The organism is Pseudomonas sp. ASL7, assembly GCF_056680375.1.
The window spans coordinates 4927343-5039380 of the sequence record NZ_CM155279.1; the positions used below are offsets into that span (position 1 = coordinate 4927343).

Here is a 112038-nt window from a genome sequence, read left to right on the forward strand (position 1 = left end):
ATTGGTTTGCCGGAGTTGATGCGTCTGCGCAAAAAATAAACCTGGCGCAGAACCTTTTGTAGGAGCGAGCTTGCTCGCTCCTACAGAGGGTTCTGCGTTGAGTGCATTAGCCGGTGATGATGCGGTTCTTGCCCTGGCGCTTGGCTTCATACATCGCGGCATCCGCACGGGCGAAGAGGTTGTCGACGCTTTCGTCTTCGGCCGTGAGACTGGTCAGGCCCTGGCTGACGGTGATGCCGAAGGTCTGGTCGTCATGGCTGAAGCTCAATCGCTGAATCTCCCGTTGCAGGCGCTCGGCCACTTGCATGGCCATGTCCGGAGCGCATCCTGGGAAGACGGCGGCGAACTCCTCACCGCCGACCCGCCCGAACACATCACCCCGACGTAAGGCTGCACGACCGCTCTCGGCGATGCGTTGCAGCACGGCGTCGCCTTCCTGATGGCCGTAGGAATCGTTGATCACTTTGAAGTCATCGATGTCCAGCAGCAGGAACGCCAGGGGCGTGCCGTTCTGTCGTGCCTGTTCGAACTCGTGATGGGCGCATTCGAAAAAGTGTCGGCGATTGCTGCTCTCAGTCAGCGCGTCAGTGGTGGCCAAGCGTTGTAGCTCGGCTTCCATCTGCTTCTTGTCGGTGATGTCTTCGGCAAGGCCGACGATAATCACCGGCTGGCCGGGCTCGGCCTGACGATTGATGAAGCATTTGTCGCTGAGCCAGCGTATCTGGCCATCGGCCGCGATGATGCGGTACTCGCGGTCTTCAACGGCGCCCTTGTCCAGCACTTCGGCCAGGCTGCGCTCGGCGTACTCCAGATCGTCGGGGTAAATGCTGTCGCGCCAGTGGTTGTAGTCGGACAGTAACAGGCCGGCGGAGCGGCCGAAAATCCGCTCATAGGCGGGGCTGACATACAGCACCTGACGGGTTTCCCAGTTGAATGCCCAAAGTACGGCGTTGACGCTCACCAGCAGGGAGCTGAACAGCTGTTCGCGTTCGGTCAGGCGCGCGACCTCGCCTTGGGCATGCATCAGTGCCATCAGGGTTTGCGCGGCCTCGGGCCACTGTGGAAGGGATGAGTCTTTCAGGTTTTTATTGACCATCGGCACAAATCTCAAAGGGCGTGCCGCGTGTTCGACAGCGGCCACAGCAAAGCCCGCCGGAGTGGCGAAGTGTCTTTGAGATAGGGGATTTGGTGCTAAGTTCCCGCCTTTCGTGGTGAGGGAGCTAGCACCCGCCGGGCGGTATGGACGACGCGTTTTATCAGTTAAAACGCGTCGTCAGGATAACAACAGGGTCAGACAGCGGCAGGGCGCAGGGAGTAGGTTTTCAACTGATCGGCGAAATCGCGCAAGGATTGAATCCCGCTGGCCTCGGCTTCGTGTACCCAATCCTTGATGGCGGCCAACATGTCGTGACCATTTGTACTGGTTTTGACCCAGATCTGCTGCAAGGCCAGGCGTTTCTCGTAAATTACCTTCAGTGCCTGGCTGTGCTCGAGCATGCTTTGGATGCGCGCGTGGTGTTTGTCATCCAGCAGGCTGGTTTCTCGGGACAGCAGGCGTTTGGCCCGGTGAAACTGGTGACGGACCGAGTGATCGACCTTTTCCAGCTCTTGCTTGACCAGCGGCGCGATGACCAATTTGCGGTACTGGGCCATGATCTGGAAGCGGTTGTTGAGGATGGCCATGGCGGTGTCCATGTCCAGATTGCCTTTACCTTCAACCCGGTGGGCAATGGGCGCGACCCGCTGAACCTTGGCCAGACGGAAGAAACTGAAGACCTGGATCCAGGCCCAGCCCAGGTCGAACTCCCACTTCTTCACCGACAGTTTTGCCGAATTAGGGTAGGTGTGATGGTTATTATGCAGCTCTTCGCCGCCGATCAGGATGCCCCAGGGCACCAGATTGGTCGCCGCATCGCGGCATTCGAAATTGCGGTAGCCGATGGCATGGCCCAGGCCATTCACCACGCCGGCGGCCCATACCGGGATCCACATCATCTGGATAGCCCAGATGGTGATGCCGATGGTGCCGAACAGCAGCAGGTCGATGACGCCCATGATCGCCACGCCCAGCAGCGGGAAACGGCTGTAGAGGTTGCGTTCGATCCAGTCTTCGGGGCAGTTCTTGCCGTAGATACGCAGGGTCTCCGGGTTCTCCGCTTCGGCGCGGTACAGCTCGGCGCCTTTGCGCAAGACGGTGGCCAAGCCCTTGATGACCGGGCTGTGCGGGTCATCGACGGTTTCGCACTTGGCGTGATGCTTGCGGTGGATAGCGGTCCACTCACGGGTGTTCTGCGCCGTGGTCAGCCACAGCCAGAATCTAAAGAAATGTTTCAGGCCGGCATTCAGCTCCAGGGAGCGATGGGCTGAATAACGGTGCAGATAAACCGTGACGCCGATAATCGTTACATGGGTCATCAGCAGGGTGACTGCCACCAGTGACCAGGGCGACAAGCCAAGAAAACCTTCGTACCACATAGGCTATAGGGCCCTCGATAAAGAAAAAAACAGCCGTTGCATTATCACTAAGCCCACAGATAAAACCAGTCGCCCTTTCAGATAAGAGTGGCTGGATGTTTCTTTAAACTATAATTCCATCTTTTTGCAGGGACATGGACGACCGAATGTCTGCTACCTATCGCGATGCCATGCGTGCAGCGCTGCTTTACCTGCTTCTTTCCGTCGCCTGGCTGGCGTTCAGTGGCTACTTATTGAACAGTTTCTTCGATAGCTTCGATGAGCGACTGCGTTGGCAACTGATCAACGGTTACGTCTGGGTGGCGCTGAGCGCTGGGTTGATCTTCCTCGCCCGGGCGCGATTGTTCCGTTGCCTGGGGGGCTGTGCCCGATTGCGTGAGCGCCATGAAGACCGGGAGCGTTTGCGACAGGCGGCCGCGGTGTTCGATTGCACCCGTGAAGGGGTGCTGGTGACCGGCAGCAATGGCCTGATCGTTCATGTGAATCGCGCCTTTATGGAGATCACCGGTTATCAACGTGAGGAAGTGCTGGGTCAGCGGCCCAGCCTGTTTAAGTCCGGTCGTCATCCGCTGAGTTTTTACCAGGCGATGTTCGCGACACTCGACAGCACCGGCGAGTGGAGCGGGGAAATCTGGAACCGTCGCAAAAGCGGCGAAATCTACCCGCAATGGCAAACCATCCGCATCATTCTTGATGACCATGGGCGACGTAGCCATTACGTGGCCGTGTTTTCCGACATCAGCGCGATCAAGAACTCCGAACACCAACTGACGCACCTGGCTCACCACGATCCGCTGACGGACCTGCCCAACCGCTTGTTGTTCACCGATCGCGCCGAGCAAGCCATGGCGTCCGCTCAGGTCCACAAGCGCGGCTGCGCGCTGCTGATGATCGATCTGGATCACTTCAAGATGATCAACGACAGCCTTGGGCATGCTATTGGCGATCAACTGCTAAAAGCCGTCGCGGAGCGCTTGAAAGCGCTGTTCGGGCCGGGCATCACCCTGGCGCGGCTGGGCGGTGATGAGTTCGCCGTGCTGGCTGAAAGCTGTCCGCAGCTGGTGCATGCCGCCGCGTTGGCACAGCGGATCATCGATGGCCTCAAAGAGGCGTTCCCAATCGACGGGCATCAGCTGTTCATCAATGCCAGCATCGGCATCAGCCTGTTCCCAGGCGATGCCTTGAGCGCTGAACAACTCTTGCGTAACGCTGATGCCGCGCTGTTCAAGGCCAAGAGCACGGGGCGCAATGGTTACGCCCTGTACACCGAAGAACTGACAGCCCATGCCCAGCAACGGGTTGAGACGGCATTCGAATTGCGCCGTGCGCTGGACCAGCAAGAGTTGCGGGTTCATTACCAGCCGGTCCACGACCTCAAGACAAGTCGCCTGATTGGCGTCGAGGCGCTTGTGCGCTGGGAGCATCCACAGCGTGGCCTGGTGTCTCCGGCAGAATTCATCCCCATCGCCGAGCGTACCGGGCTGATTGCCGAAATCGATGCCTGGGTCATGCAGCAGGCGTGTCAGCAGATGTGCCAGTGGCAGCAGGCCGGGGTGGTGTTGTCGTTTGTCGCCGTGAATGTGTCATCGCGTTTGTTCGCCCGCCGTGAGCTGTATCAGCAGGTGGCGCAGGTGCTGCGTGAAACCGGGCTGGATCCGGCGTATCTGGAGCTGGAAGTCACCGAAAGCGCGGTGATGGATGACCCTGAAGTGGCGCTGGAACAGATGCATCGATTGCGCGAATTGGGCGTGCGGTTGGCCATCGATGATTTCGGCACCGGTTATTCCTCATTGCTGCGGCTCAAGCGTTTACCCGTGCAGAAGCTCAAGATTGATCAGGGCTTTGTGGCCGGGTTGCCGTGGGATGACGATGACGCGGCGATCGTGCGGGTGATCATTGCGTTGGCCCAGAGCATGGGCATGCAGGTGCATGCCGAGGGAATCGAGCAAGTCGAGCAGGCGGGTTTCCTGCTCGAACAGGGCTGCGATTTGGGGCAGGGATATTGGTTCGGCCGGCCGGTAATGGCTGAGCAGCTGGATTGGGCGCATGCGCCCGTGATCGGATAAGCACAGGTTGCGCTTGTTCTGGCGCCCATGCGATGCACAAACCCTGTGGGAGCGAGCAAGCTCGCTCCCACAGGGTTTTCGTACTTCTGAAAGAAGTAGCGCCCGTAAACCCTTGCTCCGCCAATTAATACATTATGGTTATATAAACATTCTTAAATAGTATTTTTAAGAATAACTGCGCCTATCTACTATTGGTCTCACGCCGTAAGCAGTGCCGCCACTGCCCAGGCAACCTCTCAGTTGAAGGAGCAGCACCATGAGCGCATCCCTACGTAGCGTTGACGGCCAGGACGAAGCAACCATCTTGCGTGAGATCCAGAGCGCATTGCGCGACCTGCGGTTTGGCGCAGTGGAAATCACCGTGCACAACGCCCAGGTGGTCCAGATCGAACGCAAAGAAAAATTCCGCTTGCAGAGCCCGGCCAACAAACCGAGCTGAAGCGAGCAGTCGTGCCCGGCAATCGATTCCAGCACATCCATAAGAAAATCAAGAATTCCAGGAGCTTTCACCATGTCGTCGATTCGTCATTTCGCTTTGGCCGCCCTGGCCAGCGCTCTTTTTGCGGGTTCCGCGGTTGCCAAGGATTACGAACTGCTCAACGTGTCGTACGACCCAACGCGAGAGCTGTACCAGGATTACAACGCCGAGTTCGTCAATTTCTGGAAGAAAGACCACGCGGGCGACAACGTGAAAATCCAGCAATCCCACGGCGGTTCGGGCAAGCAAGGCCGGGCAGTAATCGATGGTCTGCGAGCTGACGTGGTGACCCTGGCGCTGGCCGGTGACATCGACGAAATCGCCAAGCTCGGCAAAACCCTGCCGGCTGACTGGCAGGCGCGTTTGCCGGATGCGAGCACGCCTTACACCTCGACCATCGTGTTCCTGGTGCGCAAGGGCAACCCTAAAGGCATCAAGGACTGGGGCGACCTGGTCAAGAATGACGTGTCGGTCATCACTCCCAATCCGAAAACCTCCGGCGGCGCCCGCTGGAACTTTCTCGCGGCTTGGGCTTATGGCCTGAAAGCCAACGGCGGCAATGAAGCCAAGGCCAAGGAGTACGTGCAAACCCTGTTCAAGCACGTGCCAGTGCTGGACACCGGTGCTCGCGGTTCGACCATTACCTTCGTCAACAACGGTCAGGGTGACGTGTTGCTGGCCTGGGAAAACGAAGCCTTCCTGGCGCTGAAAGAAGAGGGCGGTGCTGACAAGTTCGAAATCGTCGTGCCTTCGCTGTCGATCCTTGCCGAACCGCCAGTGGCTTTGGTCGACAAGAACGCCGAGAAAAAGGGCAATGAGCAGATCGCCGAAGCGTACCTCAAGCACCTGTACAGCCCGGCCGGTCAGGAAATCGCGGCGAAAAACTTCTATCGTCCACGTGACAAGGAAGTGGCGGCCAAGTACGCCAAGCAGTTCCCGACACTGGATCTGGTGACCATCGACAAGGATTTCGGCGGCTGGAAAACCGCGCAACCGAAATTCTTCAATGACGGTGGTGTGTTCGACCAGATCTACTCGGCGCAGTAACCCGAGCCACACATCGAGCCTGATGCTTGGGCACATAACATGTGGGAGCGAGCCTGCTCGCGAAGGCGGTATCTCAGGCGACAGGGATGTTGACTGATACCCCCTCTTCGCGAGCAGGCTCGCTCCCACATTGATGCGTTTAGCGGAATGCTTTTTAACCAAGGACTTTTATGTCGCGTCGTATCTCCCCCGTCATACCCGGCTTCGGGCTGACGCTGGGCTACACCTTGGTGTACCTCAGCCTGATTGTGCTCATTCCACTGGCGGCGATGTTCGTGCATGCCGCCCAACTCACCTGGGATCAGTTCTGGGCGATCGTCACGGCGCCACGGGTGCTGGCGGCGTTGAAGCTGAGTTTCGGCACCGCGCTGTACGCGGCGATCATCAACGGCATCATCGGCACGCTGCTGGCCTGGGTGCTGGTGCGCTATACCTTCCCGGGTCGCAAGATCATCGATGCGATGATCGACCTGCCGTTCGCATTGCCCACGGCCGTGGCCGGTATCGCGCTCACCGCGTTGTACACCCCGACCGGCCTGGTGGGTCAGTTCGCGGCGGACCTGGGCTTCAAGATCGCCTACACCCCCCTCGGCATCACGCTGGCGCTGACGTTTGTAACGCTTCCATTCGTGGTACGTACAGTACAGCCAGTATTGGCCGATATCCCGCGTGAAGTCGAAGAAGCGGCGGCTTGCCTCGGTGCCAAACCGTTGCAGGTTTTCCGTTACATTCTGGTGCCTGCACTGCTGCCCGCCTGGTTGACGGGGTTCGCGTTGGCCTTTGCCCGCGGGGTCGGCGAGTACGGTTCGGTAATTTTCATCGCCGGTAACATGCCGATGAAAACCGAGATTTTGCCGCTGCTGATCATGGTCAAACTCGACCAATACGATTACACCGGCGCGACCTCCATTGGTGTACTGATGCTGGTGGTTTCCTTCGTCCTGTTGCTGCTGATCAACTTGCTGCAGCGGCGCATCGAAACCCCATAAGGAGGCGCAAAACATGTCCCAATCGTCTATTGCAGCGGCCTCCTCGGCCAACGCTGCCCGCCGTGGCAGCGCTACTTCGCGGCGAATCCTGATCGGCCTCGGCTGGCTGATCTTTGCGCTGTTTTTGTTGCTGCCACTGTTCATCGTGGTGTCCCAAGGCCTGAAGCTGGGGCTCGGCGCGTTCTTCACCGCGATCTTCGAACCGGACGCGCTGTCCGCGCTGAAACTCACGGTGATTGCCGTGCTGATTTCGGTGCCGCTGAACGTGGTGTTCGGTGTCAGCGCCGCGTGGTGTGTGAGCAAGTACTCGTTCCGTGGCAAAAGTATGTTGGTCACGCTGATCGACTTGCCGTTCTCCGTATCTCCGGTAATCGCCGGTCTGGTCTATGTGTTGATGTTCGGCGCCCAAGGCCTGTTCGGGCCGTGGTTACAGGACCACGACATCCAGATCATCTTCGCCTTGCCGGGCATCGTGCTGGCGACGATTTTTGTCACCGTGCCGTTCGTGGCGCGCGAACTGATCCCGCTGATGCAAGAGCAGGGCACTCAGGAAGAAGAAGCCGCGCGGTTGCTGGGCGCCAATGGCTGGCAGATGTTCTGGCACGTCACCGTTCCCAATATCAAATGGGGCCTGATCTACGGCGTGGTGCTGTGTACGGCGCGGGCCATGGGTGAATTCGGTGCGGTGTCGGTGGTTTCCGGGCACATTCGCGGGGTGACCAACACCCTGCCGCTGCACGTCGAGATCCTCTACAACGAATACAACCACGTGGCCGCGTTCGCGGTAGCGAGCCTGTTGCTGATCATGGCGCTCTTCATCCTGCTGCTTAAGCAGTGGAGCGAAAATCGTATTAACCGCCTGCGCGCCAGCGCCGCGGAGGAATAATTCATGTCGATCGAAGTGCGTAACGTCAGCAAGAATTTCAATGCGTTCAAGGCGCTGAACAACATCAGCCTGAATATTCAAAGCGGTGAGCTGGTGGCGCTGCTCGGCCCGTCGGGTTGCGGCAAAACCACGCTGTTGCGGATCATCGCCGGCCTCGAAACCCCGGATCAGGGCAGCATCGTGTTCCACGGTGAAGACGTTTCCGGTCACGACGTGCGTGATCGCAACGTTGGTTTTGTGTTCCAGCATTACGCCCTGTTCCGCCACATGACGGTATTCGATAACGTCGCCTTCGGCCTGCGCATGAAGCCGAAAAACCAGCGCCCATCCGAAAGCCAGATCGCGGTCAAAGTCCACGAACTGCTGAACATGGTGCAACTGGATTGGCTGTCGGATCGCTATCCCGAGCAGCTTTCGGGTGGTCAGCGGCAGCGCATCGCATTGGCCCGCGCCCTGGCAGTGGAACCGAAGGTGCTGCTGCTCGACGAACCCTTTGGCGCCCTCGACGCCAAGGTGCGTAAAGAGCTGCGTCGCTGGCTGGCGCGGCTGCACGAAGACATCAACCTGACCTCGGTATTCGTCACCCACGACCAGGAAGAGGCGATGGAAGTGGCCGACCGGATTGTGGTGATGAACAAAGGCGTCATCGAGCAGATCGGCTCACCGGGCGACGTCTACGAATACCCGGCCAGCGATTTCGTCTATCACTTCCTGGGTGACTCCAATCGGCTGCATCTGGGTGAGGACAATCATGTGCTGTTCCGCCCGCACGAAGTGTCGTTGTCGCGGCATGAACTGGAAGATCACCACGCGGCCGAAGTGCGGGATATCCGTCCATTGGGCGCGACGACGCGGGTGACATTGAAGGTCGAAGGCCAGAGCGAGCTGATCGAAGCTGAAGTGGTGAAGGACCACGACAGTCTGATCGGGTTGGCGAAAGGCGAGACGCTGTTCTTCAAACCGAAGGTCTGGCAGAAACTCGCCAACCTCTAAAGCAAAAGCAAAAGCAAAAGCAAAAGCAAAAGCATCGCGAGCAAGCTCGCTCCCACAGGGTTCTATGTACACCATAAATCCAATGTGGGAGCGAGCTTGCTCGCGATGGCGTCTTACGCAGCGGCGCGATTCGGATTAACCCGCACCCCACCCGCCCGCGCCTCGATCTGCTCTTTAAGGTCATGCCGCAACCCCAGCAAAAACGCCAACTCGGCCACCACAAACAAGGGCCCGACAATCAACCCCGTCACATCATCGACAAACGCCGGTTTGCGCCCTTCATAGTGATGCCCGACAAACTGGATTGCCCAGCCCACCACAAACATTGCGATACCGCTTGCCAGCCACACCAGCGTGCCTTGCGCCGCCAACACATGACCCAGCCACACAGAAAGCCCCAGCAACACGGTCATCAGCACACCCAACCGCCACTCCAGGCGCAAATAAAACCACGCCGACGCCAGCGCGGCCAGCATCGCCGGTGAAAGCCAGCCCCCAGCCCATCCCGGGCGTGACAGCAACACCGCGACGGCGACCACAATCAGCGGAATCCCAATGAAGTGGCTGGCGATGTTGCGCGGGTCACGGTGATACGCGGCGTATTGACTGAGATGGTCAACGAGGCTTTTCATTGTTATTCCTCCTGTAGGGTGAGTGATCATGCTCCGGGTTCACGGCTCGCTCTGTCAGCCAGGCGACAATCTCCAGGAGTTTTCATGGACATGCAGGTTTGGCGTTCGCGTCTGATGACGGGACAATGGTTCAGCCATTTACCGGTTTCCTTACAGGATAGTTTGCTGGCCATCGCCAAGGTGCGGCGCTTGGCGCCGGGGCAGCGGCTATTCAAGCGCGGCGACCCACCCTGCGGTTTGTATGCGGTGCTCGAAGGCGCTGTGCGTATCGGCGCGGTCAGTGAACAAGGCAAAGAGGCGCTGCTGAGTCTGGTGGAACCACCGCACTGGTTTGGTGAAATCTGTCTGTTCGACGGTCAGATGCGTACCCACGATGCGTTCGGCGTGGGCCCGTGCACCCTGCTGCACATCCCGCAAAACGCACTGCTGGCGCTGCTCGACGAACAACCGGTGCACTGGCGGCAGTTGGCATTGTTGATGAGCCAAAAACTGCGCATGACCTTCATCAACCTCGAGCAATTGAGCCTGATGCCGGCCCCGGCCAGATTGGCGCATCGCTTGCTGATGATCGCCGAGGGTTACGGCGAAATCGCCCCGCCGCGACGTGTGCTGCAACTGCCGCAGGAGCAGCTCGCTTCAATGGTGTCGCTGTCGCGCCAGACCACCAACCAGATTCTCAAGGATTTGCAGGGGCAGGGGATTCTCGACCTCAGCTATGGCGAGATCGAAATTCTGGATGCCGCTCGGCTGCGGGCGTTGGCAATGGTTTAAACATTTCAGCTTCACGCAATCCATGTAGCAGCTGGCGAAGCCTGCGTCCGGCGGTGTGTAGGAGCGAGCTTGCTCGCGAAGATGGAACATCCGACACATTTTCTGTGGCTGAACGACCATCGCGAGCAAGCTCGCTCCTACACACCGCCGGACGCGGGCGTCGCCAGCTGCTACACGGATCTCGGTATGGCTTAACTGACCGGCATTAGTCGGTATTAGTGGGCTTTCTTGGCGAAGACGCCTAGCCTGTGACAACGACAATCGAGGTGTGCCATGCGTGTGCTGTTAGTGGAAGACGAGCCGGAGACCGCCAAACTTCTGGCCAACGGCCTGAACGAGGCGAGTTACTCGGTGGATGTGGCGCTCAACGGAATGGACGGCCGCCGCTTTATCGAAACGGGCGATTACGAGCTGATCATCCTCGACGTCATGTTGCCGGGGCTAAACGGCTGGCAATTGCTGCAACAGATCCGCAAGCTCGGCGAAACGCCGGTGCTGCTCCTAACCACCAGGGATGGGATCGAAGATCGCCTGCGCGGGCTGGAGTTGCATGAGGATGATTACCTGCTCAAGCCGTTTACCGTGAGCGAATTGGTGGCGCGGGTGCGCAAGTTGTTGCGGCGGGATCGGGGGCGCTGAGGCGTTTCTGTGGTGTCTGGTCTGGCCTCATCGCGAGCAAGCTCGCTCCCACAGGGTTTTCAGTTGAACACAAGGCTGTGGTTTACACAGCTCCACTGTGGGAGCGAGCTTGCTCGCGATGAGGCCGGAAAATTTAACCCACCTTCCGGATCTTCATCGCAACCCATCCCGAAACTGCCCCGGTGTTATCCCGGTCCAGCGCTTGAACGCGCGGCTGAAGCTGCTCGTATCGGCAAACCCCAGCAGGTAACTGATCTCGCTCAACGAGCATTGCGGATCGCGCAAGTGCAGCAGCGCCAGGTTTTCACGACTTTCATTAAGCAGCGTGTCGAACCGACAACCTTCGTCCGCCAAATGCCGCTGCAGACTGCGCAAGCTCAGGTGCAGGGTCTGGGCGATGTGTTCGGCGCTGGGCTCGCCTTCCGGTAATTGCTCTTCAATGGCGTCGCGCACTTTGCGTTCCCAGGTCAGGGGCTTGAGTTGCGCGAGGGTGCGGTTGAGCACGGTTTCGTTGTGCTCGGCCAGTTCCGGGTTGGCGTCATCCAGGTGACTGTCGAAATCCTCCAGAGAAAATTCCAGTCGGTCTTCGTCGGCGCAAAAGTACACCGGCGAGCGGAAGACTTTGTGCCATTGATGCGGGTCTGCCGGTTCCGGACGGCGCAGGTACACCGCCAGCGGAGCGTACTCACGGCCCAGCCGATTGCGGCAGGTGCGCACATAAATCGCCGTAAAGGCATCGATGGCTTCGAAGGCCGGCGCCGGATTGCCGGGCGGGATTTTCAGGCGAAAGCGATAGCGGTCCTCGGTGCGGCTTAATTCAAGCTCCAGGGCATCACTGACCACCTGGTGATAGCGCACGATGCGTTCGAACACTTCCCGCAGACTACCGCTGGCCACCAGTGCATAACCGAGCGCATGAAAAGTGGTGGGGCTGACGAAGCGCGAAACGCGCAAGCCAATCGCCGGGTCGCCGCTGACCTGCACGGCGATTTCCCACAAGCGCGTGGTGGCGGACAACGGGTAACGGGCGTTCGGGTCGTCCATCAATTTCGGATCAAGCCCCGCCTGGTGACACAGGGCGGTGCTGTCGAGGCCCAGCGCATCAAGTTGCTTGCGCAGGGCGCGGGTCCAGCTGGCGAGGGAGGTCGGTTCAGTCATGCTGATTGGCGCTTCCGGTCAACAGGTTGGCGTTCACGGCTACCGTCCCGGGAAGGTTCTCAGGGCAGGATGCGAACATCAATAACCAGAGGATGGAAGCATGCACGGTACTTCTGCAAGTCCCCAGCGACTGAATGCAGCTCAGCGATCAGCGCATATTCGCGAAGTGGTATTGGCCAAGGGCATCGAACTGCGTCAGCGCTACCCGATTCTCAACCATCAGGACGCCTTGGGTGTGGGCATTCTGGCCTTTGTGTTGGCCGCAATGGTCGGTTCGGCAGTGCTGTACATGACGGGACACATGGCCTGGTGGGTGTGCCTGTTACTGAACGCATTTTTCGCGTCGTTGACTCACGAACTGGAGCACGACCTGATCCACAGCATGTACTTTCGCAAACAACGTGTGCCGCACAACCTGATGATGGGGCTGGTCTGGCTGGCGCGGCCAAGCACGATCAATCCGTGGATCCGTCGCCATCTGCACCTCAATCATCACAAGGTTTCCGGCACCGAAACCGACATGGAAGAACGCGCCATCACCAACGGCGAACCCTGGGGTTTCGCACGGCTGTTGATGGTCGGCGATAACGTGATGTCAGCGTTCATCCGCCTGCTGCGGGCCGAAACCTGGACGCAAAAAATCAACATCCTCAAGCGTACCCTGAAGGTCTACGCGCCACTGGCGCTGCTGCATTGGGGCGCGTGGTACGTGTTTCTCGGTTTTCACGCGGCCAATGGCATTGCTCATCTGCTGGGTGCACCGATTGAATGGTCGGCAACCACCTTGTCGGTAATGCAGGTGATCGATCTCGCGGCGGTGGTGATCATCGGACCGAACGTGTTGCGTACTTTCTGCCTACACTTCGTCAGCTCCAATATGCACTACTACGGTGACGTTGAGCCGGGCAATGTGATCCAGCAAACCCAAGTGTTGAACCCTTGGTGGATGTGGCCGTTGCAGGCGTTCTGCTTCAACTTCGGCAGCAGCCACGGGATTCATCACTTTGTGGTGAAGGAACCGTTTTATATCCGCCAGATGACCGTGCCCGTGGCGCATAAGGTGATGCGCGAAATGGGTGTGCGGTTCAACGACTTCGGCACCTTTGGCCGGGCGAACCGGTTTGTGCACAAGGAGGAAACAGAGGTCCGGGGGGTTCAAGCGACTCAGGCGTGACAAGTGCACCGCACACTCAGCCGTCATAAATCTGACCCAAACGGCCGATAAGGTATGACCAAGGCGTTTATTGTGCAGCTGATGGATATATGCGTTTATCGTCTATTAAAGTAATTAAATATTCCTTTAACGGATAAGTGTTTCAGCCAATCATTACATCCAGCGATGTTGATCAGCGCTAACAATTTTTGAGTTTCCGGGGCCGTCTCCTTGGCAGGGTGCGGTCCCTTTTTTTTGTCTGGAGAAACACCAAACCCCTTGTGGGAGCGAGCCTGCTCGCGAGGCTGTGACAGCCGACCCCCATGTAGCTGACACACCATCGCGAGCAGGCTCGCTCCCACAGGGGGATCTTTTATATTCGATATCAGTCTTAACAAATAGCTTCTTATTCCTTAACGAATATAACTCTCCTCCCTATACTTGCTCGGGAACAGACACGCAGCAGGAGAGTTCCCCCATGCGCAACGAATCAATTCGCTACCTGATTGTGCCGGGCTGGCAAGGATCGCCAGACGATCATTGGCAAAGCCACTGGCAGAACAGCCTGCCGAACAGCGCACGGGTGGAGCAGGCCGATTGGCTGACCCCTCGCCGGGAAGACTGGGTCGCGGCGCTGGCCGAGGCGATTGCCGTCGACAGCACGCCGGTGATCCTGATTGCCCACAGCCTGGGTTGCATCACCGTCGCCCACTGGGCCGCCACCGCGCCTGTGCAGTTTTTGCGTCAGGTTCGCGGTGCATTGCTGGTCGCACCGGCGGACGTCGAACGTGCGGCCTGCGCGCCAGCCCTGCGTAACTTCGCACCGATTCCGACGAACCTGTTGCCGTTCCCGAGTCAGGTGGTCAGCTCAGATAACGACAGCGCCGTAAGCGCACCGCGGGCATTGGAACTGGCACGCAACTGGGGCGCCGAAGCGGGGATTTTGTCGGGGGCCGGACACATCAACGTGAAGTCCGGTCACCAGCGTTGGGAGCAGGGTTTTGCCTACCTCTATCGCCTGCAAAACCGCATGGAACATCACGCCCTGCGTCGCGCTTGAACCTTATCTTTTTTTAAACGCCCACCCGTCTCCCGGCGGTTTTGGGCGGGAGTTTGCCATGAGTTTTGAAGCCTTCGGTCAGCCATTGCTGACCTTTCCCGACGCAGAAAAAAGTCCCCTGAGCATCCGCGCCAAGGCGCTGGTGTTCGTCGATCCGCGCTCTCGGCAGTTGCGCCAGGAGCTGGAGCAATTGGCCCCGCGCGCGATCTCGGTATTGATTCGCGGTGAAACCGGCAGCGGCAAGGAGTTGCTGGCGCGCCACATCCACCGCGCCAGTGATCGCGGCGGGTTGTTCGTCTCGGTCAACTGCGGGGCCATCAGCCCGACTTACGCCGATGCCGAATTGTTCGGTTATGCCGCCGGCAGTTATAGCGGTTCGGCCAGCAGCCGTGCCGGCTGGTTCGGCTCGGCCAATGGCGGCACGCTCTATCTGGACGAGATCGGCGACTTGCCTTTGCCCATCCAGATCAAATTACTCGCTGCCCTGGAAAACCATGAAGTCACTCGCGTCGGGGCGCACCAGCCGAGCCCGGTAGACGTGCGCCTGGTGGCCGCGACCAGCATCGACCTTGCCCAAGCGGTGGCCGCCGGCAAATTCCATGAGCGGCTTTACCACTACCTCAGTGAAGGCCAACTCGAATTGCCGGCCTTGCGTGAACGGGTGGGCGATATTCTGTCGCTGTCCGAATATTTCCTCGGCATCTATAGCCAGCGCCTGGACCTTCCGGTGCCGCTGATCAGCGAGGCGGCGCAGGTTGTGCTGGAGCGACACCGTTGGCCGGGCAACACCCGGGAGTTGGAAAACGTCATTCACTTTGCCTTGTTGGTGAGTACCGGCGACGAGATTCTGCCGGAGCATTTGAATCTGACTGAGGCGCCTGTATCGCTGGGCCAGATCGAGCAGCAACTCAAGCACATCCTCAGCAAAGGCTCTGCCGCCGAGCAAGCAGCACTGAAACAACTACTTGTAGGAGCGAGCTTGCTCGCGATGGACGTCAACGATGACGCGGCTTTCTGAATGTACGCGTTGTTCTTACGCTCCTCGCGAGCAAGCTCGCTCCTACAGGGTTGGCGTTGTATGAACAAAATGGAATATTAAAGTGAATAAAAGATATTATTCGGGAATATAAAATCCCGGTATTGTCCGCATCACGCCAGCGATAGCACTTCACTGGCACACGTACTTGAAGCCGTCGTCGATGACGACCGTGATTTTCGATAAGGACACTGCATGAAAAAGATTCTGTTGTTCACCGCATTGGCGGCTGCCCTGACCGCGGGCCTGGCCCAGGCCGGTGAGAAACTGGTGGTCGCGGCGACCCCGATTCCACACGCCGAGATTCTGGAACTGATCAAACCCACCCTCGCCAAAGAAGGCGTGGACCTGGAAATCAAAGTCTTCACCGACTACGTTCAGCCGAACGTGCAGGTCGACCAGAAGCGTCTGGACGCCAACTACTTCCAGACGCTGCCCTACCTGAAAAGCTTCAACGAAGGCAAAGGCACTAATCTGGTCACCGTGATCGGTGTGCATGTTGAACCCTTCGGTGGCTACTCGAAGAAAGTCAAAACCCTGGCTGAGCTCAAAGACGGCGCGACCATCGCGATCCCGAACGAAGGCAGCAACAGCGGTCGTGCGCTGATCCTGCTGCAGAAGGCCGGCCTGATTGAGTTGAAAGACCCGAAAAACGCCTTGGCTACCCCGAAAGACATCGCCAAGAACCCGCACAACTTCAAGTTCAAGGAACTGGAATCGGCCATGCTGCCGCGTGTTCTGGACCAGGTCGACCTGGACATGATCAACACCAACTACGCGTTGGAAGCAGGCCTGAACCCGGCTAAAGATGCGCTGGTGATCGAAGGTGCCGATTCGCCTTACGTGAACTTCCTGGTGGCTCGTCCGGACAACAAGGACAGCGTTGCGATCCAGAAACTGGCCAAAGCATTGACCAGTCCTGAAGTGAAAGCCTTCATCGAGAAGAAGTACAACGGCGCGGTACTGCCAGCGTTCTGATTCGCAAGGTAAACCCGTTCAAGGTTTCAAACGCCGACGGCTGATACAGCGTCGGCGTTTTTTTTTGCGCGCACACATACCCTGTGGGAGCGAGCCTGCTCGCGAAGAGGGAGTGTCAGTCGACATGGGTGTTGGATGTACCGGCCTCTTCGCGAGCAGGCTCGCTCCCACAGGGGGCTTCGGCGCGAGATACGTTACGTCACCCTGGCCTTCAACGCCCTGCGTAACGCTATCAGCCACTTCACGATGTCCTGCGGATTCATCCGTTCTGGCACTTTTCCGTCAGCCATTTTCTCTTCCTTGTGGGGGTTCGGCCGGGGAGCCTGGCCAAAAGCTGTACGTCCTTGGAGGGGCATTCTGAAAAAAATCCCTCCTACAGCTCAAAGGAAAATAGTCGTCTTGCGCCGCCTCGGCAAATCCGCAGGATGATTTTTGATCTTAATCCGGCCAATACCACGCCGGCTCATCCAGCATCCGCTGCCCGACGACCCCGGTCTGGCCGAAGTTTTTCTCCAGCACAATGCAGTTGCATTCCAGATCCTCCTGCAACGCCGAAATCAATCGCCGCGCATGAGAAACCACCCACACCTGACACTGCTCCGACGCCCGGATAATCAACCGCGCCAATGCCGGTAACAGGTCCGGGTGCAGGCTGGTTTCCGGCTCGTTCAGCACCATCAGTGTCGGTGGCCGTGGCGTCAGCAGTGCTGCCACCAGCAGCAAATAGCGCAATGTGCCGTCCGACAGCTCGGCTGCCGACAGAGGTCGCAACAATCCTTCCTGATAAAACTCGATGGAAAAACGTCCGCCGGCCAGCGGTTCGATGTGCAGTCGTGCGCCGGGGAACGCGTCGCTGATCGCGGCTTGCAATGCCTCGGGGTCGCCGATTTCGATGATGGTCTGCAACGCCGCCGCCAGATCCCTGCCGTCGTGGTGCAGAACCGGTGTGCGGGTGCCCAGTTGTGGCTGACGCACCGGTGCATCGGCATCACTGCGAAAGTGATCGTAGAATCGCCAGCGGCGGATGAACTCGCGCATCTCCAGTACCTCCGGCGAGGTACGCAAGCTGCCGACCTGATCGAACAGGCTGTCAAATGTTGGCGTGTGCTGAGCCAGCACGTCCCAGCTGCGGTTGGCTCGGGCGCGGATCATCGGGCCTTCGCGATCCACCAGCAGGCTCGCTGGACGATAGAACGGCCCGGCCCAGAGGCATTCGCGCTTGATTTGCGGGTCGAGGCTGAAACGTGACGGAATGGGTGAAGTGTGCCCGGGCAGCATGAAATGGCCGTTGGATTCGGGTAGCCCCAGACTGATCGAGTAACCGAAGTCCTCCCCGGCAAACCCCAGGCGCAGACGCTTTACCCCCTGTCTTACCGTTGCTTCGATCGGGACTTCGCCGCTACGCATGCGTCGGCTGATATTTTCCGGTCCGGCCCAGAACGTCGAATCCAGCCCACCCTCCCGGGCCAAGGCATTGACCACACCACCCTGGGCGGTTTCCGCCAGCAGGCGTAATGCGCGGTAGAGGTTGGACTTGCCACTGCCATTGGGCCCGGTGATCAGGTTCAACCGACCCAGCGGGATCACTAATTTATTGATCGAGCGGTAATTGGCAACCGCGAGGGTTTTGAGCATCGGAAGTTCCTGCTGCGTGGTCGGCCAGTTTGCCTTATTGTCGCAGCCAAGGTGTTACCCCCCCCTGTAGCAGCTGGCGAAGCCTGCGTCCGGCTGCGCAGCAGTCGTAATATGAACGCTCGCGGTGCATCAGGCACACCGTGCAAGCCGGATTTACGACTGCTGCGCAGCCGGACGCAGGCTTCGCCAGCTGCTACAAGGATTGCGGCGTGATCGTTTAATTTGAATACGTCAACTGTACCCTTGGAACCCTGTTCTACGCTCTCAGTCGTATCGTCACTGGTACGCCCGTACACAACGCAAAGGAGTCTGCATGGCTGGTCCCGGATTGAAAATAGTGGTTGGTTTGAGCCTCTTGGCTTTGCTCACCGCCTGCGGTGACAAACCCCACGTCGAAAAGGACCGTCCACGGGTTTTCGTACAAGAGGTCAAAACGGCTGATTACGCCGCGTCCGTGACACTCACGGGTGATGTACAAGCGCGAGTCCAGACCGAACTATCGTTCCGCGTCGGCGGCAAGATCATCCAGCGCCTCGTCGATGTCGGCGCCCGGGTGTCGGCCAGGCAAGTACTCGCCAGACTCGATCCCAAGGACCTGCAAACCAACGTTGATTCGGCCCAGGCTCAGGTCGTCGCCGAACAGGCGCGGGTCAAACAGTACGCAGCCGCTTTCGTTCGCCAGCAAAAACTCCTGCCCAAGGGTTACACCAGCCAAAGCGAATATGACGCCGCACAAGCCGCCTTGCGCAGCAGCCAAAGTGCCCTGGCGGCGGCCCAGGCGCAATTGGCCAACGCCCGTGAACAGCTGAGCTATACCGCGTTGATCACCGACGCGCCGGGCGTCATTACCGCGCGCCAGGCCGAAGTCGGCCAAGTGGTACAGGCCACCGTGCCGATTTTCAGCCTGGCCCGGGACGGTGAGCGCGACGCCGTGTTCAATGTCTACGAATCGCTATTGGCCGAGCCGTCCGTGGACAAAACGGTGGTGGTCAGCCTGCTCGATAACCCGGCCATCAAAACCACCGGCACTGTCCGGGAAATCACCCCGGCCGTTTCCGCGCAAACCGGGACGGTGCAGGTCAAAGTCAGCCTTGCCAGCCTGCCGGAAGGCATGCAACTCGGCTCGGTGGTCAGTGCCACGGCCAAGATGCCGGGCAAGTCTGCGGTGGAACTGCCCTGGTCGGCGCTGACCAAAAACATCAGTGAGCCGGCCGTGTGGCTGGTGGACGGGGAGGGCAAGGCGCAACTGCATCCTGTCACCGTTGTCCGTTACCTGACCGGCAAAGTGATCATCAGTGGCGGTCTTGAGGGCGGCGAAAAAGTCGTCATCGCTGGCGGCCAGTTGCTGCACCCCGGCGTGGCGGTGGAAATTGCCGAAAATACCTACAAGGATTTAAGCGCAGGAGCCCAGCCATGAAGCGTCTGTTACTGGTGTTGGCCGGTGTGATGCTGGTGGCCTGTTCGAAAAAAGAGCCACCCCCGGAGCCGGTACGTCCGGTGCTGTCCATCAAGGTGCAGGCCCAGGACGAAGAAAATCTGGGTCGCTTCGCCGGCAGCATCCAGGCCCGCTATGAAAGCAATGTCGGTTTCCGGGTGCCGGGACGCATTGCCAGTCGCAACGTCGATGTCGGTGCCGAAGTCGACAAAGGTGCGTTGCTCGCCACGCTCGATCCCACAGACCAACAGAACCAACTGCGCTCGGCTGAGGGCGATCTGGCGCGCATCGAGGCGCAATTCATCAACGCCCAGGCCAACGCCAGGCGTCAGCAGGAATTGTTCGATCGCGGGGTCGGTGCCCAGGCGCAACTGGATGTCGCCCAGACTGACCTGAAAACCACCCAGGCCTCCCTCGATCAGGCCCGCGCCTCGGTCAGCCAGGCCAGGGACCAACTTAATTATGTTGAGCTGCGCACCGATCACAAGGCCATCGTCACGGCGTGGAACGCTGAAGCCGGGCAAGTCGTCACCGCCGGTCAGCAAGTGGTGACCCTGGCGCAGCCGGACATCAAGGAAGCGGTGATCGATCTGCCCGACACCCTGGTCGACCAGTTGCCGGCGGACGTGGTGTTTGAGGTCGCGGTGCAATTGGCCCCGAACATCACCACCACGGCCGTTGTTCGTGAAATCGAACCTCAGGCCCAAAGCGCGACCCGTACCCGTCGAGCCCGGCTGACCCTTGCCGATACGCCTGCAGGCTTTCGCCTGGGCACGGCGATCAGCGTGACCCTGCGCTCGGCGATCAAGCCGCGTATCGAATTGCCCCGGAGCGTGCTGGAGGAAGTCGATGGGAAAACCCGGATCTGGGTCATCGATCCGCAGACGCAAACCGTTTCACCGCGAGACGTCAGCCTCATCAGTCGCACGGACAGCACGGTCGTCCTGGCCGATGGCGTGAAGTCCGGCGAGCGGGTGGTCAGTGCCGGTGTCAACAGCCTCAAACCGGGGCAGAAAGTGAAAAGCGACGAGGGCAGTGCGCAATGAAAGGGAGTTTCAACTTATCCGAATGGGCCCTCAAGCATCAGTCGTTTGTCTGGTATTTGATGTTCGTCGCGCTGCTGATGGGCGTGTTCTCGTACATGAACCTGGGGCGCGAGGAAGACCCCTCGTTCACCATCAAAACCATGGTGATTCAAACGCGCTGGCCGGGCGCGACCCAGGAAGAAACCCTCAAGCAGGTCACCGACCGCATCGAGAAAAAACTCGAAGAACTCGACTCGCTCGACTATGTGAAAAGCTACACGCGCCCCGGCGAATCCACGGTCTTCGTGTACCTGCGCGACACCACCAGCGCCAAGGACATCCCGGAAATCTGGTACCAGGTGCGCAAGAAGATCAACGACATTCGCGGCGACTTCCCCAAAGGCCTGCAAGGGCCGGGGTTCAACGACGAGTTCGGTGACGTCTTCGGTTCGGTGTACGCGTTTACCGCTGACGGCTTGTCGATGCGTCAGTTGCGTGACTACGTGGAACAGGTTCGCGCCGAAGTTCGTGATGTCCCGGGGCTGGGCAAAGTCGAGATGGTGGGCGAGCAGGATGAAGTCCTCTATCTGAATTTCTCTACCCGAAAACTGGCGGCGCTGGGGCTTGATCAGCGCCAGGTGGTGCAGAGCCTGCAATCGCAGAACGCCGTGACCCCGGCGGGGGTCATCGAAGCCGGTCCCGAGCGGATTTCCGTTCGCACCTCCGGGCAGTTTGCGTCCGAGAAAGATTTGGCCAACGTCAACTTGCGGCTCAACGATCGTTTCTATCGTCTGGCCGACATCGCCGACATCAGCCGTGGCTATGTCGACCCGGCGACACCAGAGTTTCGCTTCAATGGCCACCCGGCCATTGGCCTGGCCATTGCCATGCAGAAGGGCGGCAACATCCAGGTGTTCGGCAAAGCGTTGCACCAACGCATGACCGACCTGACCGCTGACCTGCCGGTGGGCGTCGGTGTGCACAACGTTTCCGACCAGGCCGAAGTGGTAGAAAAGGCTGTCGGCGGCTTCACCAGTGCGTTGTTCGAGGCGGTGGTGATCGTGCTGATCGTCAGCTTCATCAGTCTCGGCGTGCGTGCCGGGCTGGTGGTGGCGTGCTCCATTCCGCTGGTGCTGGCGATGGTTTTCGTCTTCATGGAATACAGCGGTATCACCATGCAACGGATCTCTCTCGGCGCATTGATCATTGCCCTCGGCCTGTTGGTCGACGACGCGATGATTACGGTCGAGATGATGGTGACGCGCCTGGAGATGGGCGAAACCAAAGAGCAGGCGGCGACATTCGCCTACACCTCGACCGCGTTCCCGATGCTGACCGGCACCCTGGTGACCGTCGCCGGGTTTGTGCCCATCGGGCTCAACGCCAGTTCTGCAGGCGAGTACACCTTCACCCTGTTCGCGGTGATTGCCGTGGCGATGATCGTGTCGTGGGTGGTCGCGGTGCTGTTCGCCCCGGTGATCGGCGTGCACATCCTTAGCACCAACGTGAAACCCCACTCGACAGAACCGGGGCGCATCGGTCGGGCGTTCAATGGCGGAATGCTGTGGGCCATGCGCAATCGCTGGTGGGCCATCGGCATTACGGTCGCGTTGTTCGTGGCGTCGGTGTTTTCCATGCAGTTCGTGCAGAACCAGTTCTTTCCGTCTTCGGACCGCCCGGAAATTCTCGTCGACCTGAACCTGCCACAAAACGCCTCGATAGCCGAGACGCGCAAGGCGGTGGACAAGCTCGAAGCGACGCTCAAGGGTGACCCGGACATCGTGCGCTGGAGTACGTACATTGGCGAAGGTGCGATCCGTTTCTACCTGCCCCTCGACCAGCAATTACAGAACCCGTACTACGCGCAATTGATCATTGTCAGCAAAGGCCTGGCGTCGCGGGAGGCCCTGAGCCAACGCTTGCGTGAGCGGCTGCGCAAAGACTTCGTCGGCATTGGCAGTTACGTTCAGGCGCTGGAAATGGGCCCGCCGGTGGGCCGGCCGATTCAGTACCGGGTCAGCGGCAAGGACATCGATCAAGTGCGCAAACACGCGATTGCCCTGGCCAGCGAACTGGATAAAAACCCGCACATCGGCGAGATCATTTACGACTGGAACGAGCCGGGCAAAGTCCTGCGTATCGACATCGCTCAGGACAAGGCCCGGCAATTGGGGCTGTCGTCCGAAGACGTGGCAAACCTGATGAACAGCATCGTCGTCGGCACGCCGGTGACGCAGGTCGATGACGATATCTATTTGATCAACGTCGTCGGCCGCGCTGAGGACGCGGAACGGGGCACGCCTGAAACCCTGCAGAACCTGCAAATCGTCACGCCGAGCGGGACGTCGATTCCATTGTTGGCCTTTGCCACCGTGCGTTATGAACTGGAGCAACCCTTGGTCTGGCGGCGTGACCGTAAGCCGACGATCACCATCAAGGCCGCCGTGCGTGATGAGATTCAGCCGACCGACCTGGTGAAACAGCTCAAACCGGACATCGACAAATTCGCTGCCAGTCTGCCAGTCGGCTACACGGTCGCCACCGGCGGCACGGTGGAGGAAAGCGGCAAGGCTCAGGGGCCGATTGCCAAGGTTGTGCCGTTGATGCTGTTCTTGATGGCGACGTTCCTGATGATCCAGTTGCACAGCGTGCAGAAGCTATTCCTTGTGGCCAGCGTCGCGCCGCTCGGGCTGATCGGCGTGGTGCTGGCGCTGATCCCGACGGGCACGCCCATGGGCTTTGTGGCGATCCTGGGGATCCTCGCGTTGATCGGCATCATCATCCGCAACTCGGTGATTCTGGTCACCCAGATCGACGCACTGGAGAAGGAGGGCCTTTCACCGTGGGACGCCGTGGTGCAAGCCACGGAGCATCGTCGTCGACCGATTCTGCTGACGGCAGCGGCGGCAAGCCTGGGGATGATCCCGATTGCACGGGAAGTGTTCTGGGGGCCGATGGCGTACGCGATGATTGGCGGGATCATTATTGCGACGTTGCTGACGTTGCTGTTTTTGCCGGCGCTTTATGTGGCCTGGTACAAGATTCGCGAACCGAAGAAAGGGGTGCAGTAAGGCGAGCGCTGCGCGCTCATCGCGAGCAAGCTCGCTCCCACAGGGAACCGGGTTCACCTGACCGACTCGGTCAACTGTGGGAGCGAGCTTGCTCGCGATGGCGCCCCTACAGGCACCATAGCCTTGAAGGTTTTACACCTTACGCCAAACACTCGCCAACCAAGGCTGTTGCTCCCGCGGCAGCCCCGCTGGCCGGTAGTAATGCTCCAGCTCCACAAACCCCGCGTCGGTCAGCAGTGCCTGCCACGCCTGCAAATCGTGGTAGGCCCCATAACGCGGCCCATTCCACCCCTCCTGATTCTCACCCCGGGGATTGGAGCTGAACAACACACCCCCCGGCTTCAACGCACCGCGCAATTGCTTCAACACTCGAGGCAATTCCTGGCGCGGAATATGAAACAGCACCGCATTGGCAAAAATTCCGTCGAAACGCTCATCCGGCAAATCAAGCTTCAGGAAGTCCTGTTGCCACACCTCACAACCACTGTCTTCGCGCGCCATCTGCGCGAACTTCTCCGAGCCATCCAGCCCGACTGCCGTGTGCCCCATGCGCGTGAACGTTTGCAAATCGCGCCCGGGACCACAGCCGAAGTCGAGAATGCTGAACGGCGCCTCGCCCTGAATGTGCCGCAACAGCGCATCGATGTTCTGGCTGACATCGTGATCGCGAGTCCCTTCACGAAAATCTTCGGCCACCGAGTTGTAATGGCCCAGGGTGGTGGCGGTGATCTGCTCAAGGTCGTCGGGGGTCTGTTTCATGGTCGGCTGCGCAGGCAATTGGGATTCGCCGAATATACGCCATCAAGCCTGGGGCCGCTGCGCAGCCCATCGTCGGATCGCCGCCCGGAGCAAGCTCGCTCCCACAGGGAACCGGGTTTGCCTGAACGACTCGGTCAACTGTGGGAGCGAGCTTGCTCGCGATGGCGATATCACTGACGACCGATGTCTCAGCCCTGCTTCATCCCCAGACACTCAATAGACCGATCAACCATCGCCTTGGCAATCTCCAGCAAATGCCAGATAGAAAACACCATGGCCCTGTCGGCGCCTTTGAGATGGTCACCACACTGATACGCCGTGACCGAGGCACAGCGCAGCAGATCGGCGACGTAGAGTTGAGTGTCTTCGAAGCTCACGTCTTTGCTGACGTTGTAGAACCGCAGCTCATCCGGCGCGGTGGGCTGTTCGCCGGTGAGGTAGAAATCGATCGCACGATAAAGCGCAGAACGGTCTCTGAGTGGCTCGTCGGCGGGTTTGTCGTTGGTGGATGTTTCGGGAGGTGGATCGGGGACGGATCTTTTCATTGGTAAAACTCCTAGAGCTAATTGGAGCCAACCGTAGTCGCGACTAAACGAACAAGGGTGGCGGCTGCACGCAGGTTAGTCGACCGGTCTCTAGGCAACCCGGCGCACCCGAGGGTGCCCTGCGCACAGCCACCATGACGTTCAGGCAATGAAAACACCTGGAATGAGGTGGCGCTGTGCGCCTAGAAGATCCGGGCGACTAAACCCGATCACTGATGAGCAGTGACGGACGGAGACTAGCCACGAGAATCTACCGGCGCAAGCGTGCGGAATCATCTAGGAAACGTCCTGCAAAAGAAAGGGATCAGCCTTGTAGGAGTGCTGATTTTCCTGTGAGAAAACTTCCCTTTTTGTAGTGGATTTCCTACGGCCTAGACCTTGACTCAGCGCTTGTTCAGCCCCCGAGCCAACCGATCCCCGCCTAATTGAATCATCGCCACCAACACCACCAGCAACACAATCACCGTCAGCATGATCTGGCTATCAAACCGCTGATATCCATACCGATAAGCAATGTCGCCTAGTCCGCCCGCACCAATCGCCCCGGCCATGGCCGACGAGTTAATCATGGTCACCAGCGTGATGGTGAACCCGCCGACAATCCCCGGCAGCGCTTCAGGCAACAGCACATGCCAGACGATGTGCCCGCGCCGGCACCCCATGGCTTGTGCCGCCTCGATCAACCCGTGATCGACCTCGCGCAAACTGACTTCGGCGATGCGCGCAAAGAACGGTGTGGCGGCAATGGTCAGCGGCACCACGGCGGCCCAGACGCCGTACGTGGTCCCGACAATCAACCGGGTGAACGGAATCAGCGCCACCATTAAAATCAGAAACGGGATCGAGCGAAACAGGTTCACGAACGCACCCAATGCGCGGTTTAGCGTCGGTGCTTCGTAGATGCCGCCCTTGGAACTGGTGACCAGAATCACCGCGAGCGGAATGCCCGCCAGCAGCGCGATCAGCGATGACACGCCGACCATCAAAAAGGTGTCGATGAAGCCTTGCAGCAAGCGATCAAACCACATAGCCCAGCACCTCCACCTGTTGCGCCCAGTGGCTGGCGCTTTGACGCAATGCCTCGGCGCCGAGGGACGAGCCCGTCACCGCCAGCAGCAATTGCCCGAGGGCATGGCCCTGAATCCGTTCCACGCCACCTTGCAACAAGCGCACACGACCGCCGAGGGCGGCGAACAGCGCGGCCAGATCCGGTTCGTCCGTGGCGCTGCCGGTGAATTGCAGACGTAGCACCACGGCAGCGTCCGAGGCGTGTGGCTGAGCCTGTAAACGGCTTTGCAGCTCTTGCGGCAGCGCATGTTGCAACGGTGCCAGCAAAGTTTTGCTGACCTCGTGCTGCGGGTTGCCAAAGACTTCCCAGACCGGTCCTTGCTCGACGATTCGCCCGTGTTCGAGGACGACCACCCGATCGCAGATATCGCGAATCACCGCCATCTCATGAGTGATCAACACAATGGTCAGGCCCAGGCGCTGATTGATCTCGCGCAGCAGGCCGAGGATCGATTGCGTGGTCTCCGGGTCCAGCGCCGACGTGGCTTCGTCGCACAGCAGAATCGCTGGGTCATGCACCAGCGCGCGGGCGATGCCGACGCGCTGTTTCTGCCCGCCGGACAGCTGCGCCGGGTAGGCCTTGTGTTTTGCTTCCAAGCCCACCAGTTCCAGCAGTTCACGAACCTTCTGCTCGCGTTTTTCCTTGGGCACGCCAGCGACTTTCAGCGGCAATTCGACGTTTTGCCAAACCGTCTTGGCCGACATCAAATTGAAGTGCTGAAAGATCATGCCGATCCGTCGGCGCAGCGCCACCAGGCGGTCTTCATCGAACTCGCCGATGTCCACTTGATCAATCAGCACGCGGCCGCTGCTCGGTTGTTCGAGGCGGTTGATGGTGCGGATCAGCGACGACTTGCCGGCACCACTGCGGCCGATGATGCCGAACACTTCACCGCGTTGGATCGCCAGGTCGATGCCGTGCAGCGCGGCCACCGGACCTTGCTGGCCGTTGTAGGTTTTACCCAGGCCGATGAAGCGCACATGAGCGCGGTTGAACTCAGGATGTAGCTCGGTCTGTTTAGCAGTGTGGGGCTCTGGAATTTCCAGTCGCCGTTGGGTGGCGGCCGTCATGCTCAACTTTCCCAACCGGCTTGATAGAGCTTGCCGTGGGCTTTATCCAGGGCTGCGCGAACGGCGGGTGAGTGCTGGTAGATGTCGACGAATTTGATCAAGCGCGGGTCGGTTTTGCTTTTTGGCTGGATCACGAACTGGATCACGTATTCCTTGTGATCGAGGCCGTCGAACAGCAGGGCAGAGCCGGCATCGAAGGTCTTCGACAGACGGATGTAGGCCGGGTAACCCTGGACCAGATCGGCGTCGTCATAGGCGCGCACCAGTTGTACGGCTTCGACCTGGAGGATTTTGATGTGCTTTGGGTTGGCGATGATGTCTTCTTCGGTGGCCTTGTAGCCGACACCCGGCTTAAGGGTGATCAGGCCCGCTTTGGCCAGCAGTTGCAGACCACGCCCGCTGTTGATCGGGTCGTTGGCGATGGCCACGCTGGCGCCTTCCGGCAGCTCGTCGAAGCTTTTGTATTTCTTCGAGTAGAGGCCGACGTTGTTAATGATCCCCGGCGCGAACGGGACCAGGTCAAAACCGGCGGCGGCTTTGGCGTTTTCCAAAAACGGCACGTGCTGGAAGTAGTTCACGTCGATGTCGCCAGCGGCGAGGCTGACATTGGGGGCGATCCAGTCGCTGAACTCCACGAGCTCGACTTTCAAGCCTTGTTTGTGGGCTTCTTCTACCGCCACTTCCAACGGAATGGCGAAGGCGGCGGTGGTGCCGACTTTCAGTGCTGCGTCAGCGGCGAAAGTGGCGGAGCTGAAAAGGCCGAGCGCCAGGGCCAGTGCTTTGACTGGGTGGGTTAAAAGTTTCTTGGTCATGGTGATTATTCCAGTCAGTGCATTAAATGTGTGGTGTTTGGTAGGGCCCCATCGCGAGCAAGCTCGCTCCCACAGTGGATCTTCGGTGTTCACACAATCCCTGTGGGAGCGAGCCTGCTCGCGATGCTTTTAGCGTCGAAACGTCGAGCCCGTGTGTTGCTCAGGCAAATGCGCCTCTGCGTGAAACAGCTTTTCCCGCAGGCTGCCGCTGTCGTAGGCCGTCTTGTACGACCCACGTCGCTGCAACTGCGGAATCACCAGCTCAATGAAATCCACATAGCTTTCCGGCGTGACAATTCGCGTCAGGTTGAAGCCGTCGAGCCCGGTTTCGGCGATCCACGATTCCAGCTCATCCGCCACCTGTTCTGGCGAGCCAACGACCGTGATGTAGCGACCACCGAGCGCGTGTTGCTCGAGCAATTTGCGCCGGGTCCAGTCGTTGTTTTGCAGGTTCCTGGTCGCCGACTGGATCGCGTTGCTCTTCACGTACTGGATCGGTTCGTCGATGGCGTACTCGGAGAAGTCGATCCCGGTCGACGCCGAAAAATGCGCCACGCCTGCCTCGGCACTGGCATAGCTCAAGTACTCGGCGTGCTTGGCCCATGCGAGCGCTTCGGTCGCGCCGACAATCACGTTCAGCCCCATGAACACCTTGATGTCCTCGGGATTGCGCCCGGCCTCAACGGCGCTGGCGCGGACGTTGTCCACCTGAACCTTGGTCGACGGTTTGTTCTGGCCGCTGATGAATACGCACTCGGCGTGGCGCCCGGCGAACTGCAACCCGCGCTCCGAACTGCCGGCCTGAAACAGCACCGGCGTGCGCTGCGGTGAAGGCTCGCAGAGGTGATAACCCTCGACCTGATAGAACTCGCCCTTGTGCTCGACCTTGTGCACTTTCTCAGGCGCAGCATAGATGCGCTGCTGGGGATCGTTGAGCACCGCGTCGTTTTCCCAGCTGCCTTCCCAGAGTTTGTAGAGCACTTCGAGGTATTCATCGGCCTGGTCGTAACGACGGTCATGTTCGACCTGCTCGCTCAGGCCCATGGCTTTGGCGGCGCTGTCGAGGTAGCCAGTGACGATGTTCCAGCCGACCCGGCCGCGGCTCAAATGATCGAGGGTCGACAGGCGGCGGGCGAACAGGTACGGCGGTTCATACGTGAGGTTGGCGGTGAGGCCGAAGCCAAGATTCTTGGTGACGGCCGCCATGGCCGAAACCAGCAGCAGCGGGTCGTTGACAGGCAGCTGGATCGACTCTTTCAGCGGAACGTCGACCGAACTCTGGTAGACATCGTAGACCCCGACGATGTCGGCGATGAACAAGCCGTCGAACAACCCGCGCTCCAGCAATTGCGCAAGCTCGGTCCAGTATTCGATGGTTTTGTATTGGGTCGAGGTGTCCCGTGGATGCGTCCACAGGCCATGATTGATGTGCCCGATGCAGTTCATATTGAACGCGTTGAGCAGGATCTTCTTTTTCGCTTCAGCCATCAAATGGTCCCCCGCAGCGGCGGGTTTTCATCGTTGAGGTAATAATTGCCAACGGCGTGATATTTCCAGCGCACCGGGTCGTGCAGGGTATGCACCCGGGCGTTTCGCCAGTGGCGATCCAGACCGTGTTCGGTCAGCGTCGCCTGGCTGCCGGCGAGTTCGAATAGCGTGCTGCCGGCTGCGAGGGAAATCTCGGTGCTGATGGCGCGGGCTTCGGCGACGGCAATCGACGCCGCGGCGACGGTCTCGGCGTTGGCCTCGGCCTGAGCCTTGTCGAGGTATTCACCGGAGCGTTCCAGCAGTGCTTCGGCGGCGTGCAGGCGAATGCTCAAGTGGCCGAAGCTCTTGAGGGTCAGTGGGTCTTGAGTGGCTTTGTCATTACCGGAATCGATCCATGGCCGGGTTTTGGTACGCACGAAATGCAACGCATCTTCGTAGGCGGCGCGGGCGATGCCGGTGTCGATGGCGGCGTGGAGAATCTGCGCCAGCGGGCCGACGGTGGTCGGACGCTCGAAAGCGCTTTGAAACGGAATCACGTCTTCGGCCGCGACGTAGACGTCTTCGAACACCACCGAGCCGCTGCCGGTGGTGCGCTGGCCGAAGCCGCTCCAGTCATCGATCACCGTCAAACCTTTGCTGTTGTGCTGCACGAACGCCAATTGCTGCACGCCGTTTTCATCCACCACCGAGGTCGGGATGCGCTGGGCGTAAATCGCGCCCGTGGCGTAGAACTTGCGGCCATTGATGCGATAACCATCACCGTCGCGCTTCACGCTGGTGACGCGGTCGTGGGCGGTTTTTGTACCGAGTTCTGCGAGGGCATTGCCGAAACGCTGGCCGGCCAACACGTCGGCGTACAGGCGTTTTTTCTGTTCTTCGCTGCCATTCACCCGCAGCACTTCGAGGGCATAGAAATGGTTTTGCGGGATTTGGCCAAGGGAGCCGTCAGCCTGGGCGATCAAGGCGATTACCTTGGCCAGGGTGACATTGGACACCCCGGCACCGCCGTACGCCTTGGGCACGCTGATGCCCCAAAGGCCCGAACGGGAAAACACTTCCAGTTCCGGGTGCGGCAAACGGCGTTCGCGGTCGCGCAGGGCGCTGTCGCGTCTGAAATCTTCGGCCAGGTCACTGGCGACGATCAGGGCTTGTTCATCGCTGGTGATAACCGCGACGTGGTGAGAACTTGTCATGTGTTTCTCCAGAGATCTGGTCAAAAGTGTTCTGGTCGTTAAATCCAGGAGTGGCGAGCGGGGAGCGTGCCGTTTAAGTGATAAGTGCCGACGGCGTGGTACTTCCAGCGAACGGGGTCGTGCAGCGTGTGCACGCGGGCGTTGCGCCAGTGGCGGTCGAGGTTGAATTCAGCGAGGGTGGCGCGGCTGCCGGCCAGCTCGAAGAGTTTTTCGCTGGCCAGCAGCGAGATCTCGGTGGTCAGCACTTTGGCTTCCGCCACGGCAATCGAAGCGCGGGCAGCGGACTCGGCGGTGAGCGGCACGGCGTTGACCTGATCGAGCACTTGCCCGGCCTTGCGCAATAGCGCTTCGGCGGCGTGCAGTTCGATTTTCAGTTTGCCGATGTCGGCAATCACGTAGAGGTCATCGCTGGCACGTTCGACCTTGGCGTCGATCCATGGCCGCGCGCGGGTTTTCACGAACGCGATAGCGTCGTCGATGGCGCCCCGAGCGATACCGGCATCAATGGCCGCTTGAATCAGCTGCGACACCGCGCCCTGGATGTTCGGCGTGTCGTTGATCTTCCAGTTATCCACCACCAGCTCGGCGTCGACCCGCACGTTGTTGAGCAAAACAGTGCCGCTGGCGGTGGTGCGTTGACCGAAGCCCGACCAGTCATCGACGATGCGCAAACCGGGCGTGCCACGGCGAACGAAGGCCAGTACTTGCTTGCCTTGGTCGTTCAACGCTTTGACGGCAACCCAGTGAGCGAACAGCGCACCAGTGGAGTAGAACTTCTGGCCATTGATGATAAAACCATCGCCGTCAGCGGTGATCCGGGCCTTGAGTTCAAGGGTGTTTTTGGTGCCGCGCTCAGGCCCCGCGTTACCGATGCGCCAGCCTTCGAGCACACTTTTGAACAGCTGTTTTTTCTGCGCTTCGGTGGCGGTGCCGAGCACCAGATTGAGAATGCCGAACTGGTTCTGCGGGATCTGTCCCAGTGCCGGGTCAGCCGCGGAAATGATCGCGAAGACGTCGGCAAGGGTCACGAACGAAACCTGTGGGCCACCGTATTCGTGCGGGATGGCAATACTGCCCAGTCCGCTGCGGGTGAACTGTTCGATTTCCGCCCATGGCAACTTGCGCTGCTGATCGCGTTTGGCCGCTTGCAGGCGGGCGCTTTGCGCCAGCTCATGGGCGGCCTTGATGGCTTGAGCGTCGTTGCGCAAAACCTGTGCGGGCAACAACAACGGGGCGATGTCCAGATCACTCTGAACGATTGCATCTGCCAGACTGGACATCAGTGCCGCTCCTTGGCTGCACGCAATGCCCTGGCGATCTGCACTGGGGTGATTGTGTTCCGGACCATACCTACCTCACATCTCATGGGTCGCCGCGAGGGTGGCGGCGAACTAAAAACAAGAATGTCCGGTGGTCCGGTTTATATACCCTAATCGCGTATAAAAAATTAATAAACTAACTTTTAGGAATATACATAGAAGGCGCAACACATACCCCTGTAGCAGCTGGCGAAGCCTGCGTTCGGCTGCGCAGCAGTCGTAAATCCTGACACCCCGATTTACCTGAATCACCGCGGTGGCTGGTTTTACGACTGCTTCGCAGCCGAACGCAGGCTTCGCCAGCTGCTACACGGATCTCAGCGTTTGCGGGGTTCGGCGGCCTTGAGTTCTTCTCTGGGCCGGACCTTCAGATACGGATTGGCACAGCCGATCTTCAGCGTCCGGGCCGGCGCCCAGCGGGAGTTGTTACCCACCCGATCGAGAATGCAGTAGGTCACTTCCAGCCGAAGGTCTTCGCCGGCTTCGAGAATGATCGCCGGTGGCACCCAGACCTGAATCGGCTGGCCCACGTCATCGGGCTTTATCCGGGGCAGGTCCATGCGCACATCGCCCCAGCGCAGGGTGATTTCGTCGTCAGTGGCCATGTTCAGGTACGGTTCGATGGTCAGCGGAACACCGCGTTTGATCTGGTTCGGATTGACCCCGTGGCGTCGAATGGCTTCGGGGATGCTCACAGGTTGCAGGCGCTGGTTTTCGTCGCCACACAGTGCCGAGGGCTGGCCGCCTGGACAGTCGAGCTTGATCGGTATGCGCCGGGTGGCCGATAAAGCTGGCCCTTGCCCGACCTGCATGATCCGGTAGTGAATGCGCGAGGTGCCATTGGCGATGAAGCTCTCGGGCACACGCAGCTGAACCGGTTGGCCGATATCGTGGCTCGTCAGCACTCTGGAGGCCACGTAGCAGCTATCCCAGAACAGTTCGATGAGGTCGCCTTCATCCATGCCAGGGTAGGGCGCCACGTCGATCAGCAGGTGAGCCGCCGAGGTGAGATTGATGCCACTCTTGTGCGATTGCGCCAGGGTTGGCGCCGCCAGTTCGGGTTTGTTCGAGGTGCTTGTCATGGGGTTTCTCCTTGAAGCCTTGCAGCGAAGTCCGTTTCTGAAAGATCAAAGGGCGTGAATTACCGAGCAACAGAACCGTTAACTATTTACCCGTTTGAATAAGGATTGAACGTGATGGTCGGCGCCTGTGGGGAACTAGATAAGAGTGCGCTCGAGTGCGTGTCAATAGAGTTGGTTAGTTGGGGGGTGGATATTCTGTTATTCAGAAACATCCTACGGTTGTTAGTTAATATGCTGCAGCGATCTGTCGAACTTTACGGCGGTTTTTAGCGCTTTTGCGTGGGGTTGAGAAAAGACCTTGGACCTCTGTTGGTCGGCCATTTCTGGAGACTTAGGCGAGAGAGTCTGTTGCAGGACATATATATGTACCGCACGCGCTGGCAGAGATTTATATGAAATTTATTAGTTTTAAGTGAGGGGCAGATGTTGTCGCGGGGTAAAGGGGACTTCCATCCGTGGAAGTTAGCTACTATTGATGTTTCAGTTGTGCGCGTTATTCAGAAACTTGCTGAGGAACTGCTTCGTCCGTTCTTCTTTCGGGTTTGCAAACAGCGCCTTGGCTTCGCCTTGCTCGACGATCACACCTTTGTCGAAAAACACCACGCGGTTCGCCACGTCCCGGGCAAAGCCCATTTCGTGGGTGACGATGACCATGGTGCGCTTCTCCTCGGCCAGGCCGCGGATCGTCGCCAACACTTCGCCCACCAGTTCCGGATCGAGCGCCGAGGTCGGTTCATCGAACAAAATCACTTCTGGCTCCATGGCCAACGCGCGGGCAATCGCCACACGCTGTTGCTGACCGCCGGAAAGGCGTCGCGGGTAAGCGTCTTCCTTGCCCGCCAGACCGACTTTGGCCAAGAGCTTTTTGCCCAGGGCCACGGCTTCGGCGCGTGGAATCTTTTTCACCACGATCGGCCCTTCGATAACGTTTTCCAGGGCAGTGCGATGGGGGAACAGGTTGAAGTTCTGGAACACGAAACCGACGTGCTGGCGTAAACGCCGCACCAGGCTCTGTTGCTGGTTCAACGGGCGGCTGCCATCGATCTCGATGTCCCCCACCTTGATCCGGCCGCTGGAGGGTTCTTCGAGAAAGTTCAGGCAACGCAGAAACGTGGTTTTCCCCGAGCCGCTGGGCCCGATGATTGCCACGACTTCGCCTTCCTTCACTTCCAGATCGATGCCGTTGAGCACCACTTGACCCTTGAACTGCTTTGTCAGTTTTTCCACGACAATCATTGGGTCAGGACTCCTGGTCGTGCCGATTGACCCGCACTTCCAACTGGTTTTGCAAGTGCGACAGCACCGTGGCAAGAACCCAGTAGATCAGCGCGGCGGCCAGATACATGGTGAAGATTTCGAAGGTGCGTGCGGTGATCAATTGCGCCTGACGGAACAGTTCCGGCACCTGGATGGTGGCGGCCAGCGCCGTGTCCTTGACCAGCGAAATGAAGCTGTTGCCCAGCGGTGGCAGGGCCGTACGCATCGCCTGCGGCAGGATGGCCCGGCGCAAGGTCTGCGCACGGGTCATGCCGATACTCGCGGCAGCCTCCCACTGACCGCGTTCAATGGAACTGATCGCGGCACGGAGGATTTCGCAGGCATACGCCGCCATGTTCAGCGAGAAGCCGATCAGGGCGGCTGGCAGCGGATCAAGTTCGATGCCCAATTGCGGCAAGCCGTAATAGATCACGAACAATTGCACCAGCAACGGCGTGCCGCGAAAGAACGACACGTAGATGCGGGCAATCCAGCTCACCAGCTTGAAGCGTGACAGGCGCATCAACGCCAGGCCGAAGCCCATCACCAGGCCGAAGAACATTCCGCCCAGGCTCAAGATGACCGTGTAGTACGCGCCCTTAAGCAGAAAGGGCGCGGAATCCAGCGCGAGTTGGAAAGCCTCTTCCATTATTTGGTGACGTCAGCGTTGAAGTATTTCTGCGAGAGCTTGGCCAGGGTGCCGTCGGCGCGCAGTTTTTCGATGGCCTTGTTTACAGCGGCCAGCAGTTCAGGCTCGCCTTTGCGCAGGGCAATACCGGCTTCCTGGCGGGAGAACGGTGCGCCGGCAACGGCGGTGTCCTTGGCTTTTGCAGTCAGTTCCAGCGCAGCCAGACGGTCGACCAGGATGGCGTCGATACGGCCTACACGCAGGTCCTGATACTTGGTCGGATCATCGTCGTAGGTCTTGATGATGGCTTTGGGTTGGTTGTCCTTGAGCCATTGCTCGTAGTTGGTGCCCAGGCCCACACCGACCTTCTTGCCGGCCAGGTCATCGGCGGTCTTGATGCTGTCTTTGTTCTTGGTCAGAACCAGCGCCTGAATACCGGAGACGGTGTACGGCTCGGAGAAGTCGTACTTCTTCTTGCGGTCTTCGGTAATGGTGACCTGGTTGATCACCGCATCCAGTCGCTTGGATTCCAGCGCCGCGAGGATGCCGTCCCATTTGGTCGGTTGCAGTTTGACCTTCACGCCCAGCTCTTTGGCCAGGGCTTCGGCGAACTCGACTTCGAAGCCGGCCAGTTTGCCGTTGGCGTCAACGAAACTGAACGGTGGGTAGGTGCCTTCCAGACCGACGTTGATCACGCCGGCCTCTTTGATTTTTTGCAGCTCCTCCCCGGCTACTGCTTGCCCCAACAGGCCGGCACTCAGTGCCAAGCCGAGTGAACCCACTAATAGATTTCGACGTAGTGCGGAAAAATTCATGACAAGCCCCTGTGTTTTCTTATGGACGACGCTTTTAGGAAAGTTGGCAAAATCGGGATTTGGACGACTGCAATATCCTGCCCTAAAGCAGCTTATGCGTCTCTGTGCAAATTCGCCTGCGGCGTGACTATATGATGGCGTTCTTAGATATTAAAATAATAAATTTTACGTTTATTATTCTTTTAGCGAATATGTGGAAGATGCAATCGCTTGTGACGAGGGCGCTTTCGCCCTCGCCACAGGCAATGCTTCACACCGTCAGCCAATCTTTGTAGGCAAACAACGCTGGCGCCCCACCGGTGTGCAGGAAGATGATCGGCCCTTTATCGAAACGCCCACGCCCAATACCGTCGAGCAACCCGGCCATGGCCTTGCCGGTGTACACCGGGTCCAGCAGCAAACCTTCGTGACTGGCCAGCAGCTTGACCGCCGACAGTGTCCCGGCATTCGGCTCGCCATAGCGCGGGCCGAAATACTCGTCCCACAACTCGACCTTGAAGCTCGCCGGCAGCTTCACGCCCAGCAGTTCGGCAGTGCGCTCGGCGAGACCCTGAACTTTCGGCCGCTGATCTTCATCGCTACGAGAGACCGTGACACCGATCACTGGCAAATCCGGTAGTGCTTCATTCAATGCCAACGCCAGACCGCTATGAGTCCCGGCGCTGCCCGAGGCCAGGACCACGGCGGCGAACTTCAGGCCGGTGTCCTTGATTTGCTCGGCCAGTTCCAGCCCCGCACGCACGTAACCCAGAGCGCCCAAAGCGTTCGAGCCGCCAATCGGCACCAGGTAGGGCTTCTTGCCGTTGTTACGCAGACGATCAGCTAACGCCTGCAATTGCTCGTCGGCGTTGTCGAGGTTTTCCACCAACTCGACCTTGGTGTCGAACAGATCGAGCAACAGCCGATTGCCGTTACCCACGTAGTTAGCGTCGTTGGTGCCCAAAGGGTTTTCCAGCAGTGCGACACAACCCAGGCCAAGCTTGGCTGCAATGGCGGCGGTCTGTCGTACGTGGTTGGATTGAAGCGCACCCGCCGTGATCAATGTATCAGCACCCTGGGCCAGTGCATCGGCGGCCAGGTATTCGAGTTTGCGCAGCTTGTTGCCGCCCATCGCCAGCGGCGTCAGATCATCACGTTTAACGTACACATCACGGCCCAGCCAGGCCGAGAGGCGTTCGAGTTTTTCCAGGGCGGTGGGCTGGCCAAGCAAATCGAGACGGTTAAAACGGGCAAGCTGTTGTTTGATCATGAGTCCGTACTGGCGGTGGAAGATGCAAGGACTATAGGCAGCCCTAAATGCGTGGGCAACCGGCAATTGCTTATAGCCAAAAGCGCTGAGCACCGCACAATTGGTTCTTAATTCGGCTTACAGACCTTGCCGTAAAGTAATTGCCGTCAGCGCGGCCAGACAGTCCGGCCGCCCATGTGGAGTTTTTACCGTGAGCGAGCGTTCCAGCCATTGGCAATTGCAGACCATCGTCAGCCAGCTGCGCACGGCGCGTGACCAGTGGCGTGCACAAAACGGCCGGGTCAGCGGCGAGCAGGGCGGTCGCGAGTTACCTTCCCGCGCCGCCATGGCGCAGATTCTCGAAGCCCTGTGCGGTGCGTTGTTCCCGATGCGCCTGGGGCCGGTGGACCTGCGCGAGGAAAGTGAAGACTTCTACGTCGGCCACACCCTCGATGTAGCGTTGAACGCCTTGCTGGCTCAGGCCCGGCTCGAATTGCGCTATGCCGCTCGCCACAGTGCGCAGGCCGACACCGAAGTCGAAGCCAGGACGATCTCGATTATTCAGGACTTCGCCCTCGCACTGCCGGGTTTGCGTAGTTTGCTGGACAGCGATGTGCTGGCGGCCTATCACGGCGACCCGGCGGCCCGTAGCGTTGATGAAGTGTTGCTGTGCTATCCCGGCATTCTGGCGGTGATTCACCATCGCCTGGCCCACCATTTGTACCGCGCCGGGTTGCCGCTGCTGGCGCGGATCAGTGCAGAGATCGCGCACTCGGCGACGGGTATCGACATCCACCCCGGCGCGCAGATCGGCCGCAGCTTTTTCATCGATCACGGGACGGGTGTGGTGATCGGCGAGACCGCGATCATCGGCGAGCGGGTGCGGATTTATCAGGCGGTAACCCTGGGCGCCAAGCGTTTTCCTTCGGACGAGGACGGCCAATTGCAGAAAGGCCTTCCACGGCACCCGATCGTTGAAGACGATGTGGTGATTTACGCTGGCGCGACGATTCTGGGGCGGATCACCATTGGCAAGGGCTCGACCATTGGCGGCAACGTCTGGCTGACCCGTAGTGTTCCGGCCGGGTGCAACCTGACCCAGGCCAATTTGCAGCATGATGACGGGACGCAGAAGTAGGTCCCTGAATCTCTATTGACTGACCTGTCCCCATCGCGAGCAAGCTCGCTCCCACAGTGGATCTGCGTCGGACGCAACATCTGCGAACGACAGAAAACCACTGTAGGAGCGAGCTTGCTCGCGATTGATTTCAAGTCAAACCGAAATAATGGCAATTAGCTCGTTTCTCACTAAACAAATCCCCCAAACCCCACGTCATACCCTTCCTTGAACTAGCGTACAAAACGTACCGCCGAGCCCTGCGATTAGTCCTTAGCCCCCTATCCATGTTTAACTTGAACGCTCATTCAAGTTAAACCACTGGTTTGCTGCCCGCTCACAACAGGAGGCTTGCCTTTGCCGAGTCCGTTTTCGATTGCCCTGTTTTACCCCCACGAGGTGCACCTTTCATGAGTGCATCAACGAGCCCTGCCAGCGGCCAGATCCGCATGAATCCGCCAGTGTTTTACTTCTCGGCGACCTTCATTCTGTTGTTCGGTATCGTCGTCATCGCCCTGCCTGAGCAGGCCGGTGCCTGGCTTCTGGCCGCACAAAACTGGGCGGCCAATACGGTCGGCTGGTATTACATGCTCGCGATGACCCTGTATCTGGTCTTCGTGGTGGTCACCGCCTTGTCCGGCTACGGCAAGATCAAGCTTGGTGCCGACCACGACGAGCCCGAATTCAGTTACCTGTCCTGGGCCGGCATGTTGTTCGCCGCCGGGATCAGCATCACGCTGTTTTTCTTTTGCGTGTCCGAGCCGCTGACGCACCTGGCGCAACCGCCTCAAGGTGAGGCCGGCACGGCGGACGCCGCGCGTCAGGCGATGCAGATTCTGTTTCTGCATTGGGGCCTGCACGGCTGGGGCGTGTTCGCCTTCGTCGGCATGGCGCTGGCTTACTTCGCGTATCGACATAACCTGCCGTTGGCCTTGCGCTCGGCGCTTTATCCGCTGTTTGGCAAGCGCATCAACGGTCCGATCGGTTACGCGGTGGACGGCTTCGGCATCATCGCCACGGTGTTCGGCCTCGGTGCCGACATGGGCTTTGGCGTGTTGCACCTCAACTCAGGGCTCGACTACCTGTTCGGCATCGCTCACACCCAGTGGATTCAGGTCGGCCTGATCACGCTGATGATGGGCGCGGCGATTATCGTTGCCGTGTCTGGCGTCGATAAAGGTGTGCGCGTGATGTCCGACATCAACATGCTGCTGGCCTGTGCGCTGCTGCTGTTTGTGTTGTTCGCCGGCCCGACTCAGCACTTGCTCAACACCCTGATCCAGAACATCGGCGACTACCTTGGCGCGTTGCCGATGAAGAGTTTCGACCTCTACGCCTACGACAAACCCAGCGACTGGCTGGGCAACTGGACAGCGTTCTACTGGGCCTGGTGGATTGCGTGGTCGCCGTTCGTGGGCTTGTTTATCGCGCGGATTTCCCGAGGTCGCACCATTCGCGAATTCGTCTTCGGCGTGCTGTTGATTCCGCTCGGTTTTACCCTGGCGTGGATGTCTATTTTTGGCAACAGCGCCATCGATCAAGTCCTCAACCACGGCATGAGCGCGCTCGGGATGTCGGCTATCGACAACCCGTCGATGACCCTCTACCTGCTGCTCGAAACCTACCCGTGGAGCAAAACCGTGATCGCGATCACGGTGTTCATCAGCTTCGTGTTCTTCGTCACCTCGGCCGACTCCGGCACTGTGGTGCTGTCGACGCTGTCCGCCAAGGGTGGCAACCCGGATGAGGACGGGCCGAAATGGCTGCGGGTGTTCTGGGGCGCGATGACCGCGCTGGTGACCAGTGCGCTGTTGTTTTCCGGCAGCATCGAGGCGCTGAAATCAGCGGTGGTGCTGACCTCTTTACCGTTCTCGATGATCTTGCTGCTGATGATGTGGGGACTGCACAAGGCGTTTTACCTTGAGTCGCAGAAGCAGATTGCACAGTTGCATTCCCTCGCGCCGGTGTCCGGCTCTCGACGTGGCGGCTGGCGTCAGCGTTTGAGTCAGGCCGTGCATTTCCCGTCGCGGGATGAGGTCTATCGGTTCCTCGATTCGACGGCGCGTCCGGCGATTGAAGAAGTCTCGGCGGTGTTTGTCGAGAAGGGCTTGAACGTGGTCACTCAACCGGACCCGGTCAACGACAGCGTCAGTCTGGAAATCGGTCACGGCGAACAGCATCCATTCATCTACCAGGTGCAGATGCGCGGCTATTTCACGCCGTCGTTCGCCCGTGGCGGCATGGGGTCCAAGGAGCTCAACAATCGCCGTTATTACCGGGCGGAAGTGCATTTTAGCGAGGGCAGTCAGGACTACGATCTGGTGGGATACACCAAGGAACAGATCATCAACGACATCCTTGATCAGTACGAGCGGCACCTGCAGTTTTTGCATTTGGTGCGTTGATCGAGGTGTCAGGTTTGGGTGGTCAACACCATGAACAGCACCAGCGCCGCCACGGGGACACCGAACACGGCGCTGCCGACGACCAGTTCCGCGCTCAATGGCTGGCCGGCATTGACCATGCCGACCGCGCCGTTGATCAACGTCAGCGCCAGCCAGAGTGCGACAAAGCTGTAGGCCAGCGTCTCGCGGGTAAAGCCGATTTTCTCGCCGATGAACAGCATCAGCGCCAGGAGGACCAGGCCGAAGGTGATGATGATGGTGGTGTGCATGCAGCGTTCCTTCCTTCAGATGTGCATCGCCTTTGAGGCCGCCTTCGCGAGCAGGTCGAATCGTCGCACCGTCGCTCCCACAAGAAGACCTGCGATCCCTGTGGGAGCGAGCCTGCTCGCGAAGGGGGCACCTCGGTGTCAGTCTGAGCTTAGCGCGGTAGCCGCTGGTCTTCTGGAAGGTTAGACGACCCTCCACTGGGCTAATATTTATCAGAGTGTGTATCGTGTGTATTAAGCCTGCATTCGTCGCGTACTGTGTTCAGCAGATTGCTGCCCACAAGGACGAAGGTGATGCGAAGTCGGGAAATGATCAGGATGATCGAGGAGGATGGCTGGTATCTGGTGGCCGTGAAAGGTAGTCACCATCAGTACAAGCATTCGTACAAGGCAGGCCGGGTGACGATCAAACACCCTGATTCGGATCTTCCCAAAGGAACGATCAACAGCATATTGAAACAGGCGGGCCTGAAATGAGGCCCGACATCGGAACCGAAAGCCTCGTAGGGGCGATAGCACAGGAAGGACTCACCGAAATGAAATTCCCGGTCGTTCTGCACAAGGATGCCGATTCAGAATACGGAGTGATTATCCCGGACGTGCCGGGTTGCTTCTCCGCAGGCGGGACTGTGGCACAGGCATTCGAAAACGTGAAGGAAGCGCTGGCTTTGCATTATGAAGGCCTGGTCGCCGATGGTGATCCACTGCCGTCAGTGCGTGAGATTGATGCTCATCTTGATAACCCTGAGTACGCGGGCGGTGTGTGGGGTGTGGTCGAGTTCGATATCACGCCTTATTTCGGGAAATCGGTACGCTTCAATGCCACTTTGCCTGAGCAATTGCTTGAGCGTATCGACCAGACGGTCAGACGGGATCAGCGATATAGTTCAAGATCAGGCTTCCTGGCTGCGGCCGCGCTGCGTGAACTATCGGCGTAAACGCCGGGGATCAGTTTTAGGCACCACGGGTAGGTCAACTCAGAATCTGTGAAACGTTTCAGCATTTTCTCGAGTCCTAGGTTTATCAGCCTTTGTCCCGGCGTATGCTGGGCAACTTGCGACGCAGTCGATACCCACTTCAAGACAGACAAGAGAAGATTCGATGACCTACACCGCTGCCGAAAACCGCTACGATTCCATCCCCTACCGCCGCGTGGGCCGCAGCGGATTGGTGCTGCCGGCGCTGTCCCTGGGGCTGTGGCACAACTTCGGCGACAGCACGCCAATCGATACCCAACGATCCTTGCTGCGCACGGCGTTCGATCTCGGCATCAACCATTTCGACCTGGCCAACAACTATGGTCCTCCGTACGGCAGCGCCGAGATCAACTTCGGCCGGTTGCTGCGTGAAGACTTCAAGCACTATCGCGACGAGCTGATCATTTCGAGCAAGGCCGGGTGGGACATGTGGGCCGGTCCTTACGGCCAGGGCGGTGGTTCGCGCAAGTATGTGCTGGCCAGCCTCGATCAAAGCCTGCAACGTCTGGGCCTGGATTATGTGGACATCTTCTACTCCCACCGCTTCGACCCGGACACCCCGCTGGAAGAAACCGCCAGCGCATTGGCCACGGCGGTGCAGCAGGGTAAGGCGCTGTACATCGGTATCTCGTCCTATTCGGGGGTGAAAACCCGCGAGATGGCGGCATTGCTGAAAGAGTGGAAAGTGCCGTTGCTGATTCATCAACCGGCGTACAACCTGCTCAATCGTTGGGTAGAAAAAGACCTGCTGGAGGTTACTGATGAGCTGGGTGCCGGCGTGATTGCGTTTACGCCACTGGCTCAGGGGTTGTTGACCGACAAATACCTCAATGGCGTGCCGGCGGATGCGCGGGTTAATCGCCCGGGGGGTGGTTCGTTGCAGGCGTCGCACTTGTCTGAAGCCAACATCGCCCATGTGCGCGCGCTCAACGAGATTGCCAAGCGCCGTGGTCAGAGTCTGGCGCAGTTGGCATTGGCGTGGACGTTACGCGATCCACGGGTGACCTCGGCGCTGATTGGCGCGAGCCGGCCGGAGCAGATTATCGAGAACGTCGGGGCGTTGAGGAATTTAAGCTTTAGTGCGGAGGAGTTGGCGGAGATTGATCGGTTTGCCCAGGAAGGCGGGATTAATCTTTGGGAGAAGCCTTCGACGGCGGAGTAATCGTTTGGTGCTGGGTCTTCTGGCGTCAGTTCCGGCCCCATCGCGAGCAAGCTCGCTCCCACAGGATTTGTGGTCGACACAGATCCCATGTGGGAGCGAGCTTGCTCGCGATGGGGCCATGGCAAACAGTAAAGAACTCAGGATTAGCGAAAAAACGGCACATCCCCCAACACCGTCGCCCGCTGCATCACCCGCCGCGCCGGCCGGTAATCATCCACCGCGTAATGCTGTGTCACGCGGTTATCCCAGAACGCCACATCATCCTTCTGCCAGCGCCAGCGAATCGTAAATTCCGGTCGCGTCGCGTGGGCGAACAAGAACTTCAAAATCGCCTCGCTTTCAGTCTCCGACAGCTCATTGATTTTCGAGGTGAAGCCTTCGTTGACGAACAATGAGCGGCGCCCGCTCACCGGGTGCGTGCGAATCACCGGGTGTGACAGCGGCGGATTCTTGCGGCGCGCTTCTTCCCATTTGGCCAACGCGTCAGGCGTATTGCCGTAACGTTCCAGCGGGAACGAGCGGGTGAAGTCGTGAGTGGCCGTCAGTCCTTCGAGCAAGGTTTTTATCGGTGCGGACAGCGCTTCATACGCCGCGATCCCGCTGGCCCATAACGTGTCGCCACCGAACGCCGGCAGCAATTTTGCACTGAGCACCGCACCCATCGCCGGGGTCGGCAGAAAGGTCACGTCGGTGTGCCAGATCGCGTTGTCGCGCACGTCGGTGACGGCGGTGTCGAGGATCAACACTTCGGGTTGTTCGGGCACATTCGGGTAGATCGGGTGAATGTGCAGATCACCAAAGTTGGCCGCGAAACGCGCCTGCTGTTGCGGGTTGATCGGCTGGTCGCGGAAGAACAACACCTGATGCTTGAGCAACGCCTGCTCGATGGCGTCGCGCAGTTCCAGGTTCAGTGGCTGGCTGATGTCGACGCCGCTGATCTGTGCGCCGAGGGCCGAGCTTAAAGGGACGATGGTCAGGTGGCTCATGGTGGTTCTCTTCAATCCGGGGGTGCCGAGCTATTTGTAGGAGCGAGCTTGCTCGCGAAAGCGCATCAGTAAAAGCAACGTTGTCTGACACACCGCTTTCGCGAGCAAGCTCGCTCCTGCAGGGTTATTTAGTGGGCCTGGCCATGCCAGGGCACGAGTTTGCGTTGCAGGGCGCGCAGGCCCATTTCCATGGCAAAGGCGATCAGTGCAATCACCAGAATCCCCAGCACCACCACATCGGTAACCAGGAACTGCGCGGCCGACTGCACCATGAAGCCCAAGCCGCTGGTGGCGGCGATCAGTTCGGCGGCCACCAGCGTCGACCAACCCACGCCCAGACCAATCCGCACGCCGGTCAAAATGTCCGGCAACGCGCTCGGCAAAATCACATGACGAATCAGTTGCGCCCGGGTTGCGCCCAGCGACTGCGCGGCGCGCAACTTGGCCGGGTCAACGGTGCGCACACCGGTGGCGGTGGCGATGGCGATCGGGGCGAAGATCGCGAGGTAGATCAGCAAGACTTTCGACAGCTCACCGATGCCGCACCAGATCACGATCAGCGGCAGATAGGCCAACGGTGGAATCGGCCGGTAGAACTCGATCAGCGGATCGAGAATGCCCCGCGCAATGCGGTTGTGACCGATGGCAATGCCGACCGGCACGGCGGTCAGCACCGCGAAACCCAGGCCCAGGCCGATGCGGCTGAGGCTCGCGCCCAAGTGCTGCCACAACGTCGAGTCCATGTAGCCCGTCGTGGCCAGCAACCAGCCTTTTTGCAGCACGGCGGACGGTGGCGGCAGGAACAGCGGTTCGATCATGCCGGTGGCGGTGACGGCCCACCAAATGACAATGAGCGCGACCAGCGTCAGCACGCTGATCCAGCGTGTGCTCAGACGGCGACGTACCGGACTCAACGTCGAGCCGGGTGTCACCGCCGCAACGGGAATTTCATAGCTGCTCATGCGCGCTCCTGCCGCTGGGCGGCGCTGCGTTGGGAGAACACTTTGGCGAGCACGTGTTCGCGGGTTTCGATAAAGCGCGGGTCGGATTTGATTGCCCGTGCTGACTCGCCGGCAGCATAACGCTGGCCGAAATCCAGGCTAAGACGTTCGACAATTTGCCCAGGGTTTGGCGCCAACAGAATCAAATCCGTGGCGAGGAACACGGCTTCTTCAATGTCGTGGGTAATCAGGAACACCGGTTTGGCGGTGCGCTGCCAGACTTGCAGCAGCAACTCCTGCATTTGTTCGCGGGTGAAGGCGTCGAGGGCGCCGAAGGGTTCGTCCATCAGCAATACGCGAGGGTCGGCAGCGAGCGCGCGGGCCAAACCAACGCGCTGCTTTTGGCCACCCGAGAGTTGCCAGATACGACGGTTTTCGAAACCCGAAAGGTCGACCAGCGCGAGCATTTCCCTGGCGCGAACTTCGCGTTTATCCCGGGAAACGCCCGCCAGTTCCAGACCAAAACCGACGTTGGCCAGCACGTCCTGCCAAGGCAGCAACGCATCATCCTGGAACACCACGCCGCGCTCGGCGCTCGGGCCTTTGACCGGCACACCGTCAAGGGTGATGCGCCCGGCGCTGGGTTCGACAAAACCGGCAATCAGGTTCAACAGCGACGTCTTGCCACTGCCGGACGGGCCGAGGGCGACCAGCAATTGCTGGGGCCCAAGGCTCAGGGAAATATCCGTCAGTACCGGTTCCGGGCTGCCGGGGTACTGTGCGCGGATGCGCTCCAGCAGTAGCAAAGCCATCGCAATGAACTCCCGATCAGTTAGTGATGAACTTGGCGCTGACGTACGGCGCATAGTCCGGCAGCACCGCCTCGACCTTGCCTTGTTCCTTGAGGAACGCCGCCGTATCGGTGATGGCTTTGGTGGTCGGTGCGCCGAGGGTGATGACCTGATCAGCCGCCAGTGGGTAGACGTTGCCTTGCAGCAGCAGTGGAATGTCGCTGGCCTTGGCACCCGAGAGCTTCACCAGTTTGTCGACGTTGGATTGATCGGCGAGCCAGGCTGTCGGGTCTTTGCGGTAGTCGGCATAGGCATCCAGGGTCACTTTGGCGAACGCGGTAACAATCTCTGGATGCTTCTCGGCGAAGTCTTTGCGCACGATCCAGGCATCGAAGGTTGGAGCGCCGAACTTGGCCAGTTCGCCAGAGGTGATCAGCACTTTGCCGTTTTCCTTGGCCACACCGAGGGCTGGGTCCCACACGTAAGTGGCGTCGATATCGCCGCGCTTCCACGCCGCGATGATCGCTGGCGGCGCGAGGTTGAGGACGGTGACTTTCGAGGGGTCGATGTTCCAGTGCTTCAGCGCGGCCAGCAGGCTGTAGTGACCGGTGGAGACGAATGGCACGGCGATTTTCTTGCCGATCAGATCTTGCGGTGTCTTGATCCCGGAACCGTCGCGGGCAACCAGTGCTTCGGCGGCGCCGATCTGGGTGGCGATCAGGAAGGTTTCAACCGGGACTTTGCGAGTGATTGCTGCCGTCAGAGGGCTGGACCCGAGGTAGCCGATCTGAACGTCGCCGGAGGCGATGGCGGCGATGATGTCGGCACCGTTATCAAATTTGCGCCAGTCGATTTTGGCGTGGGTGGCTTTTTCGTACGCGCCGTCGGCCTGGGCGACTTTCGCCGGGTCAACGGTGGTCTGGTAGGCGACGGTGACGTCGGTTGCCTGGGCAAAGAAACTCGCCGCAGCCAAAGAGGCGGCCGCCAGCAGGCGTAGGGGGAAGTGCAGTTTCATGGAAAAGCTCCTTGTCAGACGACCGAGTGTCGGCGTGAAAGGAGACTAAATGATCTAAGAAAGCTAAAATAAATAACTTTTTCGAATTAGCTTATGAGTGGACAACCCTAAAAGCGACCGCTTCGCGGTCATCGCGAGCAAGCTCGCTCCCACAGGGTTTAGCGGTGTTCACACAAATGTGGTCACGCCACGGACGAATGTGGGAGCGAGCTTGCTCGCGATAAGGTCCGAAGGACCTTCCGGGTCAGTTGCTAATGGCCAAAATACTGGCCTGATACGCCCCGACAAATACATCGAAATCGCCGACTTCGTTCTGCTCCAGCTCCACCTGAGCCGCCAGCGACGACCGCGCCAGTTCCTCAAACTTCGCCTGATCTTGAGTGGAAAGCGGCTCGCTACGGAAAAACTCCGCATGCGCGCGGCTCTGGCGCAGGGAGAATTGACTGAAGCTCTCCTTGTGCTCAGCCATCGACGCCAGCACCTGGGCCGAGGGCGTCAGGGCCGAATCCTTGACCTTGGCCAATTGCGCGTCCAGCGCTTTGCTGTGCGCATCGCCGCCATGGCTCTGATCGAGCAAAGCCGCCAATGGCGCAATCTTCTCCAGCAACTCGCCGGCCCACTCTTTCAGGTCGACCGGATGACCGTCGCGTTGCAGCTGCAAGCCCGGACGGCGACCTTCCTTGACCACGCTAAGGAAGTTCGAGGTGGCGTTGCCGCACGAGGTATTGGTCAGCAGCGGGCTGTCGTTCAGCGCGCAATACAGCAGGAATGCATCGAGGAATCGCGACTCTGGCAGGTCAATGCCCATCGGCAGGAACGGGTTGATGTCCAGGCAACGCACTTCGACGTACTGAATGCCCCGGGCCACCAGCGCCTGGATCGGCCGTTCGCCGGTGTAGGTCACGCGTTTGGGCCGGATGTTGGAGTAGTACTCGTTTTCGATCTGCAAAATGTTGGTGTTGAGCTGAACCCACTCACCGTCCTGATGCGTGCCGATTTCGACATACGGCGCATAGGGCGTGGCCACCGCTTTGCGCAGGCTGTCGGTGTAGCTGGAAAGGTCGTTGTAGCATGGCGTCAAACCGGCCTGGGCGTTGCTCTGGTAACCCAGATCACTCATGCGCAGGCTGGTGGCGTACGGCAGGTACAAGGTGTCCGGGTCCAGTTGTTCCAACTGGTGCGAACGACCGCGCAGAAAACCGGCGTCCAGCGCAGGGGAGGCGCCGAACAGGTACATCAGCAGCCAGCTGTAGCGACGGAAGTTACGGATCAGCGCGATGTAGGCCGCCGATTGATAGTCACGGTCGGTACCGACAAAACCTTCAGACGCCTTGAGCAACGGCCAGAGCTTTTCCGGCAGGGAAAAGTTGTAGTGAATCCCGGCGATGCACTGCATGGTCTTGCCATAACGCAGGGCCAGGCCCTTGCGGTAGACGTACTTGAGCTGACCGATGTTGGAGGTGCCGTAATAGGCAATCGGAATGTCTTCCTCGGCCGGCAACGGGCACGGCATCGACGGACTCCACAGGAACTCGTTGCCGAGCTTGCTGTAGGCAAAACGGTGAATCTTGTCCAGGCTCGCCAGCGTATCCGCAGGGTCTGGCAGGGCTGGGGTAATGAACTCCAGCAGCGACTCGGAATAGTCGGTGGTGATTTGTTCGTTGGTCAGCGCGGAGCCCAATTCTTCCGGGTGCGGCGTTTGCGCCAGGCGACCTTCGTCGGTCACGCGCAGGCATTCACGTTCGATGCCGTGAAGGCACTGTTCGAGCAGAGAGAGGTTAGCGCGCTCGCCGAGCAAAGCCAGGCGGCGGTTGAGAAGTTCGCTCAAGTTGGATTCCTTCACGCGTCAGTCGCCCCAATATGGGGGTGGGCAAGACGGTCTACAAGGGTGAAGTTAAAACTGGCGTTGTCGCCTGGTTTTCGGACCGCACAAACCTTCCCCTGTAGGAGCGAGCTTGCTCGCGATGAGGGTTCAGTCAACACAAGTACCGATTGACACTGCACCATCGCGAGCAAGCTCGCTCCTACAAAGTGCATTGCGCTGAAATTAACTCAAATTGATGACAGGGAGCTATAGGACAGCGAACGTGCCTTGTGCTTTTGCGACGAGTTTGTCGCCTTGCATCACGTCGGCTTCGACCACCAGCGTGCGGCGGCCCGGGTGGATCACCCGCGCCGTGCACATCACTTCGCCACCTTCAACCGCGCGAATGTAGTTGATCTTGCACTCGATGGTCGCGCTCTGCTGGTCAAAGCCGTGGGTGCTGGAACAGGCCAGCCCCATGGCAATGTCCACCAGACTGAACAAGGCCCCGCCGTGCAACTTGCCGCCGCGATTGCGCAATTGAGGCTCAAGTGCCAGGGCGACTTGCGCCACCCCGGTTTCCAGGCTGTGCAAACGACAGCCCAGCAGCTTGAAAAAAGCGCTTTGGGTCAGCCCGGCAGGAATGTCCATCAGCGTTTCTTCAACTGCTTGGCGTTGGCGAACAACGACGCCATGGCGTTATTGGATGGAGCCGCCGCCGTGGTTTCCTTGCGCGGTGCACTGCCCTGGGATTGGCGTGGCGCCGAACCCGGGCGGGCGCCGCGAGCGCCGTCGATTTTCTCGCCCGGGGTGTCGCTCATGCGCATCGACAGGCCCACGCGTTTGCGCGGAATGTCGACTTCCATGACCTTCACCTTCACCACGTCACCGGCCTTCACCGCTTCACGCGGGTCCTTGATGAACTTCTCCGAAAGCGCAGAGATGTGCACCAAACCGTCCTGATGCACGCCGATGTCGACGAACGCACCGAAGTTGGTCACGTTGGTCACGACGCCTTCGAGGATCATGCCCAGTTGCAGGTCCTTGAGGTCTTCGACGCCTTCCTGGAACTCGGCGGTCTTGAACTCGGGACGCGGGTCCCGGCCAGGCTTTTCCAGTTCTTGCAGGATGTCGGTGACGGTCGGCAAGCCGAAGGTTTCGTCGGTGTACTTCTTCGGATCGAGGCGCTTGAGGAAGCTGGCGTCACCGATCAGCGAGCGGATATCACGGTCGGTTTCAGCGGCAATGCGCTGCACCAGCGGATAGGCTTCCGGGTGAACCGCCGACGAATCCAGCGGGTTGTCGCCGTTCATGACGCGCAGGAAGCCAGCGGCCTGTTCGAAGGTTTTTTCACCCAGGCGTGCGACTTTCTTCAACGCGGCGCGAGTCTTGAACGCGCCGTGCTCGTCGCGGTGGCTGACGATGTTCTGCGCCAGGGTGGCGTTGAGGCCAGAGATACGGGCCAGCAGCGCCACCGAAGCGGTGTTCACGTCCACGCCCACGGCGTTCACGCAGTCCTCGACCACGGCGTCCAGGCCGCGCGCCAGTTTCAGCTGCGACACGTCGTGCTGGTACTGGCCGACGCCGATGGATTTCGGGTCGATCTTCACCAGTTCGGCCAGTGGATCCTGCAAGCGACGGGCAATCGACACCGCGCCACGGATCGACACGTCGAGGTCCGGGAATTCCTTGGACGCCAATTCCGACGCCGAGTAAACCGATGCGCCGGCCTCGGAGACCATGACTTTGGTCATTTTCATCGCTGGATATTTTTTGATCAGCTCAGCGGCCAGCTTGTCGGTTTCACGGCTGGCGGTGCCGTTGCCGATGGCGATCAGGTCCACCGCATGCTTGGCGCACAGGGCCGCGAGAATCGCGATGGTCTGGTCCCACTTGTTGTGCGGCACGTGCGGATACACCGTGGCGTGATCCAGCAGCTTGCCCGTGGAATCGACCACGGCCACCTTGCAACCGGTGCGCAGGCCCGGGTCGAGGCCCAGCGTGGCGCGCGGGCCGGCTGGCGCCGACAACAGCAAATCGTGCAGGTTGTGAGCGAAGACGTTGATGGCTTCGGTTTCTGCGCCATCGCGCAGCTCGCCGAGCAAGTCGGTTTCGAGGTGGGTGTAGAGCTTGACCTTCCAGGTCCAGCGCACCACTTCGCCCAGCCATTTATCGGCGGCGCGGTTTTGGTTCTGGATGCCGAATTGTTGACCGATCATGCCTTCGCACGGGTGCATGGTGCCCGGCAGTTCGTCACCGACCTTCAGCGCCGAACTCAGAATACCTTCGTTGCGGCCACGGAAAATCGCCAGCGCGCGGTGCGACGGCATGCTTTTCAGTGGTTCGTCGTGTTCGAAATAGTCGCGGAATTTGGAGCCTTCCTCTTCCTTGCCGGCGATCACGCGGGCACTGAGGGTGGCTTCCTGCTTCAAATAACTGCGCAGTTTATCCAGCAGGCCAGCGTCTTCGGCGAAGCGCTCCATCAGGATGTACTTGGCGCCTTCGAGGGCGGCCTTCACATCGGCCACGCCTTTTTCGGCGTTGACGAAGCGCGCGGCTTCGGCGTCTGGTGTCAGGCTCGGGTCGTTGAACAGACCGTCGGCCAACTCGCCGAGGCCGGCTTCCAGGGCGATCTGGCCCTTGGTGCGGCGCTTCTGTTTGTACGGCAGGTACAAGTCTTCGAGGCGGGTCTTGGTGTCGGCGAGCTTGATGTCACGCTCAAGTTGCGGGGTCAGCTTGCCTTGTTCCTGGATGCTGGCAAGGATGCTGATGCGCCGTTCGTCGAGTTCTCGCAGGTAGCGCAGACGCTCTTCCAGGTGACGCAACTGGATGTCATCGAGGCTGCCGGTCACTTCTTTCCGGTAACGGGCGATGAAGGGAACGGTAGAGCCTTCATCGAGTAGCGCGACGGCCGCTTCGACCTGTTGTGGGCGTACACCGAGTTCCTCGGCAATGCGGCTGTTGATGCTGTCCATAAAACCACCTGACAAATTGTGAAAGCAGGCTCGCAGGCGCAGAGTTGAAGGCTCGGCGAGTCTGGTTGAGCGGCCTGGCCTGCGCCGCTACCTGGGTCAACAGGCATACCGTTGACCCGTGAAATCGAACAATTACTGCCAGCACCCTGAAAATAAAAAAGTGGCTGCCGGTCGCAATGATCAGACGTTGCCTGACACAAAAGGCCGGGCATTATAACCAGCGTTCTGTCATTCGGGGGCATCGCTGGCCGTAGGCACAATGCCCGGATTTCTGGCAGTGAAGGAAAAATCTGCTAACAATGCACACGGTGCGTATAACGGCAGCTACGCCATAATGCGCGCCGAGCTAAAAGGAGCATCTAATGAGCAGCACTGCAAACATTGCTGAAGGCGAAAAAATTCTTATCGTTGACGACGACCCGGGGCTCAGCAGCCTGCTGGAACGCTTTTTCGTCAGCAAGGGCTACCGTGCCCGCGCCGTGCCGAACACTGAGCAAATGGACCGCCTGCTGGCGCGTGAAGTGTTCAACCTGGTCGTCCTCGACCTGATGCTGCCTGGCGAAGACGGCCTGACCGCCTGCCGCCGACTGCGTGGCGCGAACAACCAGATTCCGATCATCATGCTCACCGCCAAGGGCGACGAGCTGAGCCGTATCAAGGGCCTTGAACTGGGCGCCGACGATTATCTGGCCAAGCCGTTCAACCCGGACGAGCTGATGGCGCGTGTCAAAGCGGTCCTGCGCCGTCAATCAACGCCTGTGCCGGGTGCACCGGGCAGCGAAGACGAAAGCGTGACCTTCGGTGACTATGTTCTGTCCCTCGCGACCCGTGAGCTCAAGCGTGGCGACGAAGTGCACATGCTCACCACCGGTGAGTTCGCCGTGCTCAAGGCGTTGGTGATGAATGCGCGTCAGCCATTGACCCGCGACAAACTGATGAACCTGGCCCGTGGTCGCGAGTGGGATGCACTGGAACGCTCAATCGACGTGCAGATTTCTCGTCTGCGCCGGATGATCGAACCCGATCCTTCCAAGCCGCGCTACATCCAGACCGTTTGGGGCGTGGGTTACGTGTTCGTTCCGGATGGCGCCGCCACCAAGTGATCGGCGATTTGTAGGAGCGGGTCTCGCGGATTATGTTGGCCGCAGACTCGCAATCCGCAATATGCGAGCATCGCTCGCTCCTGCAAGTGTGTAACGGTTATTCATGAAAACCCCCGTTTGGTTCCCCCAGAGTTTCTTCTCCCGCACCCTATGGCTGGTGCTGATCGTCGTTCTGTTCTCCAAGGCGCTGACCCTGGTTTATCTGTTGATGAACGAAGACGTGCTGGTGGACCGCCAATACAGCCACGGCGTCGCCCTGACGCTGCGCGCCTATTGGGCTGCCGATGAAGAAAACCGCGAGAAAATCGCCAATGCCGCAACGCTGATCCGTGTGGTGGGCACCGGTGTGCCAGAAGGCGAACAACATTGGCCTTACAGCGAGATCTACCAGCGGCAAATGCAGGCGGAGCTGGGTGCCGATACCGAAGTGCGATTACGCATGCATTCGCCGCCCGCGCTGTGGGTTCGGGCGCCAAGCCTGGGCGATGGCTGGCTGAAAGTGCCGCTGTATCCGCATCCTTTGCGCGGTCAGAAAATCTGGAACGTGCTGGGTTGGTTTCTCGCCATCGGTTTGCTGTCCACCGCCTCGGCCTGGATCTTTGTCCGCCAGCTCAACCAACCCTTGAAACGTCTGGTGTATGCCGCCAGGCAACTTGGCCAGGGCCGTAGCGTGCGGCTGCCGATCAGTGATACACCGAGTGAGATGACCGAGGTCTACCGCTCCTTCAACCAGATGGCCGAGGATGTCGAACAGGCGGGTCGCGAGCGCGAGTTGATGTTGGCCGGCGTGTCCCATGACCTGCGCACGCCGTTGACCCGTTTGCGGCTGTCACTGGAGCTGATGGGCGATCACAACGACCTGACGGACGACATGGTGCGCGACATCGAAGACATGGACGCGATTCTCGATCAGTTCCTGGCGTTCATCCGCGACGGTCGCGACGAATCGGTGGAAGAAGTCGACCTGAGCGACCTGGTGCGCGAAGTCGCGGCGCCGTACAACCAGAACGAAGAGAAAGTGCGCCTGCGCCTGGAACCGATCCAGCCGTTCCCGTTGCGTCGGGTGTCAATGAAGCGATTGCTGAACAACCTGATCGGCAACGCCTTGCATCATGCTGGCACCGGCGTCGAGGTCGCGGCCTATGTGTCTGGGGATACCAGTGCGCCGTACGTGGTGCTGAGTGTCATGGACCGTGGGGCCGGGATCGACTCGTCAGAACTTGAGGCGATCTTCAACCCGTTCACCCGGGGCGACCGTGCCCGGGGTGGGAAGGGGACCGGTCTGGGGTTGGCGATCGTGAAGCGAATTGCTTCGATGCATGGTGGGAATGTTGAGTTGCGCAATCGGGAGGGTGGCGGGCTGGAAGCGCGTGTGCGGCTGCCGTTGGGGTTGATGCTGCCTCGGGATGCGGTTTAAAAAGCTAATAACTTTATTGCGGCGGACGGCCCCTTCGCGAGCAGGCTCGCTCCCACAGTTGACCGTAAGTGGACATAAAATTTGTGTCCGACTCGATCAATGTGGGAGCGAGCCTGCTCGCGAAGGCGGCCTCCCTGCCGCCGCAAAGGATCGGGTTAACCCTTGCCCTTGGTCCGCGTCATATTCGGCCCGCCATTCTTTTCCAGATGCTCAATGATGATCCCCGCCACGTTCTTGCCCGTGGTGGTTTCAATCCCTTCCAGACCCGGCGACGAATTCACTTCCATCACCAGCGGCCCGTGATTGGAGCGCAGGATATCCACGCCCGCCACGGCCAACCCCATCACTTTCGCCGCGCGCAACGCTGTCATGCGCTCTTCCGGCGTGATCTTGATCAGGCTGGCGCTGCCACCCCGATGCAGATTGGAGCGAAATTCTCCAGGTTTGGCCTGGCGTTTCATCGCTGCAATCACCTTGTCGCCGACCACAAAGCAGCGAATATCCGCACCGCCGGCTTCCTTGATGTACTCCTGAACCATGATGTTTTGCTTGAGGCCCATAAACGCCTCGATCACCGATTCCGCCGCCGTTGCGGTTTCACACAGCACCACGCCAATGCCCTGGGTGCCTTCCAGCACCTTAATCACCAAAGGGGCGCCGTTGACCATGTCAATCAGGTCGGGAATATCGTCCGGGGAGTGCGCAAATCCGGTGACCGGCAAACCGATCCCTCGGCGCGACAACAATTGCAGCGAACGCAGTTTGTCCCGCGAACGGGCAATGGCCACCGATTCGTTGAGCGGAAAAACCCCCATCATTTCGAACTGACGCAACACCGCGCAGCCATAAAACGTCACCGATGCACCGATCCGCGGGATCACCGCATCGAAACCCTCCAGCGGTTTGCCGCGGTAGTGAATCTGCGGTTTGTGGCTGGCGATGTTCATGTAGGCGCGCAGGGTGTCGATCACCACCATTTCATGGCCACGTTCGGTACCGGCCTCGACCAGACGACGAGTGGAATACAGACGCGGGTTCCGCGACAGCACAGCGATCTTCATGCAACACCTGTGGAGGAGGTAGATACCGGGAACACCGGCTTGTCTTGTACATACTTAATCCCCGGATTGACCACCAGCTGGCCGTCGATCAGGGCTTTGGAACCGAGTAACAGGCGATAACGCATGGACTTGCGGCAGGCGAGCGTGAACTCGACCCGCCAGACCCGATCACCGAGGGCCAGGGTGGTGCTGACCACGTAGCGCATCTGCGCATGGCCGTTGGAGCTTTTGATGGTTTTCATCGTTACCAGCGGCGCTTCGCAGCGCCGGTGACGCAGTTGCACGACCGTGCCCAGGTGCGCGGTGAAGCGCACCCACTGTTCCCCTTCGCGCTCGAATGGCTCGATGTCGGTGGCGTGGAGGCTGGAGGTACTTGCACCGGTGTCGATTTTTGCCCGCAGGCCAGCGACTCCCAAATCCGGAAGCGCCACCCACTCGCGCAGACCGATAACGGTCAAATGGTCAAATGTCTTCAAAAGGTACTCAACCGGTAGAAACCGCTGTGGCCGCACGCGGCCGATTTCGCGGTATTCACGCAGAATAATGATTAAAAGGCGACAGATATCTACGGCCCGGATGTTCAGCTTCTCAGGGAGGTGCTGGAATGCACGCATTGTAGTCTGAGCCGGCGTAATTCATGGCACGACAGAAACGGTAGTACAGTTCATCAATATTTCAGAATGAGGAAATCCCATGGCACAAAAAAGCGAAGAGGACGACAAGGTCCGTCTCGATAAGTGGTTGTGGGCTGCGCGTTTTTATAAAACACGTGCCTTGGCCAAGACCGCGATAGAAAGCGGCAAAGTGCATTGTCGCGGCGAGCGCTGCAAACCGGGCAAGGAACCGCGTGTTGGCGACGAGTTTCAGATTCGCACCGGTTTTGAGGAGCGCACGGTGGTAGTCCAGGCGTTGTCGATTGTGCGTCGTGGTGCGCCGGAGGCTCAGGCGCTGTACGCCGAAACCGAGGCCAGCATCGCCAAGCGTGAAGCGGCTGCGCAAATGCGCAAGGCCGGCGCGCTCGGTGTGACCACCGATGGCAAGCCGAGCAAGAAGCAGCGACGGGATTTGTTCAAGTTTCGCGGAAGCAGCAACGACGAGTGAGTCGGTTGATTCTGTGTCGCCTGGGCTGATGCCTTCGCGAGCAGGCTCGCTCCCACATTAGATCTCGGTCACCTGTGGGAGCGAGCCTGCTCGCGATCGAGTGCGCAGCACTCGCCCGGCATCCCCCCGGACTTGTAATCGCCCAACATTGGAACCATATGGGGTAACCGGCCCAGCGCTGCGTGCACTCGATGAAAAAACCATTCGTCGCAAATCACACACAGTTTCCAGCCTGTAGGCCATAACCAGAATGCCAGCAGTGCCCACGGCATGACGTCGCGTAAGGCGCGACACCGGTTCAACCTTGCTTGGATCGACGCGCAATTGTTCATAAAATGCCCGTCATGGCGGACTACGTGCTGCAAAACGGCATGGTTAAGGCGCAACAACCAGTTTTTGTAACCACTCTTGTCATTACCTCAGATACCCAGACCTATGACCGATCTAACGGATACCGACTACACCCAACGCTTCATCTTCGATGACAGCGACACCCGCGGCGAGCTGGTTGCGTTGGAGCGTAGCTACGCCGAAGTCCTCGCCAAACACCCGTATCCGGAGCCGGTTGCACAACTGCTCGGTGAACTGATGGCGGCGGCGTCGTTGCTGGTCGGCACTTTGAAGTTCGATGGATTGCTGATTCTCCAGGCCCGCTCCGACGGTCCGGTGCCGCTGCTGATGATCGAGTGCTCAAGCGAGCGCGAAATTCGTGGCCTGGCCCGTTACGAAGCGGATCGGATCGCTCCCGATGCGACCCTGGCCGACCTGATGCCAAACGGCGTGCTGGCACTGACCGTCGACCCGACTCAGGGGCAGCGTTATCAGGGCATCGTCGACCTTGATGGCGAAACCCTGTCGGAGTGCTTCACCAATTACTTCGTCATGTCCCAGCAAGTGGGCACGCGGTTCTGGCTGTACGCCGATGGTCGCCGCGCCCGTGGGTTGTTGCTGCAGCAACTGCCGGCTGACCGCCTGAAAGACGAAGAAGAGCGCGCCGCCAGCTGGCAGCACATCACCGCGCTGGGCGGCACCCTGACCGCCGATGAATTGCTCGGTCTGGACAACGAAACCGTGCTCCATCGCCTCTACCATGAAGAGCAGGTTCGACTGTTCGATGTTCAGAAGTTGCGCTTCCATTGCAGCTGCTCGCGCGAACGTTCTGCCAATGCACTGGTCAGCCTGGGTCTGGAAGATGCGCAGTCGCTGGTCATCGAACACGGTGGCAACATCGAGATCGACTGCCAGTTCTGCAACCAGCGCTACCTGTTTGACGCCGCCGATATCACTCAATTGTTCGCCGGTGCGGGCGTCGAGACGCCGTCAGATACCCGCCACTAAAACGGTTCAGCGCAGGTAAATTCACTGGTTAGTGCCGCAATAACGCCGTTACGACGGGAGGGCCCTACTATTTTTGGGCGTTTCTGGCATAATCCGGCCCACTTTTTGTCGCGGTAGTAGTGCACGACTTTCTACTACAAAACGTTTGGAGCACACTCGGCCACTGGCCGACGGGGAATCTCATGACGCAAGCCAATAACGCCGTGTACACCGATCTGAGTGTCGATGAGCTGGTTAAAGAAGCCTTGAATCGCGGTGAAGGCGAGCTTGCCGATACCGGCGCGCTGGTTGTTCGCACCGGTCACCGTACCGGCCGCTCGCCAGTCGATCGTTTCATCGTTGAAGAGCCGACCACTCAGGCAGCCATTGCCTGGGGCCCGATCAACCGCAAGTTCCCGGCCGACAAATTCGACGCCCTGTGGGACCGCGTTGAGGCGTTCAACAACGCGCAAGAGCATTTCGTTTCTCATGTGCATGTAGGTGCGTCGGACGATCACTACCTGGCTGTGAAGATGACCACCCAGACTGCCTGGCAGAACCTGTTCGGTCGTTGCCTGTTCATCAACCCGCAAAAGTACAACCCCGCTGGCCGTGATGAGTGGCAAGTGCTCAACGTTGCCAACTTCGAATGCGTTCCAGAACGTGACGGCACCAACTCCGACGGTTGCGTGATCCTCAACTTCGCACAGAAGAAAGTGCTGATCGCCGGCATGCGTTACGCCGGTGAAATGAAGAAAGCCATGTTCTCGGTGCAGAACTTCCTGCTGCCGGCTGCCGATGTGCTGCCGATGCACTGCGCCGCCAACATCGGCGAAGCGGGCGATGTGACCCTGTTCTTCGGTCTGTCCGGCACCGGCAAGACCACCCTGTCCGCCGACGAAAGCCGTTACCTGATCGGTGACGACGAACACGGCTGGGGCGAAGGCGTTGTCTTCAACATCGAAGGCGGCTGCTATGCCAAGTGCATCGATCTGTCCGAGAAAAACGAGCCAGTCATCTGGAAAGCCATCAAGCACGGCGCAGTCCTGGAAAACGTCGTTATCGATGAAGCCAAGCACGCCGACTACGCCGATGTCAGCCTGACCCAGAACAGCCGCGCCGCCTACCCGCTGGAGCACGTTGCCAAGCGTTCCGAGAAAAACCTCGGTGGCGAGCCAAACGCTGTGATCTTCCTGACCTGCGACCTGACCGGCGTCCTGCCGCCAGTGTCGATCCTCAGTGAAGAACAAGCGGCCTACCACTTCCTGTCCGGCTACACCGCACTGGTGGGCTCGACCGAAATGGGTTCTGGCAGCGGCATCAAGTCGACCTTCTCCACCTGCTTCGGCGCACCGTTCTTCCCGCGTCCGGCTGGTGAATACGCAGAACTGCTGATCAAGCGCATCCGCGGCTTCGGCTCCAAGGTCTACCTGGTCAACACCGGCTGGACCGGCGGCGGCTACGGCGTCGGCAAACGCTTCAACATCCCGACCACTCGCGGCGTCATCGCAGCGATCCAGAGCGGCGCGTTGATCGGTGCTGAAACCGAACACCTCGACACCATCAACCTCGACGTGCCATTGGCCGTACCGGGCGTTGAGACTGGCCTGTTGAACCCACGTAATACCTGGGCTGACAAGGCTGCTTACGATGAGGCTGCTAAAGCACTGGCCGGGTTGTTCGTTGAGAACTTCAAGAAGTTCGAAGTGAGCGACGCGATCAAGGCGGCTGGGCCGAAGTTGTAAGACTTGGTTTAGCGAATGAAAAAGCCGCCCTTAGGGGCGGCTTTTTTGTGGGCGCAGGTAATGCCAAGGTCAATTGCCGGAGAGTCGAAACGCTGGCGCCATATTGTTTTGCTCACGCTTCGATAACCCCAGCGCGCCGGCCAGTGTTGGCCATTGCCTGATTACCTCTTGGAAACTCTCAATAATTTCTTCCGCATCTATGCGACTGACTCGGAAGTACTCAGCCACTTCTCGAGCGAGCTCGAGATCCAGTGCGTTGTCAGCGTCTGTGATGTTGAGTTTCAATCCGTCGGCGTGTGCGACGGGATTCATGTCGTAGGCATCAGACAGGCGCCATCCCCGGCCGGGGTCAAGGATAAAACCATGGTTGCGCAGGTGGTCGTCGGTATTGGAGACCAGGATGTTGAACACGATGCGAGACCACAACTCGCGAAGATCTGCGTTGGCTTCCGAGCCTTGTTCCATCAGTACTTCTGCTAACTCAAGGTAGCTGGCGCCGACAGATGCGTCGTCACCGTCAACGCGGTCGGTCATGGTCATTGCTGAAGCAAAATGCAGTCGGCCACCCTGTTCGGTACGGTCAAAACGCTTGACCATGAAGCAGTGATGATCGCTTGCGAAGCGGCGTGCAGTTCCGGTCGCGACACGCAAGCCACAATGATTGGCTAAGGCGTTGACCACCATTTCCCAGCCACCGACGTCATAGTCATCGCGTGTGCTCGGAAATTTGGCTATCCACAAATGGCCACGTTCGTCAGCGACGCTGGCCTTGGGTCTGGCGCCGCCCAGTGAGCCGCCGGGTGCTATCAGCATTCTCAGCCACTCGCGTCCATCGGGAGACGTGTTGTCCGGATCGCTTTCCAAAGCACGGCTTGCCTCCTCTAATGCACGCAGCTCGACGAAAGGAGGTGCCGCCACACCATTACGGTCATCCAGAAAGTTGCCTTCATCATTGAGCCTGTAGCGGATTGCCCCAACCCGATAGAGATCATGAACACCTAGAAGGAAGTCCGACTCGTAAAGCTTGGAGCCATTGGGAGCCAGCCCGTCACGAATGTCTCGTTCCAGGCGTCGCTTCATGAGCAATTGGCCCCATCGGTCGGGGCTTGAGTCGGCAAAAACACCAAACCGGGTTTGATGTTGACCGGGGAACTGTCGGCCTTCAAAGAGCCCGATGCGCGGATCCAGCGATGTGAAGTTCAATTCGGGATCGGCCAGTGCGGCGGCATCGTACTCAAACTCGAACACGTTGCTGGAGCGAGCCTTTCTGGCATGGAGGAACCCAAGACGTCTTGGGCCGTTCAAGGATTCCCAATCGGCATACACCGCGATCAGCGTCATTTTTTACCCGTCGTAGGCTTAGGCTTTTTCTTGGTTAATAAATTGGATAAAGATTGAGTATTCAAAGGGAAATCAACAGCAAGGTCGGGACTTTCGAATGCACCCGTCTCCCTGTCGCGGATGGGTGACGCTACCTTCAAGGGAGTCACGCTACGTACGCGCTGGCGTTTACTGGTTGTGCGGGTTGCTCCTGGGATTAATTGAGCATCTTGCAGTTGGCGCCCCAGCTCATCCACCGCAGCTAGCTTGCTCAAGTCTTTCTCCAGCCCCAGCACCTGCATCACTGACAAATAGGCGCCCATCGTCACACCTGACCCGCCTGACTCTAGAGAGCGCAGCGTTGTCAGAGACATGCCAGCCCTCTCGGCGACTTGCTTGGCTGTCAGTTTTCGGCGCAGCCGCGCGAGTTTCAGTCGCTCGCCAAACTCGGAAAGTAGCTTGGTCGCTGCGGGCAGGAGTGGCGCCGTTTTTTTAGCCATGTGCCATTATTCCTTCACTATTCAAGTGTAACTGCCAGAATAATAGCACTTATACGTTGATATGCCGGAGTACCTCAATGGGGTGCGAATTCGGCCAGGTCTATTCTGCGGCTCCAGGTTTACGCGGTATGAGTGGGATTTGACAGGCTGTGACAACTGCCATTATTCCAGCTTAAATCGCGCTAAACGGCCAGAATAATGGCACTTATGTGTTCGGCCTATTGCCTTCCAATGCTTGGGGGTCCCACCGTTGAGCCTTGATCGCCTTGTAGAGCATGCCAATAGTCAGTGGGGTTTTCTCGCCACGTCCCTTCGTTCGGCGCTTGAGAAACACGTCAAAGTCTTCAGGTTGGAAGTAGCGATAGGCGTCGTAGTCCACGAAGTCGATCCCGAACTGTTCTTCAAGCACTTCCATGAGATGTCGTGCATCAGCACCGTCACAGCCCAGGTCAAAGTTGATCGAGGTGGTGAGGCTGATGGTTTTGCGTTTGGGCAGGCCGAGTTCTTCGTGCAGCAGCTGCATGAGCAGGTGCATGGCGTGGTCGTCGGGGAAGTTGGGGGCGAGGTTCATAGTGTGTTGTCCGTACTTGGCTTGATTCAGACCGGTAGCCTTTTGAATTTCCTTGGCTTGCAACGTATCAATATGGAATTCGCGGGAAGGCTCACGCTCGCCCCGCACGATCTCGTTCATCTGGTGCACGCTCTCCATCAGCTCATCAAAAAATTTGCTCATGGTTATCTCCAGTGTTCGAAGGCGGCTTTTAACGCTTTGCGTTTATCGGCGATCAAGTCTGGTTGTAACGGGTGTTTGATCGTTCTCACGCAGAACGTGGGAACGATCTGTTCACTCGACCTCAGGCTGGGGCTTTCCAGTCCAACATGCGTTGTTGGGCGACTTTTAGCAGGTCGCAGCCATCCTGGGTCAGGAGGTAGAGCGCGTGGGTGATGTGGGGGATGTCTTCGAGATCGCCTTGTTCGAAGCTTTGGCAATGCAGGGTTCGGAGCAGTTCGCTGGAGGCTCGGATGCGCTGGAGGGCGGCTTCGAGGATGTCTTGCGGGTTGGCCTCTGTGTCGATGATCAGGGGCGGGGAATCGGTGAGGTTGGTTTGGAGTGGGCGGTAGCGGCTTGGAAACGGATTTAACGTTGGCATATGAATTACTCGGTTTGTTGTTAAGTAACCGCCAGCACCGTGACCAAACGATGGGAGGCGGACTGTGCGCAGGCTTGGTCAACCGAGAACAACAACCCGGCTCGCCCGAGGGCGTCCCGCACACAGCCGCCATAGCAATGCACTACGAGGACATAGATGTCCGCGGCGCGAATGATGGCACACATGTGTGCGTTGTTCTCAGGTGACCAAACCTGATCGCTGATTTTGCAGCGATGGGGAGACAGTATCGTTCGCGCTTAGCTGGCGATAGGCGACAAGGCATTTTCTTTTGTAGGACCGTGCCGAAGCTTTGATAGGGCGTTGCTGACAGACTTATCGTTTACGCAATTGCGCTCGTTTAAGTGCCATCAGGCGTTTGGCTTCTTGATCTGGAATGCCTGGATGAGGGGCGTCGAGGCTAGCTTGTACCTGTGCTTTAAACCAAGCGTCGCAGGCTAATGCCTGTCAGTTAGAAATCTCAGGCGCAACACGCTTCCTGTAGCAGCTGGCGAAGCCTGCGTTCGGCGGCGAAGCCGTCGTAAAACCTGTGCATGAGGTGTTTCTGATGCACCGCGTCGGCTGATTTCACGACGGCTTCGCCGCCGAACGCAGGCTTCGCCAGCTGCTACAGATCGCATTACCGCTTAACTGATCGGCATTAGCGTCGTAGGCTGCTTTTTCTGTAGATGATTGGGTTTCGGGCATTTTGGCTTTCATCAGGTTCACCGCGTTATCGTTCTTCGCGAGCAGGCTCGCTCCCACAGTGGATTGTGGTGGGGGATTAGTTGGTGGTGGGTTTCGGTAGGCGTTGCCGGGCGATTTCGAGGAGTTCGTTGCCGTCCTGGGTCAGCAGGTAGAGCGCGTTGACGATGTTGGGGATGTCGCTGGCGTCGGCTTGTTTGAAGCACAGGCAGTAAAGCGTTTCGAGCAGGTCGCTGGCGGCGCGGATGCGTTGTCGGGCGGCGTCGAGGATTTCGTGAGGGTCTGCTTCGGTGTCGATGACCAATACCGGGGTGTCGCTGTAGCTGGTTTTGAGTGGGCGATAGCGGTCTTGCATCTAGGTCAGTCCTTTGGGAAGTCGGGCAATCTCGCCTGGCAGGCCGACACACTGTTTTGGCCGCGCCGAAAACTATAGAAGGGCAGGAGGCCGAGCGGCAATACGGCTGCAATGGACGGGGTTCGTAGGGGATTTACCGGGCTTTGAGGAAGGGGCCTACGCATTTTCCAGGGTTTTGCCAGCGAAACCGCTGTAGGTGAAGTTTCCTACGGGGTGGTCAGGCGTTGCGCAGCAAATCTCGGTATGGAGTGCGCCAGAAGTTGTAGGGCATTTCGAAAATGCTGGGTTAAGCAATTAAGGGGAATTAGGTCTGCAGTGGGCGATGCGGGTGCGGGTGGCGGTGTTGGTGTCGTGAGTCGGGTTACTGTGGTGATTTGGCTGGCCTCATCGCGAGCAGGCTCGCTCCCACAAGGGTATATGCATCACCACAAATCCACTGTGGGAGCGAGCCTGCTCGCGAAAGCAATTTATCAGTCACCCCATCGCTCAGCCTTACCGTGCCCTCGTTCTATCCGCTGTATCATCCCGTATCGTTTTTGCCCCGGACCTTTTCTCGACTCGCTGCGATCACCGGCTAGGCTTTGGGCTTCGCAGCGGTCAACGGAGTGACAGCTTATGCACAACACCCTGGAACAGGTTTTCGGTTATCCACAGTTTCGGCCCGGCCAGGAAGCGGCGATCAGCGCGGTGTTGGCCGGGCGCTCGGCGGCGGCGATTTTCCCCACGGGTTCGGGCAAGTCCCTTTGTTATCAATTATCGGCCTTGTTGCTGCCGCACCTGACGCTGGTGGTCTCGCCGCTGTTGGCGTTGATGCAGGATCAGTTGGCATTTCTGCAGCGCCACGGCATTGCAGCGGGCAGTATCGATTCGGCCCAGAGCCGCGATGACGCCAGCGAGGTGATGGCTCGCGCCAAGTCCGGCGAATTGAAAATTTTGATGATTTCCGTGGAGCGGCTGAAGAACGAGCGTTTCCGCAATTTCTTGCAGCAGGTGCCGATCTCGTTGCTGGTGGTGGACGAGGCGCACTGCATCTCGGAGTGGGGCCATAACTTCCGCCCCGACTACCTCAAGCTCCCCGACTACCAGCGCCAGTTCAACATCCCTCAGGCGCTGCTGCTGACCGCCACCGCAACGCCCAAAGTGATCGCCGACATGGAGGCCAAGTTTGCCATCGCCCCCGAAGACGTCGTGACCACCGGTTTCTACCGGCCGAACCTGCACTTGCTGGTGGAGCCGGTACGCGGTCAGGATAAACGCCGACGCCTTGTCGAATGGATGAGCCAACGTCCCAACCAGCCCAGCATCGTCTACGTCACCCTGCAGAAAACCGCCGAGCACATCGCTGAGCATCTGGCCCGCAACGGCATCCAGGCCGAGGCCTATCACGCCGGCCTGCCCCACGAACAACGCGAAGCGATCCAGAAGCGGTTCATGGGTGGGCAGTCCAATTGCATCGTCGCCACCATCGCGTTCGGCATGGGCATCGACAAGAGCGACATCCGCAACGTGGTGCATTTCGACCTGCCCAAATCCATCGAAAACTACAGCCAGGAAATCGGCCGTGCCGGACGTGACGGGCAACCGTCGGACTGCCTGGTCCTGGCCAACCGCGACAGCCTCAATGTGCTGGAAAACTTCGTCTACGGCGACACGCCGGAACTGGACGGCATCCGCTACGTGCTCGACGAGCTCAAAGCTGCCGCAGCCGAAGGGCAGTGGGAGTTTATGCTGGGGCCACTGGCGGAACAGAGCAACATCCGTCAGCTACCGCTCAAGACGCTGCTGGTGCAGTTGGAACTGCGCGGAATCATCGCGCCGCGTTACGCCTATTACGCTGAATACCGCTTTAAGTATGTACAGGAGCCGGAAGTGTTGTTGGCCCGTTTCGAAGGTGAGCGCAGGGATTTCGTCGCGGCGATCATCCAGACCTCTAGTCGCGCGCGAACCTGGGCCACGGTGAATTTCGACGCGCTGTACGAGCAACACCAGGCCGAGCGCGATCGAGTGGTCAAGGCACTGGATTATTTTCAGGAGAAGGGCTGGGTCGAGCTGGAAAGCAAGCAGATGACCGAGGTCTACAGCCTGCTGCAAACGGACGTCGACAGTCAGGCGCTGAGTGCAGAACTGCATGCCTGTTTCACTCAGCATGAGCGCACGGAGATCGCCCGGATTCACGCCATGCTGAACCTATTCGCCACTGACCGCTGCCTGGGTTATCGCCTGGCCGAGTATTTCGGCGATGAAAACGCGCCGCAGCAATGCGGGCATTGTTCGGTGTGTCACGGGGCAGTGGCGACACTGCCCGCGCCACCTGTGTTGCCGGCGCTTGTGGATAAAAACTTCGAAGCGTTGTGCGGTGATTTTATCCACAGGCACGAACAACACACCGGCGATGTTCCTTCGACTGAGCGCGTGACGCGATTCCTGTGCGGGATCAGCGTGCCGCTGTTTACCAAGCTCAAGGCGCGGTCGATCCCGGGGTTTGCGGTGCTGGAGGATTATCCGTATGGCGACGTCCGGGCGTGGGCTGAAACGCATCTGTCAGGCTGAACCGTGCCCCCTGTGTAGGAGCGAGCTTGCTCGCGAAAGAGTGTCAGCTGCAGAGATGTCGACTGACACACCATCGCGAGCAAGCTCGCTCCTACAGGGGTTTTCAGTGTTTTCGAGGTGCATCCATCCGCTGAATGTTGCTCATCACTGGAATAAATTTCAAAAATGCGCGGTGGCTGACTATGGTGAGGGCTGTCTTTGGATCGCCAACAAGAGAACAACATGAGCCAGACACCGTTCAACATTCAGCGCGCTGCCGTCATCGGCGCGGGCACCATGGGCCGCGGCATTGTCATGTGCCTGGTCAACGCCGGGGTGCCGGTGCAATGGGTCGATAACAATCCGCAGATGCTTGAGCAGGCTCTCGCTGCCGTGGCTGAGACCTATGCCCACAACGTGCGTCAGGGGCGTATCGATCAGGCTGAGGCAGACGCTCGCATTGCACGGGTCACGATGGCTGCCGATTATGCGGCGATCCGTGAGGTTGATCTGGTGATCGAAGCGGTTTATGAAAACCTCAAGCTCAAGCAGAAAATCTTCCGCGAACTGGATGGGCTGCTCAAACCCGAAGCGATTCTGGCCAGCAATACCTCGGCGCTGGACATCGACGCCATTGCCGCGGCGACTCGCCGCCCGCGCCAGGTGCTGGGCCTGCACTTCTTCAGCCCGGCGCACATCATGAAACTGCTGGAAATCGTTCGCGGCGCTCAAACTGCCCCGGCGGTGCTCGATGCGGCCCTGGCGCTGGGTAAGCGCATGGGCAAGGTCAGCGTGGTGGCGGGCAACTGCGACGGTTTCATCGGTAACCGCATGCTCAATACCTACGTGCTCGAAGCGCGCAAGATGCTACTCGAGGGCGCATACCCCTACCAGGTGGATGCGGCGCTGCAAGGTTTCGGTTTCGCCATGGGGCCGTTCCGCATGTTCGACGTGGTCGGCATCGACCTGCAATGGCGCGCTCGGGAACTGGCAGGCAAAGGTCAGGATGCGCCCGAGGTTCAAGTGGATAACCGACTGTGCGAACGGGGGCGTTTTGGCCAGAAGAGTGGCAACGGCTATTACCACTATGAGCCGGGCAGTCGTCAGGCTGAGCACGACGTAGAAGTGGATGCGCTGGTATTGGAAGTCAGCGAAGGGTTGGGTTTCCAGCGTCGTGAGATCGGGCCGGAGGAGATTCTGGAGCGCTGCTTGCTGGCGTTGGTCAACGAAGGGGCGAAGATCCTTCAGGAAGGGATTGCCGGGTCTGCGCATGACATCGATTTGGTGTACCTCAACGGTTACGGCTTCCCGGCGGACAAGGGTGGGCCGATGGCCTGGGCGGATCAGCAAGGCTTGGGGGATGTTCATCAGCGGTTGATGCTGCTGGAGACGCATCAAGGCGATCACTGGAAGCCGGCGCGCTTGATTGGCGAATTGGCGGCAGTGGGTAAAGGGTTTGCCGACAAGTGATTCGGTGCCTGTGTTGGCCTCTTCGCGAGCAGGCTCGCTCCCACAATTGATCTTCAGTGAACGCAGATCTTGTGTACGACTGAGATCCTGTGGGAGCGAGCCTGCTCGCGATGAGTACGACGCGGTTTTCGCCTTAGACTGGCAATCCAACTCCAGGAATCGACACTGATGTCCGACCCGATGCCCCAACGCACCCATTACCTCCACTTCCAGCCCATCACCACCCGCTGGCACGACAACGACGTCTACGGTCACGTCAATAACGTCACCTACTACAGCTTTTTCGACACGGCGGTGAACACCTACCTGATCGACGTCGGCGGGCTGGATATTCATGACGGTGACGTCGTGGGCTTTGTGGTGAGTTCGGCCTGTGACTACTTTGCATCCATCGCTTTCCCGGATCGTATAGAGATTGGTCTGCGGGTGGGCAAGTTGGGCAACAGTTCGGTGCAATACGAACTGGCGGTGTTCAAGCAAGGGGAAGACGAAGCCTGTGCGGCGGGGCGTTTTGTGCATGTGTTTGTGGATCGGGCGACGAATCAGCCGGTGGCGATTCCTGCCGGATTACGCGGGGCGCTGGAGCGGCTGGTGGTTTGACGGGCAAAAAAAATCGCAGCCCTTGGGCTGCGATTTTTAACTGACCGGCAAACGAGGCGATTCAACCCTCAGTCGTGATAGTACCGGTGATGCTTGTGATGACCATAGGCATGGCCGCGGCCGCGGTGGTCGTCGTCATGGTAGTAGCGATGATCACCATGGCCGTGACGACCATCACCGTCGCCGCCGCCATTGCTTTGGTTACCCATGTAGTTACCCAGCGCGCCACCGGCGCCGCCACCTGCTGCGGCGCCGATGAGGCTACCGCTGGTGCCGCCCATGCTGCGGCCGACCACGTTACCGCCCGCTGCGCCCAATGCACCGCCAATGGCGGCTTCGCCACGGCTGTGTTTGTTTGCGCCGACTGCACTACCACCCGCGCCGCCCAGGGCTGCGCCGATGGTGGAACCTGTATTGCCGCCCAGTGACTGACCGACGACCGAGCCCAAAACCCCGCCCAATGCGCCGCCCACACCTGCTTCAGCGGTGCCGCCGGCAGAAGCGATGCCACTAGCCAGGCTAAGGGACAACAAGAGAATCGAGGAGAACTTCATAGAGGAACCTCAAGGGGATGACGGCGCGATCCTGAGGCTGTGTCATAGTTGTGACAATCGAAATCCGACGAGTAACACGACCTCAGCACATTTCTATAAGTTATTGTTTTTTAGGCGGAACTTAAGCGAATTTAGCCGGTCTTTAGCTACTTCGGACAGGCCGTTTTTGCGAAAAAACGGCCTTTTTTGTGGGCGATTGGAACGTAATCGCAAGGTTCGGATACATGTATTGCCAGATCCCACGTCATCGCGAGCAAGCTCGCTCCCACAGAGGATTTTGGTCGATCACCAATGCTGTGTTCGCTATAGATCAACTGTGGGAGCGAGCTTGCTCGCGATGACGTGGGATCTGACGCTACGTTAAGCCGATTTTGCCATGATGAGTCCGGTCGCACTCGCCGCTTCCAACCGAATCGCCACGAACTTCGACGTCGGCGTATGGCTGCCATCCCCGATGCTCTCCAGCGGCACCAGCGGGTTCACTTCCGGGTAATACGCGGCGGCCTGCCCTGCGGGGATATCAAACGCCAGCAGCGTGAAACCTTTCACTCGACGCTCACGGCCATCATCCCAGATCGAGACGATGTCGGCTTTCTGCCCCGGCTTGAACCCCAGGCGAATGATATCGGCTTCGTTGACGAACAACACATCGCGCTGACCCTTCACGCCACGATAACGGTCATCGAGCCCATAAATCGTGGTGTTGTACTGATCGTGGGAACGCATGGACTGCATGATCAAATCCGGCAGCACCCCGGTGGCGCGAGTGCGTTCATGCACCAGGTCTTTAGGCAGGATGTTCGCCCGGAAATTGGCGCGCCCCGATGCGGTGTTCCATTGGCGGGCATTGGCACTGTTACCCAGGTAGAAACCGCCCGGGTTCTTGACCTTCTCGTTGAAATCCCGGAAGCCGGGAATGGTGTCGGCAATCAGGTCGCGAATGCGGTCGTAGTCGGCGACCAGGTAGTTCCAGTCCACCGGGTTGCTGCCCAGGGTGGCGGCAGCGATGCCGGCGATGATCCACGGCTCCGAGCGCATCTGGTTCGACAGTGGCCGCAATTGACCGTTAGAGGCGTGAACCATGCTGAACGAGTCTTCGACGGTCACCGCTTGCGGACCTTCGGCCTGCATATCGATGTCGGTACGGCCCAGGCACGGCAGGATCAGCGCCTCTTTACCGTGCGCCAAATGGCTGCGGTTGAGTTTGGTGCTGATTTGCACGGTCAGGTCACAGTTGCTCAGGGCCTGGAAGGTCCGTGAGCTGTCCGGTGTGGCCTGGGCGAAGTTGCCGCCCAGCCCGATAAAGACGTTCGCCCGACCGTCGGCCATGGCATGAATCGCCTCGACCACGTTATGGCCATTTTCACGCGGTACCTTGAACTGGAAACGACGCTCCAGGGCATCAAGGAACGTCGCTGGCGGACGCTCGTTGATGCCCATGGTCCGGTCGCCCTGCACGTTACTGTGGCCACGCACCGGGCACAGGCCGGCACCGGGCCGGCCGATGTTGCCGCGCAGCAGCATCAGGTTGGCGATTTCCTGGATGGTCGGCACCGAATGGCGATGCTGGGTGATGCCCATTGCCCAGCACATGATCACGCTTTTGCTCTGGGCGTACATGCGCGCCGCTTGCTCGATTTCCACCAGGGTCAGGCCGGACTGCTCGACGATCTGCTCCCATGGGGTGTCGTCGATGACGCCAAGGTATTCCAGCACGTTGACGCTGTGTTCATTGAGGAAGTCGTGATCGAACACCGCCGGCTTGCCAGCCTTCTGCGCATCGCGCTCCCATTGCAGCAGGAATTTCGCCATGCCGCGCAGGATCGCCATGTCGCCACCCAATGCCGGACGGAAGTACGCGGTGTTGGTCGGCTTATCGCCGTTGGTGAGCATCTCGATCGGGTGTTGCGGGTGCTGGAAGCGTTCCAGGCCGCGCTCTTTCAGCGGGTTGATGCACACCACCTGCGCACCGCGTTTCACCGCTTCGCGCAGCGGCTCGAGCATCCGCGGGTGGTTGGTGCCAGGGTTCTGGCCCCAGACAAAAATCGCATCCGCATGTTCGAAGTCGTCGAAGGTCACGGTGCCTTTGCCGACGCCAACGCTTTGCGCCAACGCAACACCACTGGCTTCGTGGCACATGTTCGAGCAGTCGGGGAAATTGTTGGTGCCATAGGCGCGCACGAACAATTGATAGAGGAACGCCGCTTCGTTGCTGGCGCGGCCCGAGGTGTAGAACTCGGCCTGATTCGGGCTCGACAGGCCCCGCAAATGTTTGCCGATCAGCGCGAAGGCGTCTGCCCAACTAATGGGTTTGTAGCGGTCGGTTTCAGCGTCGTAGCTCATCGGCTCGGTCAGACGGCCCTGGTACTCGAGCCAGTAATCACTTTGCTCCAGCAACGAGCTAACGCTGTGTCTGGCGAAAAACGCGGCATCGACACGCCGTTTGGTCGCTTCCCAGTTCACTGCTTTGGCGCCGTTCTCGCAGAACATCACCATGCCCTTTTCCGGAGAATCGCCCCACGCGCAACCTGGGCAGTCAAAGCCACCGTTCTGGTTGGTCTTGAGCATGATTCGCAGGTTTTTCAGCGCGTTGTCGCTGTTCAACCAGGCATGGGCAACGCTGATCAGCGCGCCCCAGCCACCGGCCGCGCCTTTATAGGGCTTGTAGCGTGGGACGGGATTCTGGTTGGGTTGTTGAAGTTGACTCACGCTTGGTTCTCCATCGCTGGGCTGTAGACCCGCGGTGCACTTTTCTGCGGCAGGTGGATGAGATTGAGGTTATGGCGACGGGCCCATTGCACGGCAAGGCCCGTGGGCGACGACAGGCTGACCAGGGTCTGGATGCCTGCGCGCAATACTTTTTGGATCAATTCGAGACTGCAGCGGCTGGTGACAATGGCCAGTCCGCCGGTGATCGGAATCTTCTGACGGATCAGCCCGCCGATCAGTTTGTCGAGGGCGTTGTGCCGGCCGATGTCTTCGCGGCCCAGCAGCAATTCGCCCTGGCCGTTCATGAACACCGCCGCATGCACCGCGCCGCAATGCTGGCCCAGCGGCTGAAAAGCGCCGATGCGCTGGCGCAGTCCGTCGAGCCATTCGGCAGGCGGCAGTGGCGCGCCGGGCAACACTTTGAGCTCTGGCAGCGCTTGTTCCACGGCCTCCACGCCACAGAGCCCGCAGCCGCTGGTGCCGGCGAGTTGTCGGCGCTGCTGCTTGAGGTTCCAGAAGGCGCGGTTGGCGATGGTCACTTGCGCGTATTGCGCCGAGCCCGAGCCGCTGAGTTGCAGGTCATAAATGTCGGCGGCGTCTTCGATGATCCCGCTGCCGAGGCTGAAGCCGACGATGAAGTCTTCCAGGTCCGTCGGTGTCACCAGCATCACAGCCTGGCTGATGCCGTTATAGGCGATCGCCAACGCGACCTCTTCGGCCAGCGCGGTGCTGGCTGATTCGGCGTATTGAAGGTCGCAGTAACTGTAGGTCTGGCTTGCAGCGGGCGCGGGTGTTTCGAGGGCAGGCGCCGCGCAGGCAGGGCGCTTGGTGTTCATGAGGGATCACCGACGGTTTGGTCAGCTATAAGCCTAGGCGCGTCAACTTGTCGCGTCTAATCGCTATTACTGATCTGCCGATAGATACCGTCGATCAAGAGCCTGTCGGCGATTGTTGATAGAGCGCGAAACAGGCTTCCGCCAGTGCCGAACGTGGCGCGCTGCGACGCATGATCAGCCCCAAGCGGGCGAGGGTCTGGGCGTTTTCGATCGGTTGCAGACGCAAATGGTCGGTGAGGTTTTCCAGGCCACCGTCCAAAGGCATTACTGCGCAGCAGAACCCGCCGTGCACTGCTTGTAACAATTGGTGGACGGCATCGGTCTGCAGCAACGGCTGCGGTGTCAGGCCACGACTGTGAAAGTTATGGTCAATGGACTGGCGGAAATGCATGCCGCTGGTGAGCATGCCCAGCGGCAGTTCGATCAGCGACTCCCAGCTCAATGGCGCCTCATCGAAACTGAAGAAGCGCTGATCGTAGAGCAGGCCCATGCGGGTTTCGCTGAGCGCCAGGGAATCGAAGCGCTCGCTGTCCAGGCGTTCCAGGTACGACACGCCGAGGTCCAGGCGGTTGTTCGCCAACTGTTCGAGGATCTGTTCGGAACTGAGGGCCGAGAGCTCGAAGCGCAGATTCGGGTGCTGCGCGTGCAAGCGTTGCATCAGCGGCAGTGGATCGAAGCTCGACAGCGGCACCACGCCCAACCGCAACGTACCCACGAGGTTGCCGCGACAGGCCGCCGCCTCGGCTTGCAAGCCATCGCAGGCCGCCAGCACCGTTCGCGCCCACGCCAGCACCCGCTCGCCCGGGGCGGTGAACCCTTCGAAGCGTTGGCCACGGTTGACCAGCGGCAACTCAAGTTCTTCTTCGAGGCTGCGCAGGCGCATGGACAGGGTCGGCTGGGTGATGTGACAGCGTGCGGCGGCCTGGCCGAAATGTCGGGTCTCGTCGAGCGCGATGAGGAATTTCAGCTGCTTGATGTCCATCTTCGCTCCAAGGCGCGGGAAGGTGCGGATTCTAGCGCTTGGGGGGCAGCAGCGTCATGGGTCGGGTTGGAACCGCGTGCCACCTTGGTCTAGCCATCGCGAGCAAGCTCGCTCCCACATTGGATTTATGATCGACGCTAATCCCCTGTGGGAGCGAGCTTGCTCGCGATGCAGGCGCCTCGGTATCAAAGCCCTGCAATGAGCTCCCGATAATCCCCCACCGCCGCAAACTCCGCCGTGTCCTTCGGCCCCTTGCGGCTGTCCGGCTCGCTCACCGCCAACAAATGCGTCACACCAAAATTGCGCGCACTGCGCAGGATCGGCAACGTATCGTCGATAAACAGACTACGTGCCGGGTCAAAACCGAGATCCGCCTTCAAGGCATACCAGAACTGCGGGTTTTCCTTGGCGAAGCCGTAATCGTGAGAGCTGATCAACCGCTCGAAGTACGGCGCCAGCTCGATTCTTTCCAGCTTCAATGACAGCGAATCACGGTGCGCGTTGGTAATCATCACCACACGCTTGCCGGCCTGTTTGAGTGCCGCCAGAAACGTGTCCGCATCCGGGCGCAGGGCAATGAGGTGCGCGGTTTCGAGTTTCAGTTCACGCACCGGCAGTTTCAGCTCGGCGCTCCAGAAGTCCAGGCAATACCACTGCAGCTGGCCCGCATTGCGTTCGAACAGCGGCTGCAACTCCATTTCGGCCATGGCGCGGCTCACCCCGTGCAACTCGGCGTAACGCTGGGGCAGGTGTTCCATCCAGAAATGGTTGTCGTAGTGCAGGTCCAACAGCGTGCCGTCCATGTCCAGCAAAACGGTGTCGATGTCGTGCCAGGGCAGCAAGGGCATAAAAATTCTCCAGCGGTAAAAAACAGATCCGAGGTAAACAATCAGGATAGGCCGGGTATAGTAACGCGTTCACGCCAAGGAGCTTTTCATGCGCCAAAAACCCACCATACTGGCCCGCGAGATCGTCGCCACCAGCCGCTTGTTCTGCGTCGAAGAGCTGAAGTTGCGCTTTTCCAATGGCGTGGAGCGCACTTACGAGCGATTGGTCGGCAAGGGCGCCGGTTATGGCGCAGTGATGATTGTGGCGATGCTCGATTCGGACCACGCGGTGCTGGTCGAAGAATATTGCGGTGGCACCGACGAATACGAGTTGTCCTTGCCCAAGGGGCTGATCGAGCCGGGCGAAGACGTGTTGGCGGCCGCCGAGCGGGAGCTCAAGGAAGAGGCCGGCTATGGCGCGCGTCAATTGGAGCATCTGACCGAGTTGTCGTTATCACCCGGTTACATGAGCCAGAAGATTCAGGTGGTGCTGGCCACCGAACTGTATGAAGACCGTCTGGAGGGCGACGAACCCGAGCCGATGGGCGTGGACAAGGTCAACCTGCGTGAGCTGTCGGCGCTGGCCCAAAACCCGCAATTCACTGAAGGCCGTGCCTTGGCGGCGTTGTATCTGGCCCGTGATCTGCTGACTCAGCGAGGGGTGTTCCTGCCATGAATTTTCCGCATCCATTGATGGCGCCGGTCGTTGAACTGGCATTAAAAGCTGGCGAAGTTATTTTGCCGTTCTGGCGCGCGAATGTGGCGGTCACGGCGAAGTCCGATGATTCACCGGTCACCGCCGCTGACCTGGCGGCCCATCATTTGATCCTGGCCGGCCTGACGGCGCTGGACCCGAGCATCCCGGTGCTGTCCGAAGAAGACGCCAACATTCCCCAAAGCGTACGCGCCGGTTGGCAGCGTTGGTGGCTGGTGGACCCGTTGGACGGGACCAAGGAGTTCATCTCGGGCAGCGAAGAATTCACCGTCAACATTGCGCTGATCGAGCAAGGACGGGTGGTGTTTGGTGTGGTCTCGATGCCGACCAATAGGCGTTTTTATGTGGGTGGCGAAGGGTTGGGCGCATGGCGTGGGGACCAGGGCGGTGAGCCGCTGCCGATTCAGGTTCGCGAAGTGCCGGCGGCGGGTGAAGCGTTTACCGTGGTCGCCAGTCGTCGGCATTCGAGCCCTGAGCAAGAGCGCTTGCTGGCCGGGTTGAGCGACAGCCTGGGTGAGCTTCAATTGGCCAATATCGGCAGTTCCCTGAAGTTTTGTTTGTTGGCGGAAGGGGCGGCGGATTGTTACCCGCGCCTGGCACCGACTTCGCAGTGGGACACGGCGGCTGCGCAAGGTGTGCTCGAAGGGGCGGGTGGTGAGGTGCTGGATTTGAGTGGTGCGCCGTTTTGTTATCCGGCGCGGGAATCGTTGTTGAATGAGTTTTTCCTGGCGCTCCCGGCGAAGGCTGCCTGGCGGGAGAAATTGCTGGCGCTGGCTCGGGCCTGAAGATCAAAAGATCGCAGCCTCGTTTCACTCGACAGCTCCTACAGAGAAACGCGCCCCCCTGTAGGAGCGAGCTTGCTCCGGGCGGCGTTCCGACGATGAACCTGAGAACGCCGCTGGGTGTCAGGCTTGCAGCGTTATCGTTAACGCCCATCGCGAGCAAGCTCGCTCCTACACAAAACGGCTAGCGGTGTAGGACGTACTGCCCGGTAAACGTCACCGCAGCGTCTTCACTCCCGGCATTGACGACTCGCGTATGCAGCGTCAAACGCGCCCGGCCATAGCGCTCATACATCGCCAAAAATTTCTTCCACACTGCCGCACTGGGCGCCGGGCATATCGCTGTCGCATCGGTGGTCACCGGCAACGGATAGCTGATCTGGCCTTCCTGAATCACGATGTGCCCGTCTTCAATCCCTTCTTCACGCAGGCGCAAATGCAACCAGCCCCAACCGGCCAGTACCGCGCCGCAATACAGGCTGCCGCCAAACATGGTGCTCTTGTGGTTGATGTTGGCGTCCAGCGGCAAGTACAGACGTAACTGCTGGTCATGCCAGTCGAGCACTTTGATGCCCATTTCCCGCGTCAGGGGAATATCGCGATGGAGGACTGATTCCAGGTGACGACTGTCGCGGTTCATTCATAGGCCTCTTGTTTGAAAAGGATGATTTGATGGCAGTTCAATCGAGATCATCGTGCTGGCTGCTGGCGCCACCGTCGGCGAAGTTCAACCCATGCTTGCGCAGTTTGTCGTGCAAGGTCTTGCGCGGAATACCCAGCGCTTCGGCGAGACTGCGCACGGAGCTGTGAGAACGCGCCAGTTCAGCGGCGATCAGGCTCTTCTCGAAGTGTTCCACTTGCTCGCTGAGGCCACCGCTGACCACTTCAACCATTGAGCCGCCAGCGCCTTGCGACGTGTTGTTGTCCAGTGCCAGCTCCAGGCCCAAGGCAAAGCGCTCGGCAGCGTTCTGCAGTTCGCGCACGTTGCCTGGCCAGGTGTGGCGCAGGAGCAGGGCGCGTTGCCCCGGTTGCAGTTCATGAGGTGGCAACCCGTGGCGCGCGCTGGCTTCATCGGCAAAATGCTGGAACAGCATCAGCGCATCTTCGCCACGCTCGCGCAGCGCAGGAATACGCAACGGCGCGACGTTCAGGCGGTAATACAAGTCGGCACGGAAGCGCCCCTGATCGGCGGATTGGCGCAGGTCTTCCTTGGTCGCCGCAATGATGCGGATGTCCAGCGGGATCAGCTGATTGCCGCCCAAGCGCTCGACCACTCGCTCTTGCAGCAAGCGCAGTAATTTCACCTGCACATCCAGGCTCATGCTTTCGATTTCATCGAGAAACAGGGTGCCGCCATTGGCGAATTCGAACTTGCCGATGCGACGTTTCTGCGCGCCGGTGAACGCGCCCGGCTCATGACCGAACAGCTCGCTTTCCACCACCGATTCGGCCAGCGCGCCGGCGTTGATGGCTACGAACGGACCGGTGCGACGGTTCGACAAATCGTGCAGTGCCCGGGCCACCACTTCTTTGCCCGCCCCGGTTTCACCGAGGATCAGCACGTCCGCCTTGGTCGCCGCCAATGCGCCGATTTGCTCGCGCAAACGCAGCATCGGTGCCGATTGCCCGACGAGGCGGGTGCTCAATTCGTTGCGATCGCTCAGGGCCAGACGCAGGCTGCGGTTGTCCAGCACCAACCGGCGCAAGGCCAGGGCGCGGCGCACGCTGTCGAGCAGGGCATCGCTGGCGAAAGGCTTCTCCAGAAAGTCATAGGCCCCGGCACGCATGGCTTGCACCGCCAGCGGCACATCGCCGTGGCCGGTGATGAGCAGCACCGGCAGCTCCGGGTCCTGGGCGTGCAGTTCGGTCAACAATTCGAGACCATCCATGCCAGGCATCCGGATGTCACTGACCACCACGCCGGGCCAGTCGCGCTCAAGTTGCGCGGCGAGGCCTTTGGCTTCGGCCAGCGGCAGGATTTTCAACCCGGCCAGATCCAGTGTCTGGCTCAAGGCCTGACGCAGGTGGGGATCGTCGTCGATCAGCACGACCTGGATGCGGTTGTCGATGGTCATGCACTTCGGTCCTCGGAGGGTTGCAGGCTTACGCCCGGTGCGCCGGCGCGCAACTTCAGGGTAATCAGCGCGCCGCCTTCCTTGTGGTTGGCGAACGACAGTTCACCACCGAAGGCACGCATCAGGGTTTCGCAAATCGCCAGTCCCAAACCAAGACCCTGCGTGCGGGTTTTGGTGGTGTAGAAGGGTTCGCTGGCGCGGCCCAGGGCTTCCATGCAAAAGCCGGGACCGTTGTCGCGGATGTACAGATTGACGCCTTCGGCAGTGGATTGGGCACTTAACCAGAGTTTACGCGGCGGACCTTTTTCGGTCAGCGCGTCCAGGGCGTTGGCCAGCAGATTGCCCAGCACCTGGCGCAGGCGGGTCTCCCCGGCCTCGACCCACAGGGTGGCAGCCGGCAGATCGCGGATCAACTCGACCTCCATGCTTCGCCGCCGTTTGGCCAGCAAGGCCAACGCATCGTCCAGCGCCGGTTGCAGGGCGACGCTTTCCGGGGCATGGCGATCGCGTCGGGCAAAGGCCCGCAGGTGGGCGATGATCGAGGCCATGCGCCCGGTCAGCTCGCTGATCAACTTGAGGTTGCCACGCGCATCGTCGGTGCGCTGATGGTCGAGCAACACTTCGGCGTTTTCCGCGTAGCTGCGGATCGCCGCCAACGGTTGATTCAGTTCATGGCTGATGCTCGCGGACATGGTGCCCAGCGCTGAAAGCTTGCCGGCCTGAACCAGATCATCCTGGGCGCGAACCAACTCTTGCTGGGCCTGTTCGCGCTCCAGTACTTCCTGTTTCAGTCGACGGTTAAGGCCTTCCAGATCGCTGGTCCGCTCGGCCACCCGACCTTCCAGTTCGCGACGGGCCTTGGCTTCGAAGGCGATCCGTTCCAGGTAATGGCGACGACGCTGCATCATCAGACCGAGCAACAGCATGAGCACCAACAACGTTGCACCACCAATGGCGACGACGGTGCGTACCGGGCGATCGATCAGCGTACGGGGTGCAAGGATGTTGACACTCCAGCCGGTTTCTTCGATCGGACGAGTCTGGATCAGCCAGGCATTGGGGTTGAGCGTCAACGTCTTGGGATCGCGGGTCGGGTAGGGTTGGATCGTGGTAATGGCCTTGCTTTCTTCCACGCTCAATTCGCGGGTCGAGCGGAAACGCCACTCGGGCCGCGACGTGATAATGACGACGCCGTTATGGTCAGTCACCAGCAGTTGTTCCGGGGTTTTGCCCCAGAGACTTTCGGTGTGGTCGAGGTCGACCTTGACCACCAGCACGCCGAGAATTTTTTCGCCATCACGCACCGCTGCGGCGAAGAAGTAGCCGCGTTTGGCGGACGTTGTACCCAAGCCGAAAAAGCGTCCGAGCCGTCCTGCCATGGCTTCGCTGAAATACGGCCGGAAGGAAAAATTGCGCCCGACAAAACTGTCGTGCTTGTCCCAATTGGAGGCCGCGAGGGTCTTGCCGGTGGTGTCCATCAGGTACATGACTTCGGCGCCGGTCTGGGCGCTGATGCTTTTCAGCAAACGGTTGGCGTTGCCTTGGGTGACACCGTCTTCCGGCGCACCAAGGACCGCACGCAGGGCCGGCAGGTCGCCGAGGATCTGCGGCAGTACTTCGTAACGGTGGAGGGTGCCCAGCAAGTTGGCGACGTAGAGGTCGAGGGTCTGACGGTTCTGCCCAGCCAGTTCGTTGCGGTAATAACGTTCAGCCAGATGCTGCAGCGGCCACAGCAACGGCGCCAGGCACAGCGCGAGCAGGGCCAGGCTGCGCCAGCGGGGTCTGCGGGGGAGGGTCGGAGTCATGAGCATCAAGCGCCTGTGGGGACAGACGCATTATGCCTAGGCTTGCAGGTGCAGTGTGCGCGCCATGATTCAGGGAAAGACGTCAGCGTCCTTGAAAAACGCGCCAACCTGATCCTTGCCGGACAGTTGCGGTGCTTCGTCCAGTTGCCAGTCGATGGCCAGGTCCGGGTCGTTCCACCGAATGCAGCGCTCGGCTGACGGCGTGTAGTAGTCGGTGGTTTTGTACAGGAACTCGGCGAAATCGCTCAGTACCACGAAACCATGAGCAAAACCTTCCGGGATCCAGAGCTGCCGATTGTTCTCGGCTGACAAACGCACAGCCACCCATTTGCCGAAATGCGGCGAGCTACGACGAATGTCGACGGCCACGTCGAGTACTTCGCCGGCCGTGACGCGAACCAGTTTGCCCTGGGTATTTTCCAGTTGGTAATGCAGCCCGCGCAACACGCCTTTTTGCGAGCGGGAATGGTTGTCCTGAACGAAATTCGTGTCCAGGCCCGTCGCTTCCGCGAAAGCCTTGGCATTGAAGCTCTCGTAAAAAAAGCCACGCTCGTCACCAAATACCTTGGGTTCGATGATCAGAACACCGGGCAGATCGGTGGTGACTACATTCATGGTGTTTCTCCAGCGATAGACGTTGATGGCACATATTCTTACGTAAAGTGGCAAACAGTGCGACTGATAGTTAAAGACAGTAGTAGCCCTGTTTCGTTCGTCAACCATGGTAGGGGGTTGCGTATCGTTCGAAGCAGTGGCGATATAAACGCCTTATAAAATTCCAGGGGTCGTTGTATGCCGCTCGCCACGTTGATTCATCGCGCCAGTTTGCCCAGCCCGCAAGTGTCTGCGGAGCAAGCGCTAGAGCTGCTGGAGGGACATTACGGGCTGAGCGGCAGGTTGCAGGCGCTCGGCAGCCAGCAGGATCTGAACTACCGCGTCGACAGTGACCAGGGGCGTTTTGTCCTGAAAATCTGCAGGGGTGACTACTCGGCGCTTGAGTTGCACGCGCAGCACGCGGGGCTCAAGCATCTGGGCACACATCCCGAGGTTCACGTGCCGCGCGTAATCCCTGCCAAAAACGGTGCGGACCTGCTCTCGCTGGACGTCGACGGCCAAGCGGTGCATGTGCGCCTGCTCGACTACATCGAAGGCCAATCGCTCACACACCTTGATCATCTGCCGGGCTCGGTAGTGGCTGGCTTCGGTCGGCTCTGTGGCGAAATGGACCTGGCGCTGGCCGGTTTCGACCACCCGGGCCTCGAGCGCACCCTGCAATGGGACGCGCGGCACGCCCACGCATTGATCGCGCATTTGCTGCCGGTCATCAAGGATGATCAGCAACGCAGGCAGATCGCCAAAGCGGCCGAGCAGGCCGAGCGCCATTTGCAGCCATGGGTAGATAAGTTGCCGGTGCAAGCCATTCACATGGACATCACCGACGATAACGTGGTCTGGCAGCGGGACTCGCAACGGCAGTGGCAATTGCAGGGCGTGATTGATTTTGGCGACCTGATCCGGACCTGGCGCATCACCGATCTGTCGGTGACGTGCGCGGCCTTGTTGCATCACGCCGATGGCGATCCGTTCTGCATTTTGCCGGCGGTCCAGGCGTATCACGCGGTCAATCCGTTGCAGTATGAAGAGCTGCTGGCGCTCTGGCCGCTGATTGTCGCCCGTGCGGCAGTGTTGGTGCTCAGCGGCGAACAGCAGGTGAGTATCGATCCCGGCAACGAATACAGCCGCGACAACCTTATCCACGAGTGGGAAATTTTCCGCGTTGCGACGTCGGTGCCACTGGCGTTGATGGAAGCGGCGATCCTGGCATCTGTCGGCCAGAGCCTGCCGAGCATTGACGGCGAAGGCTTTGCGCCGCTGCTGCCGAGCCTGGTGGGAGGTGAATTCGCGTTGATTGATTTGGGCGTGCTCAGCGCGCATTTCGAGGCCGGTAACTGGGAGCAGGAGGGCATCGATCAGCGTCTGTTGAACGAAGCTGCCGCCGTCCATGGACTGGCGGCCAGTCGTTATGGGCAATACCGTTTGTCTCGCACACGCCCGGACACCGCCACGGAACCCGACACCTGCCCATTGCACGTCGAGTTGCGAGTGCCCCACGGTACGGCAGTGGAATCGCCTTTTGCCGGGGTGGTCCACCAGCCAGCGCCAGGCGTGTTGCAGCTGGATGGCCCGCAATTGAGTGTGCGGCTGTGGGGCGTGACGCCGTTGCTGCATACCGGCGCTGCTTTAGTGAAGGGCCAAGTCCTGGGCTCGGTGAGCGGGCCGTTGATCGTGCAGTTGTGGCGCGGCGCTCAGCTTGATGCGCCACTGTTTTGCACGCCTTCGCGCGCGGCGGCCTGGCAAGCGTTGTGCCCGTCGCCAGCGGCGCTGCTCGGGCTGGCCTGTGATGCTGAAGCAGAGCTTGATTCGCAGGCGTTGCTGACCCGCCGCGCCGCCAGTTTTGCACGAACCCAGAAGCACTATTACGTCGACCCGCCGCGCATTGAACGCGGCTGGCGCAATCACTTGATCGACATGCAGGGCCGCTCCTACCTCGACATGCTCAACAACGTCGCGGTGCTCGGTCACGGTCATCCGCGCATGGCCGCTGTCGCCAGCCGCCAATGGTCGCTGCTCAACACCAACTCGCGGTTTAACTACGCAGCGGTAGCCGAATTTTCCGAACGCCTACTGAAATTGTCACCGGACACCATGGATCGCGTGTTCCTGGTCAACAGTGGCAGCGAGGCCAACGACCTGGCCATTCGTCTGGCCTGGGCCTACAGCGGCGGCCGCGACATGCTCAGCGTGCTGGAGGCCTATCACGGCTGGACGGTGGGAGCGGACGCGGTCTCGACCTCGATCGCGGATAACCCCAAGGCCTTGAGCAGCCGTCCCGACTGGGTGCATCCGGTGACCGCGCCGAACACCTATCGCGGCGAATTCCGTGGCCCGGACAGTGCGCCGGATTACGTGCGCAGCGTTGAACACAACCTGGCGAAAATCGCTGCGAAAGGACGCCAGCTGGCCGGTTTCATTTGCGAGCCGGTGTACGGCAATGCTGGCGGCATCTCGCTGCCGGCGGGGTATTTGAAGCAGGTCTACGCATTGGTTCGCGCTCAGGGCGGGGTGTGCATCGCCGACGAAGTGCAGGTCGGTTACGGCCGCATGGGCAATTTCTTCTGGGGCTTTGAAGAGCAGGGCGTGGTGCCGGACATCATCACCATGGCCAAGGGCATGGGCAACGGTCAGCCACTGGGCGCGGTGATCACGCGCCGGGAAATCGCCGAAGCGCTGGAGGCGGAGGGCTATTTCTTTTCGTCGGCTGGCGGCAGTCCGGTCAGTTGCCAGATCGGCATGGCGGTGCTGGATGTGATGGAAGAAGAAAAACTGTGGGAAAACGCCCAGGTCGTGGGCGGCTATTTCAAGGAGCGTCTTGAAGCGCTGATCGATATTCATCCGCTGGTGGGCGCGGTGCATGGTTCGGGCTTCTATCTGGGTGTCGAGTTGATCCGCAACCGCGAAACCCTGGAGCCAGCGACTGGAGAAACCGCGGCGCTGTGCGATCGTCTGCGTGAATTGGGAATTTTCATGCAGCCAACCGGCGATTACCTGAACGTCCTCAAGATCAAACCGCCGATGGTCACCTCGCGCCGCAGCGTGGATTTCTTTGTCGACATGTTGGCGAAGGTGTTGGCAGAAGGTTTGTAAACCCCTATCCCCTGTGGGAGCGAGCTTGCTCGCGATGGCGGCCTTGCATTCAACATCAATGTTGGCTGATCCGGCCTCATCGCGAGCAAGCTCGCTCCCACAAAGGAACAGTGTTTTAATTCGATTGTTATCGGGTTTAAGTGTGTGATTTTAGACAGAAGGCATATTTATAGCTTTTAAAGCCGATTTTTATCGGCTATAAAGTCGCCATTGCCCACGGCGTGAACCTCCACGCCCGGTGCGTCCCATTTCTGTCATCGGTCGATGCCACACTCGACCCTCAGCACTTCCCGGAGATGATTCATGAGCCGTATCGTTACCGTTGCCGCCACCCAGATGGCCTGTTCCTGGGACCTTGAAGCCAACATCGAGACTGCCGAAAAGCTGGTCCGTGAGGCTGCCGCCAAAGGCGCGCAGATCATCCTGATCCAGGAACTGTTCGAGGCCCCGTACTTCTGTCAGAAGCCGAATCCGGATTACCTGCAGCTGGCCACGACGGTTGAAGACAACGTCGCCATCAAGCATTTCCAGAAAGTTGCCGCAGAACTGCAAGTCGTTCTGCCGATCAGCTTCTACGAGCTGGCTGGCCGCGCGCGTTTCAACAGCATCGCGATCATCGATGCCGATGGCAGCAACCTCGGGATTTATCGTAAAAGCCACATCCCGGATGGCCCTGGCTACCACGAAAAGTATTACTTCAACCCGGGCGATACCGGCTTCAAAGTCTGGAACACCCGTTACGCGAAAATCGGTGTCGGCATCTGCTGGGACCAGTGGTTCCCGGAATGCGCCCGCAGCATGGCGTTGCAAGGTGCGGAAATTCTGTTCTACCCAACGGCGATCGGCAGCGAGCCTCACGACAAAACCATTTCGTCCCGTGACCACTGGCAGCGCGTGCAACAAGGCCATGCCGGTGCCAACCTGATGCCGTTGATCGCCAGCAACCGTATCGGCAACGAAGAGCAGGACGGCTACGACATTACTTTCTACGGTTCTTCATTCATCGCCAACCAGTTCGGCGAGAAGGTCCAGGAACTCGACAAAACCGAAGAAGGCGTTTTGGTCCACAGCTTCGACCTCGATGAGCTGGAGCACATCCGCAGCGCCTGGGGCTCCTTTCGTGATCGTCGCCCGAACCTGTATGGTGCTATCAAAACCCTCGACGGATCCCTGGAGTCCTGATCGTAATGACCACTTTAAACAGCACACCCCGCGTCGATGGCTTTTACATGCCGGCCGAGTGGGCGCCACAGACCCAAACCTGGATGATCTGGCCCGAGCGCCCGGACAACTGGCGCCTGGGCGGCAAACCGGCGCAAGCCGCACACGTGGCGGTGGCCAAGGCCATCGCGCGTTTCGAACCGGTGACGGTCGCGGTTTCCGCAGGCCAGTACGAAAACGCCCGTGCCCGTCTCGACGTGCCGAATATTCGCGTAGTGGAAATGTCCAGTGATGACGCCTGGGTTCGCGACACCGGCCCGACGTTCGTCATCAATAACAGCGGTGAAGTCCGTGGTGTGAACTGGGACTTCAACTCATGGGGCGGCTTCGACGGGGGTCTGTATTCGCCGTGGAACCGTGATTCGCAGGTGGGCGGCAAGATCCTCGAGATCGAGCGCAGCCAGCGCTACCGCACCGAGGGCTTCGTGCTCGAAGGCGGTTCGATCCACGTTGACGGCGAAGGCACCCTGATCACCACCGAAGAATGCCTGCTCAACCGCAATCGCAATCCGCACCTGAACCGTACGGAAATCGAAGCGATGCTCTGCGCGAATCTGGCTGTGGATAAAATCATCTGGCTGCCGGACGGTTTGTTCAACGACGAAACCGATGGCCATGTGGATAACTTCTGCTGCTACGTGCGTCCAGGTGAAGTGCTGTTGGCCTGGACCGACGACCCGCAAGACCCGAACTACCCGCGTTGCCAGGCAGCGATGAAAGTGCTGGAAAGCAGCACCGACGCCAAAGGTCGCCCGTTCACGGTGCACAAGATGCCGATTCCAGGGCCGCTGTATGCGACCGAAGAAGAATGTGCGGGCGTTGATCCGGTGGACGGTACTCAGGAACGCAATCCGACCGTTCGTCTGGCCGGCTCCTACGTGAACTTCCTGATCGTCAACGGCGGCATCATTGCCCCGAGCTTCGACGATCCGCTGGATGGTCCGGCAAAGGAGATTCTGCAGGCGTTGTTCCCGCAGCACGAAGTGGTGATGGTGCCGGGGCGCGAACTGTTACTGGGCGGCGGCAATATTCACTGCCTTACCCAACAGCAGCCCGCGCCGCACAAACAGTGAGTGAGGTTGTAACAGCTTGAGTTAATTACATAATCGCTCGACCACAGGTTTAACCCCGGCGTTTCACGGCAAGCCCGCAGTCCTACTGGACTGCGGGCTTCTTTGTATCCGCTTGTCGGCACGTGAGAAACATTGGCACAGCTCTTGTATCTGACATGGCGTGAAACAGGGAGGGGGAGAACTTCGATGTTCTGTCATAAACCTTGGATAAGTTAGCCGCTCACAAACCAGGAGAGAGCGCGGAAATGAACGCCGAAGTGAATGTAGTGAGCGAGCGGGCGTTGCATCCCCTGGCAGTAAACAGCGAATCGCTCCAGATCCTGGCGCACTGGTTGAAGTCCAAAGGAACGCGTCAGATCACAGAGAGTGATCCGCGCCGGACGATGATCGAGCGCTACCCCGCTGGTCTATTCAGCGAGGCGGAGCTGGAAGCGTTGTGGGATGTGATGGAAGGATAAGAAGAAAAAACAACGGATTGATAAAAGCGCTGCCGGGATGGCAGCGCTTTTTTTATGGGCGATGGGTTTGTGTTCATGGGGATTAATGGTGGGAGCGAGCCTGCTCGCGAAGGCGGCCTGACGGTCAACATGTTCCTACAGAAAACCGTACGCCGATCCATAGTGGAGCCCGTATGTGACCTACTGTAGGAGCGAGCTTGCTCGCGATGGTCATTAACGATAACGCGTGTTTACTGGCTAAACGCAGCGCTCTTGAGACCATCGCGAGCAAGCTCGCTCCTACAATTTCCTTTACTGAATGGCATTTACGATTGATTCGGGGCCTTCATCATGCGTGCGATTTAGATCACGGAACGTCGTTACTGGCTCGGTTATTACACGACGCGTCGAGCACCTTCACCACATCATCAATGATCGCCTTACTCATATCCTGCAAATAATGAGACGCCCAGGCATGCCGGTCGGTGTCGCGAACCATGGCCGCATCTGATGCGAGCAGCTTGGTGACGTGGAGCAGATCGGAGGCGTGAGAAAGGGCCTGGATCACCGAGACACCGGCGTTGATGCGGAACAGAGGTTCGTTGGCGTGGAAGGAGAAGTGGGTGAGGCCGATGGTTTTCAGATCTTGAGGGTTGGTCATTGGGCACCTCCGGTTTTTGGGCGGTGGTGGGCGTGACGTGGGTTGAAGGTTTTTAGGCGCCAGTTTCGGAAGGATTTACTAGAGTCTGTACACAAAATGAACGCGAGCCACACCGTTCGAAGTTCTGAGGTCCGGCCGGTGCAAATGCAGGATTGCGTCGAGGCGTACGTGTCGTCGTCAGCGACACATCACAAGAGCGTGTCGCTGAAATCGAAAAACAGCGACACGTAGAAAACTGGACTACTGGAATGGCGGTTAAGTCCTACAGATTATTCATCGTCCGAGAGGGGTTATCAGGGCTATAAATCAGTTTGCACCCATTACACCAAGTAACTAATGATGTTCCCGCCCCCACCTTTATCCCCTCCAGCCAAACTCCTACATTGAGCTCCAACCCCTACCCATCATCCCGATGAGCAGGTCACTGGAGATCTTCCTCATGCCTTTCGTCAGCGTTCGAATCACCCGCGATGGCGTTACCTCGGAGCAGAAAGCTCAGGTGATCGCCGAAATCACTGAAACCCTGCAACGCGTCCTCAACAAGGATCCGCACCTGACCCACATCGTGATCGAAGAAGTCGACACCGATAACTGGGGCTACGCCGGCATCACCACCACTCAGTACCGCAGGCAACTGGCTGAGGCGGAGGGGAAGTCATGACCGCGTCCGTCTCGATCGATTTCATCTCCGACGTGGTGTGCCCGTGGTGCGCGTTGGGCGCGACAGCGCTGGAGCATGCGATCAAGAACGTGGCCGGTGAAGTCTCGGTCGAGTTGACCTACAAGCCCTTCGAATTGAACCCGGACATGCCGGCAGCAGGCGAGAAAGCGGTCGAGCATTTGATGCGCAAATACGGACGGACCGCCGAGGAAGTCGCCGCCGGCAAGGCGATGCAGATTGCTCGCGGTGAGGCTATCGGCTTCACGTTCGATCTGGAAAAACGCAGCCACTTCTACAACACGTTTGATGCTCACCGCTTGCTGTTGTGGGCAGTGCAGGAAGGGCGGCAGATCGAGCTGAAGAAGATCCTGTTGCGCGCTTACTTCAGCGAAGGGCAGAACCCGAGTGATCGCCAGACGCTGGTCCGTCTGGCTGCTAAAGCGGGACTGGATGCGGCGGCTGCGCAAGAGGTGTTGGCGTCCGGAGCGTTCGCCAATGAAGTGCGTGAGCTTGAAGCGTTTTACCGGCAGCACGGCATCAATTCAGTCCCGGCCATGATCCTCAACGGTCGTCATTTGGTGTCCGGTTCGCAGTCGGTCGAGTACTACGAACAAATGCTGAGACAAATGGCACAGTCAACCGCCGAAGCCTGATGACTTACTTTTTTAAACCATCATTTATTAGTTGAGGTTCATCATGAGCAACTCGAAAAAAGTCATCGTTATTACTGGCGCCTCCCAAGGTCTCGGCGCAGGTATGGTTAAAGCGTTCCGTCATCTGGATTACAACGTGGTCGCTACTTCGCGTTCGATCAAACCGTCCACCGACCCGGACGTCCTCACCGTGGCGGGCGACATCGGCGACCCGGCGGTGGCCCAGCAAGTGATCCGTGAAGCCATCGCCCGTTTTGGTCGCATCGACACCCTGGTCAACAACGCCGGGATCTTCGTCGCCAAACCGTTCACCGCTTACACCCAGGAAGACTATGCCGCGGTGCTGTCGGTGAACCTGAATGGCTTCTTCTACATCACCCAACTCGCCATCACCGAGATGGAAAAACAAGGCAGTGGCCACGTCGTCAACATCTCCACCAGCCTGACAGACCACGCCATCGACGGTGTGCCGTCGGTACTGGCGTCGCTGACCAAAGGCGGCCTGAACGCTGCGACCAAATCCCTGGCCATCGAGTACGCCAAGCGCGGGATTCGGGTGAACGCGGTTTCCCCAGGCGTCATCAAGACGCCGATGCACGGCGAAGAAACACATGAAGCGCTGGGGAATTTGCACCCGGTCGGGCACATGGGCGAGATCAGCGATATCGCGCAGGCGGTTGTGTATCTGGACAGCGCCAACTTTGTCACCGGCGAAATCCTGCACGTCGATGGTGGTCAGAGCGCCGGTCACTAAGGCCTGACCTGTCCGCAGCGCCGTCGATCAGTGTCGACGGCGTTGTTATTGGAGAGCGCACCATGAACACTCACAAGGTTTTCCTGATTACCGGGGTCAGTTCAGGCTTCGGCCTGGCTTTTTCGCAAGCAGCGCTGGCGGCGGAGCACACCGTGGTGGGCACGGTGCGGCGCGAATCCGAGCGTGCTGCGTTCGAAGCGCTGGACGCTCATCGCGCCAAAGCGTTCGTGCTCGACGTCACCGACTTTCCGGCGATTGAGCCGCTGGTGGCCAACATCCTGGGCGAGGTGGGCCGGATCGACGTGTTGGTGAACAACGCCGGTTATGGCCATGAAGGCATTCTCGAAGAGTCCCCCCTGACTGAAATGCAGCGCCAGTTCGACGTCAATGTGTTTGGCGCGGTGGCAATGATCAAGGCGGTTCTGCCGGGCATGCGTGAGCGGCGCAGCGGGCATATCGTCAACATCACCTCCATGGCCGGCTTCATCACCTTGCCGGGCATCGCCTACTACAGCGGCAGTAAATTCGCCCTCGAAGGCGTCAGTGAAGCGCTGGCCAAAGAAGTGGAAAGCCTGGGCATCTACGTGACCGCCATGGCGCCGGGCTCGTTTCGTACCGAATGGGCGGGGCGCTCGATGATCCGTTCGGGGCGCACGTTGGGTGAGTACGACGCGGTGTTCGATTCGGTCCGCAAGGCGCGGAAAGAGAAGAGTGGCAAGCAGGCTGGCGATCCGCGCAAGGCGGCGCAGGCATTGTTGACTTTGGTCGCTGCAGAAAAGCCGTCGGTTCATTTGTTGCTCGGTAAGGATGCGGTGAGGCTGGTGCGCGAAAAAATTACCCACCTTCAGGCGGAAATCGACGCCTGGGAGCATCTTTCGGCGTCGACAGAGTTCGACTGATCGACTCCGCCGCAACCTAAAGATTAAAACCCCGGAAAAAACAAAGCCCTCGTATTTCTACGAGGGCTTTGTTTTTGTGTCTGTTTTTTACTCGAGGCGCCATTGCGGTTGGCGTTTCCAAGTTCTTTGAAATCCCATGAGGCTCAAGTTTGTTGATTTCTGGTTATCGATGATTTCCGCGAGTCGAGGCTTCCACAGGCTGTCTGGACTGATCAAATCGGTCAGATAGGCGAGGATCGTCAACACAATATAAAGACGTTGCTTTGGCTGAGGTCTGTCGGCGGCCGCATTTGGGATGGTCCACTCTTTGAGTAGTGAGGGTCGAATTGAGAGTTCTCGGTTCCATAATCGAGAGTGGTGTGCGCAGCAGTTTCGAATGAAGGTCAGGGTGTGTAGCCAAGAGGCCAATACTTCGAATGGCAGGCTGAATCTGGCTGCGATAGCTTTCTTGTCGGCACTTCTGCCAATGGCATTGAAGAGGGTGGATACCGATCCGAGGCTGAGCTCTTCCAGGATCGCCCATGCGGGCGGTAGCTCTGGGTGGGCGTAGCTCGCCCCGTAGTATCGAAAATAGTTATCGCGCATGCGATTTTCGATTCTTTGTTGCTGGAGCTCATCTCCCTGTCGACCTTTTTTGATGCGATCAATCTCGCGTCCGAATTTACTTCGCTCTTTACTCAGTTGCTCACGGAGTGGGCGTAGTAGCCCGGAATGCGAGTAGGACGAAGAAAAGACCGACGTGTCAGCAATCCAGTCAGGTCCATATTTTGGGCACATGTAGTTGCTGATGGTTGCTCGTATGGCGACTTCGACCCTTTCGATGGCGTCCATGGTTATCCGCCGTAATGAGCTATCGAATCGGTAAATGTCGACGACGGCTTTCAGGGTGCTACCGGGCTTGAAAGTGTGATCAGGTCCTTGTTCCTGAAAGGGACGCATATAGGGGCTCAGGCGAAACAGCGTGACCACTTCGAGGAAGCGCATGGCCCGGTCGTTGTTGGCGACATTCAGGCCTCGTTGCTTTAGCAGTTCCAATTGCTGTTCTACGCTGAGGGCCGGCTTGTCGAAGGGCCTCATGTAGTTTTCTCCAGGCAAAAAAAACCCGCACGATTTGAGCTTGCTGACTGGGTCAACCTAGGCTTGGCGGGTGTGTTGGCATGCATTATAGGTAGGTCAGGAGTACCGTCAACGCCATGCTGATGTGAAGTTGTAACCGGATAGGGATATGTGGTCTGTGCTGGCTGAAGAGTCGCGATCAAGTCACTGATGGAGCTGAAGCGGGGCTGGATCCGCCAAACCCCAGAAACAACAAAGCCCTCGTATTTCTACGAGGGCTTTGTTTTGTATGGTGCCGGCACCAGGAGTCGAACCCGGGACCTACTGATTACAAGTCAGTTGCTCTACCAACTGAGCTATACCGGCGTGTTGGGCGACGATTATAGCGATTGGATTGGTTCTGTAAACCCCTGAATCCAGACTATTTTTGCGCAGGGGTCAAGCCAGCCTCGCGGACCCTTGCGCGGGGCTGGTTCATGCGATTGTTTACAGAGCTACAAGCTGTTTTTGACGGCGTTGATCAAATCCTGACTGAGCACCTGTGCGGGCGCTACTTGTACGCTTTGGGTGTAGAACGGCGGGAGGTTCTGGGCCAGTGTCGATAACGCTTGGGCGGTGGTGTTGCCCGGCAACAGCACGTATTGCAGGTTGGACGGATAGCTCTGTGGCACTGGGCCTTCCATGGTCGAGCCGTAGGCGCCGAAGGTCATCACGGCCTGTGGCGTGGTGGGGTCGGGTGCATAGAGGAAGACGAAGGTGCCGTACTTCGGATGCGTCAGGTATTGCTCGGCCTGGGTGCGAACCGCCGGGTCGGGGTCGTTCATCAGGGTCCAGCGCATGACCGCGTAGTTGCGGGTGGTTTCCATGAACGCGGTACGAATCGGCGACTGGTTCTCGACACCACCCAGACACACCAGCAGGTTGCCGAACGGATCGATCAGTGCCACCGAATTGAACACCGGGCTTTGCTGCGCGGTTTTCAGCAGCGGCGGGGCGAGTTCTGCGCCGGGGTCACGCGGGTTGGCTGATTGCACGGTCAGTGCAAACGGGCTGAGCGCGGTCAGTGCCTGGCGCACTTTGCTGTTGGCCGGCAGGGTGGCCGGGTTTTTCAGTTGATCCGGTGGGAGGCCACTGTTGTTGCTGGCCTCGCGCACGGTGTTGACGCTGGCGGAGAAGATCGAGCTGCAGAGGAAGTACGCCGCGGAGTCGATGGTCTGACCGCCGAACACAGGACGGGTCGAACCTTGATAAGCCCGGCTGACCGGCGCTGCAATCGCGTAATAACCCCACGTGTCTTGCGCCTGTTGGCGGATTTTCGGTGGCAGCGACGGAAAGTCGAACTGGCTGTTGTAGTTGATGCCTGCGTAGTCATCAATCGCACTGACGGCGACGTTAAATCCTGCGGTCAGCAGTGAACCGGCGCACATGGCGCAAGGGTCCAGCGTGGTGACGATGGTCAGTTGATTGGGTGGCGGCAGATTAAGTGACGCAGCTTTTTCGTAGTACCAGTCCACCAACTGTCGCTCGCCGTGGGCGGTCGGGTCATGGGGGAGAAAGTACGTGGTGCCGCTGCCGGGGAAAGGCATCAGCACGTTGTTGTGTAGTGCGGCAATGACCTCGCCCGTTGCATTGTTGATGATGGCGCCGCCCACCGCGAAGGTTTGCTGCAGCGCAGCGTAAATGGCTTGGTTGGCGACGGTATCGACGGCTTCCTGCGCACTGTTCAATGTGCTCATGATTTTCCCAGCTCCTTGCTGTCCTGACGTCAGAGAATTCTGACGCTTGGCAAAGATAGTTGAGGTTTTCGAGGTCGTTTATGTTCTTTTGGCTTAACGCTTATGCACAACGCAGACCTGTGGCGCCTACAGTCAAGGGCGCAGTTGTGGATCAGTTCTCAACTTGCTCGCAAATGCCTGTTTTTCAGGTTTTTTATTCATGTGTACGAAAAATGAACACCGGTGTTTCAACTCCGAAACAGGCGTGAATATTGGATCCTCGAAAATTTCATCAACAGAGTTATCCACAGGCTATCGCTGTTTAGGGACGCTCGGCCAGGAGTAGGAAATTACGCGGTGTGAGCGGGGTTTCACAGAAAGTGCCGAGTCGAACGACGTAACCTTGTTCGGAGAGGAAAAGTGCCCGGTCGAGTACCAGCCAAAGTTCCAGCGGGCGTCGGAAAAGGCCACGCAAAAGCTCCAGATTGCGCACTTCTGCCAGTCGCTGCCAACCGGCGGTTTCGAGGGCTGACCAGTCTTGCGGGCCGATTGTGGATAACTCTTTGAGTGCGGCCAAATGGTGGCAGTAATCGGCGAAGGGTTTGTCCAGCCAGGCGCTGGGCAGGGAAGGGGTTGGCAGGTATTGATCCACGCCGCGCAGTTGCCGTTGCAGCAGGTCGAACGCCAGGCGCCGGGCCATCGAGGTGTCCCGCTGACGTCGGACGCGGGCGCCGGCAGTGACGGTTTCGCTCACCGGGAGTGAGAGATCATCGAGTGACAGCTGTAGGTCGGAGCGACAGGCAACCGAGGAAATCGGCTGATACTCACTCAGGCTGATCCGGTTATAGCAGCAGGGCGCGATGGCCAATTGTTTACAGCCTGCCGCGCTGGCGAGCTGGATTAATCGCACATGCAGATCACCACAGGCGTGAAGCGCTACGGGCGTGTGATCGGCATTTAACATAGAGGCGGCATTCGCCGCGAGCACATCTTGTTCGACATGCAGGGCATGCATGTGATGACGCTGGCTGAGTGCCTGACCGCTGGCAACCAGCGCTGGGTCGTGTTCCAGGCAAGTGAGCTGCTGACCTGTTTGCAGCAAGCGTCGCCCCAAGTGCCCCTTTCCCGAGCACCAGTCCAGCCAATGTGTCGGTGTGTCGGCAAACTGCAAACGGCTGGAGAACGCTTCGATCTGCTGCCATTTACGCCCCGGTACATCGACATTCAGCCGATGGCCAGCGGCTTCCAAATCATGAGCCGGTAACTCGCCCACCGCACCCAACTCAAGTGATAATGCCGCCAATGAAGCAAACGGCTGCGGCGCATCGAGTAAACAAGGTTGGTTGTGGCTGTTTTCCGCCTCTTCCAGCGACCGTTCCCGTAGCCATAACGCCAGCTCCGGGTAGGACGCTTCCCAGGGAAGCCGCAGATGAGTAAACGGTCGAGGTTTCCACAGCGCTTGATGCTCGATCAGAAATGCATCCAGCGCCGTGAAACGGGAGAGTAAGTCCTCACCCGTCAGCACGTGAGGGTTAACGTCCTTGGCAAGCATCGACGCGCAACCAGCGCTCCAGCAGCTTGAAGCCGCGCACCAGAACGTAAGCCATCAGCAGATAGAACATCCCCGCCGCAAAGAAGATCTCCACTGGCAGGTAGGTCCGGGCAATGATGGTACGGGCCATGCCGGTCAGTTCCAGCAGGGTCACGGTGCTGGCCAGGGCGCTGGCCTTGAGCATCAGGATCACTTCGTTGCTGTAGGCCGGCAAGCCGATGCGCGCGGCACGCGGCAGCATGATGTAGAACATGGCTTTGGCGCGGGACATGCCCAGCGCTCGGGCGGCTTCGATTTCACCTTTTGGAATCGCTTGGATCGAACCGCGCAGGATCTCGGCAATGTACGCCGCCGTGTGCAGGGTCATGGTCGCTGTGGCGCACCAGAATGGATCGCGCAGGTACGGCCACATCGAGCTGTTACGGATCGCATCGAACTGCGCCAGGCCGTAATAGACCAGGAACAGCTGAACCAGCAACGGCGTGCCGCGGAAAAAGAAAATGTAGCCGTATGGCACTGCCCGCACGTACCAAAGTCGCGAAGAGCGCGCGATGCCGAGCGGAATCGCCAGCAGCAACCCGGCAATCACGGCGATGGCCACCAGTTCCAGGGTCAGCGTCGCGCCTTGTGCCAGTTTTGGCAGCCACTTGATGATGACTTCCCAGTTCATTGGGTGCTCCTTGCGAAACCGCGACCGGCGCGTTTTTCCATAAAGTGCATGCCGGTCATGGCGAGAATCGTCAGGCCCAGGTACATGAACGCGGCCACCATATAGAAGGTGAACGGTTGCTTGGACACGGTTACGCCGATCTGCGCGTGACGCATGATTTCTTCCAGGCCGATGACCGACACCAGCGCGGTGTCTTTCATCAGGATCATGAACAGGTTGCCCAGGCCCGGCAGGGCGATGCGCCACATCTGCGGCATGATCAGCTTGGTGAAAATGCGAAATTTCGACAAGCCAAGCGCCACGCCGGCTTCACGATGACCTTTGGGGATGGCCAGAATCGCGCCGCGGAACACTTCTGTGGCGTATGCGCCGAAGCACAAGCCCAGCGCAATCACGCCAGCAGCGAAAGCATTGAGTTCAAGATCGGGGTTGCCGAAAAACTCACCCAAGGCGCGCATCAGGTTGACCGTGCCGAAATAGATCAACAGCACCCAGAGCAATTCCGGGATGCCGCGAACCAGCGTCGAATAAGTGCCGCCAAGCCATTGCAGCGGCTTGTACGGGGACGTCTTGGCCAAGGCGCCGAGCAGACCGAGCACCAGCCCAAGGCTCAGGGCCGAGAGTGCCAGTTTCACTGTCATCAGCGCGCCAGCGGCAAGCGCCGGGCCGAATCCGTAGAGATCGATAGTCATGGATTTCTTTTCAAATCGCGGCAGGCAATGCCAGGGACTGGCGCCGTCAGAGAACGGCGCTGGTCCGGCAGGTCAGAATCAATAGATGCTGAACGGGAAGTACTTGTCGTTGATCTTCTTGTAGGTGCCGTCAGCGACGATTTCTTTCAGCGCGGCGTTCAGCTTCTCGCGGATCGCGTCGCCTTTACGCACAGCGATACCGATCTTGTCACTTTCTTCCACCGGATCGCCTTTGAACTCGTAAGGGCGGCCGGCGTCGCTTTTCAGCCACTCATAGTTGACGTACTTGTCGGCCAGAATGCCGTCCAGACGCCCAGACGTCAGGTCGAGGTAGGCGTTTTCCTGAGTGTCGTAGAGTTTGACTTCAACGCCTGCCATGTGGTCTTCCATCCAGGTGCCGGCGAGGGTCGCACGTTGTGCGCCGATCACTTTGCCTTGCAGGGAGGCCTTGTCGGTTTTGAAGTCGACGTCTTTTTTGGCGATGAATTGCAGTTTGTTGGAGTAGTACGGGTCGGTGAAGTCGACCGCTTGTTTGCGCTCGTCGGTGATCGACATCGAGGAGATCAGGAAGTCGAACTTCTTGGCGTTCAGGGCCGGGATGATGCCGTCCCAGTCGGACGTGACCACGGTGCACTCGACTTTCATCTTGGCGCACAGGGCGTCGCCGATTTCTTTGTCGAAGCCGACGACATTGCCACTGGCATCTTTGTTATTGAACGGCGGGTAGGCCGCTTCGATGCCCATCTTCAAGGTCTCGGCGGCGGCACCGGCGCTGAACGCGAGGGTGACGGCAGCCGCCAGGAAGATTTTTTTGTAGTTCTGCATGCGGGTAGCTCCGTTAGCGGTTGCTGGACATGAATTGTTTGCAGCGTGCCGAAAGCGGGTTTTCGAACACCTGCTGTGGCGATCCTTGCTCTTCTACCAGGCCTTGGTGGAGGAACACCACTTCGCTGGACACCTGACGAGCGAAGCCCATTTCATGGGTGACCAGCAGCATGGTGCGGCCTTCCTCGGCCAATGCGCGAATGACATTAAGTACTTCCTGGACCATTTCCGGGTCAAGGGCCGAGGTGGGTTCGTCGAACAGGATCACCTTGGGCTGCATCGCCAGCGTGCGGGCAATGGCCGCCCGTTGCTGCTGGCCGCCGGACAGTTCTGCGGGGTAGGCGTGGCGTTTGTCGGCAATGCCAACCTTGGCCAGCAAGGCTTCCGCGACTTCGATGGCCTCGGCCTTGCTTTGGCCGAGTACGCGACGCGGGGCTTCGATGATGTTGTCGAGCACGCTCATGTGCGGCCACAGATTAAAGTTTTGAAACACAAAACCAATTTCGCTACGCAGGCGATTAATCTGCTTTCCATCGGCGGCGACCAGTTCGCCGTTTTTGGAAGCCTTGAGCTTGAGTTCTTCGCCGGCCACCAGAATTTGACCCTGGTGTGGGTTTTCCAGCAGGTTGATGCACCGCAAAAACGTGGACTTGCCGGAACCGGAGGAACCCAGGATCGAGATCACATCGCCGTCGCGGGCGGTCAGCGAGATGCCTTTGAGCACCTCAAGCTTTCCGTAGCGTTTGTGCAAGTTGCGGATTTCAAGCGCGGGCGTGGCCTCAGCCATGTGCGTTCCTCATAGTGTGTTGCGCTCCTGCTGTTGGCGGGCCTTCCTGGCAAGGCGGCCAACCTAGCATGCGTCCCAATGGCAGCCAACAGCGCTACGGGCAGTAAACCGGTGGTGCGTGGCGGGTTGTCGCATCGATACAGAAGACTGTCGCGCTGCTATCAACCGAACAGCCGTTTGGAATCCTGCCTGTTAATAAAAAGCGCGGTGGCTGTCGCAAAAAAAGGCGCGATGTTGCCAGCTTTGGCGGGGTGTTGGAAGCGCTAACCGGACAAACGTTGCTGATCCGCACTTTTATTGTGCGTTGAACGTTTTCAAGGTGTGTTTCTGGTGCGCTATTTCGTTCCAGAAAGTGGGTCGCAGGGTAACGTTCTGGCAAATTGCCATTAATCTCAATGACTTGCGATGACTGTCCGGTCAGGAGGAGAACCCCGGCGCAGAAGGTTTTGTAACATTTTGGCGCAATTATTGCGTGCAGTATCAGGAACGCCCCGTTGGATTCTTTTTACGAGAAGGAACCCCAAGCCGGGTGGACGTAATCGCTTTTCCTTACAAAGGTAGTTTCAATGAGCAGTACCCAAAGCTCTAATGGCCTCGAACAGGGGCTTAAACCGCGTCATGTGACGATGTTGTCGATTGCCGGTGTTATCGGCGCCGGTCTGTTCGTCGGCTCGGGTCACGCCATTGCCGCAGCAGGTCCAGCCGTGCTGTTGGCCTACGCCGCCGCCGGTGCTCTGGTGGTACTGGTAATGCGCATGCTCGGCGAGATGGCCGTCGCGTCCCCAGACACAGGCTCCTTCTCGACGTACGCCGATCGCGCGATCGGTCACTGGGCCGGTTTCACTATCGGTTGGTTGTACTGGTGGTTCTGGGTGCTGGTCATCCCGCTGGAAGCCAACGCCGCCGCGACCATCCTGCACGCCTGGTTCCCGAGTGTGGCGATCTGGGCCTTCACGTTGATCATCACGTTGCTGCTGACGATCACCAACCTGTTCAGTGTGAAGAATTACGGTGAGTTCGAATTCTGGTTCGCCCTGGTCAAAGTCGTGGCGATCATCGGTTTCATTGGTCTTGGCATTCTGGCGATCTTCGGCTTCCTGCCGAGCAGCCAGGTCAGCGGTGTTTCGCACCTGTTTGACACGCAAGGCTTCCTGCCAAACGGCATGGGCGCTGTGCTGGGCGCGATTCTGACCACCATGTTTTCCTTCATGGGCACCGAGATCGTGACCATCGCGGCCGCGGAATCGAAGAACCCTGGCCAGCAAATCTCCAAGGCGACCAACTCGGTCATCTGGCGGATTGGCTTGTTCTACCTCGTATCGATCTTCATCGTTGTGGCCTTGGTGCCATGGAATGACCCGATCCTGGCTAGCGTCGGTTCCTACCAGACCGTGCTGGAACGCATGGGCATCCCGAATGCCAAGCTGATCGTCGACATCGTTGTTCTGGTTGCGGTAACTAGCTGCCTGAACTCGGCGTTGTACACCGCTTCGCGCATGATGTTCTCCCTGGGCAAGCGCGGTGATGCGCCGGCCGTTTCCCAGCGCACCAACAGCAGCGGCACGCCGTATTGGGCAGTGATGCTGTCCACCGCAGCCGCTTTCCTCGCGGTATTCGCCAACTACGTGGCCCCGGCTGCGGTGTTCGAATTCCTGCTGGCCAGCTCTGGCGCCATCGCGTTGCTGGTGTACCTGGTGATCGCGATTTCGCAATTGCGCATGCGCAAACAGCGTATGGCTCGCGGTGAAAAAATCGCCTTCAGCATGTGGCTGTTCCCAGGCCTGACCTACGCAGTGATCATCTTCATCGTTGGCGCACTGACCATCATGCTGTTCCAGGAAGCCCACCGCGTGGAGATCCTCGCGACCGCTCTGCTAAGCGTTTTGGTGGTGGCTGCCGGTTTGTTCGTGGCTCGCCGTCGCAAGCTGGAAAAGCGTGGCGCAGTGGTACTGAGCTGATTCATACCGCGTAACGCAAAACGGCCGCTGTCAGTGATGACAAGCGGCCGTTTTTGTTTGCGTCGGTTGTGCTGGGTTCAATCGGGGTGTACCCAGTCCTCTACGCGTAACCCTGGAACCCGTTCAAATTCCCGCAGGTTATTCGTTACCACGATGAACCCACGTGAACGCGCGTGGCCGGCAATCATGTAGTCGTAGGGCCCGATAGGCGTTCCCGCCTTTGCCAGCTCGGATCGAATCATTCCGGTATGCGCGGCCGCTTCATTGTCGAAAGGCAACACCTCAAGGCGTGCCGCCAAACCTTCGACTACCGCAAGGTTCTTTTCTGGTGCTGCTGATTTTTCGGCACCGTAGATCAACTCCATTAACGTTACGGCGCTAATGCACAATTGCCCGTTATGACGGTTGAACGCTTCCCGTACGATCTGTGGTTTGTTCTTGATGGTGAAGATGCAGATGTTGGTGTCGAGCATGAATTTGATCATCAGAACGACTCACGCTCCTGATCGGTGGGTTGTTCACGATCGGTCATGAAATCCGCACTCACACCATCTTCGTCGAACCAGCTGTCCCATGTCTCGCCTGCAGGAGTGATGATGCGGGCCCTGCCGATGGCGACTACATTGACTCGTTTTACATCGCTTGGCATTGCAACGGCTTTGGGGAGGCGGACAGCCTGGCTTCGATTGCTCATGAAAAGGGTGGTCTGTTCCATTTTGGCCTCCTGCGTTTCTGCGGATGGGTGTGTCCAAAGAATAGATTTATTGAGGGATATGTCAATGGGATATACATAATCGCTGACGAGGGGAGTCTGTCAGATCGATTGAGGTGAGTGGCTTTAAAAAAACGGCCGCTGTCAGTGATGACAAGCGGCCGTTTTTGTTTCTGCAGGGGAGTGTTTACTCGCCCTTTTCTTCCTGCGCGTCCAGCGACTGACGATAGCTGTCCAGTGCATCGCCGAAGTCGGTGATGAACTGCGGATCGGTCAGCCAGGCCTGAGCTGTGTCGCGGTCCATGCCGTCGGTCCACATGCGGTAGTCGATCAGCATGTCGGCGGCAAGGTGGGTGGCGGCCATGGCTTCGTTGTCGGCGTTTTCCATGTCCAGCAATTCTGGGTGGTCGCTGATGATTGCGGCGAGGTCCGACAGCAGGGTCAGCAGCATGTCGTTGCGGCTGATGGCTTCCGCGTCGCGCATTTTGCTGAACATCGCCAGGGTGTATTCCGGGATCGGCTCGCCGATGTCGCCCAGGTCATCGTCCAGTGGGGCAGGTTTTCTGCCGTGGATGTTGATTTGCCTGGCTTTGATCTTGGCGCGTTTGGCGCGTTTCTGTTGCTTGTTCAGGGATGCCATGAGGACTCAGTTCGGTTTCTGTTGGTTTTGGGCCGCGATGGCTTCGGAGGCCGCCACGTAATCAACCTGAAAGGTTGGGGATTCGATCCAGGCCAAGGCGCCGGCTTCGTCCACTTCGGTGGACCATTGGCGATATTCGATCAGCGCGGCGATGATGAAATCTGTCGCTGTTTCTTCGCCTTCCTGCTCCAGCACCAACGCGATCAGCGGGTGTTCAAGAAAGGCTACGCACATAGCTTGTTGGCTGATCTTTTGCGCGTCGATCATTTCTTTGAACATGTCGGTCAGGTCCACCGATTCAAAGTCGATACGATCGTCGTTCGGATCCAGCTCGACCGGCGCGGCAGCCCGTTGGGTGCGGTTCTGCTTGGCCTTGGTTTTGGCGCGGGTGGCGCGTTTGTTCTGCTTGTTGGCGGAGGCCATGGGCGTCGTTCCATATCTCGTTGAGTGGGCAGGTCGATCAGCTGCGTGGCAGTCGCCGCCCGGGGGTGTCGGGGGCCAGCTCGCCGGTTTGCAGCCAAGACAATGCAATGGGCCATAGTGTGGCTTGGTATGCGCTACGAAAAAAGGCGAAATGTCCGACTTCTTCTTTGCCGATGTCTTCGGGGGCGATGCGCAGGTGAGTATGGGGGGCGCTGGTGAAGTAGCCGAGCAGGCGTTCGATGGCGGCAATCGTGCCGTAGGGATCGTCGCTGAGGCTGATGGCCAGGGTTTTCGCGGTGACGTTGGCGAAGGGGAGTCGGCCGTCTCTTGCATGGATCAGACGACCGCTGGGGCGCTTCTCGTACCGCGCGGTGGGCGTGCTCCAGTCGCGGACCACCCCGGCTGGGGTGTCTTCCAGCCAGCCCAGGCGCTTTCCGGGGAAATATCCGCAAAGCATCGTCACCAAGGGCATCACCAGGTGCCACTTGCCAAACATCCGCCAGCGATGCGCGGGCGCGTAATCGCGCCAGTAAGCGAATTGCGCCCCAACGGTCACCAGACGCCGGATCAGATGCCCAGACGTTCCCAGCCCCGCTGCACAGCCTCCAAAGCTATGGCCGACGACGTCGATAGGCTGCCCCGGAAACTCACGCTGAGCGCGCTTGAGCATCGCCTCGAAATCCAGCGCGCCCCAGTCAGACCATGAGGCGTCGAGTCCTTTCAACGAGGCGGGTCGCGATTCGCCGATGCCGCGGTAGTCGTAGATGATCACGTTGAAGCCGTTGGTGAACAGGTATTCGGCGAAGCGCGAGTAATGACGGCAGCGCACGGAGGTGGCGGCGTTGATGATGACCACCGGGCGGGACGTGTCCTGATCGGCGTGCTGCCAGGTGTAACCGCCGATGAGAAAACCGTCGGAAGCGGGTTCTTTGAAGGGGCCACCGCAAGTAGGCGGCGTTAACTCAAATCGAGCCAGTGCCCGTATAGGCATGTCCTGCAAATTCATTGGCTTTGGACCTTTGCGGGTAGCTGCCAACAATAGACTTCGCGCGGCTTATGAACAATTGAGGAATACAACGCCCCGTCCTATTCCCGGTGATCTTGGGGTCGAATCAATCTAAAACTTGTGAAGGCGGCCAGAAATCCAAAAAATATAACGATTGGATTCTTCGAAATCCGGGAGTCGTCATCATGACATTCGTCCATTCATTCATGTTGCCCATCGCTGCTGTCGGTGTGTTGATGTTTCCCTTCGTGGCTCATTCCACGCCTCCGGGACCTATCGACCCCGCTGGTGTGCAGATTCAGCAAGAACAACAGAATGGTATTAGCTACCTATCAGGAGGCATTGGTCTGGATGAAACGCGGTTTATTCAGCAGGCCCATGGTTACAACCTGCACATGAGCTTCTCTGTCGGTCAGGCGAATGAATACCTGCCCAATGAGAATGTGGTCGTTCAGAGCTCGCAAGGACATCCTGTCTTTACTCTGGATCAGGCCGGTCCGCTGGTCTATGTACAGCTTCCGGCCGGTAAATATACGGTGGTCTCCACGCGTAACGGGGAAGAGCGGCGTAATACTGTTAACGTCGGAAAAGGTCATGCCCGTGAGCTGAACGTTCACTGGAGTAATGCTCAATACACCTCTAGTTAATAACTTCAAAAATGCACGCCGACAAAAAAAACCGCGAGAAGCGGTTTTTTTGGACGCCTGTCGGGCATCGCTGCGCTTGAGGAGTACAAGGTGTAGTCCAATTCGCAGTGAACCCAAGATCAAATCAATCTAAAACTGGCCGTTCGCAGGGAAATCATAAATAGGGTAACCAGTGGGCTCTGTCGGGCCCGGGAGTCGCCCTTATGAAACACATTCATGCATTCCTTCTGCCTGTCGCCGCCATCGGCCTGTTGATGTTCCCGCTCATGTCGCTGGCTGCCAGCCTTGAGCCCGTCGACAATGCCGGCGTGCAAGTCCATAAACAAGAGCAAAACGGGATCACTTACGTGTCCGGCGGTATCGGTGAGGATGAGTCGAAAGCCATCCAGCAAACCACCGGCTACAACCTGCACATGACCTTCTCCATCGGAGCGGAGGGTAAATACGTTCCCGATGTGGATGTGCTCATTCAGAAAGCACCAGGGCAGACGGTACTGACATTGAGTCAGGCCGGACCGCTGGTTTACGTTCAACTACCTCCTGGCAAGTATGTCGTTATCGCGACGCGCAATGGTCAGGAGCGGCGTGACACCACGGACGTCGGAAGCGGCGCCGCTCGTAATCTGGTTTTCCATTGGAATGGTGATAACTGAAGGTTGCAGGCTAATTTTCAGGAAATCTGCGGGACAAGACAGCCCGATTTTCCTGTCCGCGGCACGGTCCTCCTTGGCCACCTTCAGCGCCAACGCGCCACCCAGGCTTTGTGCGCAGGGCCGGTCCGCGGCTCATCGAACTGCAATCGCGATTGAAGGCGGGAAGTGCCGGTCAGTGCCGCCCGGTGATCATAACGAAGCCAAGGAATGCATGACTGCAACGCGCAAAGGATTGGTTTCTACGCTTAGCAGCTTGATGGCTAAGGCGCAGCAGACCACGATCAACATGGGTTTAATCAACCGTGGACCGACCCGAACTGCGGCTCGTGCACCCAATTGAGCGCCGATGAAGGCTGCCAAAGCCATGGCTATGGCAATCGGCCAGACAATCACACCTTTGGTAATGAAGACCGACAGAGAGCCCAGGTTGCATGAAGCGTTGGCAAGTTTGGTAAAACTCATGGCCCGCATCATGCCCAAACCGCAGAGAAGTACGAATCCAACAATAAAAAAAGAGCCCACACCGGGGCCAAATATACCGTCGTAGAAACCCAGGATCGGCGCCACGGTAAACGAAAAAAGCAGAATGCCGATTCTCTTGCGTCGATCTTCATTGGCCAGCTTTGGAGAGAGCGCAAAATAGATAGCTACCAGAATCAGCATGATAGGCACGCAAACTTCCAGATAGCGCTTATCAATAGAGCTGACCAGCAAGGCACCACTGGCGCCGCCAATAAATCCGCAAATAACCAGGAAGCGGCCTGAGCGCCACTCGATCATGCCTTTGCGAGCAAAGGTTACAGTTGCCGAAATAGTGGCCGAAGCGGCCTGAAACTTGTTTGTTGCAATCGCACTGATGGGGTCCATCCCGGCCAAAAACAGCGCGGGCAAGGTTATTAGTCCGCCACCACCTGCAATAGCATCAAAAAAACCGGCGCAAAACGCGACGAGCGCCAACAGGCCAATTACATCCCAAGACATCACATTCCCTCTTTTATAATTATTGGCCAGTCATCCACATGTCTGGCCATTCAACAGACTGAACGTGTAACAACAATCAGCCCTGCAGCTGCAACGGGTCCTCTGAAATAACAAGAGGAGAAGAGAATTTCGACAGCCCGAAAATGCGCACCAGAACACGTCTGTTGTCTTTGATGACATCGCGACAGTGCAGGGCCCGGACGTTATTGATGACCATGGCCGACTCTTGCGTCAGTGTGTATTCGACTGGAGTTGCTTCGCTTACACCCTGGCAAAGGGCGGCGTAGGCCGTTTTGACAAAATTTGAGGCGTTGTCGTTGACCGAGAAACGGTATGAGTTGAAACGGGCGGCGATCCCGACTTTGTCATCGAACTCCAGTATCGAAACATTGCGACCATCCTCTCCCTTGCCACTGACGAAGGAGTCACTGCGGGTGAACTGAAAATTCCCTGTAGTCAGCGCGAGGCAGTTGGTTACGCCGATTTTTTCCAGTATGGGCGGCAGCGGTATTACCGAGGTCGATTCCTGGCTTGGGTTCCACAGGGCCGAGAGTATGAGCGACGATGGCGAGGGAGAGTGCCCGTCTTTAGCGTTTACGGCGCACCAGTAAGGCGCCTCGGTATGCGGGCCGAGCGCCAGGCCGGAGTGGGAGCTCAGTTCATTGACCTCCGGTTCGGCAGGGATTTTGGTCAGTCCGCCGCCCTTGAGGTTCGCCACCAGTCGAACCAGTTTTCCTTCGTTGTCCATGTCATAGGCAAAGGCGTTGTTATCCACCAGCTTCAATAAAATTTGATTGCGCGCGGCCAGGCATAGAACGTCGTATCGATCTTCCAGGGATGTCAGGTCGGGTAGTTCATTTGGAGGGCTGGCATCGGTGATTTTTTGCAGCCCTTCAAAGATCAACACGCAAACAAGGCCGTCGGAGTAGGCATCCAGCAGTTCGCATTGGTCTTTCGAAAACGAGAACTTTAATTCGGTGGCTGCCAGAGATGCTTTGGACTTGGCTCCTGGTGCCTGCGGCCCGCCGATGGCAGCCAGTTCTTTGGCGAACCTGTGAAGCCGTGTTGACTGCTGAATGTCAAAGCTAAAAGTTCTGATTTCTTGTTCAGTAAAAAACTCAGCGGTTTCGACGTCTGGATTAATGGCGTCAGTCATTGTTTACATCTCTGTTGAGTATCTGCCCCCGGTTATGCGGTAGCTCCTCTTCCGATTCTGTTCAATTCTATGATCAACGTCTGTCATCCATTTCCGTTAAAGCATACGGATCGTTCCGACAGGCACGTGAGACTGCCAAGAATGGCCGATGACCATGCCTGGCGCTTCTCGGCCTCTCAGCCCCGGCATGTGTTACAGGCGCTTGCTGGCGTAGCGATAGGAGGTGGGGGATTGATGCTTCGTTCGGAGCTTCGATGGTGACTGAAATGGCACCTCCTCAAATCCCGGGCATAAAAAAACCCTGAATCTTGCGATTCAGGGTTTTCGGTATTGGGTGCAGAGACGGAATCGAACCGCCGACGCGGTGGCCGAAAACGGGGCTGGTTTACTCTGCCAGGTTTTTAGAGATTCCCATTGATCGGACTATGGCTGCCACTATCTGAATTTTCACCCAGGCCAGCGGTGTCATGCCAAAGCCTTTCGACAACGTCCTTGTGCAGCCTGTAAAAGGGCGGACTGGCCACCAGGTACACCGGCAGAGTAAGCACCGCCGTTGGAAGCACCTGGAAGCGCTCACGGAACTCTGGCTCTTGGAGGGTCTGATGCATCCGGTACTCAATATCCACTACCAGATTACTCCGCCCCGCAAGCAGCATATGCATCATGTCTCTCGGGGAGCTCGCGCCCACAGAGGGTACGCCTATAAGGGTGAGATACTCGCTTAATGCATTCATGCCCCGTAAAGAGATAATAGGCCCTTGCAAACCGGTGAAACGTTGCCCGTCCCAGCTGACGTTGCTGCCAAGCTTTTGCGCTGCCACCACTCGCACTGTGCCCAGCGCCAAAGCCGGGTCTGGCTCGCCTTTGCGCCCAGGGAAAACGAATGTGTCCGAATTTTCCCTGCCGGGAGCTACTGGTACCAGCACATCGTATTTTCCGCTAGCGACCTCCGCCCGGCAGCGCAGCCAAGGACGCGTAGTAAAGGTCACCTCCCAGCCTTGGCGCTGGACGGCCAAGCGTACCTGTTGTTGCAGCCTGCTCTCGTGCCCGGCGTAGCTGAATGGCGGAACATCAGCTTCGGCGATACAGACTCTCAACACTTGAGTCGACACTTCCACAGCCGAAACGGCAGGTGTGAGACTGAGCAATAACCCTGAAAGTAGAGTCCGGGCCAAGAGGCTTCCCGCTAATTTAGACGGTGGCGAAATCAGAGCGAAACCCTTCAGGATAGGTAGTGGGCTGAACCTCAGCGGAAATCGGAAGCTACATTGTATTTGTCAGTTTGAATAGGCTGGAGCTCTGCACAACAGTCTAGGTTTACGTTAGCTAACAGTGCAGTAACGTTGCGAGCTTTAGCCCACTAAACGTTGAGCCGCACAGGATGGTCCGAATCGGACAAGTTGGTCAGTCTCGACGACAAACCAGAATGGGTGACTCTGCAAACAGGCTTCCGATCGCGCTCGATCTGCGCCTTTGGCGCCGCGACATAAATCACACCCCGCGTTGAACCCGCTAACCACGGGCCTTTCAGATCGTTACGGTTTGGCGGTACGGATGGTGGTATCTGACAGTGGCATAGCAGCCCCCTTGCAGCCGCACTAGGCGGGCTTTTTGTGTGCTTTCAGGTGTGCTTGGCATCACCTGAAAGCGAAAGGTGGTGCCAGAGACGGAATCGAACTGTTGTCTACAGGCCTTTTATTTGCTGTGGTTGTGATTCGGCCTACTGAGACGCCGCCAGAATTGGCGCGGTTGCCTGATTTCCTAATTTTTGGGAGTGACCCACCTGCTGGCTCAAGTTTACTCCGTCGAACTCCAGGGCAGTTGCTGGAGCTGATCGGTCAGCCAGCATCAAGGCCAGGCTCAAGACGGCAAAACCTAGTATCACGGAGAATGAGCCACGCCAGAATACGGTGCGGCGACAGCGTTGGTGTGCATTCATTTTGCAGACCCCATTCAGCCTCATGGCTGACATCTGGCGAATATTACTTAGCTTGCTTTGTATTAGCTCGCCCAATGTAGCTTCTGCTACCAATGATTACCAGTCCACGAGCAGGGGGAGTGGTGATATTCACCATACCCGCCCGCATGGCCGGTCATGGGCGCGGAATCGACGCTTCCAACTCAGGCACCGCGTATCTACAAACCTCACCGAAACGATGAGCGGTTACGGTCGGAAATCAGCGAGCCGGCATAATGGCATCAGTGCCTGTGCACATTAAGCTTCTTCACCCCGCCGTTGCGAGCCCCTTTGTAATGAAAACCGAACGACGTTACTCGATCATCTTGGAGCACAGCGCCGAGGTGCTGCTTGAAGATGCACCCATGGCGCAGATAGAGGCATTTTGGGACGCCAACGATACTCGCTACTTCGGGTTACGCATGGAAAACGAGCACAGCGCTCATGCGCGAGTAATTGTTACGGATGAAGTCCCCGATGAAGAAGAGGCAGAGCTTTATTGTCATTAGCCAATGGAGTCACCCGCCAATTCGCGGTTTTGACTCGGTCAATTGACAAGTGTTGACATTCAATCGGCCTCAAACGCCCTGCCTGTTATCAATTGGTTAAGGTTTTCGGCGCTTGGTGTCCCCGTAACGGAGACCCCTTTGATGGCTGGTGATAAGCGCTGAGGCCGTTGGCTATTTATGCATCGCTCCTTAAACCGGTCGTATCAGGCGACTCTCCGCTGGTGTACCCGTAGGTCACTTGAGTTCTACCGAAGTAAGGGTTTCTGGGTTTTTACAGTTTTAGCCTCGTTGCTGCTGGCCGGGGTCAACTATGGAGTCAAGGTAATCACAAGAGCAGAAGGGGGTGGATTTATTCCAGGCACAAAATAAATCTGTCCCGGTTTTGCATGGGATAACGCTGTTTATTCAGCAATTACCACCTTTGATAGTAGCCTCCGTAGTACGGTTGTTGATAATACGGCTGTTGATAAATCACAGCTTGAGCTGGCGCTTGAGCTGGAATTTGAACTGGAATTTGGACTGGAACTGGAACTGGAACTGCAACTGGAGCTGGAATTTGAACTGGAGCCGGAGCTTGGGCAGGTGCTATCTGCACCTGGACCGAAGGCTGTACCTCCTTGGGCAGGTGGGTGGTGCAAATGACTTCGGCAACACTGCCGTCGTAGTTGTAGACCTGCCGCCAAGGCAAACCCGCGCCTTCACATTTCTGGGCTTCTGTGATGATCTGATCATTGGGCATGCGAGTAGTACAGCCTGCCAGCAATGTCAACGCGATGAAAACGAGTAGTACCTTCAAGGAAAACTCCCTGTAAGTCAGGTCTGCATAGAAACATCGATGAGAGTGTAGACGTCTTCTTGGGTTGAACGCAGAAAACGGAGTTTTCTATACGCTAAGCCGTCCCGGGTGGCTGAAACCTTTTTACTGGCCAGGGCTGTACCCAGTTGGGAGCGCCCCAGTCGGGCGTTAGCCGTGCATTTCAGATGGCGTCAGGTTCCCCCGGTTAAGCCTTCGCCACCACCGATTTTGCGGCTGCCACGAAGATTTTCTGCGTGGCACTGACCTCGCTATCACCAGCACTAGCAAGTGGTTACCGCCCGCCTGCCTTGAATTACTTGGGAGGCCCTGACGCTCCATCTTTTTTAGTACCAAAGAGGTAGCCAGCAATGGCAAAAGGCTTCCTGAGCAAGCGCTGACCCTTGCGCCATCAACAAACCCATTACCTGCCTATCCCAACAAAAAAAACGAGCACCACATGAAACTAGCCCTCCTGGCGCTTGCCGCCTGCCTGATATTCCAACCAGCCTTCGCAAAACCGTACGCCGATCCATCCCCTGATGAATCGCAACTCATCGAGCATGGTTCGTACACCAATAACGATGGCAATACGGTGCATAGCCCAGCTCACACGAAGTCAAATCAGACGCCCGTCGGGGCAACTGCCAAGTGTCGCGACAAGTCCTTCAGCTTTAGCCAGCATCACCGCGGCACATGCTCGCGACATGGCGGCGTGATGGCTTGGCTGTAATCAGGCCTCCCCGCCGTAACCCGGCAATGATGGTTTTCAGTGGCCACCAACGTGGCAACCTGTGATTGGCAACCAGGTGGAGCAATTGCTTTTGGCTGCTGCGCTGTATTGCACTGCGACGGCGCGACACGTTTTGCGAAACGGTTGGAAACCGTAGAAAGCAAAAAACCCGCACTAGGCGGGTTTCTTGGTTGTTTCGGGTGGTGTTGGAACCACCTGAAACGAAAGGTGGTGCCCAGAGACGGAATCGAACCGCCGACACGGGGATTTTCAATCCCCTGCTCTACCGACTGAGCTATCTGGGCAACGGGGCGCATTAAACTGTTTTTTCAGGGGGTCGTCAACAAAGTTTTGAAAAAAATTTTAATTATTACCGTCGCTTACGATCCGACCCCCGAAAAACGGGGATTATCCAGCGGGTGGAACGTAGCCGTCAGCCTTGGCGTATTCCTCGCCGGAAAAGAACTTGTCCATCTCGCCCTGAAGATATTTGCGGTCTTCGGCGTTCATCATGTTCAGGCGTTTTTCGTTGATCAGCAGGGTTTGGTGTTTCTGCCAGTCGGCCCAGGCCTTGGCCGAGACGTGGTCAAAAATGTCCTGACCTTTTGCGCCCGGGAAGGGAGCGCGTTCCAGGGCGGGCAATTCTTCTTTGTACTTGCGGCACATGATGGTGCGGGTCATGACGACTCTCCTGCGTTCAATACGGCGGCCGCGCGTTCGAGCAAGGTTTTGACCGGGGCGGCAAGGCCCAGGCGCGGCGGGGTGGCGAGGTTATACCAGAGCCAGTCGGCCTCGGCCACGTGATGGCCGGCTTCCTGGACCTGAACCAGCCAGGGTTCGATGGATAACTGAAAATGACTGAAGGTGTGCACCAGGCTCGGCAACGCTTGTTGTGTGCCCAGTTCCAGTGAGTGCTGTGACGCCAGGTGTTGCAGGTCATCGAGGTCGTCGAGTTCGGGCAGGCTCCAGAGTCCGCCCCACAAGCCCGTGGAAGGCCGCCGGTAAAGCAGAATGGCGCCGTCGCTGTTGGCGAGCATCGGCATCAGCGTGCGCTTCTGTGGCACGGCTTTGCGCGGCTTGGGGATCGGGTAGCGCGTTTCCAGGCCAAGCAGGTGTGCTTCGCAACCCTTTTCAAGCGGGCAGAGCAGGCAACTCGGTTTGCTGCGAGTACACAGGGTGGCGCCCAAATCCATCATCGCCTGGGTGTAGGCGTTGACCCGATCATGCGGCGTAAAGCGCTCAGCGTTCGCCCACAGCTGTTTGGCGACCTTGGGCTCGCCCGGGTAACCCTCTTGGGCCGTAAACCGCGCCAGCACCCGTTTAACGTTGCCGTCGAGGATCGGCGCCCGCAGTCCCATGCTCAGGCTGGCGATAGCACCGGCCGTGGACAGGCCTATCCCCGGCAGATCCACAAGTTTCTCCACATCCTGTGGAAATTCACCGCCGTAGTCGCTGACGACGATCTTCGCGGTCTTTTGCAGATTGCGCGCACGGGTGTAGTAGCCGAGGCCGGTCCACAGGTGCAGCACCTCATCTTCGGGTGCGGCAGCCAGGGCTTCAACTGTTGGCAGCGAGGCCATGAAACGGTCGAAGTAGTTCAGCACGGTGCTGACCTGGGTTTGCTGCAACATGATTTCCGAGACCCACACCCGATACGGGGTGATGCCCTGTTGCCAGGGCAAATCGTGGCGGCCGTGGCGGTCGTACCAATCGAGCACCGCTGATGAAAACTGCTCGGCATTCATCGCTTGAACAGCCCCTTCAACGCGTTTTTCAGTTCCGGGCTGACCTTGTCGCCCAGCTTCTGGTCGATTTTCTCGCTGATTTTTTCACCCGCCAGTTTGCTCGCGACCTGGCCCATGCGTTCGTTGTCGAGGCGGCAGGCTTTGGCGCCCAGTTCGAGTGGGCCACGGCAGCGCAGCGGCCACTCGATGCCCAGGTACTTCTCGCCGACCTGGCAGGCAGGGTCCGGCATGTCGCTCTTGTCGCCTTCGACGATAACGCCTACGCGGTAATCCATGCCCAGCACCCGCAGGTCGACATCGCCGTCAGCGTTGACGCTCATGCCCGGGATACGAACTTTCAGGTCCGGGTTGCTGGCCACGCCGTTACGCAATATCAGGCTGCCCTTGAGCTCCTGGAACGGTGTGTCCTTGCCCCGTGGTTCACCGCTCAGGGTTTTGCGGTTTAGCGTGGCGATGCCTTTGCACAGTTGCTGTTCGAGGTTGGCGTTGAGCAACACGCCGTTGTTGATAACGAAGACGGCATTGCCGTTGAGACTGTCGATCAGTGCGCTCTCGCTGTTGCCACTACTGGTCAGGTTGCTAACGAGCGTGACGAGACCTTTGACCGGTGGATTTTTACCCTGGCTCTCGAGAATCTTGTCCACAGGCACTTTGCTGATGCTGGTTTGCAGGTTCAGCGCGGGCACTTGCTGGCGTACGTCGAGGGTGCCCTTGGCATCGAAGTTGCCGTCGTACAAGTCACCGCGCAAGGTCTCCAGCGTCAGCAGGCCACCCTGGCCCGTGGCCTTGAGTGCCGCGTTCTGGATCGGCAGTTTGTCGAGGGTCAGCTGGCCGAAGGTCAAGTCAGCCTCCACATCAAGCTGGCTTAGCCGTTCCACTGGAAACAGGCGCGTGGTGCTCCATGGGCCTTTGGTCGGTTTTTCCGGCAGCGGTGTGCTGCCGGCGCCGGCCAGCGCAGTGGCTTCGGTGTTGGCCACTTCGGCCTTACGGACCTGCGTCGCGCTGTTGGCTTCGGCAGATTTCGGCGGCAGGTAGCGGTCGACGTTAAACGTGTCGGCCTTGAGCACCGCGCGCAGCGATTGCTTGGCGAAATCCTCGACGGCGATGCGGCCGCTGAAGCTGCTGTCATCGACTTTCAGATTGATGTTGTCGAACGACACACTGGTCGGTGTGCCGGCAATGCGGCTGACCAATTCGACTTTACTCAGGCTGCCTTCCGCCATGGTCGGCAGTGTCTGCCCGATGCTGTCGACGAACTTCGCCAGGTCGAACTGGGCAATCGAAATGCCGCCGTTGATTTGCGGGGTCTTGTCGAGGTCGTTGACTTTCAACTCGCCCAATGCACGCAGTTGGTTGGCAGAGATCTTGATACCGGTCCATTCGGCGACGTTCGCTGCTTTATCCAGCAGCAACTGGCCCTGGGCGGCGAAGGTCATGGTTTTGCCTTGCAGCGGATCACCAGCGACTTCGCCGGACAGCTTCATGTCTTCGAGTTTGTAGCGCTGCAATGCGCGCTCGAACCGCAGTTCGCCATTGAACTCCGTACGTACTCGCAAAACCGGCTGGTTGGTGCCGAGGAACGCAGTGAGTTTGACCGGGATGTTGGTGGAGTCGTGAACCGGGCCAGTGCTGAGCTGAATGCTTTCGGCGCTGAACTGCTTGCCAGTCTTCTCGTCGTTGTATTCAACGCGGGCGTTGTTGACGGTCAGGCTGTCGATGTCCAGGCGGATTGGCTGGGCCGGTTTTTCCGCTGGGACAGGGGGCTGTGCCGTTGATTCGGGGGCGGTGGCGGGAGATGTGGTCGGGCTGGCTGACGCCGCAACCTTGCCAATGTCTTCCCAGTTGCCATGGCCGTCCTTGTCGCGGTTCAGGCGCAG

The 112038-nt window shown here is 58.8% G+C and carries 106 protein-coding genes, 2 tRNA genes and 1 pseudogene (2 of these 109 only partly in view); 44 read left to right on the top strand and 65 right to left on the bottom strand.

The features are described from left to right. Positions 1–39 carry the final stretch of an HDOD domain-containing protein gene (locus AC1MDT_RS22875; protein ID WP_480419063.1) on the top strand. Its footprint begins 1176 nt before the window's first position, so the window shows 39 of its 1215 coding nt (coding positions 1177–1215); its start codon lies beyond the left edge, outside the window; its stop codon occupies positions 37–39. A 67-nt stretch (positions 40–106) separates the two neighbouring features. Here AC1MDT_RS22875 and AC1MDT_RS22880 read toward each other — a convergent pair whose 3' ends face one another. Next, on the bottom strand, positions 107–1096 hold the full coding sequence (locus AC1MDT_RS22880; protein ID WP_480419064.1) for a GGDEF domain-containing protein: 990 nt from the start codon (positions 1094–1096) through the stop codon (positions 107–109). 194 nt (positions 1097–1290) lie between these two features. Continuing rightward, entirely contained in the window at positions 1291–2475 is a 1185-nt protein-coding gene (desA, locus tag AC1MDT_RS22885) for a delta-9 fatty acid desaturase DesA (RefSeq protein WP_480419066.1), read from the bottom strand. Positions 2476–2621: 146 nt separating this feature from the next. Between desA and dibA the strand changes: the two genes are divergently transcribed. The 6 genes from dibA to AC1MDT_RS22915 all read left to right on the top strand — a co-directional run bounded on the left by dibA (position 2622) and on the right by AC1MDT_RS22915 (position 8934). After that, positions 2622–4541 carry a phosphodiesterase DibA gene (gene dibA / locus AC1MDT_RS22890; protein ID WP_480419067.1) on the top strand — a complete coding sequence of 640 codons (1920 nt, stop codon included), beginning with the start codon at positions 2622–2624 and terminating at the stop codon, positions 4539–4541. Positions 4542–4797: 256 nt separating this feature from the next. Then, the gene (gene oscA, locus AC1MDT_RS22895) at positions 4798–4980 is read left to right on the top strand and encodes a sulfur starvation response protein OscA (RefSeq protein WP_480419068.1); all 183 of its coding nucleotides are present in this window, start codon (positions 4798–4800) and stop codon (positions 4978–4980) included. Positions 4981–5052: 72 nt separating this feature from the next. After that, positions 5053–6066, top strand: a complete 1014-nt coding sequence (locus AC1MDT_RS22900; RefSeq protein WP_480419069.1) for a sulfate ABC transporter substrate-binding protein — start codon at positions 5053–5055, stop codon at positions 6064–6066. Between the two features lie 170 nt (positions 6067–6236). After that, the gene (gene cysT, locus AC1MDT_RS22905; protein WP_201115439.1) at positions 6237–7055 is read left to right on the top strand and encodes a sulfate ABC transporter permease subunit CysT; all 819 of its coding nucleotides are present in this window, start codon (positions 6237–6239) and stop codon (positions 7053–7055) included. Positions 7056–7068: 13 nt separating this feature from the next. Next, on the top strand, positions 7069–7941 hold the full coding sequence (gene cysW, locus AC1MDT_RS22910) for a sulfate ABC transporter permease subunit CysW (RefSeq protein WP_480419070.1): 873 nt from the start codon (positions 7069–7071) through the stop codon (positions 7939–7941). 3 nt (positions 7942–7944) lie between these two features. Beyond that, entirely contained in the window at positions 7945–8934 is a 990-nt protein-coding gene (locus AC1MDT_RS22915) for a sulfate/molybdate ABC transporter ATP-binding protein (RefSeq protein ID WP_480419071.1), read from the top strand. A gap of 113 nt (positions 8935–9047) precedes the next feature. Here the strand turns inward: AC1MDT_RS22915 and AC1MDT_RS22920 are convergent, their stop codons facing one another. Further along, positions 9048–9566: an Mpo1 family 2-hydroxy fatty acid dioxygenase gene (locus tag AC1MDT_RS22920; RefSeq protein WP_480419072.1), complete on the bottom strand. Its 519-nt coding sequence runs from the start codon at positions 9564–9566 to the stop codon at positions 9048–9050. An 84-nt stretch (positions 9567–9650) separates the two neighbouring features. Here AC1MDT_RS22920 and AC1MDT_RS22925 point away from each other — a divergent pair, with 84 nt between their 5' ends. Together AC1MDT_RS22925 and AC1MDT_RS22930 are read left to right on the top strand one after the other, a co-directional pair. After that, on the top strand, positions 9651–10337 hold the full coding sequence (locus AC1MDT_RS22925; protein ID WP_480419073.1) for a Crp/Fnr family transcriptional regulator: 687 nt from the start codon (positions 9651–9653) through the stop codon (positions 10335–10337). A 273-nt stretch (positions 10338–10610) separates the two neighbouring features. After that, a complete protein-coding gene (locus AC1MDT_RS22930) occupies positions 10611–10976 on the top strand; it encodes a response regulator (RefSeq protein WP_480419074.1) in 366 nt (121 codons plus the stop codon). Positions 10977–11129: 153 nt separating this feature from the next. Here AC1MDT_RS22930 and AC1MDT_RS22935 read toward each other — a convergent pair whose 3' ends face one another. Beyond that, a complete protein-coding gene (locus AC1MDT_RS22935) occupies positions 11130–12134 on the bottom strand; it encodes an AraC family transcriptional regulator (protein WP_414909079.1) in 1005 nt (334 codons plus the stop codon). Between the two features lie 100 nt (positions 12135–12234). Here AC1MDT_RS22935 and AC1MDT_RS22940 point away from each other — a divergent pair, with 100 nt between their 5' ends. From AC1MDT_RS22940 to AC1MDT_RS22955, 4 genes are all read left to right on the top strand, one after another. Next, positions 12235–13308 carry a fatty acid desaturase gene (locus AC1MDT_RS22940; RefSeq protein WP_480419075.1) on the top strand — a complete coding sequence of 358 codons (1074 nt, stop codon included), beginning with the start codon at positions 12235–12237 and terminating at the stop codon, positions 13306–13308. A gap of 457 nt (positions 13309–13765) precedes the next feature. Further along, on the top strand, positions 13766–14347 hold the full coding sequence (locus tag AC1MDT_RS22945; protein ID WP_480419076.1) for an alpha/beta hydrolase: 582 nt from the start codon (positions 13766–13768) through the stop codon (positions 14345–14347). A 58-nt stretch (positions 14348–14405) separates the two neighbouring features. Then, entirely contained in the window at positions 14406–15365 is a 960-nt protein-coding gene (locus AC1MDT_RS22950; RefSeq protein WP_480419077.1) for a sigma 54-interacting transcriptional regulator, read from the top strand. Positions 15366–15578: 213 nt separating this feature from the next. Then, positions 15579–16361, top strand: coding sequence for a MetQ/NlpA family ABC transporter substrate-binding protein (locus AC1MDT_RS22955; protein ID WP_480419078.1), 783 nt, complete (start codon positions 15579–15581; stop codon positions 16359–16361). A gap of 438 nt (positions 16362–16799) precedes the next feature. On the opposite strand, the gene AC1MDT_RS22960 is transcribed toward AC1MDT_RS22955, so the two are convergent. Next, positions 16800–17996, bottom strand: coding sequence for an AAA family ATPase (locus AC1MDT_RS22960; protein ID WP_480419079.1), 1197 nt, complete (start codon positions 17994–17996; stop codon positions 16800–16802). Positions 17997–18309: 313 nt separating this feature from the next. Here AC1MDT_RS22960 and AC1MDT_RS22965 point away from each other — a divergent pair, with 313 nt between their 5' ends. Genes AC1MDT_RS22965 through AC1MDT_RS22975 form a run of 3 tightly spaced genes read left to right on the top strand, consistent with a single transcriptional unit; the run spans position 18310 to position 23527 of the window. Next, entirely contained in the window at positions 18310–19413 is a 1104-nt protein-coding gene (locus AC1MDT_RS22965; RefSeq protein ID WP_480419080.1) for an efflux RND transporter periplasmic adaptor subunit, read from the top strand. Further along, entirely contained in the window at positions 19410–20477 is a 1068-nt protein-coding gene (locus tag AC1MDT_RS22970) for an efflux RND transporter periplasmic adaptor subunit (protein ID WP_480419081.1), read from the top strand. Before AC1MDT_RS22965 ends, AC1MDT_RS22970 begins: the two co-directional genes overlap by 4 nt. Beyond that, positions 20474–23527, top strand: coding sequence for an efflux RND transporter permease subunit (locus AC1MDT_RS22975; RefSeq protein WP_480419082.1), 3054 nt, complete (start codon positions 20474–20476; stop codon positions 23525–23527). Before AC1MDT_RS22970 ends, AC1MDT_RS22975 begins: the two co-directional genes overlap by 4 nt. A gap of 132 nt (positions 23528–23659) precedes the next feature. Here AC1MDT_RS22975 and AC1MDT_RS22980 read toward each other — a convergent pair whose 3' ends face one another. The 13 genes from AC1MDT_RS22980 to AC1MDT_RS23040 all read right to left on the bottom strand — a co-directional run bounded on the left by AC1MDT_RS22980 (position 23660) and on the right by AC1MDT_RS23040 (position 36813). Further along, positions 23660–24286 (bottom strand): class I SAM-dependent methyltransferase, encoded by a 627-nt coding sequence (locus AC1MDT_RS22980; RefSeq protein ID WP_480419083.1) that lies wholly within the window; start codon positions 24284–24286, stop codon positions 23660–23662. Positions 24287–24474: 188 nt separating this feature from the next. Continuing rightward, complete coding sequence (locus AC1MDT_RS22985) at positions 24475–24831, bottom strand: DUF6124 family protein (RefSeq protein WP_480419084.1); 357 nt, start codon at positions 24829–24831, stop codon at positions 24475–24477. A 383-nt stretch (positions 24832–25214) separates the two neighbouring features. Further along, positions 25215–25859, bottom strand: a complete 645-nt coding sequence (locus tag AC1MDT_RS22990) for a methionine ABC transporter permease (RefSeq protein WP_480419085.1) — start codon at positions 25857–25859, stop codon at positions 25215–25217. Continuing rightward, positions 25849–26970: a methionine ABC transporter ATP-binding protein gene (locus AC1MDT_RS22995; RefSeq protein ID WP_480419086.1), complete on the bottom strand. Its 1122-nt coding sequence runs from the start codon at positions 26968–26970 to the stop codon at positions 25849–25851. Before AC1MDT_RS22995 ends, AC1MDT_RS22990 begins: the two co-directional genes overlap by 11 nt. A gap of 2 nt (positions 26971–26972) precedes the next feature. Then, a complete protein-coding gene (locus tag AC1MDT_RS23000) occupies positions 26973–27782 on the bottom strand; it encodes a MetQ/NlpA family ABC transporter substrate-binding protein (RefSeq protein WP_480419087.1) in 810 nt (269 codons plus the stop codon). A gap of 129 nt (positions 27783–27911) precedes the next feature. Beyond that, complete coding sequence (locus tag AC1MDT_RS23005) at positions 27912–29270, bottom strand: LLM class flavin-dependent oxidoreductase (protein WP_480419088.1); 1359 nt, start codon at positions 29268–29270, stop codon at positions 27912–27914. Beyond that, entirely contained in the window at positions 29270–30463 is a 1194-nt protein-coding gene (locus AC1MDT_RS23010; RefSeq protein WP_480419089.1) for an SfnB family sulfur acquisition oxidoreductase, read from the bottom strand. The genes AC1MDT_RS23005 and AC1MDT_RS23010 overlap by 1 nt, the downstream gene beginning before the upstream one ends. Positions 30464–30501: 38 nt before the next feature. Then, positions 30502–31743 (bottom strand): SfnB family sulfur acquisition oxidoreductase, encoded by a 1242-nt coding sequence (locus tag AC1MDT_RS23015; protein ID WP_480419090.1) that lies wholly within the window; start codon positions 31741–31743, stop codon positions 30502–30504. A gap of 356 nt (positions 31744–32099) precedes the next feature. Further along, positions 32100–32864, bottom strand: coding sequence for a hypothetical protein (locus tag AC1MDT_RS23020; RefSeq protein ID WP_480419091.1), 765 nt, complete (start codon positions 32862–32864; stop codon positions 32100–32102). Positions 32865–33344: 480 nt separating this feature from the next. Beyond that, the gene (gene tcyN / locus AC1MDT_RS23025) at positions 33345–34100 is read right to left on the bottom strand and encodes an L-cystine ABC transporter ATP-binding protein TcyN (protein WP_480419092.1); all 756 of its coding nucleotides are present in this window, start codon (positions 34098–34100) and stop codon (positions 33345–33347) included. 4 nt (positions 34101–34104) lie between these two features. Beyond that, positions 34105–34770, bottom strand: coding sequence for a cystine ABC transporter permease (gene tcyL, locus AC1MDT_RS23030; RefSeq protein WP_480419093.1), 666 nt, complete (start codon positions 34768–34770; stop codon positions 34105–34107). Next, on the bottom strand, positions 34770–35564 hold the full coding sequence (gene tcyJ, locus AC1MDT_RS23035) for a cystine ABC transporter substrate-binding protein (RefSeq protein ID WP_480419094.1): 795 nt from the start codon (positions 35562–35564) through the stop codon (positions 34770–34772). The genes tcyL and tcyJ overlap by 1 nt, the downstream gene beginning before the upstream one ends. A 250-nt stretch (positions 35565–35814) precedes the next feature. Beyond that, positions 35815–36813, bottom strand: a complete 999-nt coding sequence (locus AC1MDT_RS23040) for a D-cysteine desulfhydrase (RefSeq protein ID WP_480419095.1) — start codon at positions 36811–36813, stop codon at positions 35815–35817. 190 nt (positions 36814–37003) lie between these two features. On the opposite strand from AC1MDT_RS23040, the gene epsC reads away from it, so the two are divergent. Together epsC and betT are read left to right on the top strand one after the other, a co-directional pair. After that, positions 37004–37930, top strand: a complete 927-nt coding sequence (gene epsC, locus AC1MDT_RS23045; RefSeq protein WP_480419096.1) for a serine O-acetyltransferase EpsC — start codon at positions 37004–37006, stop codon at positions 37928–37930. Positions 37931–38358: 428 nt separating this feature from the next. Next, positions 38359–40314, top strand: a complete 1956-nt coding sequence (gene betT / locus AC1MDT_RS23050; RefSeq protein WP_480422854.1) for a choline transporter BetT — start codon at positions 38359–38361, stop codon at positions 40312–40314. Between the two features lie 8 nt (positions 40315–40322). On the opposite strand, the gene AC1MDT_RS23055 is transcribed toward betT, so the two are convergent. After that, a complete protein-coding gene (locus AC1MDT_RS23055; protein WP_480419097.1) occupies positions 40323–40583 on the bottom strand; it encodes a hypothetical protein in 261 nt (86 codons plus the stop codon). A gap of 291 nt (positions 40584–40874) precedes the next feature. Here AC1MDT_RS23055 and AC1MDT_RS23060 point away from each other — a divergent pair, with 291 nt between their 5' ends. The 3 genes from AC1MDT_RS23060 (at position 40875) to mgrA (ending at position 42719) form a co-directional block, all read left to right on the top strand. Beyond that, the gene (locus AC1MDT_RS23060; RefSeq protein ID WP_407013427.1) at positions 40875–41057 is read left to right on the top strand and encodes a type II toxin-antitoxin system HicA family toxin; all 183 of its coding nucleotides are present in this window, start codon (positions 40875–40877) and stop codon (positions 41055–41057) included. Then, positions 41054–41518 carry a type II toxin-antitoxin system HicB family antitoxin gene (locus AC1MDT_RS23065; protein WP_480419098.1) on the top strand — a complete coding sequence of 155 codons (465 nt, stop codon included), beginning with the start codon at positions 41054–41056 and terminating at the stop codon, positions 41516–41518. Before AC1MDT_RS23060 ends, AC1MDT_RS23065 begins: the two co-directional genes overlap by 4 nt. Before the next feature lie 163 nt (positions 41519–41681). Further along, the gene (gene mgrA / locus AC1MDT_RS23070; RefSeq protein ID WP_480419099.1) at positions 41682–42719 is read left to right on the top strand and encodes an L-glyceraldehyde 3-phosphate reductase; all 1038 of its coding nucleotides are present in this window, start codon (positions 41682–41684) and stop codon (positions 42717–42719) included. Between the two features lie 143 nt (positions 42720–42862). Here mgrA and tauD read toward each other — a convergent pair whose 3' ends face one another. From tauD to AC1MDT_RS23105, 7 genes are all read right to left on the bottom strand, one after another. Continuing rightward, positions 42863–43705, bottom strand: coding sequence for a taurine dioxygenase (gene tauD, locus AC1MDT_RS23075; protein ID WP_480419100.1), 843 nt, complete (start codon positions 43703–43705; stop codon positions 42863–42865). Positions 43706–43833: 128 nt separating this feature from the next. Continuing rightward, the gene (gene tauC, locus AC1MDT_RS23080) at positions 43834–44667 is read right to left on the bottom strand and encodes a taurine ABC transporter permease TauC (protein WP_480419101.1); all 834 of its coding nucleotides are present in this window, start codon (positions 44665–44667) and stop codon (positions 43834–43836) included. Next, entirely contained in the window at positions 44664–45458 is a 795-nt protein-coding gene (gene tauB, locus AC1MDT_RS23085; RefSeq protein WP_480419102.1) for a taurine ABC transporter ATP-binding subunit, read from the bottom strand. Before tauB ends, tauC begins: the two co-directional genes overlap by 4 nt. A 16-nt stretch (positions 45459–45474) precedes the next feature. Next, on the bottom strand, positions 45475–46452 hold the full coding sequence (gene tauA / locus AC1MDT_RS23090; RefSeq protein WP_480419103.1) for a taurine ABC transporter substrate-binding protein: 978 nt from the start codon (positions 46450–46452) through the stop codon (positions 45475–45477). A 244-nt stretch (positions 46453–46696) separates the two neighbouring features. Then, positions 46697–48280: a glutamate--cysteine ligase gene (gene gshA, locus AC1MDT_RS23095; protein ID WP_480419104.1), complete on the bottom strand. Its 1584-nt coding sequence runs from the start codon at positions 48278–48280 to the stop codon at positions 46697–46699. A gap of 243 nt (positions 48281–48523) precedes the next feature. Next, positions 48524–48907 carry a PaaI family thioesterase gene (locus AC1MDT_RS23100; protein WP_201115401.1) on the bottom strand — a complete coding sequence of 128 codons (384 nt, stop codon included), beginning with the start codon at positions 48905–48907 and terminating at the stop codon, positions 48524–48526. After that, positions 48907–51231 (bottom strand): Tex family protein, encoded by a 2325-nt coding sequence (locus tag AC1MDT_RS23105; RefSeq protein WP_480419105.1) that lies wholly within the window; start codon positions 51229–51231, stop codon positions 48907–48909. The genes AC1MDT_RS23100 and AC1MDT_RS23105 overlap by 1 nt, the downstream gene beginning before the upstream one ends. A gap of 362 nt (positions 51232–51593) precedes the next feature. Here AC1MDT_RS23105 and ompR point away from each other — a divergent pair, with 362 nt between their 5' ends. Both ompR and AC1MDT_RS23115 read left to right on the top strand, forming a co-directional pair. After that, positions 51594–52334: an osmolarity response regulator transcription factor OmpR gene (gene ompR, locus AC1MDT_RS23110; protein ID WP_201115399.1), complete on the top strand. Its 741-nt coding sequence runs from the start codon at positions 51594–51596 to the stop codon at positions 52332–52334. Positions 52335–52437: 103 nt separating this feature from the next. Then, positions 52438–53751 carry an ATP-binding protein gene (locus AC1MDT_RS23115; RefSeq protein ID WP_480419106.1) on the top strand — a complete coding sequence of 438 codons (1314 nt, stop codon included), beginning with the start codon at positions 52438–52440 and terminating at the stop codon, positions 53749–53751. A 155-nt stretch (positions 53752–53906) separates the two neighbouring features. Here AC1MDT_RS23115 and rimK read toward each other — a convergent pair whose 3' ends face one another. Together rimK and rimB are read right to left on the bottom strand one after the other, a co-directional pair. Further along, positions 53907–54812: a 30S ribosomal protein S6--L-glutamate ligase gene (rimK, locus tag AC1MDT_RS23120; RefSeq protein WP_007949201.1), complete on the bottom strand. Its 906-nt coding sequence runs from the start codon at positions 54810–54812 to the stop codon at positions 53907–53909. Beyond that, the gene (gene rimB, locus AC1MDT_RS23125; RefSeq protein WP_480419107.1) at positions 54809–55288 is read right to left on the bottom strand and encodes a retropepsin-like aspartic endopeptidase RimB; all 480 of its coding nucleotides are present in this window, start codon (positions 55286–55288) and stop codon (positions 54809–54811) included. Before rimB ends, rimK begins: the two co-directional genes overlap by 4 nt. Positions 55289–55505: 217 nt before the next feature. On the opposite strand from rimB, the gene AC1MDT_RS23130 reads away from it, so the two are divergent. The 3 genes from AC1MDT_RS23130 (at position 55506) to AC1MDT_RS23140 (ending at position 58975) form a co-directional block, all read left to right on the top strand. Next, a complete protein-coding gene (locus tag AC1MDT_RS23130) occupies positions 55506–55913 on the top strand; it encodes an RNA-binding S4 domain-containing protein (protein WP_480419108.1) in 408 nt (135 codons plus the stop codon). 435 nt (positions 55914–56348) lie between these two features. Beyond that, positions 56349–57251 (top strand): Hsp33 family molecular chaperone HslO, encoded by a 903-nt coding sequence (gene hslO, locus AC1MDT_RS23135; RefSeq protein ID WP_480419109.1) that lies wholly within the window; start codon positions 56349–56351, stop codon positions 57249–57251. Positions 57252–57433: 182 nt separating this feature from the next. Beyond that, positions 57434–58975, top strand: a complete 1542-nt coding sequence (locus AC1MDT_RS23140; protein ID WP_480419110.1) for a phosphoenolpyruvate carboxykinase — start codon at positions 57434–57436, stop codon at positions 58973–58975. 69 nt (positions 58976–59044) lie between these two features. Here the strand turns inward: AC1MDT_RS23140 and AC1MDT_RS23145 are convergent, their stop codons facing one another. The 6 genes and pseudogenes from AC1MDT_RS23145 to AC1MDT_RS23170 form a co-directional block, all read right to left on the bottom strand. Continuing rightward, positions 59045–60316, bottom strand: coding sequence for a type II toxin-antitoxin system HipA family toxin (locus AC1MDT_RS23145; protein WP_480419111.1), 1272 nt, complete (start codon positions 60314–60316; stop codon positions 59045–59047). After that, positions 60313–60795, bottom strand: a complete 483-nt coding sequence (locus tag AC1MDT_RS23150; protein WP_480419112.1) for a helix-turn-helix domain-containing protein — start codon at positions 60793–60795, stop codon at positions 60313–60315. Before AC1MDT_RS23150 ends, AC1MDT_RS23145 begins: the two co-directional genes overlap by 4 nt. A 205-nt stretch (positions 60796–61000) precedes the next feature. Beyond that, the gene (locus AC1MDT_RS23155) at positions 61001–61366 is read right to left on the bottom strand and encodes a DUF1493 family protein (protein WP_480422855.1); all 366 of its coding nucleotides are present in this window, start codon (positions 61364–61366) and stop codon (positions 61001–61003) included. A gap of 283 nt (positions 61367–61649) precedes the next feature. Further along, positions 61650–61946 (bottom strand): hypothetical protein, encoded by a 297-nt coding sequence (locus tag AC1MDT_RS23160; protein ID WP_480419113.1) that lies wholly within the window; start codon positions 61944–61946, stop codon positions 61650–61652. Positions 61947–62279: 333 nt separating this feature from the next. Next, positions 62280–62399 (bottom strand): annotated as a pseudogene (locus AC1MDT_RS23165) (antitoxin PaaA2 family protein); the annotation flags it as partial. 328 nt (positions 62400–62727) lie between these two features. Beyond that, positions 62728–63003, bottom strand: a complete 276-nt coding sequence (locus AC1MDT_RS23170) for a hypothetical protein (RefSeq protein WP_480419114.1) — start codon at positions 63001–63003, stop codon at positions 62728–62730. A gap of 615 nt (positions 63004–63618) precedes the next feature. Between AC1MDT_RS23170 and AC1MDT_RS23175 the strand changes: the two genes are divergently transcribed. From AC1MDT_RS23175 to AC1MDT_RS23185, 3 genes are all read left to right on the top strand, one after another. Then, positions 63619–65553 (top strand): RecQ family ATP-dependent DNA helicase, encoded by a 1935-nt coding sequence (locus AC1MDT_RS23175; protein WP_480419115.1) that lies wholly within the window; start codon positions 63619–63621, stop codon positions 65551–65553. 222 nt (positions 65554–65775) lie between these two features. Further along, the gene (locus AC1MDT_RS23180; RefSeq protein WP_480419116.1) at positions 65776–67002 is read left to right on the top strand and encodes a 3-hydroxyacyl-CoA dehydrogenase; all 1227 of its coding nucleotides are present in this window, start codon (positions 65776–65778) and stop codon (positions 67000–67002) included. Between the two features lie 168 nt (positions 67003–67170). Further along, the gene (locus AC1MDT_RS23185) at positions 67171–67602 is read left to right on the top strand and encodes an acyl-CoA thioesterase (RefSeq protein ID WP_480419117.1); all 432 of its coding nucleotides are present in this window, start codon (positions 67171–67173) and stop codon (positions 67600–67602) included. A 68-nt stretch (positions 67603–67670) separates the two neighbouring features. On the opposite strand, the gene AC1MDT_RS23190 is transcribed toward AC1MDT_RS23185, so the two are convergent. The 5 genes from AC1MDT_RS23190 to yrfG all read right to left on the bottom strand — a co-directional run bounded on the left by AC1MDT_RS23190 (position 67671) and on the right by yrfG (position 73531). Beyond that, positions 67671–68156, bottom strand: coding sequence for a glycine zipper domain-containing protein (locus tag AC1MDT_RS23190; protein ID WP_480419118.1), 486 nt, complete (start codon positions 68154–68156; stop codon positions 67671–67673). A 360-nt stretch (positions 68157–68516) separates the two neighbouring features. After that, positions 68517–70865, bottom strand: a complete 2349-nt coding sequence (locus AC1MDT_RS23195; RefSeq protein ID WP_480419119.1) for an FdhF/YdeP family oxidoreductase — start codon at positions 70863–70865, stop codon at positions 68517–68519. After that, positions 70862–71701, bottom strand: coding sequence for a formate dehydrogenase accessory sulfurtransferase FdhD (gene fdhD / locus AC1MDT_RS23200; protein WP_480419120.1), 840 nt, complete (start codon positions 71699–71701; stop codon positions 70862–70864). The genes AC1MDT_RS23195 and fdhD overlap by 4 nt, the downstream gene beginning before the upstream one ends. A gap of 94 nt (positions 71702–71795) precedes the next feature. Then, on the bottom strand, positions 71796–72683 hold the full coding sequence (locus AC1MDT_RS23205; protein WP_480419121.1) for a LysR family transcriptional regulator: 888 nt from the start codon (positions 72681–72683) through the stop codon (positions 71796–71798). Positions 72684–72868: 185 nt separating this feature from the next. Then, the gene (gene yrfG, locus AC1MDT_RS23210; RefSeq protein ID WP_480419122.1) at positions 72869–73531 is read right to left on the bottom strand and encodes a GMP/IMP nucleotidase; all 663 of its coding nucleotides are present in this window, start codon (positions 73529–73531) and stop codon (positions 72869–72871) included. An 88-nt stretch (positions 73532–73619) separates the two neighbouring features. On the opposite strand from yrfG, the gene nudE reads away from it, so the two are divergent. Further along, positions 73620–74186, top strand: a complete 567-nt coding sequence (gene nudE / locus AC1MDT_RS23215; protein WP_480419123.1) for an ADP compounds hydrolase NudE — start codon at positions 73620–73622, stop codon at positions 74184–74186. After that, the gene (cysQ, locus tag AC1MDT_RS23220) at positions 74183–75010 is read left to right on the top strand and encodes a 3'(2'),5'-bisphosphate nucleotidase CysQ (RefSeq protein WP_480419124.1); all 828 of its coding nucleotides are present in this window, start codon (positions 74183–74185) and stop codon (positions 75008–75010) included. The genes nudE and cysQ overlap by 4 nt, the downstream gene beginning before the upstream one ends. A 181-nt stretch (positions 75011–75191) precedes the next feature. Here cysQ and AC1MDT_RS23225 read toward each other — a convergent pair whose 3' ends face one another. From AC1MDT_RS23225 to rfbC, 4 genes are all read right to left on the bottom strand, one after another. Beyond that, complete coding sequence (locus AC1MDT_RS23225; protein ID WP_480419125.1) at positions 75192–75647, bottom strand: YiiD C-terminal domain-containing protein; 456 nt, start codon at positions 75645–75647, stop codon at positions 75192–75194. A 40-nt stretch (positions 75648–75687) separates the two neighbouring features. After that, the gene (locus tag AC1MDT_RS23230; protein ID WP_480419126.1) at positions 75688–77082 is read right to left on the bottom strand and encodes a sigma-54-dependent transcriptional regulator; all 1395 of its coding nucleotides are present in this window, start codon (positions 77080–77082) and stop codon (positions 75688–75690) included. Continuing rightward, complete coding sequence (locus AC1MDT_RS23235; protein WP_480419127.1) at positions 77079–78887, bottom strand: sensor histidine kinase; 1809 nt, start codon at positions 78885–78887, stop codon at positions 77079–77081. Before AC1MDT_RS23235 ends, AC1MDT_RS23230 begins: the two co-directional genes overlap by 4 nt. 69 nt (positions 78888–78956) lie before the next feature. Then, positions 78957–79502, bottom strand: a complete 546-nt coding sequence (gene rfbC, locus AC1MDT_RS23240; RefSeq protein ID WP_480419128.1) for a dTDP-4-dehydrorhamnose 3,5-epimerase — start codon at positions 79500–79502, stop codon at positions 78957–78959. Between the two features lie 177 nt (positions 79503–79679). Here rfbC and AC1MDT_RS23245 point away from each other — a divergent pair, with 177 nt between their 5' ends. The 4 genes from AC1MDT_RS23245 (at position 79680) to AC1MDT_RS23260 (ending at position 85344) form a co-directional block, all read left to right on the top strand. Further along, a complete protein-coding gene (locus tag AC1MDT_RS23245) occupies positions 79680–82592 on the top strand; it encodes an aminotransferase (RefSeq protein ID WP_480419129.1) in 2913 nt (970 codons plus the stop codon). 303 nt (positions 82593–82895) lie between these two features. After that, positions 82896–83774, top strand: a complete 879-nt coding sequence (gene aguB, locus AC1MDT_RS23250; protein ID WP_480419130.1) for an N-carbamoylputrescine amidase — start codon at positions 82896–82898, stop codon at positions 83772–83774. A gap of 5 nt (positions 83775–83779) precedes the next feature. Further along, the gene (gene aguA, locus AC1MDT_RS23255; protein ID WP_480419131.1) at positions 83780–84886 is read left to right on the top strand and encodes an agmatine deiminase; all 1107 of its coding nucleotides are present in this window, start codon (positions 83780–83782) and stop codon (positions 84884–84886) included. A gap of 245 nt (positions 84887–85131) precedes the next feature. Continuing rightward, positions 85132–85344: a hypothetical protein gene (locus AC1MDT_RS23260; protein WP_480419132.1), complete on the top strand. Its 213-nt coding sequence runs from the start codon at positions 85132–85134 to the stop codon at positions 85342–85344. A gap of 346 nt (positions 85345–85690) precedes the next feature. On the opposite strand, the gene AC1MDT_RS23265 is transcribed toward AC1MDT_RS23260, so the two are convergent. Next, positions 85691–85984: a DUF3077 domain-containing protein gene (locus tag AC1MDT_RS23265; RefSeq protein ID WP_480419133.1), complete on the bottom strand. Its 294-nt coding sequence runs from the start codon at positions 85982–85984 to the stop codon at positions 85691–85693. 439 nt (positions 85985–86423) lie between these two features. Here AC1MDT_RS23265 and AC1MDT_RS23270 point away from each other — a divergent pair, with 439 nt between their 5' ends. The 4 genes from AC1MDT_RS23270 to AC1MDT_RS23285 all read left to right on the top strand — a co-directional run bounded on the left by AC1MDT_RS23270 (position 86424) and on the right by AC1MDT_RS23285 (position 88951). After that, a complete protein-coding gene (locus tag AC1MDT_RS23270) occupies positions 86424–86645 on the top strand; it encodes a tautomerase family protein (protein ID WP_201256630.1) in 222 nt (73 codons plus the stop codon). Then, the gene (locus AC1MDT_RS23275; RefSeq protein ID WP_480419134.1) at positions 86642–87298 is read left to right on the top strand and encodes a DsbA family oxidoreductase; all 657 of its coding nucleotides are present in this window, start codon (positions 86642–86644) and stop codon (positions 87296–87298) included. The genes AC1MDT_RS23270 and AC1MDT_RS23275 overlap by 4 nt, the downstream gene beginning before the upstream one ends. A gap of 43 nt (positions 87299–87341) precedes the next feature. Next, complete coding sequence (locus AC1MDT_RS23280; protein WP_480419135.1) at positions 87342–88052, top strand: SDR family NAD(P)-dependent oxidoreductase; 711 nt, start codon at positions 87342–87344, stop codon at positions 88050–88052. A gap of 62 nt (positions 88053–88114) precedes the next feature. Then, positions 88115–88951 carry an oxidoreductase gene (locus AC1MDT_RS23285; protein ID WP_480419136.1) on the top strand — a complete coding sequence of 279 codons (837 nt, stop codon included), beginning with the start codon at positions 88115–88117 and terminating at the stop codon, positions 88949–88951. Between the two features lie 87 nt (positions 88952–89038). Here the strand turns inward: AC1MDT_RS23285 and AC1MDT_RS23290 are convergent, their stop codons facing one another. The 8 genes from AC1MDT_RS23290 to AC1MDT_RS23325 form a co-directional block, all read right to left on the bottom strand. Then, positions 89039–90028, bottom strand: coding sequence for an Abi family protein (locus AC1MDT_RS23290; RefSeq protein WP_480419137.1), 990 nt, complete (start codon positions 90026–90028; stop codon positions 89039–89041). 269 nt (positions 90029–90297) lie between these two features. After that, a tRNA-Thr gene (locus tag AC1MDT_RS23295) sits at positions 90298–90373 on the bottom strand. Between the two features lie 128 nt (positions 90374–90501). Continuing rightward, positions 90502–91743, bottom strand: a complete 1242-nt coding sequence (locus tag AC1MDT_RS23300) for a nucleoside deaminase (RefSeq protein ID WP_480419138.1) — start codon at positions 91741–91743, stop codon at positions 90502–90504. A gap of 301 nt (positions 91744–92044) precedes the next feature. Continuing rightward, entirely contained in the window at positions 92045–93274 is a 1230-nt protein-coding gene (locus AC1MDT_RS23305; RefSeq protein WP_480419139.1) for a methyltransferase, read from the bottom strand. Next, complete coding sequence (locus tag AC1MDT_RS23310; protein WP_480419140.1) at positions 93255–93944, bottom strand: ABC transporter permease; 690 nt, start codon at positions 93942–93944, stop codon at positions 93255–93257. The genes AC1MDT_RS23305 and AC1MDT_RS23310 overlap by 20 nt, the downstream gene beginning before the upstream one ends. Beyond that, positions 93941–94636: an ABC transporter permease gene (locus tag AC1MDT_RS23315; RefSeq protein WP_480419141.1), complete on the bottom strand. Its 696-nt coding sequence runs from the start codon at positions 94634–94636 to the stop codon at positions 93941–93943. Before AC1MDT_RS23315 ends, AC1MDT_RS23310 begins: the two co-directional genes overlap by 4 nt. 78 nt (positions 94637–94714) lie before the next feature. Continuing rightward, complete coding sequence (locus AC1MDT_RS23320) at positions 94715–95461, bottom strand: ABC transporter substrate-binding protein (RefSeq protein ID WP_480419142.1); 747 nt, start codon at positions 95459–95461, stop codon at positions 94715–94717. A 13-nt stretch (positions 95462–95474) separates the two neighbouring features. Continuing rightward, positions 95475–96248, bottom strand: a complete 774-nt coding sequence (locus AC1MDT_RS23325) for an ABC transporter ATP-binding protein (RefSeq protein ID WP_480419143.1) — start codon at positions 96246–96248, stop codon at positions 95475–95477. A 566-nt stretch (positions 96249–96814) separates the two neighbouring features. On the opposite strand from AC1MDT_RS23325, the gene gabP reads away from it, so the two are divergent. Then, positions 96815–98206, top strand: coding sequence for a GABA permease (gene gabP / locus AC1MDT_RS23330; protein ID WP_480419144.1), 1392 nt, complete (start codon positions 96815–96817; stop codon positions 98204–98206). Between the two features lie 77 nt (positions 98207–98283). Here the strand turns inward: gabP and vapC are convergent, their stop codons facing one another. From vapC to AC1MDT_RS23355, 5 genes are all read right to left on the bottom strand, one after another. After that, positions 98284–98691, bottom strand: coding sequence for a type II toxin-antitoxin system tRNA(fMet)-specific endonuclease VapC (gene vapC / locus AC1MDT_RS23335; protein WP_480419145.1), 408 nt, complete (start codon positions 98689–98691; stop codon positions 98284–98286). Continuing rightward, positions 98691–98921 (bottom strand): type II toxin-antitoxin system VapB family antitoxin, encoded by a 231-nt coding sequence (gene vapB / locus AC1MDT_RS23340; protein WP_480419146.1) that lies wholly within the window; start codon positions 98919–98921, stop codon positions 98691–98693. The genes vapC and vapB overlap by 1 nt, the downstream gene beginning before the upstream one ends. 184 nt (positions 98922–99105) lie before the next feature. After that, positions 99106–99558, bottom strand: coding sequence for a hypothetical protein (locus AC1MDT_RS23345; RefSeq protein ID WP_480419147.1), 453 nt, complete (start codon positions 99556–99558; stop codon positions 99106–99108). Between the two features lie 6 nt (positions 99559–99564). After that, positions 99565–99981 carry a hypothetical protein gene (locus tag AC1MDT_RS23350; RefSeq protein ID WP_201115355.1) on the bottom strand — a complete coding sequence of 139 codons (417 nt, stop codon included), beginning with the start codon at positions 99979–99981 and terminating at the stop codon, positions 99565–99567. Between the two features lie 37 nt (positions 99982–100018). Next, complete coding sequence (locus tag AC1MDT_RS23355) at positions 100019–100987, bottom strand: alpha/beta hydrolase family protein (protein WP_480419148.1); 969 nt, start codon at positions 100985–100987, stop codon at positions 100019–100021. Between the two features lie 185 nt (positions 100988–101172). Between AC1MDT_RS23355 and AC1MDT_RS23360 the strand changes: the two genes are divergently transcribed. Both AC1MDT_RS23360 and AC1MDT_RS23365 read left to right on the top strand, forming a co-directional pair. After that, positions 101173–101634, top strand: a complete 462-nt coding sequence (locus AC1MDT_RS23360) for a carboxypeptidase regulatory-like domain-containing protein (protein WP_480419149.1) — start codon at positions 101173–101175, stop codon at positions 101632–101634. Positions 101635–101837: 203 nt separating this feature from the next. After that, on the top strand, positions 101838–102287 hold the full coding sequence (locus AC1MDT_RS23365) for a carboxypeptidase regulatory-like domain-containing protein (RefSeq protein WP_480419150.1): 450 nt from the start codon (positions 101838–101840) through the stop codon (positions 102285–102287). Between the two features lie 189 nt (positions 102288–102476). Here the strand turns inward: AC1MDT_RS23365 and AC1MDT_RS23370 are convergent, their stop codons facing one another. From AC1MDT_RS23370 to AC1MDT_RS23380, 3 genes are all read right to left on the bottom strand, one after another. After that, complete coding sequence (locus tag AC1MDT_RS23370; RefSeq protein ID WP_480419151.1) at positions 102477–103268, bottom strand: TSUP family transporter; 792 nt, start codon at positions 103266–103268, stop codon at positions 102477–102479. A gap of 76 nt (positions 103269–103344) precedes the next feature. After that, positions 103345–104424: a hypothetical protein gene (locus AC1MDT_RS23375; RefSeq protein WP_480419152.1), complete on the bottom strand. Its 1080-nt coding sequence runs from the start codon at positions 104422–104424 to the stop codon at positions 103345–103347. A gap of 401 nt (positions 104425–104825) precedes the next feature. Continuing rightward, on the bottom strand, positions 104826–105599 hold the full coding sequence (locus tag AC1MDT_RS23380) for a hypothetical protein (RefSeq protein ID WP_480419153.1): 774 nt from the start codon (positions 105597–105599) through the stop codon (positions 104826–104828). Positions 105600–106677: 1078 nt separating this feature from the next. On the opposite strand from AC1MDT_RS23380, the gene AC1MDT_RS23385 reads away from it, so the two are divergent. After that, complete coding sequence (locus AC1MDT_RS23385; RefSeq protein WP_480419154.1) at positions 106678–106890, top strand: hypothetical protein; 213 nt, start codon at positions 106678–106680, stop codon at positions 106888–106890. Between the two features lie 412 nt (positions 106891–107302). Here AC1MDT_RS23385 and AC1MDT_RS23390 read toward each other — a convergent pair whose 3' ends face one another. Next, positions 107303–107686 carry a hypothetical protein gene (locus AC1MDT_RS23390; protein WP_480419155.1) on the bottom strand — a complete coding sequence of 128 codons (384 nt, stop codon included), beginning with the start codon at positions 107684–107686 and terminating at the stop codon, positions 107303–107305. Between the two features lie 457 nt (positions 107687–108143). Between AC1MDT_RS23390 and AC1MDT_RS23395 the strand changes: the two genes are divergently transcribed. Then, the gene (locus tag AC1MDT_RS23395) at positions 108144–108416 is read left to right on the top strand and encodes a DUF3761 domain-containing protein (protein ID WP_480419156.1); all 273 of its coding nucleotides are present in this window, start codon (positions 108144–108146) and stop codon (positions 108414–108416) included. Between the two features lie 229 nt (positions 108417–108645). Here AC1MDT_RS23395 and AC1MDT_RS23400 read toward each other — a convergent pair. The 4 genes from AC1MDT_RS23400 to AC1MDT_RS23415 form a co-directional block, all read right to left on the bottom strand. Next, a tRNA-Phe gene (locus AC1MDT_RS23400) sits at positions 108646–108721 on the bottom strand. A gap of 103 nt (positions 108722–108824) precedes the next feature. Then, a complete protein-coding gene (locus AC1MDT_RS23405) occupies positions 108825–109097 on the bottom strand; it encodes an oxidative damage protection protein (RefSeq protein ID WP_480419157.1) in 273 nt (90 codons plus the stop codon). Beyond that, entirely contained in the window at positions 109094–110161 is a 1068-nt protein-coding gene (mutY, locus tag AC1MDT_RS23410; protein WP_480419158.1) for an A/G-specific adenine glycosylase, read from the bottom strand. The genes AC1MDT_RS23405 and mutY overlap by 4 nt, the downstream gene beginning before the upstream one ends. Further along, a protein-coding gene (locus AC1MDT_RS23415; protein ID WP_480419159.1) for an AsmA family protein crosses the window boundary here: on the bottom strand, positions 110158–112038 show its 3' portion. Its footprint extends 345 nt past the window's final position; only the last 1881 of its 2226 coding nucleotides appear in the window; its start codon lies off the right edge, out of view — the gene reads right to left on this strand; it ends in the stop codon at positions 110158–110160. The genes mutY and AC1MDT_RS23415 overlap by 4 nt, the downstream gene beginning before the upstream one ends.

What these genes read in the sequence shown, in the direction of transcription:
- AC1MDT_RS22880 (WP_480419064.1), bottom strand. Translation starts at nt 1,096, where the DNA reads ATGGTCAATAAAAACCTGAAAGACTCATCCCTTCCACAGTGGCCCGAG.
- desA (WP_480419066.1), bottom strand. Translation starts at nt 2,475, where the DNA reads ATGTGGTACGAAGGTTTTCTTGGCTTGTCGCCCTGGTCACTGGTGGCA.
- dibA (WP_480419067.1), top strand. Translation starts at nt 2,622, where the DNA reads ATGTCTGCTACCTATCGCGATGCCATGCGTGCAGCGCTGCTTTACCTG.
- oscA (WP_480419068.1), top strand. Translation starts at nt 4,798, where the DNA reads ATGAGCGCATCCCTACGTAGCGTTGACGGCCAGGACGAAGCAACCATC.
- AC1MDT_RS22900 (WP_480419069.1), top strand. Translation starts at nt 5,053, where the DNA reads ATGTCGTCGATTCGTCATTTCGCTTTGGCCGCCCTGGCCAGCGCTCTT.
- cysT (WP_201115439.1), top strand. Translation starts at nt 6,237, where the DNA reads ATGTCGCGTCGTATCTCCCCCGTCATACCCGGCTTCGGGCTGACGCTG.
- cysW (WP_480419070.1), top strand. Translation starts at nt 7,069, where the DNA reads ATGTCCCAATCGTCTATTGCAGCGGCCTCCTCGGCCAACGCTGCCCGC.
- AC1MDT_RS22915 (WP_480419071.1), top strand. Translation starts at nt 7,945, where the DNA reads ATGTCGATCGAAGTGCGTAACGTCAGCAAGAATTTCAATGCGTTCAAG.
- AC1MDT_RS22920 (WP_480419072.1), bottom strand. Translation starts at nt 9,566, where the DNA reads ATGAAAAGCCTCGTTGACCATCTCAGTCAATACGCCGCGTATCACCGT.
- AC1MDT_RS22925 (WP_480419073.1), top strand. Translation starts at nt 9,651, where the DNA reads ATGGACATGCAGGTTTGGCGTTCGCGTCTGATGACGGGACAATGGTTC.
- AC1MDT_RS22930 (WP_480419074.1), top strand. Translation starts at nt 10,611, where the DNA reads ATGCGTGTGCTGTTAGTGGAAGACGAGCCGGAGACCGCCAAACTTCTG.
- AC1MDT_RS22935 (WP_414909079.1), bottom strand. Translation starts at nt 12,134, where the DNA reads ATGACTGAACCGACCTCCCTCGCCAGCTGGACCCGCGCCCTGCGCAAG.
- AC1MDT_RS22940 (WP_480419075.1), top strand. Translation starts at nt 12,235, where the DNA reads ATGCACGGTACTTCTGCAAGTCCCCAGCGACTGAATGCAGCTCAGCGA.
- AC1MDT_RS22945 (WP_480419076.1), top strand. Translation starts at nt 13,766, where the DNA reads ATGCGCAACGAATCAATTCGCTACCTGATTGTGCCGGGCTGGCAAGGA.
- AC1MDT_RS22950 (WP_480419077.1), top strand. Translation starts at nt 14,406, where the DNA reads ATGAGTTTTGAAGCCTTCGGTCAGCCATTGCTGACCTTTCCCGACGCA.
- AC1MDT_RS22955 (WP_480419078.1), top strand. Translation starts at nt 15,579, where the DNA reads ATGAAAAAGATTCTGTTGTTCACCGCATTGGCGGCTGCCCTGACCGCG.
- AC1MDT_RS22960 (WP_480419079.1), bottom strand. Translation starts at nt 17,996, where the DNA reads ATGCTCAAAACCCTCGCGGTTGCCAATTACCGCTCGATCAATAAATTA.
- AC1MDT_RS22965 (WP_480419080.1), top strand. Translation starts at nt 18,310, where the DNA reads ATGGCTGGTCCCGGATTGAAAATAGTGGTTGGTTTGAGCCTCTTGGCT.
- AC1MDT_RS22970 (WP_480419081.1), top strand. Translation starts at nt 19,410, where the DNA reads ATGAAGCGTCTGTTACTGGTGTTGGCCGGTGTGATGCTGGTGGCCTGT.
- AC1MDT_RS22975 (WP_480419082.1), top strand. Translation starts at nt 20,474, where the DNA reads ATGAAAGGGAGTTTCAACTTATCCGAATGGGCCCTCAAGCATCAGTCG.
- AC1MDT_RS22980 (WP_480419083.1), bottom strand. Translation starts at nt 24,286, where the DNA reads ATGAAACAGACCCCCGACGACCTTGAGCAGATCACCGCCACCACCCTG.
- AC1MDT_RS22985 (WP_480419084.1), bottom strand. Translation starts at nt 24,831, where the DNA reads ATGAAAAGATCCGTCCCCGATCCACCTCCCGAAACATCCACCAACGAC.
- AC1MDT_RS22990 (WP_480419085.1), bottom strand. Translation starts at nt 25,859, where the DNA reads ATGTGGTTTGATCGCTTGCTGCAAGGCTTCATCGACACCTTTTTGATG.
- AC1MDT_RS22995 (WP_480419086.1), bottom strand. Translation starts at nt 26,970, where the DNA reads ATGACGGCCGCCACCCAACGGCGACTGGAAATTCCAGAGCCCCACACT.
- AC1MDT_RS23000 (WP_480419087.1), bottom strand. Translation starts at nt 27,782, where the DNA reads ATGACCAAGAAACTTTTAACCCACCCAGTCAAAGCACTGGCCCTGGCG.
- AC1MDT_RS23005 (WP_480419088.1), bottom strand. Translation starts at nt 29,270, where the DNA reads ATGGCTGAAGCGAAAAAGAAGATCCTGCTCAACGCGTTCAATATGAAC.
- AC1MDT_RS23010 (WP_480419089.1), bottom strand. Translation starts at nt 30,463, where the DNA reads ATGACAAGTTCTCACCACGTCGCGGTTATCACCAGCGATGAACAAGCC.
- AC1MDT_RS23015 (WP_480419090.1), bottom strand. Translation starts at nt 31,743, where the DNA reads ATGTCCAGTCTGGCAGATGCAATCGTTCAGAGTGATCTGGACATCGCC.
- AC1MDT_RS23020 (WP_480419091.1), bottom strand. Translation starts at nt 32,864, where the DNA reads ATGACAAGCACCTCGAACAAACCCGAACTGGCGGCGCCAACCCTGGCG.
- tcyN (WP_480419092.1), bottom strand. Translation starts at nt 34,100, where the DNA reads ATGATTGTCGTGGAAAAACTGACAAAGCAGTTCAAGGGTCAAGTGGTG.
- tcyL (WP_480419093.1), bottom strand. Translation starts at nt 34,770, where the DNA reads ATGGAAGAGGCTTTCCAACTCGCGCTGGATTCCGCGCCCTTTCTGCTT.
- tcyJ (WP_480419094.1), bottom strand. Translation starts at nt 35,564, where the DNA reads ATGAATTTTTCCGCACTACGTCGAAATCTATTAGTGGGTTCACTCGGC.
- AC1MDT_RS23040 (WP_480419095.1), bottom strand. Translation starts at nt 36,813, where the DNA reads ATGATCAAACAACAGCTTGCCCGTTTTAACCGTCTCGATTTGCTTGGC.
- betT (WP_480422854.1), top strand. Translation starts at nt 38,359, where the DNA reads ATGAATCCGCCAGTGTTTTACTTCTCGGCGACCTTCATTCTGTTGTTC.
- AC1MDT_RS23055 (WP_480419097.1), bottom strand. Translation starts at nt 40,583, where the DNA reads ATGCACACCACCATCATCATCACCTTCGGCCTGGTCCTCCTGGCGCTG.
- AC1MDT_RS23060 (WP_407013427.1), top strand. Translation starts at nt 40,875, where the DNA reads ATGCGAAGTCGGGAAATGATCAGGATGATCGAGGAGGATGGCTGGTAT.
- AC1MDT_RS23065 (WP_480419098.1), top strand. Translation starts at nt 41,054, where the DNA reads ATGAGGCCCGACATCGGAACCGAAAGCCTCGTAGGGGCGATAGCACAG.
- mgrA (WP_480419099.1), top strand. Translation starts at nt 41,682, where the DNA reads ATGACCTACACCGCTGCCGAAAACCGCTACGATTCCATCCCCTACCGC.
- tauD (WP_480419100.1), bottom strand. Translation starts at nt 43,705, where the DNA reads ATGAGCCACCTGACCATCGTCCCTTTAAGCTCGGCCCTCGGCGCACAG.
- tauC (WP_480419101.1), bottom strand. Translation starts at nt 44,667, where the DNA reads ATGAGCAGCTATGAAATTCCCGTTGCGGCGGTGACACCCGGCTCGACG.
- tauB (WP_480419102.1), bottom strand. Translation starts at nt 45,458, where the DNA reads ATGGCTTTGCTACTGCTGGAGCGCATCCGCGCACAGTACCCCGGCAGC.
- tauA (WP_480419103.1), bottom strand. Translation starts at nt 46,452, where the DNA reads ATGAAACTGCACTTCCCCCTACGCCTGCTGGCGGCCGCCTCTTTGGCT.
- AC1MDT_RS23100 (WP_201115401.1), bottom strand. Translation starts at nt 48,907, where the DNA reads ATGGACATTCCTGCCGGGCTGACCCAAAGCGCTTTTTTCAAGCTGCTG.
- AC1MDT_RS23105 (WP_480419105.1), bottom strand. Translation starts at nt 51,231, where the DNA reads ATGGACAGCATCAACAGCCGCATTGCCGAGGAACTCGGTGTACGCCCA.
- ompR (WP_201115399.1), top strand. Translation starts at nt 51,594, where the DNA reads ATGAGCAGCACTGCAAACATTGCTGAAGGCGAAAAAATTCTTATCGTT.
- AC1MDT_RS23115 (WP_480419106.1), top strand. Translation starts at nt 52,438, where the DNA reads ATGAAAACCCCCGTTTGGTTCCCCCAGAGTTTCTTCTCCCGCACCCTA.
- rimK (WP_007949201.1), bottom strand. Translation starts at nt 54,812, where the DNA reads ATGAAGATCGCTGTGCTGTCGCGGAACCCGCGTCTGTATTCCACTCGT.
- AC1MDT_RS23130 (WP_480419108.1), top strand. Translation starts at nt 55,506, where the DNA reads ATGGCACAAAAAAGCGAAGAGGACGACAAGGTCCGTCTCGATAAGTGG.
- hslO (WP_480419109.1), top strand. Translation starts at nt 56,349, where the DNA reads ATGACCGATCTAACGGATACCGACTACACCCAACGCTTCATCTTCGAT.
- AC1MDT_RS23140 (WP_480419110.1), top strand. Translation starts at nt 57,434, where the DNA reads ATGACGCAAGCCAATAACGCCGTGTACACCGATCTGAGTGTCGATGAG.
- AC1MDT_RS23145 (WP_480419111.1), bottom strand. Translation starts at nt 60,316, where the DNA reads ATGACGCTGATCGCGGTGTATGCCGATTGGGAATCCTTGAACGGCCCA.
- AC1MDT_RS23150 (WP_480419112.1), bottom strand. Translation starts at nt 60,795, where the DNA reads ATGGCTAAAAAAACGGCGCCACTCCTGCCCGCAGCGACCAAGCTACTT.
- AC1MDT_RS23155 (WP_480422855.1), bottom strand. Translation starts at nt 61,366, where the DNA reads ATGAACCTCGCCCCCAACTTCCCCGACGACCACGCCATGCACCTGCTC.
- AC1MDT_RS23160 (WP_480419113.1), bottom strand. Translation starts at nt 61,946, where the DNA reads ATGCCAACGTTAAATCCGTTTCCAAGCCGCTACCGCCCACTCCAAACC.
- AC1MDT_RS23170 (WP_480419114.1), bottom strand. Translation starts at nt 63,003, where the DNA reads ATGCAAGACCGCTATCGCCCACTCAAAACCAGCTACAGCGACACCCCG.
- AC1MDT_RS23175 (WP_480419115.1), top strand. Translation starts at nt 63,619, where the DNA reads ATGCACAACACCCTGGAACAGGTTTTCGGTTATCCACAGTTTCGGCCC.
- AC1MDT_RS23180 (WP_480419116.1), top strand. Translation starts at nt 65,776, where the DNA reads ATGAGCCAGACACCGTTCAACATTCAGCGCGCTGCCGTCATCGGCGCG.
- AC1MDT_RS23185 (WP_480419117.1), top strand. Translation starts at nt 67,171, where the DNA reads ATGTCCGACCCGATGCCCCAACGCACCCATTACCTCCACTTCCAGCCC.
- AC1MDT_RS23190 (WP_480419118.1), bottom strand. Translation starts at nt 68,156, where the DNA reads ATGAAGTTCTCCTCGATTCTCTTGTTGTCCCTTAGCCTGGCTAGTGGC.
- fdhD (WP_480419120.1), bottom strand. Translation starts at nt 71,701, where the DNA reads ATGAACACCAAGCGCCCTGCCTGCGCGGCGCCTGCCCTCGAAACACCC.
- AC1MDT_RS23205 (WP_480419121.1), bottom strand. Translation starts at nt 72,683, where the DNA reads ATGGACATCAAGCAGCTGAAATTCCTCATCGCGCTCGACGAGACCCGA.
- yrfG (WP_480419122.1), bottom strand. Translation starts at nt 73,531, where the DNA reads ATGCCCTTGCTGCCCTGGCACGACATCGACACCGTTTTGCTGGACATG.
- nudE (WP_480419123.1), top strand. Translation starts at nt 73,620, where the DNA reads ATGCGCCAAAAACCCACCATACTGGCCCGCGAGATCGTCGCCACCAGC.
- cysQ (WP_480419124.1), top strand. Translation starts at nt 74,183, where the DNA reads ATGAATTTTCCGCATCCATTGATGGCGCCGGTCGTTGAACTGGCATTA.
- AC1MDT_RS23225 (WP_480419125.1), bottom strand. Translation starts at nt 75,647, where the DNA reads ATGAACCGCGACAGTCGTCACCTGGAATCAGTCCTCCATCGCGATATT.
- AC1MDT_RS23230 (WP_480419126.1), bottom strand. Translation starts at nt 77,082, where the DNA reads ATGACCATCGACAACCGCATCCAGGTCGTGCTGATCGACGACGATCCC.
- AC1MDT_RS23235 (WP_480419127.1), bottom strand. Translation starts at nt 78,887, where the DNA reads ATGACTCCGACCCTCCCCCGCAGACCCCGCTGGCGCAGCCTGGCCCTG.
- rfbC (WP_480419128.1), bottom strand. Translation starts at nt 79,502, where the DNA reads ATGAATGTAGTCACCACCGATCTGCCCGGTGTTCTGATCATCGAACCC.
- AC1MDT_RS23245 (WP_480419129.1), top strand. Translation starts at nt 79,680, where the DNA reads ATGCCGCTCGCCACGTTGATTCATCGCGCCAGTTTGCCCAGCCCGCAA.
- aguB (WP_480419130.1), top strand. Translation starts at nt 82,896, where the DNA reads ATGAGCCGTATCGTTACCGTTGCCGCCACCCAGATGGCCTGTTCCTGG.
- aguA (WP_480419131.1), top strand. Translation starts at nt 83,780, where the DNA reads ATGACCACTTTAAACAGCACACCCCGCGTCGATGGCTTTTACATGCCG.
- AC1MDT_RS23260 (WP_480419132.1), top strand. Translation starts at nt 85,132, where the DNA reads ATGAACGCCGAAGTGAATGTAGTGAGCGAGCGGGCGTTGCATCCCCTG.
- AC1MDT_RS23265 (WP_480419133.1), bottom strand. Translation starts at nt 85,984, where the DNA reads ATGACCAACCCTCAAGATCTGAAAACCATCGGCCTCACCCACTTCTCC.
- AC1MDT_RS23270 (WP_201256630.1), top strand. Translation starts at nt 86,424, where the DNA reads ATGCCTTTCGTCAGCGTTCGAATCACCCGCGATGGCGTTACCTCGGAG.
- AC1MDT_RS23275 (WP_480419134.1), top strand. Translation starts at nt 86,642, where the DNA reads ATGACCGCGTCCGTCTCGATCGATTTCATCTCCGACGTGGTGTGCCCG.
- AC1MDT_RS23280 (WP_480419135.1), top strand. Translation starts at nt 87,342, where the DNA reads ATGAGCAACTCGAAAAAAGTCATCGTTATTACTGGCGCCTCCCAAGGT.
- AC1MDT_RS23285 (WP_480419136.1), top strand. Translation starts at nt 88,115, where the DNA reads ATGAACACTCACAAGGTTTTCCTGATTACCGGGGTCAGTTCAGGCTTC.
- AC1MDT_RS23290 (WP_480419137.1), bottom strand. Translation starts at nt 90,028, where the DNA reads ATGAGGCCCTTCGACAAGCCGGCCCTCAGCGTAGAACAGCAATTGGAA.
- AC1MDT_RS23300 (WP_480419138.1), bottom strand. Translation starts at nt 91,743, where the DNA reads ATGAGCACATTGAACAGTGCGCAGGAAGCCGTCGATACCGTCGCCAAC.
- AC1MDT_RS23305 (WP_480419139.1), bottom strand. Translation starts at nt 93,274, where the DNA reads ATGCTTGCCAAGGACGTTAACCCTCACGTGCTGACGGGTGAGGACTTA.
- AC1MDT_RS23310 (WP_480419140.1), bottom strand. Translation starts at nt 93,944, where the DNA reads ATGAACTGGGAAGTCATCATCAAGTGGCTGCCAAAACTGGCACAAGGC.
- AC1MDT_RS23315 (WP_480419141.1), bottom strand. Translation starts at nt 94,636, where the DNA reads ATGACTATCGATCTCTACGGATTCGGCCCGGCGCTTGCCGCTGGCGCG.
- AC1MDT_RS23320 (WP_480419142.1), bottom strand. Translation starts at nt 95,461, where the DNA reads ATGCAGAACTACAAAAAAATCTTCCTGGCGGCTGCCGTCACCCTCGCG.
- AC1MDT_RS23325 (WP_480419143.1), bottom strand. Translation starts at nt 96,248, where the DNA reads ATGGCTGAGGCCACGCCCGCGCTTGAAATCCGCAACTTGCACAAACGC.
- gabP (WP_480419144.1), top strand. Translation starts at nt 96,815, where the DNA reads ATGAGCAGTACCCAAAGCTCTAATGGCCTCGAACAGGGGCTTAAACCG.
- vapC (WP_480419145.1), bottom strand. Translation starts at nt 98,691, where the DNA reads ATGATCAAATTCATGCTCGACACCAACATCTGCATCTTCACCATCAAG.
- vapB (WP_480419146.1), bottom strand. Translation starts at nt 98,921, where the DNA reads ATGGAACAGACCACCCTTTTCATGAGCAATCGAAGCCAGGCTGTCCGC.
- AC1MDT_RS23345 (WP_480419147.1), bottom strand. Translation starts at nt 99,558, where the DNA reads ATGGCATCCCTGAACAAGCAACAGAAACGCGCCAAACGCGCCAAGATC.
- AC1MDT_RS23350 (WP_201115355.1), bottom strand. Translation starts at nt 99,981, where the DNA reads ATGGCCTCCGCCAACAAGCAGAACAAACGCGCCACCCGCGCCAAAACC.
- AC1MDT_RS23355 (WP_480419148.1), bottom strand. Translation starts at nt 100,987, where the DNA reads ATGAATTTGCAGGACATGCCTATACGGGCACTGGCTCGATTTGAGTTA.
- AC1MDT_RS23360 (WP_480419149.1), top strand. Translation starts at nt 101,173, where the DNA reads ATGACATTCGTCCATTCATTCATGTTGCCCATCGCTGCTGTCGGTGTG.
- AC1MDT_RS23365 (WP_480419150.1), top strand. Translation starts at nt 101,838, where the DNA reads ATGAAACACATTCATGCATTCCTTCTGCCTGTCGCCGCCATCGGCCTG.
- AC1MDT_RS23370 (WP_480419151.1), bottom strand. Translation starts at nt 103,268, where the DNA reads ATGTCTTGGGATGTAATTGGCCTGTTGGCGCTCGTCGCGTTTTGCGCC.
- AC1MDT_RS23375 (WP_480419152.1), bottom strand. Translation starts at nt 104,424, where the DNA reads ATGACTGACGCCATTAATCCAGACGTCGAAACCGCTGAGTTTTTTACT.
- AC1MDT_RS23385 (WP_480419154.1), top strand. Translation starts at nt 106,678, where the DNA reads ATGAAAACCGAACGACGTTACTCGATCATCTTGGAGCACAGCGCCGAG.
- AC1MDT_RS23395 (WP_480419156.1), top strand. Translation starts at nt 108,144, where the DNA reads ATGAAACTAGCCCTCCTGGCGCTTGCCGCCTGCCTGATATTCCAACCA.
- AC1MDT_RS23405 (WP_480419157.1), bottom strand. Translation starts at nt 109,097, where the DNA reads ATGACCCGCACCATCATGTGCCGCAAGTACAAAGAAGAATTGCCCGCC.
- mutY (WP_480419158.1), bottom strand. Translation starts at nt 110,161, where the DNA reads ATGAATGCCGAGCAGTTTTCATCAGCGGTGCTCGATTGGTACGACCGC.